The sequence below is a fragment of the Rhizobium cauense genome (genome assembly GCF_019511525.1).
Lineage (GTDB): Bacteria > Pseudomonadota > Alphaproteobacteria > Rhizobiales > Rhizobiaceae > Rhizobium > Rhizobium cauense.
Genome location: NZ_JAEUAT010000009.1, coordinates 113,576 through 228,453, shown reverse-complemented (window position 1 = coordinate 228,453; position 114,878 = coordinate 113,576). Strand labels below are relative to the sequence as shown.

The 114,878-nt window shown below is 57.2% G+C and carries 105 protein-coding genes and 5 pseudogenes (1 of these 110 cut by a window edge); 48 read left to right on the top strand and 62 right to left on the bottom strand.

Translation table 11 applies throughout. The features are described from left to right. The 5 genes from JNB88_RS18795 to JNB88_RS18775 form a co-directional block, all read right to left on the bottom strand. Positions 1–2,200, bottom strand: the 5' portion of a protein-coding gene (locus JNB88_RS18795; protein ID WP_220356759.1) for an error-prone DNA polymerase. 1,061 nt of this gene lie to the left of the window's left edge; the window shows 2,200 of its 3,261 coding nt (coding positions 1–2,200); it begins with the start codon at positions 2,198–2,200; the stop codon falls past the left edge of the window. Continuing rightward, positions 2,197–3,708: a Y-family DNA polymerase gene (locus tag JNB88_RS18790; RefSeq protein ID WP_220356758.1), complete on the bottom strand. Its 1,512-nt coding sequence runs from the start codon at positions 3,706–3,708 to the stop codon at positions 2,197–2,199. The genes JNB88_RS18795 and JNB88_RS18790 overlap by 4 nt, the downstream gene beginning before the upstream one ends. Beyond that, complete coding sequence (locus tag JNB88_RS18785) at positions 3,629–4,384, bottom strand: ImuA family protein (protein WP_220356757.1); 756 nt, start codon at positions 4,382–4,384, stop codon at positions 3,629–3,631. Before JNB88_RS18785 ends, JNB88_RS18790 begins: the two co-directional genes overlap by 80 nt. 545 nt (positions 4,385–4,929) lie before the next feature. Next, the gene (locus tag JNB88_RS18780; RefSeq protein WP_220356756.1) at positions 4,930–5,310 is read right to left on the bottom strand and encodes a helix-turn-helix domain-containing protein; all 381 of its coding nucleotides are present in this window, start codon (positions 5,308–5,310) and stop codon (positions 4,930–4,932) included. A 17-nt stretch (positions 5,311–5,327) separates the two neighbouring features. Continuing rightward, entirely contained in the window at positions 5,328–5,639 is a 312-nt protein-coding gene (locus JNB88_RS18775; RefSeq protein WP_220356755.1) for a type II toxin-antitoxin system HigB family toxin, read from the bottom strand. Between the two features lie 815 nt (positions 5,640–6,454). Between JNB88_RS18775 and JNB88_RS18770 the strand changes: the two genes are divergently transcribed. Further along, positions 6,455–7,228, top strand: coding sequence for an SOS response-associated peptidase (locus tag JNB88_RS18770; RefSeq protein WP_220356754.1), 774 nt, complete (start codon positions 6,455–6,457; stop codon positions 7,226–7,228). A 154-nt stretch (positions 7,229–7,382) separates the two neighbouring features. On the opposite strand, the pseudogene JNB88_RS18765 reads toward JNB88_RS18770, so the two are convergent. Then, a pseudogene (locus JNB88_RS18765) lies at positions 7,383–7,748 on the bottom strand (aminotransferase class I/II-fold pyridoxal phosphate-dependent enzyme); the annotation flags it as partial. A 240-nt stretch (positions 7,749–7,988) separates the two neighbouring features. Between JNB88_RS18765 and JNB88_RS18760 the strand changes: the two are divergent. Then, positions 7,989–9,836, top strand: a complete 1,848-nt coding sequence (locus JNB88_RS18760) for an ABC transporter ATP-binding protein (protein WP_220356753.1) — start codon at positions 7,989–7,991, stop codon at positions 9,834–9,836. 156 nt (positions 9,837–9,992) lie between these two features. Here the strand turns inward: JNB88_RS18760 and JNB88_RS18755 are convergent, their stop codons facing one another. The 6 genes from JNB88_RS18755 to JNB88_RS18730 form a co-directional block, all read right to left on the bottom strand. Further along, entirely contained in the window at positions 9,993–10,892 is a 900-nt protein-coding gene (locus JNB88_RS18755) for a sugar phosphate isomerase/epimerase family protein (protein WP_220356752.1), read from the bottom strand. A 79-nt stretch (positions 10,893–10,971) separates the two neighbouring features. Then, entirely contained in the window at positions 10,972–11,910 is a 939-nt protein-coding gene (locus JNB88_RS18750) for an ABC transporter substrate-binding protein (protein WP_220356751.1), read from the bottom strand. Positions 11,911–11,975: 65 nt separating this feature from the next. Continuing rightward, on the bottom strand, positions 11,976–12,959 hold the full coding sequence (locus JNB88_RS18745; RefSeq protein ID WP_220356750.1) for an ABC transporter permease subunit: 984 nt from the start codon (positions 12,957–12,959) through the stop codon (positions 11,976–11,978). Positions 12,960–12,990: 31 nt separating this feature from the next. Next, the gene (locus tag JNB88_RS18740) at positions 12,991–14,535 is read right to left on the bottom strand and encodes a sugar ABC transporter ATP-binding protein (protein WP_220356749.1); all 1,545 of its coding nucleotides are present in this window, start codon (positions 14,533–14,535) and stop codon (positions 12,991–12,993) included. After that, positions 14,532–15,938: an FGGY-family carbohydrate kinase gene (locus JNB88_RS18735; protein WP_220356748.1), complete on the bottom strand. Its 1,407-nt coding sequence runs from the start codon at positions 15,936–15,938 to the stop codon at positions 14,532–14,534. The genes JNB88_RS18740 and JNB88_RS18735 overlap by 4 nt, the downstream gene beginning before the upstream one ends. Continuing rightward, a complete protein-coding gene (locus JNB88_RS18730) occupies positions 15,938–16,714 on the bottom strand; it encodes a DeoR/GlpR family DNA-binding transcription regulator (RefSeq protein ID WP_220356747.1) in 777 nt (258 codons plus the stop codon). The genes JNB88_RS18735 and JNB88_RS18730 overlap by 1 nt, the downstream gene beginning before the upstream one ends. Before the next feature lie 189 nt (positions 16,715–16,903). Here JNB88_RS18730 and JNB88_RS18725 point away from each other — a divergent pair, with 189 nt between their 5' ends. From JNB88_RS18725 to JNB88_RS18690, 8 genes are all read left to right on the top strand, one after another. Next, positions 16,904–17,986, top strand: a complete 1,083-nt coding sequence (locus JNB88_RS18725; RefSeq protein ID WP_220356746.1) for a class II aldolase/adducin family protein — start codon at positions 16,904–16,906, stop codon at positions 17,984–17,986. Continuing rightward, the gene (locus JNB88_RS18720; protein WP_220356745.1) at positions 17,983–19,263 is read left to right on the top strand and encodes an FGGY-family carbohydrate kinase; all 1,281 of its coding nucleotides are present in this window, start codon (positions 17,983–17,985) and stop codon (positions 19,261–19,263) included. Before JNB88_RS18725 ends, JNB88_RS18720 begins: the two co-directional genes overlap by 4 nt. Further along, positions 19,256–20,095: a TIGR01459 family HAD-type hydrolase gene (locus JNB88_RS18715; protein ID WP_220356744.1), complete on the top strand. Its 840-nt coding sequence runs from the start codon at positions 19,256–19,258 to the stop codon at positions 20,093–20,095. The genes JNB88_RS18720 and JNB88_RS18715 overlap by 8 nt, the downstream gene beginning before the upstream one ends. Before the next feature lie 354 nt (positions 20,096–20,449). After that, complete coding sequence (locus tag JNB88_RS18710; RefSeq protein WP_420832197.1) at positions 20,450–21,751, top strand: extracellular solute-binding protein; 1,302 nt, start codon at positions 20,450–20,452, stop codon at positions 21,749–21,751. Positions 21,752–21,839: 88 nt separating this feature from the next. After that, the gene (locus JNB88_RS18705; protein WP_223217248.1) at positions 21,840–22,772 is read left to right on the top strand and encodes a carbohydrate ABC transporter permease; all 933 of its coding nucleotides are present in this window, start codon (positions 21,840–21,842) and stop codon (positions 22,770–22,772) included. Beyond that, complete coding sequence (locus tag JNB88_RS18700) at positions 22,769–23,611, top strand: carbohydrate ABC transporter permease (RefSeq protein ID WP_037134977.1); 843 nt, start codon at positions 22,769–22,771, stop codon at positions 23,609–23,611. Before JNB88_RS18705 ends, JNB88_RS18700 begins: the two co-directional genes overlap by 4 nt. A 27-nt stretch (positions 23,612–23,638) precedes the next feature. Continuing rightward, on the top strand, positions 23,639–26,662 hold the full coding sequence (locus JNB88_RS18695) for an alpha-mannosidase (RefSeq protein WP_220356743.1): 3,024 nt from the start codon (positions 23,639–23,641) through the stop codon (positions 26,660–26,662). Between the two features lie 154 nt (positions 26,663–26,816). Next, positions 26,817–27,989: an ROK family transcriptional regulator gene (locus JNB88_RS18690; protein ID WP_223217255.1), complete on the top strand. Its 1,173-nt coding sequence runs from the start codon at positions 26,817–26,819 to the stop codon at positions 27,987–27,989. Between the two features lie 22 nt (positions 27,990–28,011). On the opposite strand, the gene JNB88_RS18685 is transcribed toward JNB88_RS18690, so the two are convergent. Continuing rightward, entirely contained in the window at positions 28,012–29,085 is a 1,074-nt protein-coding gene (locus JNB88_RS18685) for an ROK family transcriptional regulator (protein ID WP_220356741.1), read from the bottom strand. 229 nt (positions 29,086–29,314) lie between these two features. After that, positions 29,315–30,397, bottom strand: coding sequence for an aldo/keto reductase (locus tag JNB88_RS18680; RefSeq protein ID WP_220356740.1), 1,083 nt, complete (start codon positions 30,395–30,397; stop codon positions 29,315–29,317). 152 nt (positions 30,398–30,549) lie between these two features. Here JNB88_RS18680 and JNB88_RS18675 point away from each other — a divergent pair, with 152 nt between their 5' ends. After that, on the top strand, positions 30,550–31,395 hold the full coding sequence (locus JNB88_RS18675; RefSeq protein WP_220356739.1) for an AraC family transcriptional regulator: 846 nt from the start codon (positions 30,550–30,552) through the stop codon (positions 31,393–31,395). 232 nt (positions 31,396–31,627) lie between these two features. Here the strand turns inward: JNB88_RS18675 and JNB88_RS18670 are convergent, their stop codons facing one another. From JNB88_RS18670 to JNB88_RS18650, 5 genes are all read right to left on the bottom strand, one after another. Continuing rightward, a complete protein-coding gene (locus JNB88_RS18670) occupies positions 31,628–32,365 on the bottom strand; it encodes a ThuA domain-containing protein (RefSeq protein WP_220356738.1) in 738 nt (245 codons plus the stop codon). Positions 32,366–32,378: 13 nt separating this feature from the next. Beyond that, positions 32,379–33,464 (bottom strand): ABC transporter ATP-binding protein, encoded by a 1,086-nt coding sequence (locus JNB88_RS18665; RefSeq protein WP_220356737.1) that lies wholly within the window; start codon positions 33,462–33,464, stop codon positions 32,379–32,381. 19 nt (positions 33,465–33,483) lie between these two features. Then, positions 33,484–34,395, bottom strand: a complete 912-nt coding sequence (locus tag JNB88_RS18660) for a carbohydrate ABC transporter permease (protein ID WP_220356736.1) — start codon at positions 34,393–34,395, stop codon at positions 33,484–33,486. Position 34,396: 1 nt separating this feature from the next. Next, the gene (locus JNB88_RS18655) at positions 34,397–35,284 is read right to left on the bottom strand and encodes a carbohydrate ABC transporter permease (protein ID WP_037134991.1); all 888 of its coding nucleotides are present in this window, start codon (positions 35,282–35,284) and stop codon (positions 34,397–34,399) included. Between the two features lie 84 nt (positions 35,285–35,368). Next, a complete protein-coding gene (locus JNB88_RS18650) occupies positions 35,369–36,661 on the bottom strand; it encodes an ABC transporter substrate-binding protein (RefSeq protein WP_220356735.1) in 1,293 nt (430 codons plus the stop codon). Positions 36,662–36,860: 199 nt separating this feature from the next. Between JNB88_RS18650 and JNB88_RS18645 the strand changes: the two genes are divergently transcribed. The 5 genes and pseudogenes from JNB88_RS18645 to JNB88_RS33710 form a co-directional block, all read left to right on the top strand. After that, a complete protein-coding gene (locus tag JNB88_RS18645; RefSeq protein ID WP_220356734.1) occupies positions 36,861–37,868 on the top strand; it encodes a Gfo/Idh/MocA family protein in 1,008 nt (335 codons plus the stop codon). Between the two features lie 16 nt (positions 37,869–37,884). Beyond that, complete coding sequence (locus JNB88_RS18640; RefSeq protein ID WP_037134996.1) at positions 37,885–38,874, top strand: LacI family DNA-binding transcriptional regulator; 990 nt, start codon at positions 37,885–37,887, stop codon at positions 38,872–38,874. A gap of 295 nt (positions 38,875–39,169) precedes the next feature. Next, the gene (locus JNB88_RS18635; RefSeq protein WP_220356733.1) at positions 39,170–39,427 is read left to right on the top strand and encodes an antitoxin; all 258 of its coding nucleotides are present in this window, start codon (positions 39,170–39,172) and stop codon (positions 39,425–39,427) included. Between the two features lie 277 nt (positions 39,428–39,704). Further along, a complete protein-coding gene (locus JNB88_RS18630; protein WP_220356732.1) occupies positions 39,705–39,899 on the top strand; it encodes a type II toxin-antitoxin system VapB family antitoxin in 195 nt (64 codons plus the stop codon). Positions 39,900–39,956: 57 nt separating this feature from the next. Further along, positions 39,957–40,165, top strand: a pseudogene (locus tag JNB88_RS33710) (type II toxin-antitoxin system VapC family toxin); the annotation flags it as partial. A gap of 75 nt (positions 40,166–40,240) precedes the next feature. On the opposite strand, the gene JNB88_RS18620 reads toward JNB88_RS33710, so the two are convergent. From JNB88_RS18620 to JNB88_RS18610, 3 genes are read right to left on the bottom strand one after another with little or no spacing between them, the layout of a single operon-like run. Then, a complete protein-coding gene (locus tag JNB88_RS18620; RefSeq protein WP_220356730.1) occupies positions 40,241–41,287 on the bottom strand; it encodes a glutathione synthase in 1,047 nt (348 codons plus the stop codon). Beyond that, a complete protein-coding gene (locus tag JNB88_RS18615) occupies positions 41,288–43,183 on the bottom strand; it encodes a flavohemoglobin expression-modulating QEGLA motif protein (protein ID WP_220356729.1) in 1,896 nt (631 codons plus the stop codon). Continuing rightward, the gene (locus tag JNB88_RS18610; RefSeq protein ID WP_220356728.1) at positions 43,180–43,998 is read right to left on the bottom strand and encodes an N-formylglutamate amidohydrolase; all 819 of its coding nucleotides are present in this window, start codon (positions 43,996–43,998) and stop codon (positions 43,180–43,182) included. The genes JNB88_RS18615 and JNB88_RS18610 overlap by 4 nt, the downstream gene beginning before the upstream one ends. A 378-nt stretch (positions 43,999–44,376) precedes the next feature. Between JNB88_RS18610 and JNB88_RS18605 the strand changes: the two genes are divergently transcribed. After that, positions 44,377–44,568 (top strand): hypothetical protein, encoded by a 192-nt coding sequence (locus JNB88_RS18605; protein WP_220356727.1) that lies wholly within the window; start codon positions 44,377–44,379, stop codon positions 44,566–44,568. A gap of 72 nt (positions 44,569–44,640) precedes the next feature. On the opposite strand, the gene JNB88_RS18600 is transcribed toward JNB88_RS18605, so the two are convergent. Further along, positions 44,641–44,802 carry a DUF1328 domain-containing protein gene (locus JNB88_RS18600; RefSeq protein WP_037135005.1) on the bottom strand — a complete coding sequence of 54 codons (162 nt, stop codon included), beginning with the start codon at positions 44,800–44,802 and terminating at the stop codon, positions 44,641–44,643. Positions 44,803–45,592: 790 nt separating this feature from the next. Between JNB88_RS18600 and JNB88_RS18595 the strand changes: the two genes are divergently transcribed. Together JNB88_RS18595 and JNB88_RS18590 are read left to right on the top strand one after the other, a co-directional pair. Then, positions 45,593–46,042: a hypothetical protein gene (locus JNB88_RS18595; RefSeq protein WP_220356726.1), complete on the top strand. Its 450-nt coding sequence runs from the start codon at positions 45,593–45,595 to the stop codon at positions 46,040–46,042. 381 nt (positions 46,043–46,423) lie between these two features. After that, positions 46,424–47,806, top strand: coding sequence for a phospholipase D-like domain-containing protein (locus JNB88_RS18590; RefSeq protein WP_223217247.1), 1,383 nt, complete (start codon positions 46,424–46,426; stop codon positions 47,804–47,806). On the opposite strand, the gene JNB88_RS18585 is transcribed toward JNB88_RS18590, so the two are convergent. After that, positions 47,756–48,727 (bottom strand): lysylphosphatidylglycerol synthase domain-containing protein, encoded by a 972-nt coding sequence (locus tag JNB88_RS18585; protein WP_220356724.1) that lies wholly within the window; start codon positions 48,725–48,727, stop codon positions 47,756–47,758. The two genes, JNB88_RS18590 and JNB88_RS18585, sit on opposite strands and share 51 nt — an antisense overlap. Positions 48,728–48,793: 66 nt before the next feature. On the opposite strand from JNB88_RS18585, the gene JNB88_RS18580 reads away from it, so the two are divergent. The 3 genes from JNB88_RS18580 to JNB88_RS18570 all read left to right on the top strand — a co-directional run bounded on the left by JNB88_RS18580 (position 48,794) and on the right by JNB88_RS18570 (position 51,088). Then, entirely contained in the window at positions 48,794–49,552 is a 759-nt protein-coding gene (locus tag JNB88_RS18580) for an endonuclease/exonuclease/phosphatase family protein (protein ID WP_220356723.1), read from the top strand. 108 nt (positions 49,553–49,660) lie between these two features. After that, complete coding sequence (locus tag JNB88_RS18575) at positions 49,661–50,470, top strand: mechanosensitive ion channel family protein (RefSeq protein WP_220356722.1); 810 nt, start codon at positions 49,661–49,663, stop codon at positions 50,468–50,470. 237 nt (positions 50,471–50,707) lie between these two features. After that, complete coding sequence (locus tag JNB88_RS18570) at positions 50,708–51,088, top strand: response regulator (RefSeq protein WP_220356721.1); 381 nt, start codon at positions 50,708–50,710, stop codon at positions 51,086–51,088. An 84-nt stretch (positions 51,089–51,172) separates the two neighbouring features. On the opposite strand, the gene JNB88_RS18565 is transcribed toward JNB88_RS18570, so the two are convergent. The 3 genes from JNB88_RS18565 to JNB88_RS18560 all read right to left on the bottom strand — a co-directional run bounded on the left by JNB88_RS18565 (position 51,173) and on the right by JNB88_RS18560 (position 53,703). Then, the gene (locus tag JNB88_RS18565; protein WP_220356720.1) at positions 51,173–51,358 is read right to left on the bottom strand and encodes a DUF3008 family protein; all 186 of its coding nucleotides are present in this window, start codon (positions 51,356–51,358) and stop codon (positions 51,173–51,175) included. Positions 51,359–51,403: 45 nt separating this feature from the next. Then, the gene (locus JNB88_RS33705; RefSeq protein ID WP_223217246.1) at positions 51,404–51,586 is read right to left on the bottom strand and encodes a hypothetical protein; all 183 of its coding nucleotides are present in this window, start codon (positions 51,584–51,586) and stop codon (positions 51,404–51,406) included. A 185-nt stretch (positions 51,587–51,771) separates the two neighbouring features. Beyond that, the gene (locus JNB88_RS18560) at positions 51,772–53,703 is read right to left on the bottom strand and encodes a hybrid sensor histidine kinase/response regulator (RefSeq protein ID WP_220356719.1); all 1,932 of its coding nucleotides are present in this window, start codon (positions 53,701–53,703) and stop codon (positions 51,772–51,774) included. A 704-nt stretch (positions 53,704–54,407) separates the two neighbouring features. On the opposite strand from JNB88_RS18560, the gene JNB88_RS18555 reads away from it, so the two are divergent. After that, complete coding sequence (locus JNB88_RS18555; RefSeq protein ID WP_220356808.1) at positions 54,408–56,294, top strand: potassium transporter Kup; 1,887 nt, start codon at positions 54,408–54,410, stop codon at positions 56,292–56,294. A gap of 297 nt (positions 56,295–56,591) precedes the next feature. Here JNB88_RS18555 and JNB88_RS18550 read toward each other — a convergent pair whose 3' ends face one another. The 3 genes from JNB88_RS18550 to JNB88_RS18540 form a co-directional block, all read right to left on the bottom strand. Next, entirely contained in the window at positions 56,592–56,816 is a 225-nt protein-coding gene (locus JNB88_RS18550; protein WP_220356718.1) for a hypothetical protein, read from the bottom strand. 182 nt (positions 56,817–56,998) lie between these two features. After that, positions 56,999–57,358, bottom strand: a complete 360-nt coding sequence (locus JNB88_RS18545) for a response regulator (RefSeq protein WP_220356717.1) — start codon at positions 57,356–57,358, stop codon at positions 56,999–57,001. Further along, on the bottom strand, positions 57,355–59,040 hold the full coding sequence (locus tag JNB88_RS18540) for a sensor histidine kinase (protein ID WP_220356716.1): 1,686 nt from the start codon (positions 59,038–59,040) through the stop codon (positions 57,355–57,357). Before JNB88_RS18540 ends, JNB88_RS18545 begins: the two co-directional genes overlap by 4 nt. A gap of 139 nt (positions 59,041–59,179) precedes the next feature. On the opposite strand from JNB88_RS18540, the gene JNB88_RS33700 reads away from it, so the two are divergent. Beyond that, positions 59,180–59,395 (top strand): hypothetical protein, encoded by a 216-nt coding sequence (locus JNB88_RS33700; RefSeq protein ID WP_420832196.1) that lies wholly within the window; start codon positions 59,180–59,182, stop codon positions 59,393–59,395. Between the two features lie 56 nt (positions 59,396–59,451). Further along, positions 59,452–59,910, top strand: a complete 459-nt coding sequence (locus JNB88_RS18535) for a DUF3597 domain-containing protein (RefSeq protein WP_220356715.1) — start codon at positions 59,452–59,454, stop codon at positions 59,908–59,910. A gap of 658 nt (positions 59,911–60,568) precedes the next feature. Here the strand turns inward: JNB88_RS18535 and JNB88_RS18530 are convergent. The 5 genes from JNB88_RS18530 to JNB88_RS18515 all read right to left on the bottom strand — a co-directional run bounded on the left by JNB88_RS18530 (position 60,569) and on the right by JNB88_RS18515 (position 62,830). Next, positions 60,569–60,715 (bottom strand): DUF1127 domain-containing protein, encoded by a 147-nt coding sequence (locus JNB88_RS18530; RefSeq protein ID WP_081930995.1) that lies wholly within the window; start codon positions 60,713–60,715, stop codon positions 60,569–60,571. Between the two features lie 308 nt (positions 60,716–61,023). Next, complete coding sequence (locus JNB88_RS33695; protein WP_223217244.1) at positions 61,024–61,194, bottom strand: hypothetical protein; 171 nt, start codon at positions 61,192–61,194, stop codon at positions 61,024–61,026. Beyond that, positions 61,184–61,387: a DUF5615 family PIN-like protein gene (locus JNB88_RS33690; RefSeq protein ID WP_338111011.1), complete on the bottom strand. Its 204-nt coding sequence runs from the start codon at positions 61,385–61,387 to the stop codon at positions 61,184–61,186. The genes JNB88_RS33695 and JNB88_RS33690 overlap by 11 nt, the downstream gene beginning before the upstream one ends. 3 nt (positions 61,388–61,390) lie before the next feature. Then, positions 61,391–62,014, bottom strand: coding sequence for a DUF433 domain-containing protein (locus JNB88_RS18520; protein WP_220356714.1), 624 nt, complete (start codon positions 62,012–62,014; stop codon positions 61,391–61,393). A gap of 267 nt (positions 62,015–62,281) precedes the next feature. After that, positions 62,282–62,830 (bottom strand): cupin domain-containing protein, encoded by a 549-nt coding sequence (locus JNB88_RS18515; protein WP_220356713.1) that lies wholly within the window; start codon positions 62,828–62,830, stop codon positions 62,282–62,284. A gap of 142 nt (positions 62,831–62,972) precedes the next feature. Here JNB88_RS18515 and aptA point away from each other — a divergent pair, with 142 nt between their 5' ends. Both aptA and JNB88_RS18505 read left to right on the top strand, forming a co-directional pair. After that, on the top strand, positions 62,973–64,307 hold the full coding sequence (gene aptA, locus JNB88_RS18510; RefSeq protein ID WP_220356712.1) for an omega-aminotransferase AptA: 1,335 nt from the start codon (positions 62,973–62,975) through the stop codon (positions 64,305–64,307). Positions 64,308–65,101: 794 nt separating this feature from the next. Beyond that, positions 65,102–66,055: a sulfonate ABC transporter substrate-binding protein gene (locus tag JNB88_RS18505; RefSeq protein WP_220356711.1), complete on the top strand. Its 954-nt coding sequence runs from the start codon at positions 65,102–65,104 to the stop codon at positions 66,053–66,055. Between the two features lie 90 nt (positions 66,056–66,145). Here JNB88_RS18505 and JNB88_RS18500 read toward each other — a convergent pair whose 3' ends face one another. Next, positions 66,146–67,069 carry an ArdC family protein gene (locus tag JNB88_RS18500; RefSeq protein ID WP_220356710.1) on the bottom strand — a complete coding sequence of 308 codons (924 nt, stop codon included), beginning with the start codon at positions 67,067–67,069 and terminating at the stop codon, positions 66,146–66,148. A 534-nt stretch (positions 67,070–67,603) separates the two neighbouring features. On the opposite strand from JNB88_RS18500, the gene JNB88_RS18495 reads away from it, so the two are divergent. From JNB88_RS18495 to JNB88_RS18485, 3 genes are all read left to right on the top strand, one after another. Next, positions 67,604–68,512: a DMT family transporter gene (locus tag JNB88_RS18495; RefSeq protein ID WP_220356807.1), complete on the top strand. Its 909-nt coding sequence runs from the start codon at positions 67,604–67,606 to the stop codon at positions 68,510–68,512. A gap of 269 nt (positions 68,513–68,781) precedes the next feature. After that, entirely contained in the window at positions 68,782–68,958 is a 177-nt protein-coding gene (locus tag JNB88_RS18490; protein WP_220356709.1) for a nucleotidyl transferase AbiEii/AbiGii toxin family protein, read from the top strand. A 72-nt stretch (positions 68,959–69,030) separates the two neighbouring features. Continuing rightward, a complete protein-coding gene (locus JNB88_RS18485) occupies positions 69,031–69,519 on the top strand; it encodes a nucleotidyl transferase AbiEii/AbiGii toxin family protein (RefSeq protein WP_220356708.1) in 489 nt (162 codons plus the stop codon). Positions 69,520–69,698: 179 nt separating this feature from the next. Here JNB88_RS18485 and JNB88_RS18480 read toward each other — a convergent pair whose 3' ends face one another. From JNB88_RS18480 to ligD, 3 genes are all read right to left on the bottom strand, one after another. Then, a complete protein-coding gene (locus JNB88_RS18480; RefSeq protein WP_220356707.1) occupies positions 69,699–69,938 on the bottom strand; it encodes a hypothetical protein in 240 nt (79 codons plus the stop codon). Next, positions 69,935–70,081: a hypothetical protein gene (locus JNB88_RS18475; RefSeq protein WP_220356706.1), complete on the bottom strand. Its 147-nt coding sequence runs from the start codon at positions 70,079–70,081 to the stop codon at positions 69,935–69,937. Before JNB88_RS18475 ends, JNB88_RS18480 begins: the two co-directional genes overlap by 4 nt. Before the next feature lie 339 nt (positions 70,082–70,420). Continuing rightward, on the bottom strand, positions 70,421–73,072 hold the full coding sequence (ligD, locus tag JNB88_RS18470; RefSeq protein WP_220356705.1) for a DNA ligase D: 2,652 nt from the start codon (positions 73,070–73,072) through the stop codon (positions 70,421–70,423). 317 nt (positions 73,073–73,389) lie between these two features. On the opposite strand from ligD, the gene JNB88_RS18465 reads away from it, so the two are divergent. The 4 genes from JNB88_RS18465 (at position 73,390) to JNB88_RS18450 (ending at position 75,790) form a co-directional block, all read left to right on the top strand. Next, positions 73,390–73,887, top strand: coding sequence for a cupin (locus JNB88_RS18465; protein WP_220356704.1), 498 nt, complete (start codon positions 73,390–73,392; stop codon positions 73,885–73,887). 271 nt (positions 73,888–74,158) lie between these two features. Next, positions 74,159–74,665 carry a GNAT family N-acetyltransferase gene (locus tag JNB88_RS34645; protein WP_220356703.1) on the top strand — a complete coding sequence of 169 codons (507 nt, stop codon included), beginning with the start codon at positions 74,159–74,161 and terminating at the stop codon, positions 74,663–74,665. Positions 74,666–75,097: 432 nt separating this feature from the next. Next, positions 75,098–75,418: a plasmid stabilization protein gene (locus tag JNB88_RS18455; RefSeq protein WP_220356702.1), complete on the top strand. Its 321-nt coding sequence runs from the start codon at positions 75,098–75,100 to the stop codon at positions 75,416–75,418. 63 nt (positions 75,419–75,481) lie between these two features. Next, a complete protein-coding gene (locus JNB88_RS18450; RefSeq protein ID WP_220356701.1) occupies positions 75,482–75,790 on the top strand; it encodes a DUF3175 domain-containing protein in 309 nt (102 codons plus the stop codon). Between the two features lie 47 nt (positions 75,791–75,837). Here the strand turns inward: JNB88_RS18450 and JNB88_RS18445 are convergent, their stop codons facing one another. The 4 genes from JNB88_RS18445 to JNB88_RS18435 all read right to left on the bottom strand — a co-directional run bounded on the left by JNB88_RS18445 (position 75,838) and on the right by JNB88_RS18435 (position 77,819). Then, positions 75,838–76,497 (bottom strand): UdgX family uracil-DNA binding protein, encoded by a 660-nt coding sequence (locus JNB88_RS18445; RefSeq protein ID WP_420832195.1) that lies wholly within the window; start codon positions 76,495–76,497, stop codon positions 75,838–75,840. An 8-nt stretch (positions 76,498–76,505) separates the two neighbouring features. After that, a complete protein-coding gene (locus JNB88_RS18440) occupies positions 76,506–77,123 on the bottom strand; it encodes a flavodoxin family protein (protein WP_220356699.1) in 618 nt (205 codons plus the stop codon). Positions 77,124–77,224: 101 nt separating this feature from the next. Next, positions 77,225–77,359 carry a hypothetical protein gene (locus JNB88_RS34165; RefSeq protein WP_262928078.1) on the bottom strand — a complete coding sequence of 45 codons (135 nt, stop codon included), beginning with the start codon at positions 77,357–77,359 and terminating at the stop codon, positions 77,225–77,227. 115 nt (positions 77,360–77,474) lie between these two features. Beyond that, positions 77,475–77,819: a hypothetical protein gene (locus tag JNB88_RS18435; RefSeq protein WP_220356698.1), complete on the bottom strand. Its 345-nt coding sequence runs from the start codon at positions 77,817–77,819 to the stop codon at positions 77,475–77,477. A 324-nt stretch (positions 77,820–78,143) separates the two neighbouring features. Here JNB88_RS18435 and JNB88_RS18430 point away from each other — a divergent pair, with 324 nt between their 5' ends. After that, complete coding sequence (locus JNB88_RS18430; RefSeq protein ID WP_220356697.1) at positions 78,144–78,503, top strand: response regulator; 360 nt, start codon at positions 78,144–78,146, stop codon at positions 78,501–78,503. 768 nt (positions 78,504–79,271) lie between these two features. Here the strand turns inward: JNB88_RS18430 and JNB88_RS18425 are convergent. After that, positions 79,272–79,733, bottom strand: a complete 462-nt coding sequence (locus JNB88_RS18425; RefSeq protein WP_220356696.1) for a GNAT family N-acetyltransferase — start codon at positions 79,731–79,733, stop codon at positions 79,272–79,274. Positions 79,734–80,205: 472 nt separating this feature from the next. On the opposite strand from JNB88_RS18425, the gene JNB88_RS18420 reads away from it, so the two are divergent. The 3 genes from JNB88_RS18420 to JNB88_RS18410 all read left to right on the top strand — a co-directional run bounded on the left by JNB88_RS18420 (position 80,206) and on the right by JNB88_RS18410 (position 82,048). Further along, positions 80,206–80,517 carry a PepSY domain-containing protein gene (locus JNB88_RS18420; protein ID WP_220356695.1) on the top strand — a complete coding sequence of 104 codons (312 nt, stop codon included), beginning with the start codon at positions 80,206–80,208 and terminating at the stop codon, positions 80,515–80,517. An 18-nt stretch (positions 80,518–80,535) separates the two neighbouring features. Then, a complete protein-coding gene (locus JNB88_RS18415; protein WP_220356694.1) occupies positions 80,536–81,144 on the top strand; it encodes a general stress protein in 609 nt (202 codons plus the stop codon). 460 nt (positions 81,145–81,604) lie between these two features. Beyond that, a complete protein-coding gene (locus JNB88_RS18410) occupies positions 81,605–82,048 on the top strand; it encodes a PPC domain-containing DNA-binding protein (protein WP_220356693.1) in 444 nt (147 codons plus the stop codon). 320 nt (positions 82,049–82,368) lie between these two features. Here the strand turns inward: JNB88_RS18410 and JNB88_RS18405 are convergent. After that, positions 82,369–82,681 (bottom strand): annotated as a pseudogene (locus JNB88_RS18405) (low affinity iron permease family protein); the annotation flags it as partial. A 76-nt stretch (positions 82,682–82,757) separates the two neighbouring features. Between JNB88_RS18405 and JNB88_RS18400 the strand changes: the two are divergent. The 3 genes and pseudogenes from JNB88_RS18400 to JNB88_RS18390 all read left to right on the top strand — a co-directional run bounded on the left by JNB88_RS18400 (position 82,758) and on the right by JNB88_RS18390 (position 86,021). Next, positions 82,758–83,855, top strand: a pseudogene (locus JNB88_RS18400) (flavodoxin family protein). A 15-nt stretch (positions 83,856–83,870) separates the two neighbouring features. Next, a complete protein-coding gene (locus tag JNB88_RS18395) occupies positions 83,871–85,130 on the top strand; it encodes a cation:proton antiporter (protein ID WP_338111010.1) in 1,260 nt (419 codons plus the stop codon). Between the two features lie 15 nt (positions 85,131–85,145). Then, positions 85,146–86,021 (top strand): alpha/beta fold hydrolase, encoded by an 876-nt coding sequence (locus JNB88_RS18390; RefSeq protein ID WP_220356691.1) that lies wholly within the window; start codon positions 85,146–85,148, stop codon positions 86,019–86,021. A gap of 457 nt (positions 86,022–86,478) precedes the next feature. On the opposite strand, the gene JNB88_RS18385 is transcribed toward JNB88_RS18390, so the two are convergent. Further along, a complete protein-coding gene (locus tag JNB88_RS18385) occupies positions 86,479–87,348 on the bottom strand; it encodes a hypothetical protein (protein WP_220356690.1) in 870 nt (289 codons plus the stop codon). A 260-nt stretch (positions 87,349–87,608) separates the two neighbouring features. Further along, complete coding sequence (locus JNB88_RS18380; protein WP_220356689.1) at positions 87,609–87,863, bottom strand: DUF2934 domain-containing protein; 255 nt, start codon at positions 87,861–87,863, stop codon at positions 87,609–87,611. A gap of 391 nt (positions 87,864–88,254) precedes the next feature. On the opposite strand from JNB88_RS18380, the gene JNB88_RS18375 reads away from it, so the two are divergent. Further along, positions 88,255–88,824 (top strand): type 1 glutamine amidotransferase domain-containing protein, encoded by a 570-nt coding sequence (locus JNB88_RS18375; RefSeq protein WP_220356688.1) that lies wholly within the window; start codon positions 88,255–88,257, stop codon positions 88,822–88,824. Positions 88,825–88,888: 64 nt separating this feature from the next. Continuing rightward, complete coding sequence (locus tag JNB88_RS18370) at positions 88,889–89,242, top strand: DUF3140 domain-containing protein (RefSeq protein WP_220356687.1); 354 nt, start codon at positions 88,889–88,891, stop codon at positions 89,240–89,242. Positions 89,243–89,447: 205 nt separating this feature from the next. Here the strand turns inward: JNB88_RS18370 and JNB88_RS18365 are convergent, their stop codons facing one another. The 8 genes from JNB88_RS18365 to JNB88_RS18330 form a co-directional block, all read right to left on the bottom strand. After that, complete coding sequence (locus JNB88_RS18365; RefSeq protein WP_220356686.1) at positions 89,448–89,684, bottom strand: hypothetical protein; 237 nt, start codon at positions 89,682–89,684, stop codon at positions 89,448–89,450. Positions 89,685–89,742: 58 nt separating this feature from the next. Next, entirely contained in the window at positions 89,743–90,612 is an 870-nt protein-coding gene (locus tag JNB88_RS18360) for a D-psicose 3-epimerase (RefSeq protein ID WP_220356685.1), read from the bottom strand. Between the two features lie 127 nt (positions 90,613–90,739). Further along, positions 90,740–91,384 (bottom strand): nucleoside triphosphate hydrolase, encoded by a 645-nt coding sequence (locus JNB88_RS18355; RefSeq protein WP_220356684.1) that lies wholly within the window; start codon positions 91,382–91,384, stop codon positions 90,740–90,742. Positions 91,385–91,413: 29 nt separating this feature from the next. Continuing rightward, positions 91,414–92,274 (bottom strand): sugar phosphate isomerase/epimerase family protein, encoded by an 861-nt coding sequence (locus tag JNB88_RS18350; protein ID WP_220356683.1) that lies wholly within the window; start codon positions 92,272–92,274, stop codon positions 91,414–91,416. Between the two features lie 3 nt (positions 92,275–92,277). Next, positions 92,278–93,273 carry an ABC transporter permease gene (locus JNB88_RS18345; protein WP_220356682.1) on the bottom strand — a complete coding sequence of 332 codons (996 nt, stop codon included), beginning with the start codon at positions 93,271–93,273 and terminating at the stop codon, positions 92,278–92,280. Continuing rightward, positions 93,270–94,286, bottom strand: a complete 1,017-nt coding sequence (locus JNB88_RS18340; protein ID WP_220356681.1) for an ABC transporter permease — start codon at positions 94,284–94,286, stop codon at positions 93,270–93,272. Before JNB88_RS18340 ends, JNB88_RS18345 begins: the two co-directional genes overlap by 4 nt. After that, positions 94,279–95,769, bottom strand: a complete 1,491-nt coding sequence (locus JNB88_RS18335; protein WP_220356680.1) for a sugar ABC transporter ATP-binding protein — start codon at positions 95,767–95,769, stop codon at positions 94,279–94,281. Before JNB88_RS18335 ends, JNB88_RS18340 begins: the two co-directional genes overlap by 8 nt. A 114-nt stretch (positions 95,770–95,883) precedes the next feature. Further along, positions 95,884–96,858, bottom strand: a complete 975-nt coding sequence (locus JNB88_RS18330) for an autoinducer 2 ABC transporter substrate-binding protein (protein WP_220356679.1) — start codon at positions 96,856–96,858, stop codon at positions 95,884–95,886. Positions 96,859–97,102: 244 nt separating this feature from the next. Here JNB88_RS18330 and JNB88_RS18325 point away from each other — a divergent pair, with 244 nt between their 5' ends. Continuing rightward, on the top strand, positions 97,103–98,209 hold the full coding sequence (locus tag JNB88_RS18325) for a LacI family DNA-binding transcriptional regulator (protein WP_220356678.1): 1,107 nt from the start codon (positions 97,103–97,105) through the stop codon (positions 98,207–98,209). Between the two features lie 87 nt (positions 98,210–98,296). On the opposite strand, the gene tyrS is transcribed toward JNB88_RS18325, so the two are convergent. Continuing rightward, the gene (gene tyrS, locus JNB88_RS18320; protein ID WP_220356806.1) at positions 98,297–99,508 is read right to left on the bottom strand and encodes a tyrosine--tRNA ligase; all 1,212 of its coding nucleotides are present in this window, start codon (positions 99,506–99,508) and stop codon (positions 98,297–98,299) included. A 716-nt stretch (positions 99,509–100,224) separates the two neighbouring features. Between tyrS and ku (JNB88_RS18315) the strand changes: the two genes are divergently transcribed. Both ku (JNB88_RS18315) and ku (JNB88_RS18310) read left to right on the top strand, forming a co-directional pair. After that, positions 100,225–101,127 (top strand): non-homologous end joining protein Ku, encoded by a 903-nt coding sequence (ku, locus tag JNB88_RS18315; protein WP_220356677.1) that lies wholly within the window; start codon positions 100,225–100,227, stop codon positions 101,125–101,127. A gap of 13 nt (positions 101,128–101,140) precedes the next feature. Then, entirely contained in the window at positions 101,141–101,950 is an 810-nt protein-coding gene (ku, locus tag JNB88_RS18310; RefSeq protein ID WP_220356676.1) for a non-homologous end joining protein Ku, read from the top strand. Between the two features lie 68 nt (positions 101,951–102,018). Here the strand turns inward: ku (JNB88_RS18310) and JNB88_RS18305 are convergent, their stop codons facing one another. From JNB88_RS18305 to JNB88_RS18290, 4 genes are all read right to left on the bottom strand, one after another. Beyond that, positions 102,019–104,262 (bottom strand): glycosyltransferase family 4 protein, encoded by a 2,244-nt coding sequence (locus JNB88_RS18305; protein ID WP_220356675.1) that lies wholly within the window; start codon positions 104,260–104,262, stop codon positions 102,019–102,021. Further along, positions 104,259–107,435, bottom strand: coding sequence for a glycosyltransferase (locus JNB88_RS18300; protein ID WP_220356805.1), 3,177 nt, complete (start codon positions 107,433–107,435; stop codon positions 104,259–104,261). Before JNB88_RS18300 ends, JNB88_RS18305 begins: the two co-directional genes overlap by 4 nt. Before the next feature lie 46 nt (positions 107,436–107,481). After that, complete coding sequence (glf, locus tag JNB88_RS18295; RefSeq protein WP_220356674.1) at positions 107,482–109,836, bottom strand: UDP-galactopyranose mutase; 2,355 nt, start codon at positions 109,834–109,836, stop codon at positions 107,482–107,484. Between the two features lie 65 nt (positions 109,837–109,901). After that, complete coding sequence (locus JNB88_RS18290) at positions 109,902–111,047, bottom strand: glycosyltransferase (protein WP_220356673.1); 1,146 nt, start codon at positions 111,045–111,047, stop codon at positions 109,902–109,904. Between the two features lie 676 nt (positions 111,048–111,723). On the opposite strand from JNB88_RS18290, the gene JNB88_RS18285 reads away from it, so the two are divergent. Beyond that, the gene (locus tag JNB88_RS18285) at positions 111,724–112,347 is read left to right on the top strand and encodes a phytanoyl-CoA dioxygenase family protein (protein WP_220356672.1); all 624 of its coding nucleotides are present in this window, start codon (positions 111,724–111,726) and stop codon (positions 112,345–112,347) included. Positions 112,348–112,652: 305 nt separating this feature from the next. Here JNB88_RS18285 and JNB88_RS18280 read toward each other — a convergent pair whose 3' ends face one another. After that, the gene (locus tag JNB88_RS18280; protein WP_220356671.1) at positions 112,653–113,510 is read right to left on the bottom strand and encodes a Hint domain-containing protein; all 858 of its coding nucleotides are present in this window, start codon (positions 113,508–113,510) and stop codon (positions 112,653–112,655) included. Positions 113,511–113,781: 271 nt separating this feature from the next. Here JNB88_RS18280 and JNB88_RS18275 point away from each other — a divergent pair. Continuing rightward, positions 113,782–113,910, top strand: a pseudogene (locus JNB88_RS18275) (GntR family transcriptional regulator); the annotation flags it as partial. 301 nt (positions 113,911–114,211) lie between these two features. On the opposite strand, the gene JNB88_RS18270 reads toward JNB88_RS18275, so the two are convergent. Beyond that, complete coding sequence (locus JNB88_RS18270) at positions 114,212–114,505, bottom strand: hypothetical protein (protein WP_220356670.1); 294 nt, start codon at positions 114,503–114,505, stop codon at positions 114,212–114,214. Positions 114,506–114,878: the final 373 nt, after the last annotated feature.

Sequence of the window (114,878 nt, the reverse complement as noted above, 5' to 3'; positions counted from 1 at the left end):
CGAAATTGCTGGCGTAGGCGATCAGGGCGAAAGAGGCGGCGTGGGATTCCGGGAAGCCATACGAACCAAAGCCCTCAAGCTGGCTGAAGGTCTTCTCAGCAAACTCGGCCGAGTACCCGTTCTTGATCATCCCGGAGACCAGCTTGTCCTTGAAGCGGCTGACCCCGCCTGTGAATTTAAAGGTCGCCATCGACTTTCGAAGCTGGTCGGCCTCGCCGCCGGTAAAGCCGGCGCAGACCATCGCAACCTTCATCGCGCTCTCCTGAAAGAGCGGAACACCCAAAGTTTTTCCAAGGACAGCCTCGAGCTCGGGCGTCGGGTACACGACAGCCTCCTTCCCTTCGCGCCGTCTGAGGTAGGGATGGACCATGTCGCCCTGGATTGGACCGGGTCGAACAATCGCAACCTGGATTACCAGGTCATAGAAGGTCCTCGGCTTCATGCGCGGCAGCATCGCCATCTGTGCGCGGGACTCAATCTGGAAGGTGCCAAGCGTGTCCGCCTTGCGGATCATCGCATAGGTGGCGGGGTCTTCCTGCGGAATGCCCGCAAGGTCCAGGTGCTCGTCCTTATGCTCGCGGATGAGATCGAAGGCTTTCGACATGCAGGTCAGCATGCCGAGTGCCAGAACGTCGACCTTCATGAATTTGAGCGCCTCTATGTCGTCCTTGTCCCACTCGATGACCTGGCGGTCGGCCATCGACGCGGGTTCGATAGGAACGAGGTCGTCGAGCCTGTCGTGGGTGAGAACGAAACCTCCTGGATGTTGGCCGAGATGGCGTGGCGCCCCCATCAATTGCTGCGCAAGCTTGAGCGTTAGCGCAAGCCGTCGGTCTTCCGGGTTGAGGCCTTGCTCGCGAACCTTGCGATCGCTGACCAGTTCCTCGGACCACGACCACATGCCCGATGACAGGGCCTTGATGATATCTTCGGGAAGCCCGAGCGCCTTGCCGACGTCACGGATCGCGCCTTTTGCCCGATACCGCGTGACGGTCGCGCAGAGGGCTGCCTTGTCGTGACCATAGGTCTTGTAGATCCACTGAATGACCTCCTCCCGGCGCTCGTGCTCGAAATCGACGTCGATATCAGGCGGCTCATCGCGCTCCTGGGAAATGAAGCGTTCGAAGAGCAGGTCATTGGTGTCAGGGTCGATCGAGGTGATGCCAAGGATGTAGCAGACCGCCGAATTGGCCGCCGATCCCCTGCCCTGGCAGAGAATGCCTTGCGACCGCGCGAAGCGGACGATGCTGAACACAGTCAGGAAATATGGAGCGTATTTCATCGACCGGATGAGGTCGAGTTCGTGCTTGACGACCTTAAGCACCTTTCGCGGCAGACCTTCGGGATAGCGGATCGGGATGCATTCGCGGACATAGTGTTCGAGCGACTGCTGGGCATCCATGCCTGTGACAATCGCTTCCTCCGGATACTGATAGGTCAGCTCCTCAAGGCTGAAACGACAACGGGCAACGATCTCCATCGTGCGGGCGAGGGCTTCGGGGTAGCGCGGAAAGAGGCGCTCCATCTCTTCGGGTGGTTTCAGATAGCGGTCGGCATGCCGCTCGCGCTCGAAGCCAACGTCATCGATTGTCGTGTTGTTGCGGATACAGGTGACGATGTCCTGGAGCTGTCGCCGCCCGGGCTCGTGAAAAAGGACGTCGTTGGTGACGACCGTGCGAACCTTGTAGCGTGCAGCAATCTGCGAAATCGCGTGAAGCCGCAACTGGTCATTCGGACGCCGCCTCAGGCAGAGTGAGACGTAGGCCCTATCCTGGAAGAGATCGGCCATCTTCCTCATCTGGATCGCGCAGGTCTCGTCTGGAAGGTCCGGCACGAAAATACCGATCAGCCCATCCGCATAGAGTGCAACGTCTTCGATCGTCAGGATACACTTTGCCTTGCCACCCCTACTCTTCCCAAGTGTCAGCAGGCGTGTCAGTCGCGAGTATGCCGCGCGATCTGTGGGATAGACGAGAATTGACATGCCGTCTTGCAGATCCAGCCGGCAACCGACAACAAGGCGGATGCCGGTAGAACGAGAGGCTTCGAGCGCCCGAACGATACCTGCAAGGCTGTTGCGGTCGACGACGCCGATCGCTCCTATGCCGAGTTCCTTGGCTGCTACAAACAGCTCATCTGCCGAAGACGCCCCTCTAAGAAAGCTGAAATGTGTGGTGACCTGAAGCTCGGCGTATTTCATGCAAATATCCCGTGCATGTACCAGCGATGTGATCCCGTCTCCGGATCGACCCCATCGCCGGAGCGAAAAACCCAAAGCCGCTGACCGCTCTCATCTTCGACGACGAAGTAGTCGCGGACCGCCTCAAGCTCGCTGTCTCGCTTCCACCATTCGCCGAATACCCGCTCCGGCCCGTCCGCCCGCACGATCTTGCGGCGTCTGCCCCGCCATGTGATGCTGACTGGCGGTCTGTCGGGAAGAAGTGCGATGGCTTCGATCGGGTCGGGCCGATGCAGAAGTCTGACGGGACGCGGCCAATGGTAGACCCAGGTCTCGTTGGTTTCCTCGGCCGCTGCGCCGACCCTTTGCACACTTCGTTCGGGAACGTCGGACGCGATCGGCGCGAGCCGGTAGACGCGCTGCCCACGGTTGCCAAAAATGTCGATCAAGGGTGTGATGTCGGTCGTATCCTCCTCCACCAGAGATGACGACCGCTGTTCCTCTTTAAGAGGCTCCGTCATGATCGCGACCAGCGAAAGTTTCTCGATCCCAAAACCAGGCTCGATCTTTTCGGTCCGGTCGCGGAAGAGCTTTGTCAGCCATGCAGCGTCGCGGGCGGGCTTGGCTGTGCCGGCGCGGATAGCCTGCCTTGTCCCATCAACCTTCTCGACGATCAGATCGACCCGTCGGACACCGAGCCCTTTGCGCTGTAGTTCGGTGATGAGGCTTACGATAAGCCGACCAACATATTTGTTGATCGTCTCCGCAGCACCGATCGGCTCGGCAAACGAGCGCGAGACCTCGATCAATTCAGGCCCCCTGACGGGATCAATCGGTTCGGCGAGACGGCCATACATCTGATCGAGACGGCGGCCGATTTCAGGGCCAAATCGCAGAGTAAGCGGGGCACGTGGCGTTGCGGAGAGTTCACCGATGGTCCTAAACCCCAGTGTTCGAAGATCAACGACGACCGTGTCTGGAAGCCGCAGCAAATGGATCGGAAGCGCTTCCACGGAACGGGCAGTTTCCTTGAACGGAACAATAAGCGTCTCGCGTCGGCTGGCCCGTACGCAGGCGTGAGATGCACCCCACGTGTCGGCGATTGCCACCCGGACAGAGAGGCCCTTTGTTCGAAACCGGTTGGCGATGCCGGTTAGCATCATATGCTCGCCACCTTGCAGATGGTCGGCACCCTCTGTGTCCATCACGATCCCGTCCTGACCGTCGACAGCAACGATTGGCGAGTATTGCGTGAGCGCCCAGAGCGTAATGCGTTCAAGGGCAGCGGCGTCTTCAACAGCATCGGCATCGACAAGAACAAGTCCTCGAAACAGCGCCTGCGCCTTTGCTGCCGGCATGCCAACATGGACGCCGGCCTTCCGTGCGGCGGTGTCGACGGCGGATACCCAACGCTTCGAACCGCTGCGGGCAATGACGGCGATTGCCTGTTCAGCGGGAATGGACGGATCGGCGCGCCTGATCCGGTCGGTCGGCAAATTCGGTAGAAAGATTGATACGACCCGCGGCATCACACGCTCCAACTGTAAACTCTGCGCACTCGCCCGCTTTCACTCTCATCAACTCGAGAAACCACCGCGCACGGCCAACCCCTGGAACCGGAAGCTCTTGCGAGGGCATCACACTCACCCTCCAACGGGTCGTCGACGCCGTCGGCTGGCCGAAATCGCTCGCCTCGGTCTGCCGCCGCCATCGTCGAACGACGAGGCCAATCGTTCCTGATTTTTCGGCGGCCAATTGCAGCCGTCGCGAAGCGGTCATCGGGAGGCGGACAAGTTCGGCGACGACGGCCCCGAGCCCGCCGAACGAAAGCGCCTCTTCCATGGAAGCAAGGACGTCCTCTTCCCTGTCAGCCTCGACGAAGATGACCCGGTTTGGATGGAGGCCCGCCTGTGCCAACGCAGGAAAAAACAGGTCTGGCCGTGTCAGGCACCATATGACCTTCCCCTTTGTTCGCGCAGCAATCCCAGCTGCAAACAATGCTGCGGCCGCACCATCGACGGTCCCTGCCCCGCCACCGGCAAACTCGTGGATGGCTCCGAAGGACAATCCTCCGCCAGGCAGGTGGTTATCGATCTCGCGGACGCCAAATGGTAGTGTCTGGGCTCGCCGCGCTTTGTTGCCTTCAAGATGCGAGATGCGTTCTCGAAGCTCGGTGATCACAAGGTTTGCGCCCGCGTGCGCCATCTGTAGCCTTCGCCAAAATGAGGGTTCCATCTCGTCTAAAAGCGAGTATGTTCTACGTTTGTTCCTTTCTGTAATTCGAGTCAACGGACGCATTTCGGGTGGATTTTGATCCCACAGCCCATCCACAGCGACACCAGCGAGCGATCCTTGAGGGAATTCAAGGCGGTAACCACAGTCGATCCACAGGGCATATGATATCTTGCCGATAAGAAAAAATTCCTGCCATGATCAGACGCTTCGTCAGTTTCGGGGCGCGGTCATCAGCTTTGAATGCCGCGCCTGCGATCGACGGATAGAACTGGATCGTAAAACAGTGATCAGGCAGTACGGGGCCAGCCTACCCTTCCAGCAACTCAGACGGCGCCTGACTGTGGGCTGCTCAATGATGAACAATGCAGACGGCATCGACCGCTGTAAGGCTTACTTTCCTTGTCTCGCTTCGAGCCCGGATGATTGACCAGCCCAATGAGCCTGCGAGGCCTATCTCAATGTGACCAAAAGTCTGCAGCATTAATGGATGGCGATCGGCGCAACAGAGTCCGCTGTTAAGCGGCGACGTCGCCAATCAACGAGCCAGCCGGAATGTTCCATTCCTTGCTGAGCTTTCGAATCTGCTCGAGATTGATTTCCCGCTTGCCATTCAGAAGATCGGCGGCGCGCGATTTGGAGCCAATAACGGCTACCAGATCCGCGCGAGTGTAATTGTTAGCAGCCATCACCGACTTAACAACCTGGACCGGGCTTGCAGCCGGGATTGGGTAGGCTTTGCCTTCATACTGTTCGATCAGAAGGACAAGCGCATCAAAATGAGCCGCTTCTTCAGAGCCTTCCTCGGGTTCATTCTCGAAGTACGGCCGGACTTCCTTCAACGCGGCGTTATACTCATCTTCACTCTGAAGGGTTCGGAAAGCTTTCAAATCCAACATATCGACTTCCTCTCACATCAGAGTTTTGCCAAGTCAACCGCATCGTACTGGGCATGTGTCCCGACAAACAGAACGAAAATCCGTTTCGTCCGAAACGCGACCAACCCCACAATGCGGTATTTATTGCCACCCACGTCGAAAATCACCTTGTTGCCGGCGACAATGTCGGCCGAATTGAAAGTTTTCTTCAGCTCACTGAAATTGCTCCAGCTTGCCTTTGATGCTGTGGCATACCATTCCGTCATCGCCGCTTCAGCGGTTTCTCTTGGCACTCCTTTCGGCAGACCATTCCAGAAATTGACCAAAGCGGACTTCGCGATAACGTTCACGCTCGCTCCTATATATAGCGCGTTCCCAATCTGGAAACAAGTTCAAATTCCCAATCTGGAAACTAACTTTGGATCGTCCCCAGCGATCAAGATAGCAACCAATGAAACAGGTCCGTCAGTGATTCCAAGAGTCTGTGCGGAAGGCTGGACAGCACTTTTGTGTTAGATCAAAGATTAAAGATAGTTGACGGCGCGCCGTAAGGCAGCCGCTCGAGCCGCCAGGCCTCAGAAAAAGCCGTAAGCGCTCTTCATCGAGATGAACGATCAACCGCACTACCGCCGAGAAATGCATCACCTTGGAGCGTCCAACGGACGTAGAAACGGCGCTACTGGCGCCAACGCTCTAGCAGACCATTTCATTGGTTTAGACCGCGCTCGTGGCTACCACGCCGTCCGCGCAGTTCCTAAAGCGAACGAATTCATGGAAGAGACATGGGCGACGTGAGGCTTTACCGATACCACGCAGTTTCCCGGAAAATTGAGCTTATGCTCCGCCAGGTGTTTTAGCAGTTCCTCGACGTTGCGCTTGTCATTAAGCGGAAATGTGAAAACCATACAGCGCCTCCAGACAGTGGATTTCCTGGGCGATTAACACTCCTAATTTTTCTGCGCCGCAACATGCAATTTTGAATAAAGAAATTAAAATCGATTAGCTTTTTCAGCTCTTTTTTTAAGATCGATTTAAGTGGGCGGCGCCGCTTACAAATTAGCCCAGCAGCCGAACCGGCCGCTGAAAACTCTCTCCATTGGGTGGCTTGAATGTTCCGCCGGGATATTGGACGTTCTGTACCGGAACCAGGGGAGGCCACGACCGCATGTGTAATCTCTACCGGATGGAGGATCGCGACTGGGTCAACAAATGGGCACAGGATGTCGAAAGCTTGATCAACCTCATGCCCGCCTATCAAATCAATCCGGATCAATGGGCACCGGTCATCAGAAACACCTCCGACGGCAAGAGGCAGCTCGCGAACTGCCGATGGGGCCTCCCCTCGCCAATCTACGTGCAGAAGAAAGCGGCCGAATCCCGCGCCGAAAAACGGCGGATGAAGGGCCTTCCCGTCGACATGGACGAACTCCTGCGCATGGAACCGGACGGCGGGGTCACGAACATCCGCAATCTCAGCTTGCCACACTGGAGGCGATGGTTCGGGATCGAACACCGCTGCCTGGTGCCTGTGACAACCTTTGCAGAGCCGGACCCTTCGAGCAAGGAGGAAGGCGGGAAGACACCGAATGCCTGGTTCTCGGCAACCCTCGAAAAACCGTTGATGTTCTTCGCCGGCCTATGGGTGCCCCAGTGGAAAAGTGTCCGCAAAGTCAAGGACGGTTCGACCGTGGACGATCTCTATGCAATTCTGACAACCGAGCCAAATGACATCGTTCGACCGGTGCACGAGAAGGCGATGCCAGTCCTTTTGCAGACGAGTGAAGAGGCCGAAGTATGGATGCGCGCGCCTTGGGAGGAAGCCCGAAAGCTGGCGCGGCCATTACCAAACGACAGCCTCTTGATCACGTCGCGCGAGCCCTACGGTTCGACCATTGTCAGCAAGACCGGCGAGCCGCTTCCCTACCCGATGGTACTCTAGTCGACATCTGACCATAATGGTGGATGTCGAAGGTTCATTGGTCATCACTAACGGCTGGCCCTCCTGAAGTATGCGCCAGCGCTTCCCTCCCTGAGAATTTCCGTCTCAACTGAGATGTTATCTCGACTTGGGCGCTCTCTATCCGCGCGTTCCGTCAGTTCACCGCCGCCAACGCAATGCCGTCGGCGACTTCCTCGCAGCGATCAGTCAGATTGGCGGTCGCGACGCGAAGATGACTGCTCGGTAAGACCGAGAATTTTGCGCCTGGATGAACGGCGATGCCCCTTGCCGCCATTGTAACCAGCGCAAATGGCTCCGACGATACCGGGATCCAGGCGCACAGCCCGCCGCCGTGGGCCGCCTCAATTCCGCGCTCGGCGAGCGCGTCGATAAGCGCCGCACGGCGCTTGACGTAGAGATCGCGCGCTTGGACGAGCGTCTCGTCCGTCGATGGATCGCGCAATAGCCAGGCAGCGGCCGATTGCAAGATGCGGCTCGTCCATCCGGCGCTGAAGGCGCGGATCTCGAATGTCGGCAAGAGCGAGGAATATGACGCCGCCGAAATGTCCTTCAGTCACGCAAGAATGTCCGCTGCTGGTGGCGCTGTGACAACATCATCACTTTTTTGATTTTGTTACCTTGATGGGTTGCAGAAGCGAATAACGCTGCTAACTTTTGCGCTCACTCCAAGGGAGATCCACAATGAAGACCATCATGTCCAGAAAAGCCGCACTTCGTCTGCAACAGGACATGATCGTTCATGCATTCAAAATCCTCCAACGAAGCCAAAAGCGCACCGAATAGCTCTAGTCGCTTCCTTCCCAACTTCGTCTTCCGCACTGCAGCCCATCCAGCTGCAGAGGACAAAGCGCGCGCCAGGTTCCGGCGTTTTGTCTCCTATTACAGGCCGCATCTGCCGTTATTCGCTTCGGTAATGAGCGCTGCCGTGCTAATCGCAGCGGCCGCAATTGCCCTCCCGGTGACGACAAATGTCATCATATCGCGCATGCCCGACTTGATGCGCGCGCCAGATATGTTCGCGCAATTATTTAGCTTGGGTATCGTTATGCTTGCAGCCTTCGTGGTGCAGGCAATCGCCATCTATTTCGTGGACTATAAAGGCCATGTGATGGGAGCGCGCATTGAGGCGCAGGTGCGACGCGAACTGTTCGAGCATTGCCAAAAGCTCTCTTTCAGCTTTTACGACAGGCAACGCACGGGCCAGCTGATGAGCCGTATCAGCAACGACTCGCTCTGGCTCGGCGAGCTTTTCCATCACGGACCGGAGGACGCCACAATTGGCATCCTGAAGTTTGCCGGCGCCATGACATTGCTGGCCTGGATCGACCCGCTGATCGAAGCGGCAATCGCTGCAATGGTCCCGTTTGCCATTGCGTATGCGCTCTACTTCAACAATCGCATGAAGCTGGCGCTACACACCAGCAAGGAGCGAATTGCCGGCGTGAATGAGCGCGTTGAGGATGCGCTCGGCGGTATCCGCGTGGTCCAATCATTTGGCAATGACCGGGACGAACTGCGCCGCTTCGACGCTGAAAACCAACGCTTCCTGCAAAGCAGAAGGGACGGCTATCGCAGCGAGGCCATGCTGTGGTCGGGCATGGAAGGCTTTTACCAACTCGTCACAATAGCTGTGATCATTATTGGCGCGCTGCGGATTATTGCGGGTGATCTCACGGCGGGCAATCTGCTGACGGTGCTCATGACGATCGGTGTTCTGATGGACCCACTGCGGCGGCTCGATAACTTCATCCGGCTCTGGCAGGAGGGCTATACCGGCTTCACCCGCGCCATGGAATTGCTGGAGGAGGTGCCTGAAATTGCCAACCGGCCCGGTGCTTTACCTCTTGGGCCGGTGAAAGGCGAAATCGGCTTCGAGACAGTGAGCTTCCGATACGAAGCTGCAGGACCCATCGTGTTCAGCAACCTCTCCCTGACAATTCGTCCGGGCGAGTTCGTCGCCCTGGTCGGGCCGTCGGGCGTCGGCAAGAGCACTCTGTGCAGTCTCGTACCGCGCTTTTACGATGTGGAAGCGGGACGTGTCGCACTCGATGGAAGAGACGTTCGCAGCATTGAACTGGCCTCGTTGCGGCGCGCAGTGGGAATTGTGCAACAGGACGTCTATCTGTTCAGCGGCACGGTCTGGGAAAACCTGCTTTACGGTCGGCTCGATGCATCGAGGAATGAGATAGTTGCGGCTGCCAGGGCTGCCAATGCGCATGATTTTATCATGGCACTGCCCCAGGGTTACGACACCGATATCGGACAACGAGGTGTTAAGCTCTCCGGCGGGCAGAAACAACGACTGACCATTGCCCGGGCATTCTTGAAAAATCCGCCCGTTCTGATCTTCGATGAAGCCACCAGTGCGCTCGACAATGAGAGCGAACGCGCGGTCCAACAGGCGTTGTTGGACTTGGCGAAGGGACGGACAATGCTGGTCATTGCCCATCGCCTGTCCACCGTTCGGCACGCCGACCGCATATTGGTGCTGACGGAGCATGGCATTGTCGAGGATGGCACGCATGACGAGCTGATGGAGGCGGGTGGTGTTTATGCCGGCCTACATCAGGTTCAGGGCAGCGTTTAGATACAGAAGGGCCCGGTATGTTGCCGGGCCCTTGTTCATCCGCCGACTTTCTTAGGCGGACTTGCCAAGATGGACTGCATTGCGCCAGCGCGGATGGCCTCGCGTCGAGGGCCACCGTTGAGGTGCAAGATGGCGGCGCCAACCCTTGCCGCGCTATCAGCCGGTTGGAAGATGAGCGGCTTGTACCAATTCGGCTTTAAGGCGCGCCGTTTCCAGTCCGAGCTCTATGAACGTGCGCGCATGCTTTGCCAGCGCGATATTATCGTCCCAGAGATTTCTCCAGATCGCCGTCTTCAAAGACAGATCCTTGTCCACGATCGTCGTCGAGAAAGATTCAAAAGTTACAAAGTCATTCCACCCGATTGCAACGAGGGCATCGAAGATTGCTGCGAAATCGATATTGCCTGTACCGAGATAGCCGCGATGGCTTTCACCGATATGAACGTAGCCGATCTTGTCGGCGGCGTTGCGAATGGCGAGGCCGACATCCGCCTCCTCGATATTCATGTGGAAAGTATCCAGATGCAGGAAGACGTTCGAAGCCCCGGTATCCTTGATGTAGGCAAGCCCTTGTGCTGCCGTATTGAGCATATTGCTCTCAAAGCGGTTCACAATCTCGAGGTTGAGAGTAACGCCAGCGGCCTTGGCACGGTCGGCGACCTTCGAAAGCGTACTGACGCTTCTGTCCCACCCCTTGCGGGACAATGCATGCTCCTGCTTTCCATGAGCCGAACTCAATATGCCCGCAAGCTTTGTCCCACCAAGATCGCGGACCAGGGCCACTGCCCGGTCCAGAATGGCCTCTCCGTGCGAAACGACCGCCGGATCCTCGCTCGAAATATCACCGTCTGAAGGCAAGCCCATGCTCACGGCGACGTCCAGCCCCAACTCCCGGATACGAGATGCAAGCCATTTCACGTCGACCTGGTTTGGATCCAGGTAAGAAAACTCGACAAGCTTGAAGCCGAGTTCATGGGATCGCACGAGGGTTCTCTCCAGCTCGTCCCTGGACGAGCCGGCACTCCAGACGAACGAGTGGACGCCGATTTTGGACATGACAACGAATTCCTGATGTACTGCGGAAAATGCGGCCCGCCGCGCACGAAGGCAACGGCGGGCCCCTCGGGAGGAGACTTTAGCGAGCTGCCGTCCAGCCCTTATAGTCCTTGACGTTGTCTGCGGTGATCAGCTTTGGATCGAGCAGAACGGTGTCTTGAGCAGGCTTCTTTCCGTTGAGGACATCAACAGCCATCTTGAGTGAGTCACCTGCCATGACATATGGGTCCTGAGAGGCCGACGCCTTGATCATGGAGTTACCGCTGGCGAGCGACTTTTCGATATCGGGAGCGCCGTCAACAGCAGTGATGAAGAACTCGTTGCGGTTCAGCTGCTTGGCTGCCAGCTCCGCACCAATGCCCGTCGGGTCGTTAATCGCAAAGACCGCATCGATTTTGTCGAAACGGGTCAGAAGACCCTGCATGACTGCGAGACCACCGTCACGGGAACCCTGGCCATTCTGGTCGTCCGAAAGGATCTTGATATCAGGGCTCTTGCCGAGGACGTTCTTGCAACCCTGAACGCGGTCGAGGATGGACGAGGATGCTGGCCCGTTGATGATGATAACGTTGCCCTTGCCGCTGATCTTATCAACGATGTACTGGCACGCCTCCTCGCCTGCCTTGACGTTGTTGGTCATGACAGTGACATCCGCACCGGGGGCCGACACGTCGAATGCGGCGACGATCACGCCAGCGGCCTGAGCCTTCTTGACGGCAGGGGCTATCGCTTTCGCATCGACCGCGTTCAGCATGATGATGTCAACGCCTGCAGCAATGAAGCTGTCGATCTGCGAGACCTGCTTGTTGAGGTCGTAGTCGGCCGAGACCGAGGTCACTTGAACGTTCGGATTGATTTCCTTGGCTCGGTCTTCGATACCCTTGATTGTGGCGACAAAGAACGGGTTACCGAGCAGACCAACGGAAATACCGATCTTTTCCAGGTCCTTCGCGGCAGCTGGCATTGCAATCGATGCCGCGAGTGCGCTGGCTGCGAGCAGTTTCGAGATCATACGCATGCTTTCCTCCATTCAGCGCATCCTGCGCCCTGTTATCCGGTAACCCCGGTTCCTCCAGCTGCACTTTATGTGCGGCTAAGCCCTTTCAGCCGGTAGCGGTCGAGCGCAACGGCGACGATGATGACAAGTCCCTTGATGATGTACTGCCAGATGTCCGAGACACCGACGAGGATGAGGCCGTTGGACAGCACCGCGATAATGAGTGCGCCAATGAGCGTTCCCCAAATGGATCCGACGCCACCAACGAAGCTGGTGCCTCCGAGAATGACGGCCGCGATCGCATCAAGCTCGTAAGACTGGCCGAGCTGCAGACCATTGGCAGCATAGAGCCGCGCAGCCGACATCACACCGCCCAAACCGGCAAGGAGCCCGGACATCGAGTAAACGAAAAGCAGGACCAACGGCACCTTGATCCCCGTCAACCGCGCGGCCTCGACATTGCCGCCAACGGCGTAGATCCAGGTGCCCAATACGGTGCGCTTCAGGATGAACCATGAGACGAGGATCGTGGCGAGCGCGATGATCGCCAACCACGGCACACCGAAGAAACTACCGTTTCCGATGAAGTCGAACGGCAGGTCCGGATTGAAGACGGTGGTGTCGTTGCCAAGAAGGCGTGCAATCCCGCGCATTGCCGTGAGCGAGCCAAGTGTGACAATGAACGGCGGCAGCTTGAGCGCCGATATGATCGTACCGTTGACAACCCCACAGGCGAGGCCGACAGCGATCGCTGCGGGAATGCCGAGCATACCGACATCGGGCCAGAGAGAGACGATAACGCCGACCATCGCTGCCGCCGCAAGGATCGAACCGACCGAGAGGTCGATACCACCGGTGAGAATGACGAAAGTCATTCCCGCGGCCAGGACCGTATTGATCGATGCCTGTTGCATGACGATCGACAGGTTGTTGACGCTGAGAAAGCGGCCGCTCAAAAGATGGAAGCCAATGGCCAGGATGACGAGCACTGGCAGCATTCCGAGCGCAGTTAGCGTCGATCTGAACTTTGCCTTGTTGACGTTCGTCTGGTCCGTGGATGTCGCAGTCATGTTCTTGTCCCGTCTTCAGTGCTTTCCCGTTTCAGGCAACCTTTGATGCCGATCCGGTGGAGTAGGCCATGATGGCTTCCTGGCTTATTGGCTGATCCGGCGTCGCCAGGACCTCGCCAGCTATTTTGCCTTCGCGCATGACGAGGACACGGTCTGCAATGCCGAGGATCTCCGGCAGATCGCTGGAGATAACAACAATGGCGATCCCCATATGTGCGAGTTCGTCGATGATCCGGTAGATTTCAGACTTGGCACCGACGTCCACGCCGCGCGTCGGCTCGTCGAAAATGATGACCTTGGGCTTCGTCTCAAGCAGGCGCGCAATGAGTGCCTTCTGCTGGTTGCCGCCAGACAGTGCGCCGACATTGATGCTTGCGCTCAGCGTACGAATGGACAGCGACTTGATTGCGCGGGTCGCTCGCTCCTTTGCCGCTGCAAAATTCAGGACGCCGCCCCGACCTGCATCCTTGCCGATTACCCCGATGTTGATGTTTTCGTTGATCGTCATATCGAGGAAGAGACCGAGACCTTTCCGGTCTTCCGTCAGGTAGGCAATGCCAGCGTCCATCGCGTCTCGTGGCCCACCGATGGCCAGTTCATGTCCTTCGAGCGACACCGAACCTGACGTCTTGCGATCCGCGCCGAAGATAAGCCGCGCAAGCTCGGTTCGCCCGGATCCGACAAGGCCAGCAATGCCAAGCACCTCGCCAGCTTTGACATCGAACGAGCATTCATGAACACGGCGGCCATCACCCAAACCGCGAACCGAAAGGATTGTTTTTGCCGCCTGCTGCGGTGCCCGGTGTTCTTTTTTGTAGAAGGTAGAAAGATCTCGGCCGACCATCATCGATACAAGTTTCTCGGCGGAGAGATTCTCGCGTTCCAACGTACCGACGTAGGCGCTATCGCGAAGAACGCTGACGCGGTCGGCGAGCGCATAGATCTCCTCCATGCGGTGGCTGATGTAGATGATCGCAATCCCGCGTGCCTTCAGGCCGGCGATCACGTCGAACAGACGTTCGGTCTCCCGTGATGTCAACGAGGTGGTCGGCTCGTCCATGACGATGATCTTCGCGTTCGTCGTCAAAGCGCGCGCAATCTCCACCATCTGGCGTTCGCCAAGGGAAAGCGTCGCAACAAGCTGCGAGGGGCCAAACGAGATGCCCAATTGCTTCAGAATCGGTTCGACCCGAGCGCGGGCTTCAGCCTTGTCGACCACGCCGTAGCGAGACGGCTCGGCTCCAAGGAACATGTTCTGAGCGACTGTAAGATTGGGCGCGAGCGAGAGTTCCTGGTAGATAACGGAGATACCGTTTGCCTTGGCTTTTACAGGGTCTCCGGCAACGATTGGCTTTCCGTCAACCAGAACCGTTCCGCCAGGGTCTGCCGTATAGGCTCCAGAAAGAACCTTCATCAGGGTCGACTTGCCTGCGCCGTTCTCGCCCATCAAGGCGTGAACCTCACCTGGATAGACCGTGAGCGAGACGTTGGTGAGAGCCTTTGTGCTCGCAAACGTCTTGCTGATGTTGCGCATTTCGAGGACGGGTAAGCGGTTTTGTGGGGTTGCCGCACTCATGCGTGAAACTCCTTCCTCGGCTGTGCCAGCTCTGGCTGTTCTATTTCCGCCAATGCACACCACGCGTCGCAGTACGCCTCGAGCCCGAAAAGCTGCAGCGGTGCTGCCTCTTTCGTTTCATTTGCGAATGGCTTCTGACCCAATGTGTCAAATACGAGTGCCGCAGCTCCGAATGCGCTCCCCTCGGCCGTGGTGCTTGTAAAGATCGGCTGCAAGGGGCGAAGTTGAGCGAGTAGCCCCGCGAACAATCCCGTCTTGACGAGACCACCGTCGATGACGATCGGATTGGCGGATTGAATGAGGTCGAGGGAGAGATTGGTCATCATGACGACGTAGAGGAGTGCAGCGGCCGCGCGTTCCTCATCATCCACCAGAGGTCCTACGAAGCGACCCTCACGGCCTTGCATCGGGCCTCCAGGCGCAAATGAGGGCAACGCAAAGACGCCCTTGGCGATCACGCGTGAGACCGCGTCGAGACTTATGCCTTTGCTCCAGCCGCCGCTTGCAACGTCGTATTCCCTTCCCCCCATGAAACGGATCGTCGGTGCGGGCCTACCGTCAACGGTAACGTTGGCCAGCATGTCCCGATGCTCGTCGAGGGCTTCCAGTGGGCAAGCCGAATTGAAGATGATTACCCACGTTCCGGTGGACACGAGCGTGAAATCATCGAAGCCGAGCGAGCGGTAGAAATAGAGCGCCGAATTGCTATCGTGGACACCATTGTGGACCACGACAGACGCACTGCTACCCTCGCCAGGGGAAGCCTCCCAGCTACCGATTGCGGCCCCTGCCGGCTCGAATGCCGGCATCTTTTCGCGCCACTCCTGATGGTCGACCAGGCTGCTGAAGTCGCCACGCAAGGGAGCCCATAGATGCGAGTGGCAGCCTATGTAGGAAACCTCGGACGCCTTTTGCCCGGAAAACTTCCAGGACCAAAATTGTGGATATGGAAGGATGGCATCGGCGCGGTTAAAAACCTCCGGCTTGATCGCCTCCAGCCAAAGCATATGCCGCCCATAGTTGAAGCCGAGCGGAAGCCTGGGGGAGTAGGTCTCGTCGAAAGCCGGTACCAGCATGTCGATACGATCGGCGAGCAGCTGGGGAGGCTCCTGTTCGTAATCCAGGAGCGGGTGAACCAATTGATCGCGCTCGACCAGCGCAAACGTACACCCATGGCCGGAGAACATGACGTGCCCCACGGAGTGCTCAGCGACCGCCGTTGACAACGCCGCCGTCATCCACCCGAACAACGCCTCATCATCGAGCACACGCATGCTTTCGTGCTCGATCCAGCGAGGTTTTGTCCTGGTTTCCGACAGGATCGACCCATCAGCACCAAAGACGAACAGCTTTGAGTTGGTCTTGCCAAGGTCAAATACCGCGACCGCTTTTGAAGACGTCATCATTGCCCCCCGACCGTCGCGATCATGATGGTGATCCCGGCGTCCTCGAGCATCTTCGCTCCCGCATCGGTGAGGCCATCATCGATGACGATCGTACCGATCCGCGAAAGCGGAAGGACAACATTGCGTGGTTGGATCGACAGCTTCCTGCTATCGGCAAGCAGAACGATCTCATCAGCACAGGTGCTGAGCTCGCCGATCGCCTTGGTCAATAGCGGGTGCGACTCCAGAAGCCCTTCGCTGCTAATGCCCTGCGTTCCGAGAAAAAATCGCGACGCAAAGAAGTCGGGCGCCCCGGCAGAGGCGTCATGAATAATGCCGGGCTCCCGGTAGAGCACGCCGCCCGCCAGCGTCAGATTGCAGGTACCGTGTTCGCCAAGATAGGCCGCGAGCGGCATCGAATTGGTGTAAAGCCGGACGTTGCGACGCGCCAACTGCAAGCCGAGCTGGTAGCACGTCGATCCGGCATGCACGATGATTGAATCCCCGTCGCGAACCAGGCTTGCCGCCTTCTCAGCGATTGCCCGCTTTGCATCAACGGCGATGTGACTGTTTTCGTCATATGGCCGCGCAGATAAACGGCCGGGGGCAGACGATTCATTGGCGGAAATCCCGCCATAGACCTTACGGGCCACGCCGATCTCATCGAGCTTGTCAATGTCGCGCCGGATTGTCGCCGGCGAAACACCAAGTCGATTCTGCAAATCACGGACGGACGCGAATGGTCTTTCGCGAAGAATCTCCGTGATCAGACGATGGCGATCGGAATCGTTCAACTCAGTCCTCCATGACGCTTCTCCCTCAGCGTCTGTGACGAACTATAATCACAGCGTAGCGCTATGCGCAATGTGAAAGATCAATATTCTTCACAGTTGACGACGTTCGATCACATTAATAGGATCACGAAAGAGTTTACTCAGCCATTGACGCAGTCGGGTTGGGCCATGCCGCAGGAGGAGACCAAGGTGAAAAAGACTGACCCGAGAGGGACCGAGTTGTTCCGGGGCTTCCTGCATCTGTCGAGTGCGATCGGAAGCGACATCCTCAAGACACAAGGCGCTGGGGGCAATACGTCGATCAAGGACGGCGGGGTAATGTGGGTAAAGGCCTCGGGAACCTGGCTTTCGAAGGCCGAGGATCAGGACATCATGGTCCCCGTCGTCGTCGAACCGCTGGTAGCTGCGCTTCGTGAGGGCGACCCTCGGGCGGAGAAATCGACGGACTTTGTCGTCGCAGAGTTTAACTCCAGCGGACTCAGACCCTCTATCGAGACCAGTTTCCATGCCGCTCTGAAGAGCCCCGTGGTCGCGCACTATCACTGCGTGAACGCGATCGCCCTGGCCGTACTCAAGGACCGGGATGCGGAACTGACTGCGCGGATGAGTGGTGTTCAAGACCTCAAATGGGTGACCATTCCATACAGGCGTCCTGGTACACCCCTTGCCGCAGAGATAGAGAAAGTCGCCACATCCCGTCCGGACGTTCTTGTCCTTTTCAATCACGGCATAATCGTTTGCGGCGAGACCGTGGAGGAAGTGGAAAGCAAAATCTCGCGCGTGACGAAAGCCTTGTCTGTTACGCCGCGCGAGACGGCGACGCCTGATATCGCAGAACTCACGGCGATAGCCCAGGGATCGAGTTTTCACCCCGCCCAAGACTGTAGCAGCCATGCTGTCGCGCTTTCCCAGGCCAATCAGGCGATCGCTCTTGGCGGTTCCCTATATCCAGACCACGTCATATTCCTCGGAACGGAGATCGGCGTGCTTGGGGATGGGCAAACCGCGAAAGATTACGAAGCGGCTCTCTCCAGGGACGGTCGTGACGCGCCAAAGATGCTGCTCGTTCCAAACAAGGGCGTACTGCTGTCGAGTACGCTTACTGCGGGCGGAGAAGTCATGGCCCGTTGCCTGGCCGAGGTCGTCGGCCGCATTCCCGAAGGAAGGGCAGTTGCCTATCTATCAAAGGACGACGAGCACGAACTTACACATTGGGAGGCCGAGCAGTATCGCCAGGCTCTCGACCGCGGATCAGAGAGGCAGTCCGCGTGAACATCCAGGCCAGCAAAGCTGTCGCCATCGGCGTCGATATCGGCACGTCGGGCGCTCGAGCGTGCGCTGTTGACTGCGAAGGCAATCCGACCGCGTTTGCTGCAGCGCCATTCCTGTCGCCGGACGAACTAAGACAACCGCAGGCATGGTGGGCAAGGGTAAGCCAGGCGATCGAAACCGTCGCAGCGCAAACTGATCTCTCCGCAGTCGAAGGCATCGCTGTAGACGGCACGTCGGGGACCGTTCTTGCACTTGATGCGTCGAATGAGCCGACTGGATCAGTACTGATGTACAACGATCCCTGCCCCGATCCTCTGGTTGTTGCGCGCATTGCGGACAATGCGCCTGCAGGCGCTACGGCCATCGGCGCGAATTCTGGCCTTGCTCGTGCGATCCATCTTTCGAGTGACAGCGACGTCGATGCAGTCGTGCATCAGGCGGACTGGATCTTGATGAAGTTGGGCTGCCCGGGTCGCGTCAGCGATGAGAACAATGCGCTCAAGACGGGTTTCGACCTGAATACCGAAGAATGGCCGGATTGGCTCGAAGCGGCGGGGATGGACTTGTCCAAATTGCCGACAGTCCACCGCGCGGGCAAAAAGATAGCGCCAGCCATGGGCTACCTGCGTCAAATAGGCATTCCCCAGACGGCATGGTTTCACGCAGGCACGACGGATGGATGCGCCTCGTTCCTCGCGACTGGTGCATCGAGTAAAGGCGATGCCGTAACCGCGCTCGGTTCAACGATCGTTTTGAAACTGGCCTCGGACACCCCGATCAGCGCACCCGAATACGGCGTCTACTCGCACCGCGTCGGTGGGTTCTGGCTTGTCGGGGGCGCGTCGAACAGCGGGGGCAATGTCGTCAGGGCATTGATCGGGGATGACCGACTGGATGAACTTACGCTGAAGGTTGATCCAGATCGCAAGCTCGGCCTGGACCTCTATCCGCTGCTACGCCCAGGCGAGCGGTTTCCAATCAATGACCCAGACTACCTGCCTCGCCTCACTCCCCGGCCGACCGACGACAGTCTGTTCTTCCAGGCAATACTGGAAGGCATGACGGAAATTGAGCGCCTCGGCTATCAACGGCTGCGCGAACTCGGCTCGCCTTCATTGACAAGCCTTCGAACCGTCGGCGGCGGTTCCCGTAACCCCGCCTGGACAAAGATGAGGTCAAGGGCGATGAACCTTGAGATGCTGCCGGCGAAGTCTTTGGAGGCAGCTGTCGGAACTGCGGCACTTGTCGTAGCCCAACTGGACGACGACAATGCCTGATCCGCGACCGAGCACCCTTGCCCAACTGGCCCTGAAGTATGACGTTTTCTTTGTCGATCAGTTCGGCGTGCTCCGGGATGATACTGGGCCTTACGAGAATGCGATCGCCTCTTTGTCGCGGTTGAAATCGGCGGGGAAAACAATCGTCATCCTTTCAAATTCAGGACGAAGCGGTGAGTATAACTCCGAGCGGCTGGTCAAGCTTGGCTTTGCGGCCGACAGTTTCGACTTCTTCGTCACCTCGGGCGATGTGGCATACGAGATCCTTTCCGGTCCCTCCTCTCCCATCGCGCGAAATGCGCGGTGCCTGACGATCTCGAGCGGCGGCGACAGCAATCTTGCAGACCGCCTTGATCTGATTTCGACGGAAAACGCGTCAGATGCCGAGGTTGTCATTATCTCGGGCAGCGAAGCTGAACGGATTCCGATGGATGACTATCGCGAAATGATGCGGCCTGCTGCCGAGAGAGGGGTCCCTTGTTTCTGTACCAACCCCGATACTCACAAACTTCACGAGGGGGCGATAGCGCCGGGAGCGGGAAGCATTGCCCGGATCTATGAGGAAATGGGTGGTCCGGTGACATGGCTCGGGAAACCGCATCCCGAAATCTACGAGCATGCGCTGCGCCTTGCAGGCGTTACAGACCACCGCCACGTTGTCTGTATAGGCGACAGCATCGAGCACGACATCCTCGGGGCAAAGACAGCTGGACTGGATTCCGTCCTTGTCAGAACCGGAATACTGGCCGATGCCAGTGAAGAGAAACTCAAACGGTTGTTCGCCGACGTTCGTGCGACTGCGAGCTATTTGATCCCGGAATTTTCGTTCTAGGGTCGCCTGCCCTCCATCACGTTAGTACGCCCCTGAAAATGTGCTCGACGACCCCGCGCAGACTGAAGGGCGGGACCGCACGCCAGCGAGCTATCGAACGCTTCATCATCGGGATGAACTCAGTCCTTTGTGCGGTTGAACTTAGGAGCGAGCTTGCTTGCAAGCGCGGCAGGCTGCTCGGGCATCGGTCGATTTTGGCAGGGGCGTCTGAGCAGAAAGCGGCTCGCGCGCATCGTTGTTCCTTTCGCCCGCTTGACACCAAAAGAAAGTGACTTAATCTAATCGACGGATCACGATGCTCCTTGTGTGGAGGCAAGGAGCTCGCAACTGGATCCTGATCAGGGAGGAACTAGAGTGAGGAAAAAGGCAATTACGCTTGCGCTGGCTGCCGGCACGATTTTCACACTGCCACAGTTCAGCATCGCTCAAGACACCATCACAGGTGACATTGTCGGGAAACCCGATGCACCAAACAAGATGGTTTTCCGCATGACAACAGATGGCCCGCGCAACAACGAACCGGCGTACGCGCAGGGCTACAGTAAACTCTTCAATGACTTCATTGCTAAACGCCCCGATTGGCAAATCGAACTGCAAATGATGTCGGGCGACATCGGGCAGGAGCAGGCGCGCATGCTCGAGCAGGCAAAGTCAGGCTCGGCACCCGATTGCGCGGCCGTCGATTCCTTCGTGCTGCCGTTGTTCAAAAAAGCCGGTGTCCTGCAATCATTTAGTCCATACTTCAGCAAGGATGAGATCGGCCAACTTTTCCCCTTCATCCGCGACGGCATAACCGGGACCGACGGCAACATCTATGCATGGTGGTGGTCGACGGATTTGCGGGTCCTCTACCGCAACAAGGAAATCGTTCCGAATGCTCCTGAGACATGGGATGACCTGAAGAAAGCTGCTTTGTCTTCTGTCGAACAAGCCATGGAAGGTGTCCTGTTCAACGGTAGCCGTTATGAGGGAACGACCTTCGACTGGCTGGCAAATTTCTGGGCACAGGGCGGCAAGCTGGTTGACGACGAAGGCAAGCCCATCTTCGGCGAGGGCGAGAACCGCGAGAAGTTCATCAAGGCTGTCAATTACTACCGCGATCTGGTCGAATCCGGTGCAGCGCCAAAACGCGTGGCAACGATCGGCAACTACGACGACTTTAATGCGGCCGCTGCTGCCGGTACGACCGCGCTTTTTGTCGGCGGCAACTGGCAATATGCGCAATTGAAGACGGCGCTGGAACCGGATGAGTTCGCCAAGTGGACTTTCTCGCCCCTTCCCGGACCGAAGGCCGATCAGCGCTCGACGGGCACGGGTGGCTGGACCGTCGCAGCGTTCAGCAGGGATCCGGCCAAGGTCAAGGTCTGCGCCGATCTTGCACGCGAGGTCTACATGGGGCCGGCGAACGCTCTGCAGGAGCAGCTTCCGACACGTGCTGACCTCTATGACAAGTACGAGGTGTTTTCGAGCGAAGCGAACAAGACATTCGCCGCAGCCCTCAAGGTCGGCCAGGCACGCCCCGGAGCTCCGGTCTATCCTGAAGTCTCGAACCAGATCCAGATCATGATGGGCAAGGTGTTGACCGGCACACAACCGACGGAAGCTGCAGTCGACGAAGCCTTCAGTGCTTCTCTCAGCGCCTTCAAGCGGAGCTGAGGGATCGATCAGCGGCGCAGCGTCCCTCCTCTGCGCCGCTGTCCATGACTGGACGTCATCCTCCGAGAGCAATGGACCGGACTGATCGATGATGAATGCTAGCATTGCGGCCGAGCGCCCCCAAAGGCTTGGCGTTGGAATTTCACGCCGGCGCGGTCCATCACCCCTGCCCTGGCTCGTCCCACTCATATTCGTGCTGGGCGTCTTCTATCTTTACCCTCTGCTTGACGTGTTTCGCTTTGCCTTTACGAACATCTCGCTCGTTGGCACGGATGAGCGTTACACGCTGCAGACATTCATCCATACGCTGTCGAAGCCCGAACTCCTCCAGATACTCTGGGTCACCTTCGTGTTCACGGCATCCAGCGTCATCGCGCAACAGACACTCGGCTTCTTTATCGCCCAGGTCGTTGTGCGCAGTGAAAACCGCGGTCTGTTTGGTTCCACGATTGTACGCACCACGGCGCTGGTGGCGTGGGTCGTTCCGGGCATCGCAGGTGGCATCATCTGGAAGATGCTTTTCAACGAAGCGCCGTTCGGTGGCCTGAACAGCCTGCTGCGGATGGTTGGTGCGGCGCCTGTCCAGTGGCTTTCCGATCCCGACATGGTCATGTGGTCGGTGGTCATATCCAACGTCTGGCGCGGGACAGCCTTCTCGATGGTGGTGATGTACGCGGCCATCAAGGCGATCGACCCGGAACTCTACGAGGCAGCCGAGATGGACGGCGCCAATGCGCGACAGCGCATGTTCTACATCACTCTGCCGCAGCTTCGCACCGCGATCCTGGTCAACATGATCCTGATTACGATCCAGACGCTGAATACGTTCGACGCCATCATATCGCTGACAGGTGGGGGGCCTGGACGGGCGACCGAGGTCCTCTCGCTCTACACGTTCAATGTCGTGTTTCGGAACTACGACCTTGCAGCCGGCGCGGTGCTATCGATTCTCATGCTCGTCATCAGCCTGAGCCTTGCGCTCGTCTATGCGCGCTTCCTTCCAAGAGGAGAGCCGGTATGAGAAGTTCGCGAGAAGACCGGATTGGCGATCTCTTCAGCTACATCTTTCTGGCCGTGACGTTCCTGTTCTTTGCCTGGCCACTGCTCTGGCTTCTTTCATTGGCGCTGAGGACGCGCAAGGAGGTGTTTCTCGGCGTCAGCCGGTTCATTCCGAAGGCCCCAACCCTCGATAATTTTACCGCAATCCTGTCTTCTGACAAGTTTGCCGGATACCTCTGGAATGCCCTGATCCTCTCAACATCAAGCGCGATCGGCTGCCTGATTGTGGCGCTGCCGGCGGCCTACGCTTTCTCGCGCTTTCCATTTCGCGGGAAGGGTCCATGGATGATGGTCCTGCTTGCCTTCCAGATGATTTCGCCACTCGTCATCATGGTGCCACTCTATCGCTACATGGCGGCGATCGGATTGACGGATAGCCACTTCGGTGCGGCAATGGTCTACATCGCGCTTGCCGTACCGATGGTGACCTGGATTTTGAAGGGCTTCGTCGACGGTATCCCGCGCAGCCTTGACGAGGCTGCCCTCATAGACGGATGCAGTCACTTCGCAGTCTTCTGGCGTATCATATTGCCGTTATCAACACCGGGTATTGCCTCTGCCTTCATCATTACCGTGATTGCCGGCTGGTCGCAGTTCCTTGTTCCGTTTCTCCTCATCAGCAAGGAATCTCTCATGCCGATCGGTGTTGGGATTTTCCAGTATGCCGGGACACAGAACGATTCTTCCATCCAACTCCTCGCCGCGGCCTGCCTCGTATCGGTCGTTCCGGCAATTGTCGCCTTTCTTTCCCTTCAACGTCTCATCCTCGGCGCGATGACGGCTGGTGCCGTCAAGGGCTGATCATTTTTCAAATCGCAGGATATCATTATGACGCTCACCTTGATCCAACGCCTTGAACGCATCCGTGTCCGTTCCGCCGAACTCGAATATTGGCGATCGCGTGAAACGGTCCAGATCGACGGCTGGACATTTGACGGAGAAGCAATCGCCATGGGTGCGGCTTGGCCGCGCAGCAATGGGACCGTCCATTTCGCAGCGACGGCCAAACTTCCAGGTCATTGGCCGCTGGAGGAGGCTCGTCTTTCGCTCGATCTCGGCGGAGAAAGCCTGATCACGATTACCGATGAGGCGGGGAATGAAAAGAGGCTTGGTCTAGACCCCTATCATCGCGAATTCCGCCTGCCCTCCCGAACGGTCAGCATTGCGTCCGAGACGGTGGCGCGCCTGCCGTTCGGGGAGCCGGTGCGCGGCCCGAAACTGGAGCGCGCGGCGCTGATCTGGCTCGACGCGGCAGTCGACGATCTCTGGCTGCTTATGCGCCAGATCTGCGAGGCGGTCGACATTTTAGAGCAGCATGACGTTGTTCCTCATCTCCTTGATATCGCTGAGGATACGTTGCGCGGATTGGAATGGCCCTCGGCGACTGCCGCCTATGTGGCGCGTACCGCCCCAGCTCCGATGCAGCAGAAGATCTGGCAACTGCCGCCACTGGCGACCTCCCCTGAAGGACTAAACCAGGCCGAACGTGCAAGCGTGATCTCTGCCTACGAAAGCGCACTGACGCGGCTGAAGAAACTGCGCGAACGTTTTCCGCCGCAAGGTGAGATTGCGTTGACGGGACATGCGCATATCGATTTGGCCTGGCTCTGGCCATACGGTGAAACGAGGCGGAAGATGCGACGCACCTTCCACACCGCGCTTTCCCTCATGGAGCAGTCGTCGGATTTTCGCTTCAACCAGTCGACCGCCCACTATTACGCGCAAATTGCCGAGGACGATCCGGAACTTTTGGAGCGGATCATCGAGCGTGCCCGGGATGGTCAGTGGGAGACCGTGGGCGGCATGTGGGTAGAACCCGACACGAACATGCCGACCGGTGAAAGCCTCAGCCGACAAATTCTTTACGGGCAGCGCTACTTCGAAAAGACATTCGGTGTTCGCCATAGCGTTTGCTGGCTGCCCGATTGCTTCGGCTTCTCCGCTGCCCTTCCCCAGCTTTTGCGGCAGGGCGGAATGAACAGCTTCTTCACGATCAAGGTCAATTGGTCGGAGACAAACAAATTTCCGTCCGACCTCTTCTGGTGGGAGGGACTGGATGGAAGCCGGGTTCTTACACATACATTCGACAACCCGATGCAGGGCTACAACGGCTTTGTACGACCGGACTGCTTTGTGCCAACCTGGCGAAACTTCAAGGACAAGGACAAGCACACAACGACTTTGCTCGCGGTTGGCTACGGCGATGGTGGTGGTGGTGTCACACCAGAGATGATTGCACGCGAGGAACAATTGCGGGCATTCCCGGCGCTGCCCGAAGCCCGATGGACAAAGGTTCACGACTTCTTCAATGGCGCGCATGAGGCCGCCGAGGAGACGAGACTGGCCACGTGGCGTGGCGAGATCTATCTCGAGCTTCACCGTGCAACCTTGACCAGCCAGAGCGTTGTCAAGCGGCTGCATCGCAAGGCTGAGCGCAGCCTCATCACGGCCGAGACCCTGTTTGGACTGGCGCATCTGATGGGTGCAGAGAAACCAAGGTCGATGGAGCACCAGTGGCGCTTCGTCTTGAAGAACGAATTCCACGACATTTTGCCCGGCTCGTCGATCGCAGAAGTCTACGTCGATGCCGCCCAGGAACTCGAGGCTGTTATCTCGGCCGGCAAAACCGCGCAGACGAAGGCAATGGAAGCGATCGCGGCGCAGCTGCCGTCGGGCGCTGGCGACAATGTGCTGGTCGTCAATCCATCACTGTCGGCTCGACCGCTACAACTGACGCTCCCCGATGGACGGATGATCTCGTCAGATGCGGTGATCGCGCCGCTCGGAATCGCGGTCGTCGATCCAACCACGCTCGAGCCTGCATCAGGCCTTTCCGTCGGTCGCGAGCACCTTGAAAATGCCGTTCTCAAGGTAACCTTGGCGAAGAACGGTTCGATCGCAAGCATTGTGCACAAGCCAAGTGGCCGCGAAGCCCTTGAGGGTGGCGGCAACCGGCTTTTCGTTTATCCCGTAGACAAGCCGCGCAACTGGGATGCCTGGGATGTCGAGGAAGATTACGCCGCCCGCGGAGAGGAAATCACCGCACTCGACAGCCTCGAGGTTGTTGAAAATGGACCACACCGGGTTGCAATCCGGATCGTCAGAACCTGGCGGCATTCGCGCATTACGCAAATCCTGTCGCTTGGCGCCAATGCACGCCGTCTTGATATCGAAACCGTTCTCGACTGGCATGATCGCCGCGCCTTTCTGCGCACAGAAACGAGCGTGGCCGTTCGCAATGCACGCGCAACATGCGAATGTGCGTATGGGGTGGTCGAACGACCGACGCATTCGAATACCTCCTGGGATGCCGCGATGTTCGAGGCGCCTGCCCATCGGTTTGCGGACCTCTCCGAGCCAGGCTTCGGGGTTGCCATCCTGAACGACGCGAAGTATGGGCACAGCATGCGAGGCAATGTCCTTGGTCTTTCTCTGCTGCGTTCGCCTGTTTACCCCGACCCGCTTGCCGACGAAGGCGAGCAGACTTTCACCTATGCGCTGATGCCACACGAGGGCACCTGGTATGAGGGTGGAGTTCGGCAGGAGGCCGAAGATCTGAACCAACCCCTTCTGGCGTTGCCTGTTGCAGGGCTCGCTACGGGCAATTGGCAACCCCTTGGGACAAGTGGAATCGACGCAGCACTCTCGGCAGTAAAACCAGCCGAGGAAGGCGACGGGCTCATCGTGCGCGTCTATGAACCAGCAGGCCGCCGCGGTGCATTCGAATTGAAGCTTCCGGCCAATTGGCGCAACGAGGGAACGGTCAGCATCCTGGAAGAGCCGATGGCCGATACGCCACGGACCGGGCTGAAGCCCTTCGAGGTCAAAAGCTGGCGGATCTCAGTGGCTTGAACCGCGTGACGAAAAGGGGCCGCCATTGGCCCCTTTTCCTGCCGGATCCAATCACCTAGTGTCGCTTGGAGCTGGTTTGGGCGGGATGGGAGGAATGTAGAACGTGTTGGTATCGGGCTCGAACACGGAGCAGGCTGCCGCTGCGAACCGGGCCATGATCCTCTCCGCGATCCATCGTGGGGGGCCAATCTCGCGCACGGAGCTCGCCGAGCAATCGAGACTCACCAAACAGGCTGTGACGCGGATTGTTGAGCGGCTACTTGATGAAGGCCTGGTTATGGAGGCACGGCGCCGACATGGCTTGAGGGGACAGCCCGCCATAGAGCTGGAGATCGATCCGGACGGCGTGTTTGCGATCGGTGCGAACATCGATCGAGACCACCTGACAATTGTCGCCGTCGATGCTGTCGGCACGGTGCGAGGCCGCATTCACCATGAGCGTCGCTTTCTTTTGCCCGACGACTTCGTTCTTCTTATGGGCGACGCACTCTCGTCCTTTCGTCGTCGCAAAGTCATTCAGGAAAGTCGGCTAGCGGGCATAGGTCTTGCCATTCCAGACTGGCTCGGCGAAGTGCCGGTGATCGGGTTTCCCGAGGAATATCGGCGTTGGAACGGCTTCGATGTCCGAGGCGCGCTGGAGGCCCTCACCGACCATCCAATCTTCATCGACAACGATGCCAATGCCGCAGCACTCGGCGAGATAGAATATGGTCTTGGGACTGAGATCGACAGCTTCTTCTACATTCTCGCCAATGCGTGCCTCGGCGGCAGCCTGGTAATCGATGGCGTGCGGCATAAGGGGGCGAGTGGCATCGGGGGAGAAATCGGCTGGCTGCCTGTCGTCTTCGATGAGGGACCTCACGCCGGCACCACGCAGCCGCTAGGCGAAATGTTTTCGCTCTTCATCCTCCTCGACTATCTCCAGAGAAACGGGGTAAAGGCGACGACGCCTTTCGACCTTCTTGAGCTCGATGAAACTGGACGAAATCTGGTCAGTGGATGGTTGCGCAAGGTGAGCAAGAAGATAGCGCAAGCGGTCGTCAATATAGGGATGATCGTCGATCCCGAAGGCGTACTGATAGGTGGCCGTTTTCCGGCGCGCCTGATTGATGAACTTCTCCTCAATGTACACGAAGAAATCGTCCGCCTCGGCGCGCAGGCGCCGTCGCTACACAGGGCAGCAGGTTCGGAAGATGCGGCAGCCTTGGGCGCTGCGGCAATTCCTCTCGCCCATCGACTTGGCCTCCCGTCAGCGGAACCGGCGCAACGGATTCGCAACCCGCTCGGCGGACATCCGGCACACACGGGGGCCTTGGCGCCGGCTTAGCTTGTGACGGATGGCGAGTGCCTTACGCACGCGCATCCGGCAATGCCATGGTGTCCAGGGGGCGCAACGCAGCGCCAAGTACGGCGCCGGCCCAGGGATATGTGGCGGCTCTGATCTGCTGAATCCATGGAGCAATGACAAGGTCGCGGATCTTGTCATCGCGTTCGCGTGACATGCGGCTGACCACGGCATGCAAGACGTCGTCCGGTAAAGAGCCGCCGATGAGGATGGCGCCCGGTGCTATAAAGCCGGAAACGGCAAGTACGGCTTCGTGCAAGTGGCGAGCCGCTTTTTCGACCCAGCGATCCTTGTCTGCCAAGCTCGATTTCAGCGATTGCAAAGTTGCCACCTCGTTCAGGCTGGCACCATCGATGCCCGAGCGCATTTCGCCAATTTGCCCTGCCCGACCATGGTTGCCTCTAAACACCCTGCCTCCGATAAGAAGACCTGCACGAACCGAATAATCCGTGAGGATCATGACCATGCCGCCTTCGGTGTCTCCTATGCCAAGGGCACGTTCAGCTTCTATTGCGGCCTCGGTATCATCGAGAAAGAATAGCGCCTGGCCGTCCTTGCCAAGAACGGGCTCTATCTGCTCGCGATCCATGAAGGCGTCGGGGGATGTCGCGACACCACAGCCGACGATCTTCGCGAGGCCAACGGCTCGCTGAAGGTCTGCGACCACAGCAATGAGAGCGTCACGCGTTGCAAACGTCTTCTGTTGGACGATTGCGCCAGCGAGATCCATCAAGACCACTTCACCGTCGAGATTGCCAATCCTGACGCCTAGAGAATATCGTGCTTCACCACGCAATCCAAATGCAGCAGCCGTGTAGTGCGCGGTTGTTGAACGCTTTCGTTCGGTAACGAGTCCTGCTGTCTGAAGGCGTCGCACAATTCCCGTGATGGCCGGTTCAGTGAGGGCAAGCTCTCTGGAAAGTTCCTGACGGGTCATCGCGCCCCGGCGCCGGAGCAGCCTCAGGGTAATGCGGGAATTATGCTCGGCGATATCAATTGGGCTGATGCCCGGACGATCATCATGCGGCGGGCGCTGCCTGGCTGCGCCGGAGATTGAATGGCGTCGAGTTGTCTTCAAACAAGCGATATCCCATAGCCCTACTGCGCGCCTGATCGATCGCGCGCAGCAAATCCACCTATCGCCTAATTTTGACCTTGCATCAAGGACCAGGAACCGGCGTGCCGGCGACGAGATTGGCGGGCAGCTGATCTCGAAGCCAACGCGATGAAGAATGCCGGGACGTTTATGGAAAGTTTGGCCCGGTTTATGCGTCCGACCCGTGGTGCCGGAGAGACTGGCGTCCCGATCAGTAGCGGACCTTGCTACTCTCCAGCATTGGCCAAACGCGGGTTTGCACGCCGTTGATCTTCGTGCCGCCATATCCCAGCATTGGGGTGCCTGTCTCCAGAACATGGGCAGGGAAGTTCAAAGTCGGGGTTGATACTGCGTCCAGCCGGGCAACCTGGTCGTTACCGAGCTGGACATCCAAGGCAGCAAGGTTCTCGATGAACTGTTCCTTGCGGCGAGCTCCGACGAGAATGGAGCTGACAATCGGCTTTGCACGCAGCCACGCCAAGGCAACGGCTGCCGGACTAGCTTCGACTTCGGCGGCAATTTGGTGAAGGACGTCGATTACCTCGTAATCGGCTTCGGAGGGCACCCCGGTCAAGATAGCTCGGGCGGCATCCAAGGGCGCGCCTTGCGCTTTCTTGTATTTCCCGGAAAGGAAGCCGTTCTTCAGGGGGCTCCAAGGCATGATTGCCATATCCATAGACTGAGCCAGGGGGACGTGTTCCCCTTCGATCGTGCGCTCCAGAAGCGAGTATTCAAGCTGCAGTGCAATGACCGGCGTCCACCCACGGAAGTGTGACAGCACAGAAGCTTCGGCTGTCTTCCAAGCCGGAAGATCAGAGACGCCGATATAGCGAACCTTACCCGATCGAACGAGATCGTCCAGGGAGCGGAGCGTCTCCTCGATCGGAGCGTATTTGTCCCAGTTGTGCAGCCAATAGATGTCCAGGTAGTCTGTCTGTAGGCGACGGAGCGAGTCTTCAAGCTGATGGATCATGGCCTTGCGACCGGCCCCGCCGCCATTCGGATCACCCGGATGGAGGCTGGAGAAGAACTTGGTACCGAGGACCACACGATCGCGTTTCGATGGGCTACCGGCGAAGTAGTCGCCGATAATCTTCTCAGAATGTCCGTTCGTGTAGATGTTGGCGGTGTCGATGGAATTGCCACCTCGGTCCAGATAGTGAGCCAGGATCTCTGTGGAGTGCGCGGGATCGGTGCCCCAGCCCCAGTCCTCTCCGAAGGTCATCGTTCCGAGCGTCAGCGGGCTGACCCTCAAGGCCGAGCGGCCAAGGGTAACGAAAGAATCTAGTGACATATAGGCGCTCCGTATCTTCGATTTCGGTTCGCCTTGATTTAATGTCGCGCTGTCTTTTACGCGTAGACCATTGCTGCCATCTTATTGCACAAAACTGCCAATCGCCTTCATACCGGTATCTGACCATGCAGAAGCTTTCGCACATTGCCGAGTTGATCAAGAAGCACTCAGGACCGGATTACGTGACTGATGTGTTGCCGGGAGTTAGGCTACTAAAAAAGAGCTCCTTAACAGAGCCTCTCGGCGGCTTGGCCGTACCAACCTTTGCGGTGGTCGCACAGGGCAGCAAGTGCACAGTGATTGGCGACAGCGTTCACCACTATAATGCGGGCGAATACCTCGTCGTCTCTCTCGAGGTCCCCGTGAGCGCACACATCACGAAGGCTAGCGAAGAAGAACCATTCCTCGGCCTCGAAATGGCGCTGGATCCGACGGCGCTCGCTTCGCTTGCGTTGGAAACAAACCTCGCGCCAATCAAACACGATGCTCCCTCGAGCGCCGGCGTGGGCAGTGTATCGGACCTGTTGCTTGATCCGCTAGTCAGACTTCTATCCCTTTTGGACACGCCAACTGATGCCACGGCGCTCAGACCCGCTATCGAACGCGAACTGATGTGGCGACTCTTGAATGGCGCACATGCATCCATCGTCCGTCAAATCGGACTTGTTGGCACACCCCTGTCCCGGGTTGTGGATGCCATCGAGTGGCTCAAGCACAACTTCGCCGAACCCATACATGTCGAGGAACTGGCCGACCGGGCCGGCATGAGCGTAACGTCGTTCCACAGGCATTTCCGGCGCGCTACCTCGATGACCCCCATCCGCTATCAGAAACGCCTGAGGCTTATTCAAGCGCGCACGAAACTGATGTCAGAGCAGCGGAGTGTTGCATCCATTGGTTTTGAGATGGGCTACGAAAGCGCGTCTCAGTTCAACCGCGAATATCGGCGGGAGTTCGGGTCGTCTCCCGGGATCGATGCCGCTCGGTTCAGAACTTGAGTAGCCGATCGCCGTTGGATCGGCCTGGAATGAACAACACCCCTTGTGAGAGCGCGGTAGCTGACGCCCGATAAATAAACTCGCGTTCAGGCTCAGGATACCTCCTCTAACTCCGTCTGGCGGCTAGCTGAATGCACGAGGGAGTTGACACATATTTGGCCAACTTCCTTGCGCAAGGAAACCCGACTGTTTTCCCCGGCGCTCTTGGCAACGCCCGGCAAAAGGCTGGCACCTACGCCGGACGAGTGTGAATGGGTTCCGCGCGGTGCCAATTCTCCAGGATACGGCCATCGGCATGGGTCTGCTTCGCCCAGCGGACACCGTTGGAGATGACCTTGTGCACGGTTTTGTCGTGATAGATCGGATAAGTTTCGTGGCCCGGGCTGAAGAAGAAGATGCGGCCGCGACCGCGCTGCCACGTGCAGCCGCTGCGGAAAACCTCTCCGCCCGAATACCAGGATATGAAGACGAGTTCGTCCGGCTGCGGAATATCGAAAGGTTCCCCATACATTTCCGAGGCGTTGACTTCGAAGTACGGTGGCAGCCCCTCGGCAATCGGATGCGCCGGGTTGACCACCCACACCCGCTCCAGATCGCCTTGCGGTGTCTCGCGCCATGACAGATTGGCATTCGTCCCCATCAGTCGTCGAAACAGCTTGGAATGATGTCCGGAATGCAAAACGATGAGGCCCATTCCTTTGAGCACACGTTGCTGTATCCGATCGATCAATCCGTCGCTCACCTCTTCATGGGCCATGTGTCCCCACCACAACAGCACATCGGTGTCGTTGAGCAGGGAATCCGGTAGCCCCTCTTGCGGGTCGTCGAGTGTAGCACGGCGTATTTCGAAGTCGGGGTTGGCGATACCTGCTGCGATCGCACCGTCGATCCGATCGGGGTAGATCTCCTGGACTTCCTTGTGCAGCTGTTCGTGGCGACCTTCGTTCCAGATGGTGACCTTGATTGTCATGATATCCTCGATGTTATGAAGCTTGGGCCGACCGGATGAGCCGGCCGGTGGAATCAAACAGATGGCAGGCGGATGCATCTGCTGTCAGCGACACGCGATCACCGGGCTTAAGCGCGACATCGCCCTCGGCACGGACAATGATCGGCTGTTCCTGCGAACCGACAGTCATGTAGGTTTCGACACCGAGGCGCTCGACGACGATTACGTCTGCAGAAAGATCGCCCCGCCCGTCCGCAGCAATCTTCAGGTGCTCTGGACGGATGCCGAGTGTCGCCTTGCCCTCGGGGACGTTCCCCGCTTGATCGGGCAAGTCGAGAGAGAGGCCGAGCGAGCTTTCGGCGTGAACCTTTCCGGCAATCGGCCTTGTGATTGACACCGGTATCGTATTCATCTTCGGAGAGCCGATGAAGGTCGCGACGAACTCATTGTCCGGCTTGTGGTAAAGGGTCATCGGTGCTCCTTGTTGGGCCACCACCCCCTTGTTGAGGACGACAATGCGGTCGGCCATGGTCATGGCCTCGACCTGATCATGCGTCACATAGACGACAGTCGCCTTTAGTTCGCGATGCAGGCGCTGCAGTTCGGCGCGCATCTGCACCCGCAGCGCAGAATCCAGATTTGACAACGGCTCGTCGAACAAGATCAGCGACGGTTTTTTGATGATGGCCCGGCCGATAGCCACGCGCTGTCTCTGACCGCCAGACAGGGCAGCCGGGCGACGTTCGAGATAGTCGGTCAATTGGAGGATCTCCGCGACTGCTCCAACCTGACGGCGGATCTCCGCCTCTGGAACCTTCTTCAGACTAAGCGAGAAACCGATATTCTCGGCGACCGTCATATGTGGATAAAGCGCGTAGGACTGGAACACCATCGCGATACCGCGCTTGTCAGGTGGAACGTCGTTGATGCGCGTGCCATTGAGAATGAGGTCGCCATCATCAATGCCCTCAAGGCCTGCGATCATTCTAAGCAAGGTCGATTTGCCACAGCCCGATGGTCCGACAAAAACGGCAAACTCGCCATCTTCCACGGTAATGTCGACGCCCTTGATGACCTCCAATGCACCGTAGAATTTGCGGACATTCCTGAGATTGATCATTGTAAAGCTCTTTCTGGTGTCAGCCTTTGACGCCGCCAGCAAACGTCTGCACAAGGAAGCGGCGCGCAAAGCCGAAAGCCACGACTGCAGGCAGGAGGTAGATGAAGGCGAGTGCGGCAAGCAGTCCGTAGTCAATCTCGTTGATGCGCAGGAATGCGCGAAAGAGACCAAGCGGTAGCGTCTGCAGCTCCGGCGAGGAAAGGAAGATCAACGGGAGCAGGAAGTCCCCCCAGGCTGACATGAAGGCAAATAGCCCGGCCGCTGCCAATCCCGGCAGTGCCAGCGGTATAAGTACACGGCGGATGCGTTGCACAAGCGTTGCGCCATCCATTAGCGCCGCCTCTTCGTAGTCGCGTGGCAGACCATCGAAAAAGGTCTTCATGATCCATAGGGCCAATGGCAGCTGCATTGTCGCAAGCACAAGGATCAGGCCCAGGTAGCCATCAATGAACCCCGTCCAGCGCATTATCGGCCGGGCGTATTCGCCAAAGATCGGCCTCAAGACAGCACCTTCGATGTTGTTGAGGGTCAGCAGGAACTTGTAGAGAGGTACGACGAGCGCCGTTGGTGGCAGGACGCGGATTAGGAGGATTGCGTAGAGAAAAGGCAGCTTCCACCAGGCCCGGGTGCGTGACAGCGCATAACCACCAAGGCCGGCCAGTATCATCACCAGCACGGTTGCGCCACCGACAACGAATAGCGAGTTGAACAGCCACTTCGCCCCGTCCTCCTTGGTGAAAACACGCAGGTAGTTTGCAAGGCTCCATTGCTCGGGCCAGCGAAGGAAGAGCTGCGCGTTGCCATCAAACGATGCAAGAAGCACCCAGAAGAATGGGACGGCACAGAAGATCGAGATCAATGACAGGGTTGCGTAAGCAAGCAGGTCAGAACGGGTCTTGTTTGCGTTTTCGCTTGGGGAGATCGCAGCCATGTCAGACCTCCACCTTCATCGCCCTGACATAGCCAATCCCGAGGATAAGTGAGATCAGGAGCGCGACCACGGCCACCGCAGCTCCATAGCCAAGTTGGAACGCAGTAAAGGACTGGTTGTAGATGTAGATACTAATCAACTCCGTTGCTCCGCCCGGACCGCCCCGGGTCAGCGCGTAGACGAGGCCGAAAACGGCAATGGTCGAGACAGCCGAGATGAGCATGTAAAGCAGAATTGTGGGCATCATCAGTGGCAGGGTGATACGGCGGAACATCTGTGACGGTGTGGCACCATCCATGCGGGCAGCCTCGTAGATCTCATTGGGAATGGTGCTTAGACCGGCGGTTAACAGGATCATTGCGGTGGCGATCCCACGCCAGGTGTTGACGATGATGATCATCGAGAGAGGAAAGACCTGCAGCCAGTCGGCAGGCGTCATGCCAAAGAAGCTGACGATGCGGCTAAGTGTTGCCTGCTCGCCTCCCGCCAGCATGGAGATCCACATGAAGCCGGCGACAACCTCCGGCGCTGCGTTTGGCAGAAGAATGATGGAGGAAAAGAGCCGCCGGAAATGAATGCGTCGGCGAAGCGCCATCGCAGAAACCAGGCCGAGCACGAACTGGCCGATGACTGCCGAGCCGACCACGAACAAAAAGGTTACGAGCAAAGCATTCCAGAACTTCGCATCGTTCAGAAGCCGCGCATAGTTACGAATACCGACAAAGCGGGGCCGCAGCGCCGCAGCGCCTGTCAGCGCTTCGTTGGTAAAGCTCAGATAGACTGAGTAAAGCGCGGGGTAGATTACGAATGCCAGAAGCAGCGCAAGCGAGGGCAACAGGATCAGAAGAAGCTGCCGTTCGGCGCGCTTTTCGTGGACGTTTCGGGCCATGGAAAGCTCTGTCACTCGTTCGAAAGGAAGATCTGGAGACGCGGGCCCGAGCCCACGTCTCTTCGGGAGCAAGCTGTTGATTGCTTACTTCACAACGTCGTCGCCGAGCGTTTCCTTGACATAGTCAACAAGAATTTTCTGCGCACCGGCAGCATCGGTTTCCTTGCGCAGCAACGCTTCGGTCGCGCGTGCAACCCCTTCTGCAACCGTACCGAAGCCGGACGCCTGCTTGAGGAAGGTGCCGTTTTCCGCGGCAGCATGGATCGGAACAAGTTCCGAGAGCTTTTGGAAGTCGGCATTCTTAGCCGCATCCTTGCTCGCGGGGATGTTGCCGATACGAGCCGCATAGGAAACCTGCGTTTCGACCGAGCCAATCTCCATCAAGGCCTTCTTGGCAAGTTCGACATTGGCCGACTTGGCGTTGACGGCCCAAGGGGCTGCGAGGTTGGCAAGGACGTACTGACCGCCGCTTTGACCAGGAACCGTCCAGGTACCAACGACCTCCGTTACGTCAGGAATAGGGTTCTTGCTCTCCCGACCCCAGTCAAAGATGTAGCACCAGGATCCGCACGTGGTCGCAGCAAGCTTGCCCTCGGGGAACATCTGATACTTCGGCACGACCCACGGCTCGGGTCCGAGCAACGGCTGTGTCGGCATCAGCTCATTGTCGATCAACTGCTTGTAGACATCGAAGGTATCCTTGACGCCCTCGCCACTCAGATCGAGCTTACCGTCCGCATCGACGAGTTGCGGCGTCTTGGACCCGACGATGAGATGCTGGAAGCCTTCATCGAACGCGCCACTTCCCCAGGATACGCCTGCCGGGAAGAGAAGGCCGTAAGCGCCAGTCTTCTTCTTGATTTCAGCTGCGCGGTCCAGCAGTTCCTTCCAGTCCTTCGGCTGCTCGGTTGAGATACCGGCTTTGTCGAGAACATCCTTGCGGTAGTAGATTTCCTGGATGCCAAGCATGAATGGCATAACATAGGTTTCGCCGTCCGGGCTAACTGCCAGCTGTTTGGCAACATCATAGAAGTTGGCGTAGCCGTCCCATGCCGCGATCTCCTTGGTGACGGGCGCGAGGTAACCGGCTTCGACCATATCGGCAACGGCAGCTGTTGTCGGAATGGAGAATAGATCCGGCGCATTGCCGGCACCAAGCTCGGTCAACAGCTTTGTCAAATAGTCCTTATCGGGTGCGGGGTATTCGACGACCTCGACGGTCACACCGTATTTCTTCTCGATCTTCTCGACCGTCGCCTTCATGGCGTCGATGCCAGCCTGACCGTGATTGGCAATTCGGATTGTCTCGGCATGCGCCAGCGTCGAAACGGCGCTGAGCAAAACGGCGCACAGGCCACCAATGACCGTCTTCTTCAACGGAAGTCCTCCCTATTGTTTTGCGGCGCCCTCCAGCACCGCGGTTAAAAAATGTACACGCATTCTCCTTGCTGGCAAGACGGTTTTTGAACGACCGCGTCATCTTTTATAACCCATTGAATATACGTATTTTAATAAGCCTTGCGCCCAATGTGTCATTTGTGTAACCGTATACACACTGCATTCGGGAGGAGTGATCATGTCTGAAAAACTGCGGCTCGGCGTCATTGGCGCGGGCCTGAAGGCGGCTGAATACGCGGCAAGCTGGGCACGCATGTCGGAGATTGAATTTGTCGCCCTTGCAGATACGATCCCCTCGTCTCGCCAGCGCTTGATCGACGTGTGCGTTGCAGCTGGCGCACCTGCACCACGAAGCTTCGACGATTACCGGGAGATGCTCACCTCCTGCCGAGACGAGCTTGATTTCGTTTATGTCTCCACGCCGCATGCGTTTCACGGCGAGCAGGCCACCGCGGTAGCAGAAGCTGGCCTCGATCTCTTCCTTGAAAAGCCGATGGTAACGACGGTTGTAGAAGCCGAGTGCCTGATCGCGGCGCAGAAGAAGAGCGGCGTGACTGTTGTAACGGCCTTCCAGGGCGGACTTTCCCCCTTGGTCATCGACACGCGCAAGCGGGCACTTGCCGGTGAGTTCGGCGACTTGGTCGCGATATCGGGGATGATTTGGGAAAGCTGGTCCGACAACTATGACGGCCACTGGAAGCAGCAGCCGGAGATCTCGGGGGGCGGCTTCATGTTCGACACAGGCGCGCACATGATGAACACGGTCTGCCTGCTTGCCAATTCGGAGTTCGACAGCGTCTCAGCGTACATGGACAACCACGGCAAGAAGGTCGACATCGCGACCGCCGTTGCCGCCCGCCTCAAGAACGGCGCGTTAGCGACACTAACAGCTGCTGGTGAGGGCCCACCCGGATGCGCGTCCTACATCACGTTCTTCTATTCGAAGGCAATTGTTCGCATCGATGCGTGGGGTGGATGGCGCGAGATCAGCATTGGCCGCGAAGCAGAACCGCGCGAAGAGGCGGAAATACTCGGCAATCCGCTGAAGAACTTTCTGGCTATCCGGGCGGGGACAATGGAAAACACTGGCTCCGTTGAAATGGGCCTGCGATTCGCTAGGCTCTGGGATGCAATCAAGGAATCGGCTGCGGCAGACGGGGTGCCCGTTAAAATCGTCGCACCCTAGTGCGTGGTAGACTTGAATGAACAAGCGACGGATCACCTCCAAGGAACTGGCAAAGCTCGCAGGGGTGTCGTCGGCGACTATCTCACGCGCGTTTTCACCGGACTCAAGGATTGGAAGCGCCACCCGTGACCGCATCCTAGCGGTCGCCCGCGAGTACGGTTACCAGCCGAACGCAATCGCTCGCTCGCTCAACAATCAGCGGTCTAGGCTGGTGGCGCTTGTCGTTAACGCGATCGGCAATCCCTGCGAGGCGGAGGAGCAACAGCTTCTCGTTCATCGGCTGCAGGCACGGCAGCTACTGCCGATCATTCTGTGCTGCGCTGATCATGACGATCGGCTGCAGCTCATGCGGCTTGCCTCCACCTACCAGGTCGACCATGTTGTTGTCTTTTCGGATATGGTTTCGATGCAGGACGCCGTCGACATCTTCCATACAACGAAGCCGATCATCGTTTCCTTCGAACCCCTCGACAATGAGAAGGTATCAAGCATTCGGATAGACGGATCGGCAGCTGCTGACGAGATAATCGACAAGATCGTCGGAGACGGAAAGAAGCGCTTCGCCTACCTTTCGGGAACGAAGTCAAGCTGGATCGATAAGCTGCGGCGTAAGTGGTTCGTTGACGCGCTCACCAAAAGGGGCCTTGCCCTTCAAGCAGAAGCCTTCGGTGATTACAGTTACGATTCCGGCTTCAAGGAGGCCGTGTTGCTTCTGCACCGGGCAAAGGTGGATGCCATAATCTGCGGTAATGACGTCATGGCGATCGGGGCGCGGGATGCCGCAAGACGCGTACTCGGCAAGAATACACCAGAAGATATTGCGATTGTCGGTCAGGATGGCATTGCGATCGCAGCGTGGGACTGCAACGACTTGACGACCCTGAGCCTTGACCACGTGGCATTCATCGACGCAGTGATGGAGCTCATCGAACGCCACGATGCCGGACAGGAAGGACCTCATAGCATTACGCTGACCTGCACCGCTCGATGGGGATCGACCGCCTGACGTGCCTCCCTAGCCACTCGCATCAGCGGAACCGACATTAGCGACGGGCCACATTGGAGCGCCTCACTCAATGCGAAATTTCGATAGACGTAGACACCTAGGATCGAATTGCCTAGATCAGCCGCATCATAGCGCATAGGAATTGAGAATACCGCAAGGTAGGGATATCCGGGTTCGCCGGCCGTTGTGCCCCGCGCCCAAATCTCCCATAGGCGTTAACGGGCGACTACCTGTTACCTACGATTGCTCAGCGAGCGGCGTATATACACATTTGTGTATAAGAGGACTAAATATCATGGCTCATGTAGCTCGCGTTTTTCAGTCGGGTAACTCTCAGGCAGTCAGACTTCCAAAGGAATTGCGCTTGTCTGTTGATCGCGTCGAAATAACCCGGGAGGGGGACGCTCTCATTATTCGCCCCTATCTGGAGAACCGTGAAAAATGGGCTTCGTTAAAGTTGGCATTGGCGCGTGGCACTATCGATGACTTCTTGATTGAAGGGCGCGATCAAGAGAGACAACATCGGCCAGAACTTGACGACGTTTTCCCTTGATTTCTTACCTCTTGGACACGAACGCAATCATCTCGCTTGTCGGCCGTAAGTCCACGGCCGCGGTCAAGGATATTGAAAGCACACTGTCAATGGGCACAAGGAGCCGTCAGGGGAGCATGTGGGGCCACTTCAACCAATCGATCGCTACGTGCGGCGAGGCGCGCGCCTGGCCAACGGCTTCAATGATCGCGTCTCGCGAGAATGGACACTAGAATTTAGTATAGATTTTGCACCAAGTGGTGCCCATTCTTTGCGCCAACGTCTAAGGAGACAGACCGTGAGATCGACCATGATCCTCGACGATGCACTTTTGGAAAAGGCACGGTCACTGACCGGCACCAAGGAAACCGCAGCACTCGTCCGTCTCGCTTTGGAAACGCTTGTTCGCGTGGAGTCAGCAAAGCGCCTTATCGCACTCGGCGGGACCATGCCGGAAGCCGAGGCGGCACCGCGGCGCAGGAGCGGCGGTTAAGTGATACTCGCAGACACCTCAATCTGGATCGACCACTTTCGCCAAGTCGACCCTTAGTTGCGCCGCATTATCGAGGACGACCCTATCTTTGCCATCAGGCTGTCATCGGCGAGTTGGCGCTGAACAGCCTGCGGGGTCGGGGCTACGTGTAGGCACAGCTCGACGCGGCCGTCGCCGCGCACGACAAAGTCATGACCGTGATCGATCGACAGGGCCCTTTCAGCATGGGTATCGGCTATACAGATGCTCACCTGCTGGCGTCGGTGGAGCCTCCGAACTCTTCGCCCTTTCGCACAACACCCTGCGCTGTAGTGTTCAGCGCATCGCTTCAGCAGAAGCCACTAAAGCGTAGCAAGAATTCGATTGGATAGCTTGCCAGCGTAATTACTTTTCATTTTTATTTTCTCTTCCAGCGCAGCAATCACATCCGGAGCGAGATCTACGCCGTGCAGCTCGGCGATATCCGGCAGTCCACCTGGCGTAAAGACATTGATTTCCAGGATTTTGCTGCCGACAATGTCTAGCCCCACGAGGAACATGCCGTCTTCTATGAGCTTTGGCCGAACCAACTCGGCGACAGCCAACATTTCGGGCGTGACTTCCACGGCCGCAGCGGTCCCTGCTGCACTCATATTCGAGCGAACGTCGCCTTTTGCCGGCACACGTCTAAAGGCGGCATATGCCCCGTCTCGCTGGAGAGGCCTTCCATTCATCAGAAACATCCGCACGTCACCGGCGGTCGCATCGGGAAGGTAGCCCTGAGCGATAAGGTAACCCTCGCCACTGACTGCTTCAAATATCTGGTTGAGATTAGCCTCCTTGCTCGAAGCAATCTTGAAGACGTTTTTCCCACCCGAGCCTTGTAATGGCTTCAGGATCGCGCCCTGTTTCTGTTGGTCGATGAACGCACGGATCTCTTCGATGCTTTTTGAAATCAACGTGGTCGGACGGACCGCTTCCGGAAAGTCCTGGAAGTAGAGCTTGTTCTGGGCGCGTGCGAGGCCATCCGGGTCGTTGACGGTCAACACACCACGCTCGGCCGCCAGCCTCCCGAAGATTGTGCCAGCCTGAGCCGCCCACGGGCGCTCATCGGCATCCTCGGATGGATCGTTTCGAAGGAACAGGACATCGATCTCCGCGACGTCGATCGTCTCGACCTTAGTCTGGCCGCTTTGCAATGCGGCGACGAAGGCGTCCGCCTTCTTTGCCTTGCTACCCTTGAGCACAGTCGCCCTGATCATCAGGCGGTCATCGGGCCGCAGCACGAAGTCGCCGGGCGTGACATAACAGACGTCGTGGCCGCGTGCGATTGCGGCGATGGCCAAAGTTGTCGTCGTGTAGTAGGCGGTTTCACCTTCTATGGAATTTACGAAAAATGCGATCCGCATTCACGGCTCCTCCTGCTGGATCATATCGAGGGGACGCATGCCCCGCACTGCCTTTTGGAGGCGCACATTTCCCTCCTTGCTCGCAAGAAAGATCGGGCTTACGGCCGGAAGGCGAAGGAGACCTCGGTCTGCGAGCTCCTGCATCACTCCAAAATGAGAGGCGGCGATCTTTCCCATCCAGAATGGCCCGAGAGCACCACCGCGCTTCAAATGGGCGAGGAGTTCAAGAAGACCCCGCAGATAGATCGCATCCTTGGCAAGGCCACCGCCGCGGTAAAGTCTCAGAACCAGGTTGAACGCCTCGGCTTCTGAGAAGTTGTGCTCCTCGACCAGCAATCGATAGGTTTCAGCAAAACGCGCCCCATCAAGCATCGCTGCGCATCCAACGACCCGACCGGCAAGAAGTTTCAGGCGCTCGTGTGTCATCCCACCTGCGAGATATTCTGCAAAGACAGCCAGCCCCTCCTGCATGCCTTCGTAGCCTGACAGACCAGAACCGAACAGCCGCAGACCCTGCGCCGAACCATTGAAGTAAGTGAGCAAATGGACACCTACCTCATGGGAGAGCAACGGCTCGACGCGGCGCCGATCCATCAATGTGCTGCGGGAGATCAACAGGCGATGACCCGATACCAACAGACCGGACGGCAAGTCGTCGCGAAGCTCGATAGCAACGTCGAACTCCTTAAGCTGGCGACGGTATGCAGCAACCATCGCTTTCGCGCGCGCTTCCACGTAAAAGCAGTCAGCAACATCATGGTGCCCGCCTCCGGCGTCGGCATCGTCTCGCCCACGACTTCCAAGGGCCAAGAGTATTTCTTTCGCCTCGTGCAGCAAACCGTGTTCGACCGGGCCATAGAGCGCACGGCCGAACTCCACGAACCTGTGCGTCTGCCGTGCCCCGAGTAGCGATAACTGGAGATCGAGCTCCTGCTGCTTCTCCCGGTATAGCTGATAAAGTACCGGATCCTCGAGATGGTCAAAGGAGATTGAGAAGAGCTTGCGCTTGACGGCGTCAGCCTGGAAAGCGAGGGGCCGGTAGAGAAATTTCGGCTGTCGATCAAATCCACTTGCCCTAAATTCCTGAAAGGCAGCATCGGCATTGATCGGTGTCACAACGAGCAGAAAATCGAAGGTGGAAGCGACCTCGTCGATACTGCGATCAACACGCGACACCGCGTCAACGAAGCCCTTACGTCCCAGAGCACGGTGGTTGGGCAGTTTAAAGATATCATGTGTTCCAATGAACGAGGCATAGGCCTGGAGCCCGGCGTCGAAGAGCATGGCAACCAGTTGCTCGCGCAGCTCCGGGTAGACGTCGTCAGAGTTCGGCTGACGGTACACAGGTGCGAAGCGTACTGAGATCGCAGAGGTTGAAAGGCGGGGGAGGTTCTGGCCGCCATCCTCCGGTCCTGGTTTTTCGGCCTTCTCGACGCGCGGTGTTCGGAATCGCACCTGACTGTGCCGCACGGCATCAGAAAAAACATCGGCCGCTTTTCTGGCATCTGGACTTGACCATATCGATACCTCGAAGGGTGGCAGGAATGGTGCGTCGTCAGTCAGGAACCTGTCTTGCGACAGCTCCCCGATGTCAAAAACGATGCAGGCCCCGAACTTTTCCTTCAGACCGGCTGTAACTGCCTCGACGAGGGTAAGTGCTTCGTTCCAGCGCGGAGCAATCAGATAGGAGGCGTTGGCCTGAGCGATATCACGGGCTACAGGCTCCACACCATCATTTGCGATGTGGATACAGAGGAACGGTAGGGGGCGATCAATATGAAGACGCCCGCCCGAAGGCAGGTCGCGTCTGATCGCCTTGCCATCTCGGATACAGCCAACGATCTCGGCGAGCCATTCTTCCGGGTCGTGTCGATGGTCCAGCTTTGTCTTGTTCAAGGTCCCTCCATCAACCGGTGCTCAAGCACCGGTACAACTGAGGCAATGATGGCCCGCAGGCGCGTCAAGACATCCAGGTCCGGCTCGCCTGTCCATTCATCCATAAAAATCTTCTTGAACTCGACAGCGATCGCGCAGCCGGTCAAAGGGAAATTTTCGTGGATGAAACGGGTCTGCTCTCCCTTTCCCTGAAAGGCGACGTTCTCACGCACGTCCAACGGCCGGCCATCGATTTCGAAAGATCGAAAATGGACCATTAAGGGATCGACAATGTGGGCCCACCGTGTGCGATCCATGGACGAGGTGCCGATGTTGACGTCCGGCGCTTTGGATTGCTCGGTGGGTACAGAACCCGCTCCATTCCGCCGGTGATTGTAGCTGTGTATATCGAGCACGACAAAGCGCCCATATCGCCGTTCGACCCCGCTCAGATAGTTCAGCAACATGTCATAATAGTCATCGTGAACCTGAAGGGACGCTTGGGCATGCTCAGCGGCAAGCTTGGTGCGCCAAACTCTCAACCCCCATGCCTGTTCGGGGGTGTGGTAGATCGCACCCTCTCTGCTTCGATTGAGATCAACCTCAAAGCGCGACCTATGAAAGACGATGCGGTTGGGAACGTCGCGGGTTGTAAATTCGGTGAAAGGATCTTCTTCACGCAACCGCTCGTCGTGAGCGAGGGCATAAAGATCGACCAATTCCTGGCGGACATGATGCCCTTCATGGATTGCGGTAGCGACAATGGGAGAAGCACCGCGCTCAACCGTCCAGAGAGCGTTGTTGGGAATGGAAGGCCTGATGAACGAGGGAGACATTCAGTCCAAGATCCATGTCAGAAGTGTGCAGTAAATAACTAGCGCCACAGCCGCAAAGACAATGGCACTAGCCGGCGTTGTCGCCAATCGATTGCTGCGTGACCGGTGGGCAAAGAAAACTGGCAATGATGTGGATTGCTACTTCGAGATCCGTTGCTGAATTGCAGCAGCCGCCAGCGGTACGCTAGCTGTGATCAGTGGCCCGAGTGGGAGCCTTCTGAGTAGCCGAGTTGCGAAGAACGCACCTGCCATTGTGCCAGCCAGCTTTAGCCAGGGATAGTCACCCAATTGAGCGTGAGCGCTTGCGTCAGCCCATTGAGCGCGGAACCTGACCGCATTTTCAGCTTGCGTTGCAATGGCTGCAAGGCGATCTCGAATTTGAGCCAGTTCGTCCCGGACAAAGGCGATGTCGTTCTGAACATCCTTGATAGTCCTTCGATCTGGATCCTTCTCCTGAGGCAAGTCAAGGTGGTCGAGGGAGGCACTCTCCTCAAGGGACGCAAGGTGGGATTGCAGATCTTCTTCTGTATCGAAGCCATCTGGTCTCGAAGGGATGTGATTGGCCATTGAAGTTTCCGCTGCTCTAGGCGGGCGAAGAGCCCTCTGGCTAACGCCCGCCACAAACTCTGTTTCAAGGTGCGATCACCGTCTCACGACGCGCATGACAAGCGAAACGACAAAGAGAACCAGGAAGACGAAGAACAGCAGTTGCGCGATTGATGCCGAGGCTCCAGCGATACCGCCAAACCCAAGAACACCCGCAATCAACGCGACGACGAGAAAGACGAGAGCATAATAAAGCATGAAGACCTCCGTTGTTCTGACCACAAGAAAACGGAGGGGACGATGTTTGGTTCCCTGATAACCTGCGTATGAGTGCAGTCAGCCAACGGCCATAATCCGAGTACGGCCAACTACACCGTTTCCATCTCTTGGCACAGGCGGCTCGGCAGCACTTAGATACACACTGGCAGGAACTGTCAGAACGAACCAAAGACCGGCGCCGAGCACGAATAGCTGTGCGTCAGGATCAACGCCCTGGACAAGCATAGGCAGACAACCAGAAATAAGAAGCACAAGAAGCCTCACAGCCCATTCCGTTTCCCGTCTTTTGATTGCCAGGGTCGCCATCGAGCGAAATGCACGTGCGTCATAGGTCCCCCGCTGCGGCCGCTTTAGCAGGGTCCAGACGTGGGGGAACGAGAGCATTAGCAACGCGGCCGCAGCAAGCACGCCGGCCTGTCCAGGGAAAAGCCAACAGGTCAATAGGAAGAGACATGAGATGACCAGGAGGTTCCACAAGGGCGCAAGTTCCTCGGGGGAACGATCGCTTCGCTCATGCCAGAGCTGGAGGGCCCGAGATGCCGCATGTAGCATCGGCTGATCAATAAAACGGTTGATGAATTCCATGTCGCGCCCTTTGGTCCCAAGGAAGGCACCAACAGCAAAGAAATTCGGCACGAACGTGGCGCACCGCACTTTTTTGCGCGGTTCGGGGTTCGAAGCCTTTAACCGGAACAAAGTCCCGCGCCAAAAGTTGCCATCTGGCCACACAACAACCTCTGAATTGCCAGTTCAAATGGAGAAAGCGGCCATGTCAAACGTTGTCAAAACCGGGGAAGATGGTTTCAACAATGCGACCAGTCGTACAACTTTCGGCCGTTCGGTCGAAAGCCAAGCGCAACTTCATGACGCCCACGCCCTGGAGGCCGATGCACCGGGCGAGATCCTCAATATCTATCGTCTTGAGCCTATCGCAGCACCGGGAGATCTCAGATGGGATAACGCCACCAACCAGGGCGTTGTCGTCGTCGCTGCAAGGACGCCAGGGGACGCGCGTATCGTCGCAACAAGTCGGGAACTCGACTTCATGGAGATTGACGCGGCCCCAGCGGAAGGCGTCACCACGTCCCACGCGAGTGCATTTCGGGATGACAAGCTTTATACGGTCATCGAGATTGAGCGCGGACGGCATGACCTGAAACGAGGTGTTCTTGAAGGAGAGATCTCGGTTGATACGGTACTTCCCGTCCAGACAGAGTGACGCTCGCAACGGCGTGTGGGCTTTGGCGCGTTTTCCGGGCCGCCGGTGCACCATCCAAAGGTTGCATCGCTGCAATTCTGCGGCTGTCTTGAAATGCCGACCTTGCAAGCCCGATGCACTACTAGACCGGTGATGGTCTGCCAGATACGACTCGCGGCTGAAAATTCAGCCGGACCGTGGAACTGAGTGTGCCGCAAAGCGTTTCGCGTGACGTTCAATGTCATGATAAGCCGAGGGCACATGGTAGACTATCAATCGGCGGGTGACACCGCGACTGTTCGCAAAGCTTCACGCGGTATCGCACCTGCCCTTACGCAACCACCTCGACTGGCTATTCCGCAACGAATCATCCGACAGAGACGCAATGCTTGGCGCACGGCAATGGCCGACGAGGTAAAATTTCTTGTCGACGGCTCAGCCTACTTTTCTGCGCTCGACCGTGCATTGAGAGAAGCGCGTAACGAAATCTGGATTATTGGCTGGGACTTTAATCCGAACATCCGACTAAGGCCGGGGATCAGCACCGAGACGCTCGGCGAATTACTCTTGTCACTCGTGGACAACAATCCGGACCTTAAAGTCAGGATCCTGATATGGGGGATGGGCCCAATCTATTCCGGCAAATCACTCCGATTGTTTGGCCGCAACACGGTTTCCACGCATCCGCAGATTTCCTTGCGGTTCGATTTTGGCCATCCCCTGCGTGCTTGCCATCACCAGAAGCTCGTGTCCATTGATGGTTGCCTCGCCTTTCTTGGGGGGATCGATCTGACCGCTCGACGGTGGGACGAGCCTGATCACAGGGCTGACAACCCTCTCCGACGCTCTCCTGACGGCGTTCCCTATGAGCCCGTCCATGATATTCAATGCCTTGTGTCCGGAGATGCTGCGCTGATGATCCGCGAAGTAGCCCGGCGTCGTTGGAAGAGGGCAACCGGCGAGCAGGCAGTAGAGACGCCCGCGCCGGCGGCAATACGCTTTCCGTTGACACCCGACATGCTCAAGACGCCTTCGGCGGTTGCCTTGACCGAACCGGGGTTGATAGGCAAGCGCGGTCGCTACGAAGCCCGTCGATTGACGCGCGACGCCATAGCGACAGCCAAGCGACTGATCTACATTGAAACGCAGTATCTCGCGTCGACTGGTGTGGGGCGAGCTATCGCCAAACGATTGAAGGAGCCTCACGGACCCGAGATCGTTGTCGTAGTGACGAAAAGTTCGCACGGCTTCATCGAGAAGCTTACTATGGGCAATAATCGCGACAGGCTCATCCGGCGCCTCAAGCGTGCAGATCGGTACAATAGGCTGAAGGTGATGTTTGCCGTTGTGCCCGACATTGACGGGAACGAACAAGAGATAGTCATCCACTCTAAGCTCATCATCGTCGACGACGTCTTTGTGCGCATAGGTTCGTCCAACCTCAACAATCGCTCTGAGGGGCTGGACACGGAATGTGATCTTGCGCTCGAGGCAAACTGTACCGGGCACCAGGACACTATCAGGCAACTACGTCACCAATTGATGGCAGAGCATCTTGGAGCAGAATTGTCGCGGCTAGGAGAGTTGGAGCAAACACACACGATGTTGGAGACGATTGAGGTGCTCAACATTGGCGTACGTGGGCTCAGGGAATTTAAGGTGGACGTTGACCATGGCGAAACGACGCCGCTGGTGGGAACCACCCTTGTCGATCCTAGGCGACCCGTCTGGCCGCTACAAAAGCTGCGCTTGCGGCTCCGACGTATCCTCGGCGCCTTCGGTTAGTCGCTGCCTGCCCCGCCTGCCGATCACAAGTTCGCTGATTGCAAGGATCGTCAGGCCGCCCAGGAGCGGCATCAGGAAGTAGATTACGCGAAAGGCGATCAGGCTGCCGACTGATGCGGCTTCCGGCAACAATGTGCTGACAGTAGCCTCGAGAACGCCGAGGCCACCGGGCACATGGGCAATCAGAACAGCGATATTGGCTAATACGAACGCTGTAGCGGATTGTATGAAGGTTGCCTCAGCTACGCCTGCCAGGACCTGGTGGAGGCAGGCGGCGACACATGTAAAGTTCAGCGTACCCACGACCACCTGTCCAATGGCAAGCCGGACATCTGGCATCACAAAGCTCCACTTCCAGATGCGTAAGCGCGTCGTGATCAAGCCCGCCATAAGCAGGTAGATCGCGGGCACGAGGAAGCAGATGCAGGCGAGCACATAGGGGTCAAGGAAACTCACTCGTAGCATCTTGCCCACATCATCCGGATTGATCAGGGCCAGGCATCCGGCAAGCGTTGACAGGCCAAGGCCAACCGTTGCGCCGCAAAACAGAATAACCTTCGCGACCTGTTCGGGGCTCAGCCCCCAGCGAACGTAGTATCGATAGCGAATAGCCCCGCTGCTGAGGGCGGCAAAGCCAAGATTATGGCCGATCGAGAGTGCCGTAAATGAAGCAAGCGCGGCCTTCGGGTAGCTTAGAGGCTTACCGACATACCGTAAGGCCATCCAATCAAAGCCGGTCAGGCAAACGTAGGAAAGGGCACAAAACGAAAGCGCAGCGACCAAGCGCAAATATGAAATACTGCCTACAGACTGGATGATTTCGTCGAGCGAATACCGGCTGAAAACAGTGTATAGGAGGTAGCCTGCAAGGAGGACTCCTAGGGCCATGACAGAGTTGAGAATAACGCGTTTAACTGACATAGATCATTCGTCCGCCTCAGGTTTTGTCTTTTGGGAACGAATTAGACGGAAGCGGGTTCCCGCTTCATGAGCCTCCCCTGCCCTTTCTCCGGTCGCACGGACCGTCAAGACTTCAGAATATTGACCTACAATGTCCACAGCTGCGTTGGCACAGATCGACGGGTCGACCCGCATCGGATTGCAGAGGTGATCGCCCACTCGAACGCAGATATCATAGCGCTCCAGGAACTTGACGTCGGACGACAGCGCACCGGCGGAGTTGACCAAGCGGAAGTAATCGCCTCCCTTCTGAAAATGGAGTCTCACTTTCATCCGGCGCTGCATTTCGCAGAGGAACGGTATGGCGATGCGATTTTGACTGCGATGCCGATGCGTCTGGTCAGAGCCGGGCCCCTTCCATCGATAGGAGAGACACGGGGAGCAATCTGGGTTCAGGTCAAGGTCGGCGCCCGGATTGTTAACGTCGTGAACACACACCTCGGCCTGCGAAGTGTGGACCGTAGCAGGCAGGTCGCAGCACTCCTTGGAGAGGATTGGATCGGCAATGCGGAATTTCGCGGTTCACCTGCAGTTGTCTGCGGAGACCTCAACGCTTTCCCATCGTCGCCCGCGTACAAAAGGCTGGCGCAGCGGTTTCGCGATGCACAGCTGGTGATGGCACAAAAGCCAAAACCAACGTTCCCTTCGCGCCTTCCACTTTTCCGCATCGACCACGTGTTCGTGTCCGAGGACCTTTGTGTCACGTCGACGACGATCCCGTTTGACCAGACGACACGTCGGGCTTCCGATCATTTGCCATTATGCGTCGACCTTAGCCTCGAGTAAGGAGGACCACGTTGTGACCGCACGGCATTCGGCGGGGCCGGCCAGGGAACCATCTACAGTTGGCAGTCGTTCCCATTCCGGAATGCCAATCTGGATATGGATAATCTCATGGAAAATCAAGCAGCTAACGTTGTACTTGCCACGCGAACCGCCCTCGATCAAGCGGCCGCTCTGGCGGTAACCTATGGATTTTCAATTGTTGGAGCGATTGTGCTCCTGATCGGCGGCTGGATACTCTCAGGTATTATCAGCCGTTCGGCTTACCGCGTGATCTCCCGCATTCACGGCATCGACGAGACACTTGCACGTTTTTTCCAGAACCTCCTGCACTACGGTTTGCTCATTCTCGTCTTCGTCACGGTCCTCGGCCAGTTCGGCGTCCAGACGGCCTCTATCATCGCAGCCCTCGGTGCTGCAGGTCTCGCCATTGGTCTGGCTTTGCAGGGTACGCTACAAAATATTGCTGCAGGCATCATGCTGCTTGTGTTGCGACCGTTTCGGGTCGGGGAGTACATCGAGACGGCCAGTGTGAAGGGGGTTATCCGGGAAATTGGCCTCTTCGCCACGGAAATGAAAACGACGGATGGGCTCTATCTCATGGCTCCCAACTCGACGTTGTGGAATACCCCGATCGTCAACCACAGCCGCGAGGCAAGCCGCCGACAGGAGTTGTCAATTGCGATTGGAAACGACATCGATGTTAAGGTTGCGAAGAAGGCCGTGCTCAATATCGTCTCTTCTGATGAACGCATCAAGTCAAAGCCCGCGCCGCGCGTCTTTTCGGACGACCTGACGGCAGACAAGACCGTGTTGAAGATTGAGTATTGGGCCAACACGCGCGAGTGGAGTGAAACGCGTCATGATGTCATCGACCGTCTAAAGTCCAACCTCATCGAAGAGGGTATATCCATCAAGTAGGTTTCGACTGCCGCTTCAAGAAACCGTTGCCTTAAATCGCGAGAGATGCGCTAGTCACCAAGCGCCGTCAGCAACCCGGCCGCGTCGGGGGTAGATTACCGGCCGGCGGTACTCCGGCTTTTTTTTCTGCAATGTTTCGGGCTACGGGAATATCGAGTGCGATTCATCTTACGTTCATGGCGGTCCTACTATTGATAGGCGGTTGAGCATACACTGGCGCTTTCATGGGAGGGCGGCATGAGAACGGACCTGTCGCCTATAACATTACTGCTTCTCGAAGATGAGCCATTCATCGCCTTGGACGTCGAGGCGGTTCTCAACAGCGCAGGCGTTAGAAACATTCATACCGTTTCAACGTGCAGGGAAGCTGAAGTATGGCTTCGCGGAGCGACACCGCATGTGGCGGTTATCGATCCACGACTGAACGACGGCATCTGCTCTACGGCAGTAGAGCATCTCGTTGCAAACGAAGTGCCGTTCGTCGTCTACTCGGGTGATACCGATACACTTTTAGAAGAGGAGCCTGCATTTGGCCGCGGGATCTGGCTGACCAAGCCCTGCGCTCCTGATGAACTGATATCTGCGGTTGGCCGCGCCGTCGGAACGGGCCGCGATTAGCGATAAGATCTTTCGTTGTCGTAAGTGACTGCCACCCCAGAAAGCACCCGCTTCCTGAGACAAGGTGACCTGGTTTTCGAGCAGTCAACGAGATACGTGCTCTGGTTTGCCTTTGCGCTTTGTAGACGCAAAGTCTTCCAATTGTTTCTCTGTCATCGATTCCGCCATTTCCTTCGAAGCGCCTCTCAGCTTGCTTTTCGGAATTTCTCCGCGTTTGGCGGAGAGTGCTGCGCCAGCTGCCTTTTGCTGGGCTTTCGATTTGGCGGGCATGATGTTCCCCCTTTCGCTAGAACGTAACTCCGATCGTGCCCAGCGTCACAACGCTGCGCCGGTTACGGGATCCACGATTGGCCGCTCGCTCTCGTCCTTGGCTCCTGGAGGCTGGACCGTTGGTGGCGCCAACGACTCCCTATCGGCGTTTTTACGCTTCGCCGGTACGGGTTTGACGTCCTTTGGGCGCCTTTGCTCGGGCGTGGCATTTGTGTCGTTCGTTCCCATGACACTGCTCCTTTCCGACAAAACACCAAGCGAGACCGACTGTTCCATCAACTCCCGCAGTAGCGAAAATTGAGCGATGGGGTGCCGCGGACGAACCGAGCTACTGAAAGTGGAGAAAATGAAAACAGCCGTCATTGCTGAAGACGCCTTGCACGCACCCAACACCGCTGCCTGGAGGGAGCCCGTCATGAAGCAGCTGACAAGACCGCGGCTTCCAACTGAGCTTGCGTGAAAGGTTTTGCCAGCCGGGGCAGTTCTTGGGAAATGCCGCCCGGCACCTCGGCGTACCCCGTCGCAAGAATAACGGGCAAACCGGGAAGACGTTCATCAAGAACTTTCGCCAATTCACCCCCCGTCATGCGTGGCATCGCGTGGTCGGTCACGACAAGGTCCGGTAGGGGACCATCTTGCAAAATCGTAAGCGCTTCCTCCGCCGATGACGCCTGCACCGTTGCATGTCCGAGATCCTCAAGCATAAGGACCGTGTTCATAAGGACCAACGGGTCGTCATCCACGACCAACACGTTGAGTGCCCTGCCTATACCCGTAGCGGGCACTTCGGGGCCCTCCTGCTCTTCTTTTTCTTCCCCCTGCGCGGCAAGAGGCAGCCACAGCTCCGCGGTCGTCCCCTGTCCCGGCGAGGATTTAAGCACGAGCGCGCCTCCCGCCTGTGCCATCAACCCCTGCACCATTGGAAGACCCAGACCGGTCCCCTTCCCAACTCCCTTGGTGGTGAAGAAGGGTGCTATCGCCTTCTGCAGCGTGTCGGCGCTCATGCCCTCTCCTTCATCTGCAACGCTCAGACAGACGTATACACCACCTGGGAGATGCTCGACGTCACCTGTGCGAAGCAACTGCTTTCTGGCCGACAATTGGATAACGCCTCCGTTTGGCATGGCATCACGCGCGTTCACGACGAGATTGAGAAGAGCGCTTTCCAACTGATTGGCATCAGCATGCACCGCCGGGAGAGAGGCTGGAACGCTCGTTCTCAGTTCAATCGCTGGACCGATTGACCGCTGCACCAGGCTGGTCATCCCTATAACGAGATTGGCCAAGTCAACGGCGTCGAGCTTGAGTTCCTGCTTCCGAGAGAAGGCGAGGAGGCGCTGTGTTAGCGCGGCTCCGCGCTTTGCTCCCTCTATTGCATTGTTGATGAGATCCCGGTTGTCTCTGCCCGCGATAGCTCGCTTCTGTGCGATCTCAAGGCTACCGAGCACAGCCATCAGGAGATTATTGAAGTCATGCGCGATGCCGCCGGTGAGTTGACCCACAGCCTCCATCTTCTGCGCTTGGAAAAGGTCACGCTGGGCTTGCTCGAGCGCTTCTTGGGCCTGGCGCTTCTCGGTGATATCACGCGTAATCTTGGCGAAGCCGATGAGTGAACCGTCTTCAGCCCTGATTGCGTCGATGATCACGTTCGCCCAAAACCGAGTGCCCCCTTTCCTGACCCGCCAGCCCTCCCGTTCAAAGCGGCCTTCAGCGGCAGCGATTTTCAAGGCGGTCTCCGGTAGACCGGCCGCCTTGTCCTCGTCAGTATAGAATTGCGAAAAGTGCTTGCCGATGATTTCGTCCGGCTCATATCCCTTGATGCGGCGCGCGCCGGCGTTCCAGCTCGAAACGCTGCCCTTCGGATCAAGCATGTAGATAGCATAGTCCGTAACACTCTGAACAAGCAGGCGAAATTGCTCTTCGCTCTTGCTCAGGTTCTCTTGGGCAATTCTGCGCTCGGAGAGATCCCGCGTGATCTTGGCAAAGCCTATGAGCTCACCCTGTGCGTTCCTGATCGCATCGATAACAACGTGCGCCCAGAAATGTTCGCCGTTCTTCCTGACGCGCCAGCCTTCCGCCTCGAAGCGCCCGATGCTGGCCGCAGTGGCGAGTGCCTTCTGGGGAAGACCCGAAGCTCGGTCAGCCTCGGTGTAGAACCGGGAAAAATGCTCCCCAACTATTTCTTCCTCGGTGTAGCCCTTGAAACGCCAGGCGCCGGCGTTCCAACTGCTCACGTATCCAGCAGGGTCGAGCATATAGATCGCGTAATCGGTAATGTTGTCGACGAGGAGACGGTATCGGTCTTCGGCGGCGATTTCGGTGCGGTCAATTGTGGCTGCGTTCATGTGGATCCCGATCGGCGTGCATAGCAGGTATCTAGCTTTGAATGGACCAAGCTCAAGCCCTGAGATAGGCGAATATGGAGGAACAATGAGGGTGCGATTAGTCCTCATTGGCGATTTCAACAGAAAGAGTTCGAATACGGGGGCGTACAACAGCGAAGGATGGAACCAGAATCAGAGGCGCGCTTTTCTGCTTCGGGAACAAAGCGGCGGCCTTTGATGACACCACGAGATCTGATGGCATTTTGCAAATCTTTGGGATTGGATACAGGACTTAACGACCAACCAGCTTTGGATTGTCGCTTCTTTTTACAGGAGCGCGAAGACGCTGACAGCAGGCTAATACTCATTCTTGAGCTTGAGCGTTCAGCCTATCAGGTCCACGCCTGTTGACCGCCGACCCGATAAACTGATGAAAACTGTACGGTGAGACATGGAGATTTTCAATAACCTTTCAATGTGATGGAACCTTGAACCAAAGTCCCAGTCTGATGACAACTAGTTGTTTTCCGTTCTTCGCAACGGCACCCCAGAGAACCCATACGAGCGAGTTGTTTGCGTCAGTTCTCGTCTTGGGCCAGTATCTTTCTCGTTGCGATTATTGCGCGCTGACCACTCGGCCATGATTGCAACCAGATGCCCGTAATGGCATCGTCAGAGGGCAACGTTCTCTTCTCGAGCAGGCTTCGCACGTGACCTACCGACAAATGCGACCCGAGGATCCCGAACTGGAGCATGAAACCAGGACGGGGTTGCCGTCGCTGGTATTGGCCGCCCTTGGGGTGGTTTACGGCGACATCGGAACGAGCCCGCTCTATGCATTTCGCGAGGCGCTCCACGCGACGGGTGAAGCTGGTAGTAATCGCGAGGATGTTCTCGGAGTTCTGTCACTCATTGTCTGGGCGCTAACCATTGTCGTCACGTTGAAATACGTGTGCTTTGTCTTGCGGGCCGACAATCGTGGCGAGGGTGGCACGTTATCTCTCATGAGCCTGGCGCGTGAAAGCCTCGCAGGCCGCCCTGCATGGGTGCTGATCCTCGGCGTCGTCGGTGCCTCCCTTTTCTTGGGCGACGCTATCATAACCCCCGCGATCTCGGTTCTTTCAGCGGTTGAGGGTATTGAGATTGTGACGCCTGCCATGTCCGACTGGGTTGTCCCGATCACGCTGACGATCATCGCTGCCCTGTTCTTTGTTCAGCGATTTGGAACAGGTGGTGTGGCATCGGTCTTCGGTCCGATAACCGCTCTCTGGTTTCTGGTGCTTGGTGCCAGTGGCGCCCTTCACATTTTCGATGACCCTTCAGTTTTTTCGGCCATCAGTCCGCTTCACGCGCTCAGCTATGTTGTCAACAACGCCGGCTCGGCGATTGTGGTTCTCGGCGCAGTCTTTCTGGCGGTCACTGGCGCAGAAGCGCTCTATGTCGATCTTGGGCATTTTGGGCGGCGCCCCATCGTCGTTGCGTGGTTCGCGCTCGTTTTCCCAAGCCTCCTTCTAAACTATTTTGGGCAGGGAGCCTTCGTGCTGGCCCACCCCGAAATGGCGGCACATCCCTTCTTCAACATGCATCCGGAATGGGCCAGATTGCCAATTGTTTGCCTTGCGACCGCAGCCACGGTCATCGCCAGTCAAGCCGTAATTTCAGGTGCCTACTCGCTCGTGCGACAAGCGATGCATCTAAACCTGCTGCCTCGTCTGGAGATCCTGCACACCTCCGAGACCCATTCCGGGCAGATCTTCATGCCACAGGTAAATTTCCTTTTGTTTGTTTGCGTGGCGGCTCTCGTCATCTTCTTCCAGAGTTCCAGCGGACTGTCCGCCGCCTACGGAATCGCAGTAACGGGTGAGATGCTCATCACTTCAATTCTACTCTTCGTCGTCATGCGTCGAGTGTGGAATTGGGGCCTTATTGGGACGGCTGCGATCATTGTCCCTTTGACGTTGATTGACGCCGGCTTTCTCGCGGCCAATTTCGCAAAGTTTGCCCAAGGCGGTTGGGTGCCAGTGGCGGTTGCCTCAGGCATGGTACTGATCATGCAGACCTGGACGTCAGGACGACGCTTGCTTGCCAGCCGCACCAAGGCCGACGAGATCCCGCTATCGTCGATCATAGGAAGCCTTGAGCGCAAAACGCCGCCGACAGTACCCGGAACCGCGATCTTTTTGACGAGCGACGTTGAAGGGGCACCAACGGCACTCCTGCACAGCCTTAAACACTACAAAGTCCTTCACGAGCACAACGTCATCCTAAGCGTCGTCACTGCGACCAAACCTTTTGTGGCCGATGAGGAAAGGATATTTTTCGAGAGCTTCAATCCCCTCTTCAGCCGGGTAGTCATTACCTTTGGCTATATGGAAACGCCCAACATTCCTCGTGCGCTCGTCCTTGTACGAAAACTCGGTTTCAAGTTCGATATCATGTCGACCTCATTCTTTCTCTCCCGGCGAACAATCCTTCCTTCGAAGGTTGGCGGGATGCCCTTCTGGCAGGATCGGCTTTTTATCGCTCTTTCCCGAAATGCCAGCACTGCCACCGACTATTTCGGCTTGCCAACCGGACGCGTTGTTGAGCTTGGCTTGCAAACGGTCATTTGAAAGGCTGGCTCCGTTTCGGAAATCCTGTCCTGGCGGTGAGACCTGCTTGACACAGTATTTCGCATTCGTAGGGCGCGCAGCGGAGTTTGAGAGCGACTTGGTAGATTTGCCAGTCTCATGAAAACGCCCGGGCATTGCGGGGGTCCATCCGCAATGTCCGGGCTTCGTCCGTGGCCTGTGGGAAACCAGGGTAATGGGAATATTACATGGAGATCTTTCTCTTTTCATCGGCCCAAGGTCGCACGATGAAGCGGGACTTTGGTCGAATAGCCGGCAAATGCCGGAGCTTGTCTTCCATCAGGACGCAATGATACCGCGCGCAGCATCTACCAGCTGCTTTAGGTGTTGCTCGTCGTGAATACCCTGCTGATAGAGCTCGATGATAATCGCAGCCGCACGCTCACCTTCTTCTGATGCAGCTTCTACGTCGTTCTCACGACAGAACTCCTCAAGGGCTAATTGGCATTTCGATAGATCCTCCGACGTCAACGGCGCGTCATGCCGGTGAAATCCACGAGCCATTTTTCGTTTTCCTCCTTAGTGGTTGGGATGAAAACGAGATGGTTTCGGTTAGCCTGAGATTCAATAGCGCCGACGACGAGCTCTTGCCAAAAGGCGAGAATGCCTGCAGGGGCGCGAGGATTTGATATTCGTCGGCTGCTTTCTTAACTTTGTTCTGGCAGGGCCACCTTCAAACGAGGACCCTACTCGGACATGCGCATCAACATGTCGGCCATAGTCCTGGGGTTGTAAGGCTTTGCAACGAACACCCCTCCGGTGGGAAGCTCGTTTGCGGCCGGGTGCTGCTTGCCAGAGACGACAACAATCTTGATCAGCGGCCACCGTTTCCTTACGATCGCCGCGAGTTGCAAACCGTTCATGCTCCCCGCCATGTCGATGTCGGTCATAACGATCCGAATGCCATCAACGCTCTCAAGGATTGCAATCGCGGCGTCTGCGTTTTCGGCCCCAAGGGCTTCGAAGCCGGCGTCCTCGACGACTGACACTGTCATCATCATGACGACCGGCTCGTCCTCAACGACCAACACCTTGATCTTGTTCACGTCCTCAACCCCGGCTGCACATCACCAGAAACTGGCAAATCGGGCTCAAGTTCCATTGTGTCGAAGACGATTTCGAAGGTGAGCCCGTCGAGATTGTAGGCGGTCCGACGCTCCGCCTGCGCCTTTGCCGGAAACGCCCGTTCAATCAGCACTGAACCAAAGCCCCTACGCGAGGGCTGAGCGACGGGTGGGCCGCCGGACTCTGTCCAAAGAAACCGAAGCCTCTTGTTCTCGATGGTCCAATCGATCTCCACGCTACCAGTCTCGTTGGAGAGGCTCCCGTACTTGCTCGCGTTTGTCGCCAGTTCATGAACGACCAACGACAAAGGTAGCGCAAGATCGGCTGGCAAAATGACGTTCGGCCCGGATTGACGGACGCGATCATCTTCGCTGCCGAGATGAGCCTCGAGCGCAGCAGCGACAATCTCAGCAACGGATGATGTCGTGGCTTCCTTCGTCAGGAGCAGGTCATAGGTGCGAGCAAGGGCGGTCAGCCGCTCGGAGAATGAGCGATATCGGTTGGGCTCGGATTTTGAGAAGGTTTGCCGTGCAATTGCCTGAACCAGCGCGAAACCATTCTTGACGCGGTGCGCGAGCTCCCTCACCAGCAAAGCGCGCTCCTCACCGGCTCGCTCGTTTTCAAGACCACGCCGGTCGAGCTCGTCGAGCAGATCGTCAAGCGTGGTTCCAACAGCGGATAGCTCGTCAGCTCCTCTCATGCGCGTCCGGGCTTTCGTATCGCCCCGGCGCCAGCGATCCATTGTCTGGGCTATACGCTCGATCGGCGCCAGCAGAAACCTGTCCCCAATGAAGAACGCAGCGACAAAAGCAAGAAGTGCGCCACCGAAGATCCCGAAAGCGCTCGCCAGCGTTGACCTGTTAATTTGAGCGAATGCTTCGTCCTTGGAGAAACCCGCGCTGACATAGAGTGGGCTGCCCGGTAGGGCGATAGGACGGTACCCGAGAATCCGCTCAGTGCCATCCTGGCTCCTGACATCGATGACGCCGGGCTCGTCGGCATGTACGAGTGTCTGGAAATCGTCCGGGATAACGGTACCGACGAACCGTTCGGGTTGCGGAACCCGCGCAAGAATTGTCCCCGTTCGGTCTGCAATGGTTACCGCGTTTCCGGCTGAGACACCACGCTCGGTAATGCGGTTTTGCAGCCAGTCAAGTCTGACACCGGTGACGAGCACCGCCTTGATGGCATCACCCTCCATGACCGGCATCGCGATCGGCAGGACCATCGTGTCCGAGACCCTGCTTTTCGTGTAGGTACCGACCACCATCTGTCGGGATTCCATCACATCCTTGAAATAGTCACGGTCTGCAAACGTCGCATCCGCTGCTATCGGCTGGCTACCACAAACTGGCGCCCCCTTGATGTCCAGGACAAAGACAGTGCGAACGTTTGGAACGTTCTCAGCCACCGATCTCAGCCCCTCATTGCAAGTCTTGGCGTCGAGGTGTCTGACGGCCGGCATCGCAGACACCGACACGAGCATGGCGTGTACGCCTTCGATGATGCGCTCGACCTCGGAGGACGCCTGGCGGGCGGCCTGCGCAGCGTTGGCTCTAACCTCTTCGTTTCTCTCGGCACGCAGCGCGACTTCGTTATAGGCGAGCATCGCTAAAACGGGCGCAAGGGCCGCTACTGCGACCGCTACGAGCTTCAGCTTCATGTGGTCCCCTCTTTTACGATCAAGTCGTAGCATGTCCCCCTTAGGTTGGCTATTCGGCCAATTCTGCGCCTCAACCGACGGATATAGTGGAACAAATTCCCTCAACAATCATTTCGTCGCGAGAAAAGAAGGAGGTTCAGTGATGCAATTGGATCGTCATTTCGAACGCCGCCGGGCGGTCCGAGGCCGTGCCTACACGATGGAAGAGTTTCAGGCGCGGTATGGACTACATGAGCAAGAAGCAGAGGATCTTTTCTTTCGCTTTGGCCCGTCATCGATTGAGCTTGATCTCCTTATGGCGGCGAAGAGAAAGGTCCCGTCGATCCAGACTGTAACTCAGGAAATCGGCCTATAGGCCGTGCGTAGCCAGCCCTCGGCGGGACATCCTGGCTGCCAGATGAGAGAAATGCCATGGGCATATTTGACCGCATAAGGAATGCCATTCTTGGAGACGCACAGGCGACTCCCTTGCCGCACGCTGCGTCATCCAACACAGCAAGCGGTGCTGTTCCACCACCGGGACCAGGAGCGCCTCAATCGGATCAGATCGCCGAGCGCCCTCCCATTATTACGGATCCAGCCACCGGCGCTCCGCCGCCAACACCTGCGCCTCAGGTCGATGTTGAGGATGCGCTTGACGCCGCGGCAAAGAATTCAGGGCAAAAACTCGACTGGCGACATTCGATAGTCGACCTGATGAAGGCGCTTGGCATGGATGCAAGCCTTCAGGAGCGCAAGGAGCTGGCGAAGGAATTCGGCTTTACCGGCGACGCCAACGATAGTGCTAAGATGAACACTTTCCTGCACAAGACGCTCATGAAGAGACTGTCTGAAAACGGCGGAAGGGTGCCGCCCGATCTTATCAACTAAGGCATTTCGAGCTCTCAATCGAATTGATGTGGCACAGTGGAGTTGAACTCCGGCTCATCGAGGTCCGCCGACTCCCTTACAGCGTTGGTACTGGCGAAGGCGGTTCGCCCACGACGTGGTTCGTGTTGACCACTCCTGTCGCCGATGGTGTCGCTATGGATTCACGAACGCCTCGCCTGCTCATGGCCACACACGCGCGAACAAGCTCCCAGCAACGGCCGACATCGCTCTACCTGCTCGCGACAACTCGTGAATGCAGCGGAGTCTGGTGGAGCCGCCTGCGCAAGGCGGCAACCGAAGCTGGAGGAAGCCACGTTGCCCAACCGGATCTCAAAACGAAAAAGAGCCTGCCGCGGGAGGAGGTGCGGCAGGCTCTTTAAACTATCGAACAACAGCTGGGAGGAGGATAGCCGTTGTTCATTGCAAGCAGCCCAAGGGAGGAGGGTGTCGCTACTTGCTTTGCCCGAAGCTCTGCGGGAGGAGGTGCATTGCTTCGTTGAAAATATCTGTACACGATCTGCGCTCAAAGAGTAGGCAAATCCTTGCAGGGGAGCTATGCGCTATGCGCCTATCGCGAGGCTAGCTCATCCTGGCACGCAATAAAAAAGCGCCCGCCGCAAGGCGAGCGCTACAAATGCCGACTGGCAACGGCCGCTGGTTAGCGGGCGCTTGCTGCCCGGGCGATGCTGCGAATGTCACCACGCGCAATACCGAGGTCGTGCAGTTCGCGGTTGCTCATGCGGCCAAGCTCGGAGACCGTCTGACGGTACTTGCGCCAATTGTTAAAAGAGCGTGCTACGTTCATGATAATCCCCTTTCCTGGGCTTTCGAAGCTCAGCTGCCAGTCCTTGGCGCTTTGTTCGCTTCGATGAGAGCTATGTAATACAAAGCGGCTTGATGTTGCAGCGCGAAGTCGAGATCCCAGTCATGCACGCAACGCATAACGCGGATTGGAACTCAGGCTTCGATGCGACCTTGCAGCAGATTGAGTACAAGTGATCTCGACCATCCGACCACACATGAAAGCCCCCTCGTCGGATCGCCAAAAGAACACACCAAGGGCCAGGACCTGCTCAGGTGTACCGACACAGGAAGGGAACAGTTTGGCGAAGGCTACGATATCGGTAGCGTGTAGCGCGTCAGGAGCACCTCATCAGCTTCAATCGTGATCTCAATCACCTCGTTGAGAAGCTCCTCGCCGCGACCAGCTCCTGCAAGATACGAGCAAATAGCTACCTCTGCATTGCCGGAACGACTTGAGGAACGATGATGATCAGGCCGCATGCAACTCTTCCTTTGCATAGAGCTTTCTGAAATCGCGGGCGTTAGTGTAGTCCTCGGCAACAATCCGCGGCATCAGATCCCAATCTGCTTCGCCGCTCAAGCCGAGCCAGTTGACATGGAAGGCGTCATGGCCGCTGTCCCGTGCAACGGCCACGAGAGACGTGTGTAGGCACTCATCAATGAGAAGCTTCACGGGTCAGTTGCCGGAAGTTTTATCGACGATTTTAGGAAGCGAGAGGCGCTTTGTGGATTTCACGGTCGCGCCGAGTTCGGAGAGCCTTCGGGGTCGGCCTCGTGCTGGATGAGCCGCTGTCCAGATCTCGGCAAGTTCGACCATGCGCTCGGTGAGCGACGGATAGCCTTCGACAATCTCCCGGGTTGTTGCGCCCTGCGCCTTCATCGAGGCGATGGTTCTGACGGGAACACGGGTTTTTTTGAAGACTGGCTCGCCGCCAACAACACCTTTAACGCTCTCGATGACCCGCTCCGCTTCATTAAGCGCTTCGGCGCGCGCAGCAAGTTGCTCACGTGCACGGGCGACATCCACGATGAGATAGTCATCTGCACGCACGGTATCTGCGTCGGGATTCTGGTCGATCATGTCAAACAGCTGCTGGCGCCGTTCTGCAGACAGAATCGAGCCGACTCCGTACCAGAGTTTAAGGCGCAGCAGGTCCTCGTCGGAAAGCGCTCGCTTTTCATGTTCTGCAAGGCGTCGCGCGATGATGCGTTTATCGATTGCGTTGTGCACCGACTTCACAGCGACCTCGCTGACAGCCGCTGCTTCCGCAGGCGTGTAAGCGCGTGATGTCACAGCCATAATTGTTCTCCTTGGAGAGAACATATAATATAATTGGTTACCCTTGTGAAGACCGACGGCAACTTGGCTTGTTCAAGCACTTTCCTTTTCTGCGATGCAGTGCTCTGGAATAGAGGCGCATCTTCGGCTTACCAGACCGGACACCTACAGGACACATTCAACAATTTCCTACGAGAAAATTACGCAACCGCCGTTCCGCTTAGGCCCCGTCAGGCCGCCCAATAATGGACACTTACGGCGATCGTTCCCGACATGGAATTTGGTCCGCTAGAAGGTCGGCGGCGTGCAGGCACTGATGACTTCGCACGGCACTGGTCCCACACATCGAAAGCGATGCGGACGGCGGCTCTCGAAACAATAGGCGTCTCCAGGTCCGAGGATGCGCCTTTCGTGGTCGACCGTGACCTCCAGCCTCCCGGAAAGCACGATTCCGCCCTCCTCCCCTTCGTGAACGAGGGGGACTTTGCCGGTGTCAGTGCCCGGCTGATAGCATTCCTTGAGTATCTGCAAACTGCGCCCGAACAGGTTCTCGCCCACCTGCCGATATGAGATGCCCCCCTTCCCGATCTCAACAAGTTCCTCTGCAGCATAGAAGGCCTTCTTCGGCGCTTCTGGCGTCAGCGCAAAGAACTCCGCCAAACCGATCGGGATGCCGTCGAGTATGCGCTTCAATGCACCCACGGAAGGGTTGGTGCTATTCGACTCGATGAGCGAGATCGTCGAGTTTGGGACGCCCGTCTTCTTTGCGAGTTCACGCTGGGACATGTTGTGTGCGGTTCGCACATAGCGAAGGCGGTTACCGATATCGATGGACATTGTGGACTGTTCTGGTTGTTCAGGATATCTAAAACACTAACTCTCAAACGACATGCATTCAACAGGTTACGCGACACAAGAAAAGGGCTTGTTCGTCCTTTCCAAATACCTGATGTGTTCATCTAAGCCAAAGGAGGGCACGATGGACCAGATGAACATGAAGAATGAACCCGTACTCGATAACTTCTGGATGCCCTTTACGGCGAACCGGCAGTTCAAAGCTGCTCCGCGCCTCCTCGCATCGGCAGAGGGCATGTACTACACCGACGTCGACGGCAACCGTGTCCTCGATGGCACGGCCGGTTTGTGGTGCTGCAATGCGGGTCACGGCCGCAAGAAGATTTCCCAAGCAGTAGAGCGCCAGCTTTCGACCCTGGACTTCGCACCGACCTTCCAGATGGGCCATCCTGTCGTCTTCGACTTTGCGGCAAAACTTGCAAAGATTGCACCAGGGGGCGCGCAGGCCGGCCTCGACCGTGTATTCTTCACAGGATCCGGCTCGGAATCTGTTGATACGGCGCTCAAGATTGCCATCGCCTACCAGCGTGCCATCGGCCAGGGCACCCGCACGCGCATCATAGGACGCGAGAAGGGTTATCATGGCGTTGGCTTCGGCGGCATTTCCGTCGGCGGGCTTGTCAACAATCGCCGGATGTTCCCACAAATCCCCGCGGATCATTTGCGACACACGCTGGATCTCGAGAAAAACGCGTTCTCCAAGGGTTTGCCAGCCAATGGCGTCGAGCTTGCGGATGATCTCGACCGTCTTGTCCAATTGCATGGTGCTGAAACCATCGCGGCTGTTATCGTCGAGCCAATGTCAGGCTCCGCGGGCGTCATCCTGCCTCCGAAGGGCTATCTCGAGAAACTGCGCGCGATTGCCGACAAGCATGGCATCTTGTTGATCTTTGACGAAGTCATCACAGGGTTTGGGCGCCTTGGCACACCATTCGCCACAAACTATTTCGGAGTCATCCCGGATCTTGTCACGACAGCGAAGGGATTGACGAACGGTGCCATCCCCATGGGCGCGGTATTCGCAAGCCGTAAGGTCCATGATGGCCTGATGGTCGGCGCTGAAAACGCCATCGAGCTGTTCCATGGCTACACCTATTCCGGACACCCGGTCGCCTGCGCGGCCGGCCTCGCCACACTCGAGATCTACGAAGAGGAAGGTCTTCTAACGCGCGCAGCCGAACTCGCCGATTACTGGCAGGATGCGCTCCATTCGCTAAAGGGGAACCCGCACGTCGTCGACATTCGCAACCTCGGACTTGTCGGCGCCGTTGAACTCGCCCCCCGTGAAAGCGCACCAGGCGCTCGCGCCTATGACGTCTTTGTCGACTGCTTCAAGAAGGGGCTCCTCATCCGCGTCACCGGCGACATCATAGCCCTTTCGCCGCCGCTCATTGTCGAGAAAAGCGAGATTGAAACAATCGTCGCCACGATTGCCGATGCCCTGAAGCGCGTGGCATGACAGTTCAGCGCGGGCGGGTCAGCCTGCCCGCGCTGCTTGGATTAGCAGTGACCGGCAATCAAAGACCTCTGGGCTTGTTAAGCGACGCGTTAGCGTAACTGCTGCTCAGCTCGCTCCGAGTTCAGGAGGCCCCTTGGCCTTCGTCGGATATGGAAAGTATGGCAGGGCGGCGGGAGGCATCTGCGATGGGAAATGGCCTTCGACGGACACGAGGGTCAGTTATACAACCCAAATCTGAAGAAAAAAATGGGCCAGCGAAAATCGCGGCCCATGAGATGTGAAGGTCAAAACCTCCAGAGGGGAACAGCTGCTGCGGCGCAACTGGGAGGAGGCCGCCATGTGCATCAGCTATAGGCGTTATGCCGGATTTTTGATCAGATGGAAAACATTTTTTGTGCAATGCAGCTATGCGCGTGCGGTGGTGCTCTTTTCTGGCCGCAGAAGTTTTGGCCGTGGACCCTCAAACCCTTGCCTTCACGTTGACCAGGCTCCCTGACCATGACCCTACGCATCCCAATGATCGGCATCGTCTAGACGGTCTCTTGTATCCTCTTTGTGGACGGGTTGCCGAAACTCTCAGAAATACGCCAACTGGCGGCCTGTACAGTGCCTTCGCGTCAAACCACCACGACCGACCTCTGCGCAAGCCCCGATCGGCGGGACTGAAACGAAGTCGTTGGAAGCGGCGGGCCTATCGAAAAGCCGTTTCTTTCAGGCGGGTGGCTGGAGAATGCAAATTCTAGCTATTTAGTAGACATTGGTTAATGTTCGCCGAGTGCAGTTCGGAGGGAACCATGGACATCACCAGACGCAATTTTGCAATGCTCGTCGCCGGCGCTGTCGCGGTACCGTTGACTGGGTTTGAGAAGGCCAAGGCCGCTGACCCGGTCATCCGCATCGGCTATCAGAAATACGGCACGCTGGTGCTTCTCAAGGGAAAAGGGACGCTTGAGAAGAAATTCGAGGAAATCGGCTATACGGTCGAATGGACGGAATTTCCTGGTGGCCCCCAGCTACTCGAAGCGTTGAACGCCGGATCGGTTGATTTTGGTTCAACTGGAGAGACGCCTCCGATCTTTGCGCAAGCCGCGAACGCACCGCTTGTTTATATTGCCCACGAGCCACCCGCACCGCGGGGCGAAGCTATACTCGTACCAAAAGACAGTCCAATCAAATCGGTGAAGGACCTGAAGGGCAAAAAAGTCGCCTTCAACAAGGGCTCAAACGTGCACTATCTTCTTGTTAAGGCACTGGAAGAAGCCGGGTTAACCTATGCCGATGTCGAACCCTCGTTCCTTGCACCTGCTGACGGGCGGGCAGCCTTTGAGAGAGGCGCCGTGGACGCTTGGGTTATCTGGGACCCGTTCCAGGCGGCTGCGGAGGTCGCCATTGAAGCCCGCGAGCTTAGAAACGGGGAAGGAATTGTCCCGAACCATCAATTCTATCTCGGAACGAACTCACTTGCCGACACCCATGGGCAGGCGGTTGAGGTTTTGATCCAGGCCATCGCGGAAATAGACGAGTGGGCAAAGTCCGACACGGCCGCAGCAGCAGCCGAACTCTCGCCTTCCGTTGGAATACCGGAGCCGGTCCTTATCAAGGCGCTCGAGCGCCAGTCCTACGGCATCAAAAGCCTGGACGACGCTGTCGTTGCGCAGCAGCAGGCGATCGCTGACACGTTCTTCGAGCTTAAGCTCATTCCAAAACCGGTGCGGATTGCGGACGTGGTGCGAAAGGTGAAGGCTTAAGTTGGTTCCGTGCCGCGCCTTACGGCACACCGGCCTTCAATCAGAACACCGCGATCTTCTGTGGCAGTTAGCGTTGTGAGAGGAGACGGCTCACGCCGCCTCCCCTTCGATGATGCTGTCGGGCTGCAGGTAATGCAGGTAGCTGACAGCGCGTTGTGCGTGGCTGGCGGCAGCAAAGATCGCCCGCTTGTCGCCGGAGAGAACCTCGAGCCAGGATGCGAGGTAGCTCGCATGGTCGGGCCGTGGTTCGAGTTCTGGAACAATGCCAAGATCGGCGCAGAGGAAACAACTGCCAAGTTCGGCAATCAGTTCCTCGCGGGCGCGTTCGTGCTTGTCCTTGGCGTAACGGCTAAGGTCGCGATCCAGTCGATGCGCAGCCGCCGTCCAGTGGGTCAGCTCGTGACTGAGGATGGCAACGTAGCTTTGCGCGTCGCGGAAGGTTTCAAAAGCTGGCATCTGGATGTAATCGCGGGCCGGGGCATAATATGCCGCCGATCCGCCATGCCGGATCAGGGCACCGGTGTTGGCAAAGAAGTGGTCGGCATGTCCGATGCGCGTCATCGGATCCTGCGCCGGTGGAAGTGGGTGGAAGCGTTGATCCAGCCCATCGATCTGATCGGCATTGAAGACGGTGTAGGCTTTCATGAATGGGATATCGTGCTCGACCTCTTGGCCAATCTCGTCCGTCTCGGTGCGGATGAAGGAACTGGCGAACACCACGGTCGTGCCGGTCTCGCCCTTGCGCACCGCGCCGCCAAGTTCCAGGGCCTGACGGAAGGTCATCCAGGTCGCGGACTTGAAGCCGCGAGAGATTGCCTCGGACCAGAGGAGCACGACGTTGATGCCGGAATAGGGTTGGCCATTGTGGCGCAGGGGCCGGGTGATGCGGTCGTGCGGCTGTGTCGTATTCCAGGGCTGCATCCAGGGTCGCACGCCCTTGTCGAGTTCGGCGATGATCTTGTCGGTGATGCGGCTGTAGAGATCGGGCCGTTGCTTTGTTGATTGCCTGTTCATGTTCGAACCTCCGTTTCACGGTCGCGACCATCGCGACCTGCTACGGCGGTCCGAACGCCGGGCTGCAAGCGCTGGCCCGCACCCGAAAGGGCCGCAACGCCAGTGAAGGACGGCACCGCCGTTGCGGGACGGCGCGGGCCCGGCAGGACCTCAAGCCGGGGCAGGACGCGAGACGCGACCACCGAACGGGCTCGTTCAATGGCAGGCAGACAAGCCGAGCATCGGCGGACGATATGGCTGCCAAGAGGATTGGGAAAATTGGTGATGATAGCTTCGGCCGATGGCCGATCGGTTGAAAGCCCCGACGCCCTATGTCGCTTCCAAAGAGATGCAGTTCCCCCTCTTCACTGGCGCCTGTTACGACAACGAGCCATCGAGCGGTGTGGTTTACTCGTGGTCAAATGGTCACAACTGGTCGAATAAGAAAAAGGGGGCCAGATCTGCAGCTTTGTGGCCTTGAGCGTTCGACGCGGCTCGCCTAGACGCCTTGCCAGATGAGCGGCTCTCGAAAGAGCCAAGCCGGAGGGCGGATAGATATTCAAGGACAAAAACAAGGCGAGAGGATACGCATTCACTCTCCTGGCCGTGGTTATTTTCGCTGTCCAGGACAGCTTCTCGAAGTACCTCGGTGAGCGATACCCCCCAATCTATATCACGATGATACGCTATTGGGTTTTCGCAGCCTTCGTCATTCTGCTTTCATCGCGACGTCCAGGTGGCCTTCGTGCGGTGGCGACCACAAAACATCCCGTGCTCCAAGTCTTGCGCGGTGTGCTGCTTGTCGCCGAGATTGCGGTTTTCGTTTACGGGCTTGCCCATACCGGCCTTGCAACTACCCAAGCGATCTTTCAAGCATCCCCTCTCATCGTGACTGTGTTGTCGATCCCATTCCTGGGCGAACATGTCGGCTGGAGACGATGGTTGGCAGTTGTGGCGGGGTTGTTCGGGGTACTCCTGATCATCAACCCCACGGGCAGCGAGTTTAACGCCTACCTTCTGCTGCCCCTGACCTGCGCCTTTATGTTTGCGACTTACAGCGTAGCGACCAGAGCAGTCAGTCGCCAGGATCGGGCGTTCACGAGCCTGTTCTACACGGCTGTCGGCGGAGCGGCCTCAATCTCCATACTTGGTCCTTTCTACTGGGCGCCGATCGCCCAGGCAGACTGGCCTTTCGTGGCAGCGCTCGCGATCTGTGGCGCATTCAGCCACTATTGCCTGATCCGAGCCTACGACACGTTGCAGGCATCGGAGGTTCAGCCCTTGACCTACCTCCAGCTCGTCGTAGGCGCTGTAATCGCGGTGTTGTTTTTTGGCGAGACGCTCAGTTGGAACATGCTGCTTGGCACTGCAATCGTTGTGGCTGCGGGGCTGTTCACAATGTGGCGAGAGCCACGTGCGCATTCAAAGAACAACCCGGCGAGCGCGTCAGGGATTATGCCTTGACGCCAGTGAAGTCGAAAGCGTCGTTTATGAGAGAGTGGATTTGCGTAGATCCGACATGGAAAGCAGAGAGGGAGTATGTAGAATGCTGAGGGAAAAGCCGGGTTGGGTCACCAACCGCTAAGATTAAGGGCGCTATATGTCCAAGCGAACCTAATTGAACCTCAGCCAAGCGATTGTCTGGCCAGGAACTGGCTTTCAAGGCTCGATATCACACACCTGCGGAACCGATGATTCTCGCACGATCCTGCTTGGAATCAGTGGATGAAATCATGGCATTCAAACGTCCCGAACATAACATCATCGCCGAACTTCTTGCGTCGATGAAACAGGACGTTCTGATCGACAGCAAGTGCTATTTCGGGGGCGGAACTGCGATCGTCCTCAGCCTCGATGAATACCGCCAGTCACTCGACGTCGACTTTCTCTGTGCCGACTTCGCTGACTAGAACTCAGAAACGGCTTCTTCGAAGCCCGCGGTATCGGTTCGCTTTTCCCGGGAACGGCAAGGGCGCTCCGAGATGTCCACGCTGATGCTACGAGCGTACGACTGCTTCTCGAATTCCGAGGCCAGAGGATCAAGTTTGAGCGTGCGCGAGGCCAGAATTGAACTCGCGGGAGAACCGCATCCGTGCCTAGTCGTACCCACTCTAAGCGTTCGTGATATGTTTGCGGAAAAGCTGCTGGCCAACGCGGATCGGTGCTTCGACCGGTCAGTCGCGTACCGCGACGCAATCGATCTCGGCCACCTTGTCGCCGCCCACGGCGGATTGGACGCAGAGGCCATTGCGAAGGCCGAGCATGCGTACGGGGATGACATCCCTCGCAAGATGAAAGGGGTACTAAACCTGCTCCTCAACAAAACGGAAATTCGGCACGCGACGGACGTTCTTGACATGGAGTACAGCAGAACTGTTGAGATAATCGAGGGTCTCAGGCAGGCCGCGAGGGGAACGTGGCCGGAATTAGGAATTGAGGAAGACCCAGAGCCCGAGAAGAGAGGCTCCTAATTATGATGACGAAACTTGGCCTCTCCCGCGGTGGCCCGAATGTTCCGTTGCCATCGCGGTCTGAGGACGAGTTAGGTCATCAATCAGACACGACTGACGACGCACATCCAAGCGCTGCAACCAGGGCTGCGCAAGGAAGAATTGGTTTTCTTCATCGAGATTGCGCGTAACCATTGGTTCTAGTGGATGGCGGAGGACGTCGGCGCGTTAATCCGGGTGAACCAAATACCCACATAGGCGCCGATGAGAAGAGATGCTATGTCATCCGTGGATCGGTAGCCTTCGTTGAAGAGGTCAACGGCTGCATTGCAAAGTGTTTCAGATGCCGCTTCATCGTACTCGGTTTCATAGTATTCGAACCACCGGCTGACGGCCTCCGACAGGGCCCGATATGACGAATTTCGAGGATCAACCTTCATTTAAGAAACTCCTGATTGCCCGACCGGTCTGTCAAGGCCATTTCGCGCGCGCTCCCGGGCGATTTGACTGTCGGCAGGACATAGGCAGCGGCGACTGCCAGCAAGGCGACTGTGATGGAAGTGGATATCAGGACCGCTTTCATGTGGCCTCCAGTTCCTGTGGGTCCGAGAAAACGTTAAACTGTCAAACTGGTTCCGTGGCACTCGCGCCATCGAAAAAAACGTGCCGGTCAATCGCACGGAGTGGATATATCTTGCCCTCGTACCCGCCGTCCAACGACAAAATTGGCGACGAAGGATCTGTCATTTTCCGTGAAGCGATGAGGCACGAGGCGTTGGCCGTCTCGCAGGTGGTCCTGGTTGTCGCAATCCAATCGGGCAAGTGAGCCTAGAGGGTCGATCTGCTTAGGAGCTGGCACCCCGCGAGGGAAGATATTGGCAACCTCCCGAGAGTTTTGTCGAATTCCACGGAATATATCAATTCAGGCGCGCTTGGATTCCCGGCTTAACCTCTTGATCGCCTGTTCGAGGGAGCGCTGGCCCTCGCAATAGTCTAGCCATGCCGTACTACTCTTCAGCAAACCCGGCACTGTCCGGACGGTGAAGCGCTTCGGATCAAGACCGGCTTTGACCTGTGTCCAGTTCAGCGGCATGGAGACGATCGCACCTGGACGGGCACGCGGCGACAACGGCGCTACCGCCGTCGAGGTGCGGTCGTTGCGTAGGTAGTCAAGGAAGATACGACCCTCTCTCTGAGCCTTCGACATCTTGATCAGATAGAGGTCTGGATTGTCTCGGGCCATTTGCTGGCAGACATCGTGCGCGAAAGCTTTACCTTCATCCCATGTCAGCTTTTTTCCCTTTGGCACCAACAGCGGCGTCACGACGTGAAGACCCTTGCCGCCGGTTGTCTTGCAGAAGCTGACTAGTCCCAGCTCTTCAAGCCTATCTCGGATTTCCCGTGCACCCTCTATTACAGTGGTGAAGTCGACATCTGGCCCGGGATCAAGATCGAACACCAAGCGTCCTGGAACTTCCGGCTGGTTCGGCTCGCAGTTCCATGGATGCAATTCCGTGCCACCGATTTGGGCAATAGCCGCCAATCCTTCGACGCGGTCGATTTGCAGATAGGGCTGCTTGTCTCCTGAGACCTTCACCTGCTCGATGAGGTTCGATGTTCCTTGCATCGCGTGGCGTTGGAAGAACTGCTCGCCCCCGAGGCCATCGGGCGTCCTGATTATCGAGCACGGTCGCCCACGAATGTGATTGATGAGCCACGGACCGACGACTTCGTAATACCTGGCCAAATCCACTTTCGTGACCGGTTCGTCGTCAAGGGCATCGGGCCACAGCGGCTTGTCGGGGCTGGAAATCAGCACACCCATGACCTCGACCTTAGCGCCCTTGCGGAAGTTCGAGGGCTTTGGCTTCTCGGCCTTGCCAGTTTGGGGGTCCGGAACTTCCGATGCCGCTGGGTTGGCAGGTTTTTCCGCCTCAACCTCGGCAGCGGGCTTGTCCTCACGCAACCCCTTGAATGCGGCCTGTCTCACTTGCCCGTCCGCGGTCCAACCAGCAAACTCGATTTCAGCGACCAGTTCTGGCTTTAGCCAGACGATATCCGGACTTTTTTTTGGAGCGCCGATGCCCGTGAATGGAGACTTGGGAGATTTCATCTCTTCCAGGCGTGGAAGCAGTTTGTCCAACACACTCGCTCGATACCCGGTCCCGACGCGGCCAACATAGACAAAGTGACTACCTCGATTAACGCCCACCAATAGCGACCGGAACTTGCCGCTCGTGGTGGCATAGGCCCCGATGACAACCTCATGCCCTGCCCGACATTTTGATTTTCCCCAGCTCTTGGTTCTTCCAGACTCGTATGGGGCATCTGCTTTTTTCGAGACGATACCCTCCAGGGAAAGCCTACATGCCGATTTCAAGACCGCGTCCCCGCCGGTTTCGAAGTGCTCGACAAACCTGAGACGGGGATCCTGACCGGCGTCAGCGAGCAAGGTCGCGAGCCGATCCTTTCGCTTCGTCAACGAAAGCTCACGCAGATCTTCACTTCCCTGGAACAAGAGATCAAAAGCAAAATACACCAGATCGTCGGTCCTCCCTTCTGAAAGAGCGGCCTGCAAGGCGGCAAAATCCGGAGCGCCATTTTCATCGAGAGCACAAATCTCACCGTCGATGATGCCATCTGGAAGTTTTTGGGCGGATTCGGCAATCGCGGGATATTTTTTCGTCCAATCGAGCCCCTTTCGGGTCTTCAAGGTTACCTCCCCGTCCCGAATGCGCATCTGGATGCGATAGCCGTCGAACTTGATTTCGTGGAGCCAGCCTTTAGCAGAAGGCGGCCGTTCGAGAGTTTCGCACAGCTGCGGAGGAATAAAGTCTGGCATGTTGGATGTCTTCGCCCGTCTGACAGGCTGCGTCTTGATTTTGGACGCTTTTTTCCGTTCATCTGAGGCTAGCCCTTCGTTGCTGTCCCAAACAGCGTCAGCCGTGATGGCGCCGTCCCTAGTCATGAAGGGTTTGGGTTTGCGCCCCTTCCCTGAAGCGATGGCTTCCATCGTTCGGCCGGACGCAACAGACGTATCGTTCTCGTCCAGAACCGCCGCGCCATCCTCGTCGACGGAATAATCGTCGTGATGCTTGATGAGTAGCCAGTTATTGCGCTTTTCGCCTTCGCGCCCGCGCATCCTGACCAAGACGAAGCTCCCGTGAAGACGGTCGCCATCCAGTGTAAATTTGAAGTCGCCTTTTGCGAGTGCCTGCTTAGGGGTTTTATTTCCTTCGGGCTCCCAATAGCCGCGATCCCAAAGCATGACTGTGCCGCCACCGTATTGCCCCTTTGGGATAGTGCCTTCGAAATCGCCATAGTCGAGTGGATGATCTTCGACTTCGACGGCGAGCCGCTTGTCTCGCGGATCCAGCGAAGGTCCCTTGGTCACTGCCCAGGACTTGAAGACGCCATCCAATTCGAGCCGCAAGTCGTAGTGGAGGCGACTAGCGTCATGCTTTTGAATGACAAAGCGAGGTCGATTTGACGGTCTCACAGAGGCTTCACCGGGAGGCTCGGCGGTCTTCTTGAAATCTCGTTTCGCACGGTATGTGGTAAGATTGTCGGCCATGACTGATCTCGATCTCGGATGAGAGACGAAATGCCGATCAGCATCCAAAGTTCCAGAATCGGGAAGTTTGAGGGCACCTGCATAGGCGAGCAAAACCGGCGCGATGAAGGTGCGCGTGAAGGATCTGCTTGACGGGTGATGCCCGATTTTGTCGGCCCGTCTCCGTATCAATAGTCACATTTTACAAAACACGGCGAAACAGGAAACGGCCTTGGTTCCGAGCTGCCATCGCTCTCTGGACGATGACCTCTCGCAATCGAACAAAACATCATCTGACTGGTTTGTTGTTGAGCTGGCTCTTACCACGTGGAGGAACAATGCAAGTTTACGCGATTACCTTCAAAAAGAGTGATTGGGTGCCGAACAACCCTGCTTTTCCCGTTCTGCTCTATCGTTCAGTTTTTCTCACAGAAGATGGCTCCGAGGACTTTGCACGCTTGTTTACGTCACATGGATGGCAAGGTGTCTGGCGAAACGGCGTTTTTGACTACCAACACTATCATACCGGCGCCCATGAGGTTCTTGGTGTTGGAAAGGGCCAGGCGCGACTTTTAATCGGAGGCCCGACAGGTGAGACGTTTTCTGTCAAAGCGGGGGACTGTCTTCTTCTTCCCGCCGGGACCGGACATATGAACCTTGGGGCAAGTGACAACTTCGAGGTCGTCGGCGCTTACCCCGTAGGTCAACATGCCGACATTCAAACGAGCGCACCGTCCAAGGGCGCTATGGAGACAATTGCTTCACTTCCCGCGCCCGAAACCGATCCGGTCAACGGCCCGACAGGACGACCGATGATGAAGGCTTGGTGCAGCTAGAAGTTTCGTAGCGGCTGACAAGCCGCACCCTACCACGGCGCGAGGGGTCGAGGTCCTTTAGGAGCAGAGCCAAAAGTACGCTCCGGGCCCCAACCTCTTGATCACAAAAGCTAGACCCGCCATCGCTACCTTCCGGCCTTATAACGGAGCCTACCCTTGAAAGATTGAGGATGGGGATGCTGAAGGAAGCCGGACAATCCCGGGCAAATTAATTGTACGCTGTCCGAGAAGCCGCTATCATGAAATTATGTGACGCAGTGAAAGTCTTGAGATGACTGAGGTCATAGAGGCAGAATTACCGTCTCAACTCGACGCCGTGCGGTCTTTGCTGACCTCGTTCGTGGCGTGGCATCGAGAGAGACATGTCGAAGACATCGCACTGATCGACCGGTATTTTGACGCTGTTGCATTTGAGCGAGAGCTAGCGACGCTTCCCGGATATTATTCACGTCCCACAGGGAGCTTATTGATAGCCTACTTGGACGGCAAGCCCGCCGGATGCGTAGCACTACGCGATTTGGGAGATGGCATCTGCGAAATGAAACGGATGTTCGTACCGCCCGAATTTCGCGGACGGGGCGTTGGCTACGCACTAGCGAACCGGATCGTCGATGAGGCCCGTGCACGCCGATACGATCGGATGAGACTGGACACGAGTCACCGACAGAACGAAGCGATGCGTCTTTACAGACGGATAGGCTTCAAGCAGATTGAACCTTATTACGAGTTAACGGACGACCTCCGGACCTGGTTGGTTTTTTTTGAGATGAGGCTGTGACGGAAATTGTGCGCACAATCGTCAACAGCCCCCTGATATTACGGCGCTATCCCACATCGCAGAGATAAATGTCGACCAGGCTCCGCCAACGGCTCGATCGCAAATGATGCGGGGGGCCTGGACGTCAACGCGCTGGTCTTCAACTTGGGTGGTGAAGCCGACATTCTACTGAGATTTGCTCCTTTTGATCACGAAGGAAGGGGCTCGAATGAGTGCCGTCTGAATTGAGCTGTCGGTTGCATATCGCGCAAAGGGATGAAGCTTGAATGGTTATTTCCGGCCGCGTTATCGTCCATGTCCACACCCGAAGCATCGGTTGCTGAGTTTCGTTGCAAATGCCTGTCGCGACCCTTCGATCTGACAGAACAGTGGGGTGGGAACCAACACCACGGGCGAACGTTCGAACTCATTATTAACCAAGGAGGAAATCCCATGCCCCGTGGTGACAAATCGAAGTATACCGACAAGCAGGAACGCAAGGCAGACCACATCGCCGAAAGCTACGAGGATCGCGGCGTTTCTAAGGACGAAGCCGAGCGTCGCGCGTGGGCAACCGTCAATAAGGACGACGGCGGTGGCAAGAGGGCTGGCGGTTCTGGAGACGGCAAGCACACCGGCCATCCGGCGGCGCATAAAGGTGGAAAAAAGGGCGGGAAAGCTGCTGCCTCGCGATCGGCAGCTGATCGATCGGCGTCTGCGAAGAAAGCCGCGGCCACTCGCAAGCGGAACGCGGAGCATCGAGCCCACCACTAGAGAAGCAGAGTTGCCGCGCGCACGACCACTGTGTCGAGCAGTTCGGTGACAAGGAAGCCGAAGATGGCCAAGAAGACCCCGGGCAAGAGTTCGAAGAAAAAGTGGTCGCAGGACGTGACGGATCACAGCGACGCTATGGACTTGGAGGGCGGTGTGTTCAAGCAGCGCGGCGCCAAAAAGATTGCGGACTCCCTGAAGAGATCTGCCGAGCGAAGCGAAAGGCGCAAAGCAAGTCCGTTTCAGTCGGCGATGTCGATGCTAAATTTCTACATCAATCGTGCCGGCAAACAGCTTTCCGAATCCCGCCTTGCCACGTTGACCCGTGCAAAGAATGAGCTGCGCAAGGATTTCGGCAAATCGCCCAAGCGCTAGGAGCGCGGTTCGGTTCTTTCCATGGCCGAAAGCATACCGTCGTGACTTCAGGGCTTACTGAGCTTCACAACTACACTCGCGGCTTGTTGCAAATCTTCTACGAACCGCGACCGTTCCTTTTCACGATCACTCGAATCTCGAATTCGAAGCAAGTAGGAAGGATGGATTGTCACCAGCACGGGCAGGCCAACCACGCTGTCGAGCACCTTCCCCCGCTCCTTGGTTAAACCGACCCCTCGACCCATCAAGGCATAAAGGGCAGTAGCGCCAAGCGCTACAATAAGCTTGGGCTTCAGCGATTCAATTTCACCACCCAGCCACCAAGCGCATCGCTGCACTTCACCGGCATTCGGTTTTGAGTGAATGCGCCGCTTGCCGCGCGGCACGAACTTGAAATGCTTGACGGCATTCGTCACATAACAGAGCGACCGATCGAGCCCGGCATCGTGCAGGCATTCATCAAGGACGCGTCCGGCTGGCCCTACGAACGGTCTGCCGGCGACATCCTCCCGATCGCCTGGCTGCTCTCCTACAAGAATGATTTCGGCATCGACCGGCCCTTCGCCAAAGACGGTCTGCGTGGCGTTCCTGTAGAGATCGCAGCGCTCGCACACCTTCGCATTGGCCCGAAGGGTGGAGAGCCCACGCTCTTCCGCATGCGGTTCGTTGAAGGCGGGTGGCATATGCGGCGCCGATCGAGCTGCCATAGCTGACTTTACTCGCTTTCGCCGGGGTACTGCGCCCTCTTGAGGACACTCGCCAAATGTGCGGTATTGCGCGCCAGTGTGGTGATCATGGTTTTCACCTCTTTCGGGGTCTTCTTCAGGTCGACGAAATTGGTCGAGCCCATGGCTTCACCGACCCAGTAAGCGACTGCGTTCGCGGGAATGGTGAAGCCGACGTCGTTGAGTGCCTGAAACAATTCGGCCGATACATGATGAGCACCATCCTCGTTACCAACGACGGCGACAGCGGCGACCTTGCCATAGGAAACCATGCGGCCCTGATCGTCGGTCTCCTCGAGAAATGCATCCATCCGTTCCAGCGCCCTCTTGCAGACACTCGAGGGCTGGCCAAGCCAGATTGGCGTGCCAATCAGGAGGATGTCAGCTTTCAGGACTTTCTCACGGAGTTCCGGCCACGCGTCGCCCTCGCCTTCGTCCGATGTCACACCCGGCTTGATATTGTGATCCGCCAAGCGGATTGTTTCGGTTTCGACGCCATGCTTTTTGAACTCTTCTGCGATCAGCTCAATGAGGCTGCCGGTGGATGATTTCTCCGGCGCCGAAGATGATTTCAGCGAGCTGTTGAAAACGAGTGCTTTTAGGGTCATTTTGGGCCTCTCAGGATGCAGTCGCCATGCCTGGCGTAAAGCGATTGAACAACAGGAACGTTCGACGAAACCACCTGTTCTGATAACGCGTCGAAGCCAGTTCAGTTCTCAACGAGGTCCCGCTGGTAGGAAATCCCGTTTTCGAAATTCAAGCTGGACAGAAATACGATCTGCAATGCCGTGCAGACAAAGATCGATGCAGCCGAGTTCTCCGCCAGAGCATAAGCATCCAGCACGATGATCGTTCCCACAGCTTCCTGCCGCCGATACGAAACAGCTTCACCTGCCTACTTTGCTTCCTGATTGTCACTGACATCTCATTGGGACAGGTTGTGTCGTTAGAGTTTGGGCTCACGCCTTCCCTGTCTCAGTGTGCGCGATGGCTATCTCAAGTTCATTGATGGCTTGGTGCTGGGCGAGGATGGCGAGTATCATATCTGGGGATTCTCTATTGCCATCCGTGCGGCCATTGCGTAGCCAGTCGAGAGCCGCAGCCTCGTGACCATCAAAAAATATGGCCTCCTCGAAGGGGACGATCTTCGGCTCACCCCTGTCGTCGGGTGGACCGACAAATCGGTTGTCTTCCCACCCCAATACATAAGTCATTGGTGGGATCGTGACCGCCCTGATCGCAGCAATCCGGCCTTTTATTTTCGCAATCAGTTCGGCTTTCTGCTCTGACTCTGACTTGGCCATGGGCGAGCTCCTTTCTCCGTCGTGGGGACGAGACGGTAAACCCTAACCAGTCACGAATGAACCATGTTCCCGCGCATGCATGCGCCACCGCAGCTTTATCCTGCACTTGAGGGAGGACCTAAATGACCCGTGACGCGGCTTCCCTCATAAGTCCAAACACCGGCGGCATCTATCGCCTGAACCGATCAACTTTATGCTCCTACCGGCAGCGATTCCATCCCCCATGCGATCGAAATGTTCGGTGAATCAAGGAACGAAGACGCCAGGTTTTAGGTTACAATCAAAGGACAAGCAGAGGCCGCTCCCATTTCGAGCGGGGCAAGGATGGACGACCGATTGCCAGGCAAAACCATTCTCGTTGTCGAGGCCGGCCACTTTCTCGCAACCGACCTTCTCTCCGCGTTTGTCGACTGCGGAACTACAATCGTGGGTCCTATAGCAAAGGTCCATTTGGCGCTGGAGATTATTGCGACGGAATACATCGACGCGGCAATCTTAGACCTCCGGGTCAGCGCGGAAGACGCGTTTTCTATCGCCGAGGCCCTATCGGCTCGAGAAGTACCGTTCGTCTTTGCCTCAAGTGAACCACGCCTTCCAACTCCCGCTAGGTTTGATGGCTACCGCCTAGTCAGCAAGCCTCTTGAGTTTTATAACGTTGTCGAAGCGCTCTTCGGGCCCATGTGAGCGCTGATAACGTGCGCGCGCCATAACGTAGGCATAGCTCCTCAGCTTGTCCTCGACCACGAGACCACGGGTGAAAATGAAAACGACCCGGCTTAAGAACTCTCGTTCGAGAACTTCGTCTTGGACGAACCATGGCGCAGCGGTTATTTCCGTGCAAATGCGTTCCAGCATTTCGAGCTGATCTTCAGCTACCGCACACGGAACATGAGGGGTAGGGAAAGGCATCTCGTTTCCCTCCGTTATACCTGGGAGGCGAGCAGTCAGCTCACAGTTACCAACGCCCTTTCCATATGAGGGCAATGGACCAGTATAAGCCCGGGACCATGTTCCAGCTAAACGATTTGTTTTTGCATCCTTGTTGAACCAATAGCCGCCCCAAGTGCTCGCGACGCGGAGTATCTTGTGTCATGGACCGTGCGAGGGAGTGTCTCTCCCACCTTCCAGCGGCCCACGACCCCTGCATCTGGTTTTTTCGGATGTGGGAACTTTGGCCGGCAGTAGAGGTTCGATCACTGTCACATTCCGCTTATCGGTGTGACAGCTCCTACACACTCTCCCCCGCAGCTGCCGGTTGCGGGGGACTTTTTTAATCATGAGGTCAGGAACGAACTTCGCGTATCGGTGTTAGACGAGCGCGGGATAGGCGGACTCTCCTGAACTCCACACCTGTCTCGTAGACAAGAGCCCCGCTCGCCCCCGGGCGGGGTTTCTTATGAGTTGTCGTACTTTGACCAACTTGAGCATCGTTGCCCTGGTCGGACCGATCCATCATACAAGTTTCAGTCGCATCTCCCGGGCCAGCTCGAACCCAAGTTTTCGATAGAGGTTCTCTCCCGCCTCAGAAGAGTGCAACACGACGCTGGTGCACCCGACTTCTCTAAGATGTTCGATGGCCATCTCGACAAGCTTGGCGGAAACACCTGTCCTTCGATATGCCGGATCGACATAGACGCTCCAAATGTACCCGTTAAGGGCATACTTGGGCTTTAGCACTGCGGGATAGGGCGTCAGGTGATAATGGCAGGAGACGGAGCCCGCTGCGACTTCGCCATCGAATGCGATGAACGACGCCAATTGGCGATCGCGGCGGCCGCGTTCGATAAAACCGCGAGTAATTTCCATAGCGTCTTCCTGCAGATGCTCGGGGGGCGTTCCGTACGACGACCAGATCGCAAGGTAGTGGACGACGATGGTGGCGTCATGTTCTGGCAAAGCCTGGACGTAATTCATATTAGCTCCACCGGGAAGCGGCCGTCGAACTCGCGCTGGCCGGTCCTTTTCGTTACCACCGTCGCCCGACGCGGTTTGATGTCGGTGTCAAGAACATGTTCAATTCTTATCCGCACCTGGCAGACAACGCACGAGGATACGAAAAGATGCATCGTAAGCTGGCCCGCCGTCCTTTGCAGTTCAGCATCTATTCTGCGCCTGCGCGAAGCCCCCACGGGTTTTGGCCGGCGACATCTGCCGGGAGTGTCGTGTCAGCTCCGATAGCCTGCCGATGGTCGGATCACGCTGGAAAATTTTGGATTGAACCACCACAACCACGTCTCTTCTCAACCATTGGCATAGCCTCGTAGTGCGTTAAAAGCATAGCCGTTGCCAAGGGTGTCATGAATAAAAACACGGCATCCAACACATAACCGTCGGAACAAACTCGATTTTTCGAGGTTCTTTCTCGGCAATAAAGGAGACATCCACAATGAAGACAATCACTGCACTTTCCGTCGGCCTTCTTCTTTCGGCGACAACGGTCTTTGCGCAAAGCGAGACGCCGTCGACGTCCCAGACGACCCCGGCAATCAACACCGAACACAATCCGGGCGCTCCTGTCGCAGGCAAGAACAGTTTTACCGAAGCGCAAGCGAAAGAGCGCATTGAGGGGGCCGGCTACACGGATGTCACCGGCTTGAAGCTCGACGATCAGGGCGTCTGGCGGGCGATGGCCAAGAAGGACGGCAAGAACGGGGGCGTGTCCCTGGACTTTCAGGGCAACGTGACCATGGCCAAGTAAGCGGAGGCCAGAAAATATATGCGTACCATCACAGGACTGTATGACAACTACGACGACGCCCGCGAAGCAGTGAAGGCTCTTGAGACGGCCGGCGTCCCCTCCGACGACATCAGCATTGTCACGAACAAGGCGAGCGGCGTCGATATCGAAGGCCAGGGCAGTTATACCGAGGAAGGTGCTGGCACAGGTGCCGGGATCGGTGCGGTTGCCGGTGGTGCTGGCGGCCTGCTGACAGGGCTCGGGTTGATGGCCATTCCGGGCGTTGGTCCAGTCGTTGCAGCTGGCTGGCTTGCTGCCACGGCTGCGGGAGCAGTAGCCGGCGCGGTTGCAGGTGGAGCGGTTGGTGGCATCGTCGGGGCGATGATGAAAGAGGGCGTCCCGGAGAACGAGGCGAACTTCTACGCAGAAGGCATCCGCCGCGGCGGCTCGGTCGTCACCGCGAAGGTGGAAGAGAGCAAGGTCTCAAGCACACAGGCTATTCTTAACAGCTCTCGGCCGGTCGACGTCGCCGCCCGCCGCGCGAGCTACCTCGAACAGGGCTGGACGCGGTTCGACGAGGCGGCCGAACCTTACACGCCAGAGCAGATGGAGGCGGAACGCCAACGTTATCGCGCGAACCGTCTCTAGATCCACATGTAACATGCGCCGGCGGACAGAAGGCCGCCGGCGCTGGCTTTTTAAGTTGGAAGCTGTGCAGCAGCAAGACCTCGTGAGTGTCATGAGCCAATCGCTACAGCGTATTGACCTCCAACCTCTCGGGGCAACAAATCATCTTCTTTTTGCGGGGCACCTCGCGAAAGACAATCACCGATAGGGGACAGCGATCACAATTGCGAGCCTCGCAACGCTGGGTTTCCTATTCCCGACCTTCACCTTGCCATCGGAACATACGAGCACATCGTTCGTTGAACGCTTACCCCTTTTTTTTAAAAGCCGGCGCCCACGATGACTGATTGTTTCGCCCACTCGACCAATGCTGGTCAGGATACATCGCATGACAATATGCGGCGAGCAGAGCAACTCGCTTTTAAAATCCACAAGGCGTCTGAAGCATTGGCGTGACATAACACTCGTCAGGGAGATAGCTATGAAAAGCAAGGAACTTGGGGAAACAGACCCTTGGCGCGAGCGAAACTTCGTGCTCGTGCTGGAGGACGGCGAGGAAGCATTTGGGGCCATTACTCGCTTCGCTGAGGAGAAGAAGCTCGGCGGGGCGTCGCTAACGGCAATCGGCGCCTTCAGCAGTGCCACGTTGGGCTTTTTCGACTTCGGAACTAAGCGCTACAAGGAAATTCCGATAGGGTGCCAGACAGAGGTACTGAGTGCCATCGGCGATGTCGCGGTCGGCGACGACGGTAAGGCCAGCCTTCACATGCATGTCGTCCTTGGAATGGAGGATGGCTCGACCAAGGGCGGCCATTTCATTGAGGGCCTTGTCCATCCGACGCTTGAGATTATGATCCGCGAGAGCGGAGTCAGCTTCCGGCGCAAGAAGCGCGAGGAGCTTGGCATTGCCCTGATCGATCTCTGACCAGCAATCAGCGACACGATTAGGAAAACGGAACGCCGTTGTAGCGGGACATCCGCAAATTTTCCGAAACTCCGGTGGCGGGAGCCTGAAGCGGTCGGGACCTTCGCCACCATTTGATGCTCTGGGCATTCTTCGGTGTGAGGACGATATCTCCGACTGGGTCTGATCCCGAAGATCATCGGCACAGCTCCATCAACATTGGCAGAATTTTGACGTGCACGCGCGCAAGGATAGTGACGCGCTCGTCCGCGCGAGCGACGGCGCGCGGGAAGCTTGTGACCGACGATGTCTTCTAGGCCTTGCTGTCGGCCGCGTGCTGGGCGCATAGGGCCTTCTGCGCATTCGAGCTTTTCAATGTCGACAAACTTGTTCTGAGCCTGCGAAGTCAGGATCAACTCGTCAAGCTTGCCTGCAAAGCTTTTCCATATCTGTTCTGCGAGTTCTGCAGGACGAACACAATCAGAAAGGCGATGATCGTGGTGCTCGTGTTGATGACCCGCTGCCGGGTTTCGCAGTGCCCGAAAAACGGTCCCGGGACCGCTCATATCACGACGAGCGCGATAGCCAGCACGAAGTTACCGGCTTTCCTGTAAGATTGGCCAGACCGAACGGCGACCGATCCCCTTGGGCCAAGCCGATGATGAGGCCGCTCCACTCGGAACGAGATAAACGAGGCGACGTTTCTCTTAATCATTCAGCGGAGCATCCGATGACAAGCGATACGCAGCATCAAGACCTGGAACCTCGCAAGGGCAGTCCTAGCCCACGCCTTTCGGAAACCATCTTCAAGCAGCGATTTCTCGACCAGTTCAAGGATCCGGCCTACGAGCCATTAAAGGTTGAGTTGGAGAAGGTGACTGCAGCGGCTTGGGACGCTTACGAAAACTCCCGAAAGAGCCCCAAGACCCGCAAGGCCGGCCCCGAGTTTGCCGACCCCTCTTACGATCTCGCCAGGGACTGGCTCTCCGCCCGTGACGCGATTGGGGTTGCGCAGCAGCGTCATGAAGACGCGAACGGGCCTCGCCGCTTTCTGCTGATCAACGGCTCGGCCCGCAGCGAGCACACCTGTCCCGGCGAGGTCTCGAAGAGCTACCGGATGGTCGCAATTGCCAAGGCAATCCTGGAGCAGAGCCCACGGACAAGCGTCGAAGTTCTTGATCTCAGCCGCATTACTGCGGAATTCGGGCGTCAGATTCATCCTTGCAAGGCATGCTTCTCGACATCGGCTGCGCTCTGTCATTGGCCTTGCTCCTGCTACCCGAACTATTCGCTCGGACAGATCCACGACTGGATGAACGATATCTATCCGATGTGGGTCGAGGCGCACGGCATCATGATCGTCACGCCGGTCAACTGGTACCAGACCTCCTCTCCGCTCAAGCTGATGATCGACCGGCTTGTCTGCGCAGACGGCGGCAATCCCGACCCGACAACCACGCATGGCAAGCATGCCAAGGAGGCCAAGGAGATTGAGATGCGGGGATGGGACTATCCCAAGCATCTCGAGGGCCGACTTTTCTCGGTTATCGTTCACGGCGATACCGAAGGCGTCGAGAATGTCAGGCGCGGCGTTTCCGACTGGTTGAAATCAATGGAACTGGAGCCGGCCGGGACGCTGGCGGAAGTCGATAGGTACATTGGATATTGGGAGCCCTACGCCACGAACCATCCGGCGTACGAAAAGGACTAAGCGATCCAGGAGGAAGTTCGCAACGCTGCACGCACGTTGCACGACGCCGTGGTCGCCAAGCAAGAGGGCAGACAGGTTGCAGCCGGAGTGCGGCTGAAGCAGGCAAGAGAGAAATAGAATTTGGACACTTACGTGGTCACGCTATTCATCTTTGGCACGGTTGTCCTGTTGACGGCCTGGTTGCCGATGGCCTTGCGCCGCCTTCCATTGTCGCTGCCGATCTGCTGCTTGGCCATTGGTGCGGTTCTCACCTGGTTGCAGTTCACGCCCCTCGCTGCGATGAATCCGCTGGAGAACACCAAATGGACGGAGCATCTCACGGAGTTCGTCGTCATCGTTGCCCTCATGGGCGCTGGTCTTAAGATTGACCGGCCGCTGGATTTGCGCCGGTGGGCTGCCACGTGGCGGCTTCTCGGTATCGCGATGCCCCTCTCCATCGTAGCGATCACGCTACTCGGATGGAGCCTGCTCGGTCTTGGAATTGCGTCTGCCCTTCTTCTGGGCGCAGCGCTCGCCCCGACTGATCCGGTTCTCGCCGCAGACGTGCAGGTAGGCCCGCCCCAGACTGGCGAGGAGGATTTTATCCGCTTTTCACTGACATCGGAGGCCGGGCTGAACGACGGCCTGAGCTTTCCCTTCGTGATGGCCGCCATCGCCATTGCAAGCCATGAGGGCGGGGGATTTGGCTGGTTTGCGCATTGGTTCGCATTCGACGTGGTTTGGAAGCTCTCGACTGGCCTCACGATGGGGTGGTTGGTTGGGAAATTGCTCGGCTATCTGACCTTTCGGATGCCAGAAGCCGGGCGTATCGCGAAAACGGGAGACGGACTTGCCGCTCTCGGTTTCACCTGCGTGGCCTATGGCGCGACCGAACTCGTACACGGCTACGGGTTTGTCGCCGTCTTTGTCGCCGCTCTCACGCTTCGCAGCGTCGAGCGCAAGAGCGAATACCACGGCGAACTGCACGACTTCGGAGAGCAGATTGAACGACTGCTCATGATGGTACTGCTTGTCTGCTTCGGCTCGATCCTGGCGGAAGGCTCGATCCTGATGCGTGCCGACTGGCGCATCGTTTCGGTATCTGTCCTCGTGCTCGCCGTCGTCAGGCCGCTTGCTGCATGGATCAGCTTGATCGGATGTCGACACACACGGGCCGAGAAAGTGATAATATCAATCTTCGGTATCCGCGGACTGGGATCGATCTACTATCTCGCCTACGCTTCTGGGAACACGAAGTTTGAAGACGTTGAGACGGTTTGGTCCACCGTCTTTCTTATCATCCTGATGTCGGTCGTTCTGCACGGTGTAAGCGTCACGCCAGTCATGCGTTGGATCGATCACCGTCGCGGCGTCGATCCGATGAAGCCCACCGCGCTGACCACATCAACCTAAAGGAGAGAGTTACGCATGCCGCACGTCCTGACGGAAGACCTCCAGATCTCTTTTATGGAAACGGGAGCGCAGCGCGGGAAGGCAGTTCTCCTTCTGCACGGATGGCCGGACGACGCCACGACCTGGAACGCGATCGTCGAGCGATTGAGGGACCGCCGTCTTCGCTTCGTCATTCCATATCTGCGCGGGTTCGGGCCGACGACCTTTCGTAACGATAGCAGACTAAGAACGGCGAACGGCGGCATTCTGGCAATGGACGCGATCGCGCTAATGGACGGGCTTGGCATCGAGCAGTTCTCAGTCGTGGGCCACGACTGGGGATCGCATGTAGCCGAGTGCCTGGCGATTGGATGGCCTGACCGCATCGAGCGCATCGGACAGCTCTCATCGCCGCCCCGGATGGGCGGGTTGCGGACACCGTCGTTCCGGCAGTCACAACTTTTCTGGTACCAGTGGTTCATGGCGACGAAGCGCGGCGCCGAGGCCATCGCCAAAGATCGAAGGGGGTTTGCCCGCATCCAATGGGAGAACTGGGCGCCAGATGGCTGGTTCGACGAGGCGACCTTCGACGCAGTTGCCACGTCCTTCGAGAATCCGGACTGGCTGGCTGTTACACTTCACAGCTACCGGGTTCGCTGGGAGGAAGCCGATGCGGATCCACGCAGTGTCTGGCTCGAGGACAAGGTGAAGGAGACGAAGTCACTGTCGCTCCCGGCCGTTTTCATTCAGGGCGAACAGGACGGCGTCACCCCGCCCGCCATGTCGGAAGACGTCCACAGGAAGTTTGCTGGTCCATTCGAACGAATCCTGCTGCAAAATGTCGGGCATTTTCCGCAGCGGGAGGATCCAGAGACCGTATCTCGGGAACTCGCGGTTTTCCTTGAGGCCTAGCACGTTCATTCGGATTCACTAAACCGTCCCGCCGTATGTTCGTCTCGCCTGTCGTCCACACTGAAAGTGCTGGAATGATGCCCTCCCGATGAAAGCAGAAGCATTTTGTAGGCCCAGCGCTCGGCTAAACGGGATGGCTGCCATATTGGTGCGCCCTCACCTATTCCCGTTGGCTTTGATCAATAGGAACACCAAGGAGCGCTGCAGAATTTCCCCCTCACAAAAGCAAGGAGGTCTGGCGCGAACAAAGACACCGAAGCGCAGCCGGCGATCGAACAGACTGGGAAGAACGCTATGGAAAGTCGGGAACATCCTCCGGTGGGTACGCATGCAAAGGATCCTGCAGGATGGGGATAAGGGGCCGGGCGCAGGTTTGCTCCCTAAGCGGGACGAGGAAAGTGTGTCGCCGGTAGCGGTTGACGGCGATACGAGCAAGTAAGCCCTCCAAGCTCGGGGCTTAGGAGGGCTTTTTGTTTGCGCCTAGCTTTGCTTCCAACCGTCGGGCTGAGCGACGGGCGGGACGTAGTTCCTCGATCGTCGGAAGCCACCATTCAGAACCCGCCGGTGGCGAGGTCTTGGAAGGCCGGGTGGCAATGAGTTCCTCTGAAGTCGGCTTTCGCCAAACCCCCCAGACGTGGTTGTCGGTAGCGTCAGGATAGAAATCGGAGACAGAATTGGGATCGACGAGTTCACCAGTAATCTCGGTGAAGATTACGATGCCATAGAAAATCGCGACCACGCGGCCGACAGGCGGTAGGTCATCGCTCGCCAAGGGGAAGCGTCGTCGCTTTCTTTCCGCGGAACGTGCCTTCGCTCTCGCCTCCTGCTCGGTCCCCTTGCGTTCCTCGGCGCGGCGCTTTCGCGCTTCCGGCTCATTGCGAGCGGCGGCGGTTTCGATGACTGTCCATCGCCGGCGGAGCTCCTCGTAGGAGCGGAAAGCAACGTGCCAAAGCTTAAGGTCGCTGTCCCATCGGGCGAACGGGATTTCCCGAAGGTTGTCTACGACCGTTTTCGAATAGGGAGTTTTGATCCGAAATCCAGCCTTACCAACTTCAAGGTACGCGCTCCGGATTGGATCGAACTCGAATGCATCCCTTCCCTTGGCGTCCGCGAACGCGTCCGCTTCGGCCTCACGTTCAGCCATCCAACTGGCGAACCTGCGTGAAGCCGTTCGCCCAGGAACGAACCATGCCTGACGGGCATCGCTCCAGCGTGCGCGGGGAAACCGCTGACGGAAGTCCTCCACCGACATTCGGTCAAAGGGAAAGCTCACTTCGGCGCCCGGCGCAACGTCCTTGTCGCGTTCTGACTTATCGTAATTGGCCATGTAGGCAAACGCGCGTCCGTAGTGACTGGTTTCCTAAAACCAGTGGTAGCCAAGGCAAAGGCGGTGCGCTTCGTCACACGACCGAGCGCAGCGCGCGAAGCTAATCTGCTGTCATCGTACATCGATTTGTAGAATAATGGGTGGAAATTGGCGCGCCTGCCTAACCGCTCCAGTGAACGGCTTCCGGGATCGGTGTATTACCTTTGTCGCCGACACGCCGACACGCGCCGATCCGCAGAGCCTTCTGCCGGTGAACCCCGTTACTTGTTCTCGGAAGCGAGCTCCCCAGGTTTGAAGGCACCCGGCTCGTCAGAAGGTATCGCTTCCGATGTCGTTCGACCTCCATCTCCGGGAGGGACGACGCCGCCTGCATGGTCGGAAGACCATGTCTGAGGTAGATCGCCTTCGTCAGATTCCTGTACGGCCTCAAACCAGTGGCGATCGGCCTCGCCTTCCGGGCGGCCCTCCTTTTCCCACTTGCGGTAAGCGGCTTCTCTAATCTTTTTGTCGTCCATGGCACTTCCTCCGACATGAAGGTTGAACACTTTGAATGAGCGAGAGTTCCATTTCGTCACGCCAAGTTCGCGCGCGCCCGGAGGAACAATTGCACGTCTCGACGGTTTGGTTCTGCAACCGCTAATCGGAGCCACATCCCCCATGAACAAGACCTCGCCGTTGCAGGCCTCGCTCTTTTTTGTGCCTCATCCCCATTCGCCCAGTCTGCCGCCGACAAGTCAGGGGTCAATTCGCCGCTAGGCATGGCCCCTCGGCGGCAGTGGAGACAACGCACACCTGAAGGCATGGGCCGCCAGCACCCGCGTTGCACTTCAACCGCCTTGAGATGGCGGCGGAGTGAACAAGTCACGGCTTGTTTGAATTCGTCAAAACGAAAACGAGAGAAAGAACATGACCTTGCAAGGTAAGACGATAGCAATCCTCATCGCGCCGCGCGGCACGGAAGAGCCCGAATTCGTGCAACCGAAGAAGGCAGTGGAGGATGCCGGCGCGACCGTGGTAGTCGTTGGCCTAGCGACCGGTGAGGCTCAGGCTGTAAATCACGATCTCGATCCGGGATCCACATTTACCGTCGACAAGAGCGTCGAAGATGTATCGGCGTCGGACTTCGACGGTCTGATCATCCCCGGTGGCAGCGTCGGAGCCGATAAGCTGCGCGGCGACGGAAAGATCGTCTCATTCGTCGGCGATTTCTTCGTTCAGGAAAAGCCAGTCGGCGTTATCTGCCACGGCCCATGGCTTCTTGTAGAGGCTGACGTCGTCAAGGGCCGCACATTGACATCATATCCCACTGTTTCGACAGACATTCGAAATGCGGGGGGCACATGGGTGGACCAGGAGGTCGTTACCGACAACGGCCTGGTCACAAGTCGCAATCCAACGGATCTCCCCGCCTTCTGCGCTAAGATCGTCGAGGAGTTTGCCGAAGGGACGCATTCGCGACAGGCCAGCAGCGCCTGACGCAATGCGGCCGGGCACGCACGGCGCACCGCGCGGCTTCCGGCACCTGAAGTTGGAGAAATCGATGCCAGTAAAGAGAAAGCGTGAACTCGACCACGAACAAGTCTGGAAGGATTTTCGCGATGCGGTAAACATGGCCCCCGCGACCCTCGAAAAGTGGCTTCAAACGAAGGAAAGTCGCGACAACGGCTGGCCGGAAGGAGACTCTCGTGAGACGATCGGACATCATTCGGGTCGCAGGATCGTTGAGATCAGGCAAAAAAAGAGGGCCGACCTCACGAACAACGACTACGAGCATATGCGGAAGGTCGTCGGCTATGTTCATCGTCACCTGGCGCAGGGCGGGCCGGAGGGAGACAAGAAGCACTCCGCATGGCGTTACTCGCTCATGAACTGGGGGCACGATCCGCTGAAGTAATCGAACCAGAGGGTTCTAACGATGTTCATGTGCGTGACAGCCAGGAAGCGGTCTCTATCTCTTGGACGTGCCAGGCGACACTGTCGTAACCAGTCGCAAACGAGAAGGGTACATTCCGATCGAATAGGGCCGTCGCGATCTCGTCGACCGGATGTCCGAAGATATTGGCGTCCCCGAGAGCGGCATTGAAATAAAACGGTCTTCATCAAACTGCATGCATCCTCAATCGACACCACGGGCCAGGGACTTCGGCGCCGGCGTCTTCGAGCGCGGCCACCATGCCGATGCCGATCAACGGCTCGTCCTCGATGACGACAATGCTATGGCCGCGCGGATCGCGCAGTTCCACCTTGCTGACGGTGCCTGCCGAAACCTGCTTGGGTGTCGAGTGCGTACTTCCTGCGGATCCTGGCGCATAAGGCAGGACGATCTCCCACTGCACCCTCCGGACGCCGTGAACATGACGGCGCGCTGCCCGCCCTGCCCTTTGGCGGTCGCGATCAACCTCCGAGCACAAACCTGGAAAACGCAAGCGAATTCCGGGCATCTTCGTCCATCTTGGCCTCGTCTGCTCCGTTGGTTAGATCACGCCATACGCGAATGTCGGACCCGATCGTGCCACCAGTCTTCACAAACGGCTCCATTACAACAGCACCGGTGTAATTGATCTCACGAAGTGCGAGGCCGATTTCGTGCCACGGTATTCTACCCTTCCCAGGCACGCGGCGGTTGCTTTCTCCAGTGTGGAAATGACCCAGCAAAGGGCCAGCGGTGCGGATGGCATCGCCGAAGCTATCTTCCTCTATGTTCATATGGAAGGTGTCGAGCATCACCTTGACGTTGGACTTGCCAACGTCCTTCACGAAAGCAACCCCTTCGGCGGCCGTGTTCAACACGTGGTTCTCGAAACGATTGAGAACCTCGATACAAAGGTTGATCCCCAGATCATTGGCGAAATCCGCGATCCCGTGAATGCCTTCGACTCCACGGGCCCGGTCGCCGACCTTGTCGACCGGTTGCGTATAGTCGACCGGCCAGTACGAATGGAGTGCACCGCCAATGGATTTGATATCGAGCCTGGAAACGTTTGTGAGCGTTTGTTCGAAGAAGGCCTTGCCGGCCTTTCGAATTTCCATGTCGGGCGATGACAGGTTCTTCGTCTTGGAAGGACCGATCCCGGCAGTCAAAATGATGCCGTTGTCTCTCGCACTCTGCTTGATTGCGGCGAGGTCGGCGTCACTGTACTCGTTGATATGATGCGCGGCGACTTCGATAACGTCGAACCCGAGCTTCGCCACCTTTTCCACGTAGGGGCCAAATTTCGCGCTCCATTCATGCTCCCAGTAGGAGTAGTAGATACCGTGTTTCATATGAGCCTCCTTGAGGTTTCAGCTATCGTTTGTTGATGACTGGCAGGCCAAAGGCACCGTCGAAGACGGTGTCAGCACCTGGAGCCGAGAGCGGCGAACCGAAGGTCCTTCGGTCCGCGATAGCGAATTAGTTGTTATCGATGCGTCGATCGGGCTCGGCACTGCCCAATCTGATAGCAAGGCCATTTGGCAGATCGTTCTCTTCGACCTTGCGATTGATTTCCTTTGGATCGAGGCCGTAGGTCCGCCAGCGATCTTGAAGCCGCTTCCGCAGATTATCCTCGCTGACATCCACGAAGACGGTGAAGTCGAATATTGGCTTGAGCCTGTCCCACGGCGGTTGGAGCGAGAGCAGGTAATTGCCTTCGCAGACGACAACGTCTGTTGACTGCGGGATCAAACTGCCGCCGGCACGGGCGATCTCGATCGAACGGTCGAAGACCGGAACGGCAACGACATCGTCTTGGTTGGCCTTGAGCCTCTCCAGCATGCGACGGAATCCGTGTGCGTCGAACGTATCGATCGCCCCTTTGAACGGCCGCCGGCCCATCTGCTCCAAGACGATGTCATCGTAGTGATAACCGTCCATTGGGAGCAGCGCGGCATTGATGCGATCGCCTGAAAGGCCATGCACGACTTTTTCGGCCAGCGTTGATTTTCCGGATCCTGGAGCACCGGCGATCGCAATCAGGACCCGCTTGCCGCCATTTTGTGAGAGGCGCTCAGCAGCGACCCTCGCGATCTCGCTCGCGTTTTCGTCGATCCTACTCAAGGAATTCCTCCCTTCCATCAGCCTGATGCCTACGCGCCCATTTCCCGCATTCCGTATTGCGCGGCCTTACCACGCAGGAACGAAAGACCGCTTCCCATGACTTCCTCTTCGTCGCGGGCCACCGGACGCCATGTCGAGATGTCGCCGGCCATCTCTTTCGGCATGCTCACAAAGCTTTCGAGGACGAGTGCGCCTTTGAAGGCGATTGCCGAAAGGGCAACGAAGATGGAATCCCACGGCACGTTACCCGCACCCGGCGCCCCACGATCGCTTTCGGACATGTGCATGTAACGGAGGTGCTCACGAGCGGCGAGGATGCCATTGGCAGCTCCCTTTTCCTCCATGTTCATATGAAATGTGTCGAGATGCACGAACACGTTGTCCATTCCGATCCGCTCGACCAGCGCCACGGCCTGCTCCGCGGTATTGATGAGATGGTTTTCGTATCGGTTCACCGCTTCGATCCCGAGCTGAATGCCCTTGGATTTTGCATGTCGCGCCGCCGTCTGAAGTGCACGGGTCAAGTTATCGTACTCGCCCTGCGTAGGCAGTGAGCCAGATCGTTCATTCGTACCGCCGAACGTAACACCGGTCAGAGCCTCAGCGCCCATTTCGGCCGCCTTGTCAATTGCAGTCTCGAGGTGGCGGACCGCTGCGTCGGGTCGTCGTGACGCCCACGCCTCTTCGGGAAGCACAAGTGAGCAGGCAGCCCGGATATTGTTCTTCTCAAGAAGCGAGCGGGTGTGCCCGGCGTCAACCGAGGGCGCGTCGAGCAACGGGATTTCGATGAAGCCCAGCTGGTACTTCCTTGCACCGGCAATTGCCCGCTCGGCACCTCCGCGGTCCCAGCTCATTGTCCACATGCTTGCGTGAATCCCAAAACCCTGCACGGTTCATCCCTTCTTTTTATGTGAGGCCATGTAGACCGAAACAATGGTTCGTGCGGCCATGACGACGATCATCAGAACGCCCCATAGCGCCGTTGCGAGATGTTGATTTGCTCCCATCAGGTTCAGTCCCGACGACAGGAGCTGGAGCACGATCAAGGCAACAAAGATCGGAAGCACTCGTCCGAACCCGCCGAAGGGATTGATCCCGCCAAGGAATGCGGCCAATACCGTAATCAGAAGGTAGGACTCGCCGTGGCCGACACGGACCGAGTTGAACCGAGCGAGCATGATCACGCCAGCGACTGCGCACATCACTCCAGACAGCGTGTAGACGAGGACCAGGATGCGGCGCGTGTTGAGGCCGGAGTACTGGGCTGCCTCTATGTTTGAACCGATCATCAGGAGCCCAAAGCCCAGCTTGAATCTTGTCAGCAACAGCTGCCATAGGCCAACGCAAACGATGAAGATCAGAAGCGGGATCGGCAGACCGAATATCTGCCCATGCCCGATCGGAGCGATGAAGCTCGGGAAGCCCGAAACGTCACCACCGCGTGTCAAAAACTCGCCCAGGCCACGCAGGAAGATCATCATCGACAGCGTCACGAGGATCGGGTGGGCGCGGGTGTAGGCGATCGCGGCTCCAGTCATCAAGCCCGCTGCGCCACCGGTGGCAAGCGCTGCGGCAACACCGAGCAGGAAGGCGGACGGTGGCGCATCGACCCCGCCATACGACTGCATCACCCAAGCCGCCGCAAGCCCCGACAGATTCGCGGTGAAAGTGACCGAGAGGTTGATGCCTCCAGTCAAAAGGGGAAGCAGCATTGCAAGCGTAAGGAGGCCTAGTTCGGGAAGCTGGAATGCGACGGAACCAAACGTTGCAGCGGAGATAAAGTTGTTCGCAGCGAGACCAAAGATGACCATGACGGCCAGGAAGGCGATTGCCGGGCCCGTCATATCTGCGCCGAAGGTGGCATTGAACCTTTGAGCTATGGCCTTCATGAGTGCGTGCTCCCCCTTCTCGGGCCGCCCTTGGCAAGGAACGGCAGAAGCTTGTCGATACGTGCAGATGAGAGCGTGATGGCGATGAGGATGATAGCACCGACGATCATCTTGAATGCGAATGGTGAGACACCCATCAGGTTCAGGCCGTTCTGGGTGATGGAAACCATCAGGACACCCAAGACGCAGCCGATAACCGAGCCCTTGCCACCCCCGAGCCGAGCCCCGCCGAGAACCGTCGCGGCAAGTACGTCGAGTTCACGACCGTATAGGGCGTTCGGAACGACTTCTTCGGCGTAGTGAGCCTGCATCAGTCCGGCGATACCCGCCATAAGGCCAAGCCAGCCAAACGAGATGTAGTGCATGGCACCGATGTTGATGCCGAAGCGGCGCGCGCCCTCAGGATTGTCGCCAAACGCGTAGAGTTGGCGGCCGATCGTCGTGCGTGAAATCATGAACCAGGTTGCCACGCAGCAGAGGATCATGACGACGACCGGCAGAGTAAGTTCCACCCATGACCCGTCGGCCATCTCGCGCTCGTAGAAAACAACTCGCGTCGTCAGCCACTCAGGCAGGTCGTATATCGACACCCCCTTGGTGAAGAACATCAGCAGCCCAAAGAAAATGTTGAAGGTCGAGATAGTCGCAACAATCGAGATGATGTGCAGCCGATAGACCAATGCCGCGTTGATCAAACCAAGGCCGATCCCGACAGCGCCTGCGAGGATGAAACCTTCAGCCCAGTTCCCGCCGCCCAACGCGCCGAGTGCAAGCGCAGTCACGTATTGGACGACGGACGCGGCGACGGCGAAGGAAATGTCGATCCCGCCTGAAATCAGGACCACGAGCAGTCCTACGGCGAAGATGATGTTGACAGCAGAGACGTTCAGGACATCAAACGCGTTTGACACGGTGAGAAACCGATCCGTTTGAAAAGACAGAACGATGCAAAGAACGGTCATGACTGCCAGAAGCGTGAACTCTGTCGTATGTCCCAGTATCAATCTACGCATAGACGGCGGCCTCCAGTTCGGCGAGCGAGACGTTTCGAGGGTCGTAGGTCGCGTGGATTTTGCCTTCCACCATGTGGATGATGCGGTCGGCATTGAAGTAGACTTCGGGCGGCTCGTCGGAGATCAGAATAATCGCCAGCCCCTGTGCCGCCAGCTTTCGCACGATCTCGAAGATGCCGGCACGAGCGCCGACATCGACTCCGACGGTCGGGGCGTCGAGGATCAGAATCTTGGGACCAATGGCCAGCCACTTCGCGATCGCGACACGCTGCTGGTTGCCGCCCGACAGTGTCCGGATGGGGTCATCCGGCGTGCCAATCTTGACACCGAGCGCCTTGATCCAATGATCAACGACGCTCGCCTTCCTGGCCGGCGAAATCATCCCTCGAGACAGGAGCTTATCGAGCGATGCCATGACAAGGTTGTCGGCAATTGATTGCGGCTGGTTCAGGCCAAGCGACAAGCGATCTTCGGAAAGATAGGCAACGCCGGCACGAATGGCGTCACGGTTAGAGCCGAAGCTGACGCGTTTGCCCTCGATCGAGATTTCACCCGCTTGGGGGCGATGCATTCCGAAAATCGTCAGTGCAAGCTCGGTGCGGCCAGCGCCGAGCAGACCAGTAATTCCGAGGGTCTCACCGCGTCGGAGGTCGAAAGTAATGTTATCGAACTCTCGCGCACGCGTTAGTCCGCGAACCGAGAGAACGACGCTTGCATCATCATGGTCTGTCGCGATCACGGAGCTATCGAAGTTCCGCCCCGTCATGAGTTCCGTGACCCGGGACTGGGTCATTCCCTCTACCGGATAAACGCCGACGAGTGCGCCATCGCGAAGAACGGTCATACGATCGGAAATCTCGAGTACTTCCGCGAGACGGTGCGAAACGAAGACGACGGCAACACCAGATGCGGAGAGATTTCGAACGATGTCGATGAGATAGTCGGTCTCGGACTGTGTCAGCGATGCAGTTGGCTCATCCATGAAGACCAGGCGAGCTTCGCCGACCAGTGCGCGAGCGATAGCGACAATCTGACGTTGCGCGATCGGCAGTTCCTTGAGCGGTTTATTGATATCGATGCTGACACCAAGTCGCGCAAGCGCCTTTTCAGCCGCGTCTTCGATCTTGCGCTTGTCGATGAGGCCGTACTTTCCGTTGACCGCGTATTGGAACCCGATGTTTTCGGCGACAGTCATCTCGGAAAAAAGCGCCAGGTCTTGCCAGATGACCTGAATACCAAGCGACTGCGCTAACGTCGGTGTCATTGCACTGATCGGCTGGCCGTCGAAGAGGAACTCGGCACCCTCCTGCGGTTTGTAGACGCCGGTAATGACCTTGATCAGCGTGCTCTTGCCACAGCCATTTTCGCCCGCAAGGCAATGTACCTCGCCGGGGTTGACCTCGAACGACACGCCCTTGAGGGCCCGCACGCCGCCAAACGTAACCTTGATATTGTTGAGTGAAAGGAGCGGTCGAGCGCTCATAGCATATCTCCCTGATCAGCCGCCCGGTTGGCGGGGTGCGCAGGTGCCGGCAGATTGAGATTGGAGGTCGCGAGGAGCTGGCTCCCCGCGACCCACGCCTGGGCTTGGGGAGGATCAGAGGCCCATGGCAACCAGCTTGTCGATGCTTTCCTTGTTGATGGTCAACAGTTGGTCGACGATGATCGTGTTGCCTTCGGGATTGATCTTCCCAAGGCCTTCAATGTCGTCACCAGCCTTGGGGACTTGACCCTTTGAGATGCGATCCGCGAGCGTCACAAAAACCTCACCCGCTTGCTTAGGATTCCACATGAAGCCGCCGGTGAGTGCACCCGACTTGATGAGCTTGGCGCCCTGCCCCGGTGAGAACGGTCCGATCACGAAGACCTTGCCGTCCTTGCGGCGCTCTTCAACGGCGCGGCCAGCGCCGATTGGCCCTTGCGAACCGAACGCCAGGAAACCCGTGAGGTCGGCGTTTGCAGCCATGAGGTCGAGTGCGGTGGAGCGGCTCTTGTCGACATCTTCTGCCACGCCGTAGCGGTCGCCAACAAGCTTCATGTCAGGATAATTGGCCTTGATATAGGCGATCGCCGCGTCCGCCCAAGCATTGTGGAGCGGTACGGTCAGGGAGCCGACGAATACCGCGTAGGAGCCTTTGCCGCCCATTTTCTCCGCAAGAAGCTTGCCATGCGCTTCGCCGAAGCCCTTGGCGGAAGCAAGTTCAAAGTCCCAATCAGCGCCGACCTGCTTGGGCGATTCATGGGTAATGACCTTGATGCCGGCTTCCTGGGCCTTCTTGAGAACGGGCTCCAGAACCTTGGCGTCGTTCGGTACGACACCGATGTAGTCGACTTTCTGAGCGATCAGGTCTTCGATCGCGCGAACCTGAAGAGCCGGATCGGCGCTGGTTGGGCCGACCATGAAGCCTTCCACACCGAGCTTGCTGCTCTGCTCCTTGATGCCAGCCTCCATGGCATTGAACCACGGGATACCGCCGATCTTCACCACAACACCGATCTTCGGCCCTGCGAAGGCGGTCGATGCAAGAAGCGCGAGCGAAAGGCCGAGCGTGACTGCGAGCATTCTCTTCATGGAATTCTCTCCTCCAAATCGGACAAAGGAGAGGCGCCACACGAGCCCCATGCCTGTGTGCTAAGCGCTTTTGGCTCCATGACAGAACCTCCTCCCTTGCCGCTTTCCTCAAAGCGCCCATCACGTTGCACAATCGTTATTGCTTTCTTGCACAATCGATGGTGCAATAAACATATCATCAAAGGAGCTTTCGTCAAGAGGGTGAGTTGTTCTAAGTATTAGAGCGCGGCAGGGAGATTCGTGCATGTCGGAAAAAGAGCAAAAGAAAGCAACGATCTACGATCTGTCGGTGGTATCGGGAATTTCGGCGTCGACCGTCAGCGCTGTCCTCAATGGCACCTGGCGCAAACGGCGAATATCCGAAGAAACGGCTGACAAAATCATGTCGCTGGCAAAAATTCACGGCTACACAGCCAACCTCCAGGCACGAGCGTTGAGAAGCTCACGCTCCGGGCTCACCGGACTGCTTATACCGGTCTACGATACCCGCTTCTTCTCATCGATGGCTCAGACCTTCGAAGCGAAAGCCCGTCAGCGTGGGTTGGTCCCGATGGTGGTTTCTGGGCGACGCGACCCCGAAGAGGAACGGCGGACGGTGGAATCGCTGATCGCCTACTCCATCGATTCGCTCTTCGTTGCCGGCGCGACCGATCCGGATGGCGTTCACCAAGCATGCGTCCGAGCGGGCGTGCCGCACGTCAACATTGACCTGCCGGGAAAGTACGCGCCGTCGATTATATCGGACAATCGTCAGGGTGCGGAGGCACTGACCACAGCTATTATTCGACACGCCGAGGGAACTGGCTCGCTCACCCCTGAAGACGTATTCTTTTTCGGGGGACGCGCTGACCACGCAAGCCGCGACCGTGTTATCGGCTTCCATTCGGTCAAGCAGGGTATTTTCGGCCGCGACGTTCCCCAGGACGATATCGAGGTCACCGGGTACTCTCCGGGAATGACCGCCCAAGCCTTCGAACACTTCTATGAACGACATGGAAGATTGCCCCGATGCTTCTTCGTGAACTCATCGATCAATTTCGAGGGACTACTGCGGTTCATGGGGCGTCACGATGGCGAGGCTTTCGGCGACATTGTGGTGGGATGCTTTGACTACGATCCTTTCGGGTCGTTCCTTCCCTTCCCCGTCTACATGATCAAGCCAAATGTCTCCGAGATGCTCGATCGAGGTTTCGACTTACTGGAGGAAGACGAAGCGGAGCCACAGATCATCATGATTGAGCCGCAACTTGTTCCTCCACGAACGGCACTCGAAGGGCCCCTCGACGCTATCAAAGATCCTTCCCCTACGAACGAGGCGGTGTATTCCTCGCACATTGAACAAGCGCGGTAGGCCGTTCCGAAAGCCTCCGCGCACTCTTGAATGCAAGAATGCACCACAAGCGACAAAGCGCCGGGCCCAGTGCCCGGCGCGTCTCTATCACTTAACAACCGTGTGGCGTTTTCGCCCAAGGGAAAGCCGGACAGGGGATGGATGTATGAACACAACAAGATCGAGGTCTTCGGCAATCTCCCCATCGACCCGCACCCCACGACCTTTGATTGCCTTTCTTGCCTCACTTTTAGACGATGACAGGCCCGCACGGACAAGGAGATCAACGAGAGCGACCCCAGCTAATCGTTCTTTGGCATCAAGCTGAAGTGTAGGCAGTCCCTGCGCGGCCTCACCATGCTCGAACGCCTGCCTCGCAGTCGCCGAAGCGTCCTTCGCTGCATTGAGCCCGTGCACGAGGCGAGTGGCTTCATGGGCAAGACGTTCCTTCACCGCATTGAGTTCTGCCCTTTCCGCCCGGCCCAGGCGTTCAATCGCGTCCATCGGTAAGTCCGTGAACAGCTTCAGAAAGCGCACGACATCGGCGTCTTCCGTGTTGCGCCAGAACTGCCAGTAGTCGTAAGGCGAAAGGCGATCCCCATTCAGCCATACGGCTCCGGCGGCCGTCTTGCCCATCTTGACGCCTGACGACGTGGTGAGAAGCGGCGCGGTCATCCCGAAGACCTCTTGCCCCTCCATTCGCCGCACCAGTTCGATACCGTTGATGATGTTGCCCCATTGGTCGGCTCCGCCCATTTGCAGACGGCAGCCTGTACGGCGAGACAATTCGAGAAAATCGAAGGCCTGGAGGATCATGTAGTTGAACTCAAGGAAGCTCAGGTTCTCCTGCTTCTCTAGCCTCGACTTGACGCTGTCGAAGGAAAGCATCCGGTTAACCGAGAAATGCCTGCCAACATCCCTCAGCATGTCAATCCAGCGGATGCTGTCCAACCAGGTCGCATTGTTTACCATAACCGCATCCGTCGGGCCGTCACCGAAGACGAGAAGACGGTCAAAGACCTTTCTGATCCCCGCGATATTTTTGGCGATCTGCTCGTCCGTCAGCATAGGCCGCACCTCGGAACGAAAGCTCGGATCGCCAACACGCGTGGTACCGCCACCAATGAGGACGATGGGCTTGTGGCCAGCCTGTTGAAGTCGGCGCAGGGTCATCATCGGGAGGAGGTGTCCGACATGCAGGCTATCAGCGGTTGCATCAAACCCAACATAGGCGGGAACGATGCCCTCCGCGAAGGCAGCATCGATAGCGGCAAGGTTTGTTGCCTGGCTCAGGTATCCACGTTCCACCAGCGTCTTCATTACCAAAGAACGCGGCTGGAAATGGTCGGTGGGACTCTCTGAGTCTATCACGAGAAGTCTCCTGGTGTTGCCGCCAGGGGTTCTCCAGAATGAACAAAGCCGCCTGACGGCGGCTTGTTTCAAGGCATGATCGAAACGCGCCGCTCCTTATGGAGAGGTCGCATAGTAGATTGCAACGATGAGCGCGGTCTTGATCATGAGGCGGATTGTAGAAGAGTTTTCGTGCGGGTACAAGTTCTCATTTCCGCAAATGCACGCCCACCACCAATGACTAACATATTGCTTTTGCGGAACTAATGCCGAGAAAACAGTGGCTGGCGCCTCGCGCCAAGTGAGCAGCAAATCGGCAAGACCGCCTGCACTTCAATATCAGAATGCACGTTTGACACCCCCGGACGTCGCGAACGTCCCGTTGAACGAGCGCCTGAATATAATCAGATTGAAAGTCACGACGTGACCAATTGAAATCTGCATAGCGCCTGATCGAAAGGATATGCGCTCGATACTCCGAACAGAAACATGCTTGGCCTCGCCATCGCAAAGCTTGTCAGCAATTATCCGATGGTGGCCTTAGGCCGACTAGCCGTCGCCTGGTCGCTCGATAATTTCCGCTGTGAACGAGATTCCGTAAGTCATTGAAAATTGATTCGTTTCGAGTCGGAACGATTTACCTTGACACGTCTTTGTCTCGCGACGAAGTGATTCGGAGAAGCGTCATGGCAACAGGGCATCGCGCGCAGTGGAAGGGATTCATCAAGTTCGGTGAGGTCACTTGCGGAGTAGCGCTTTATACGGCGGCAAGCACGTCAGAGCGCATCACCTTCAATACGATCAACAAGGCGTCCGGCAACCGGGTAAACCGCATCTTTATCGATAGCGAAACCGAAGAACCGGTGCCAAAGGAGCAACAAACCAAGGGCTTCGAGATCGAGAACGGCCAGTACATCATAATCGATCCCGAGGAAGTCGCCGCGACGATCCCGGAAAGCAACAAGACTCTCGAAATCGAGGCCTTCATCCCCTGCTCGGACGTTGACGACGTCTACTTCGACAAGCCCTATTACCTGACCCCGGACAAGATGGGTGGCGATGCCTTCGCGGCTCTGCGCGACGGCATGAAGAAGTCGAATGTTGTCGCGATAGCGCGTACCGTGCTGTTCCGGCGGATGCGAACGGTACTCATACGACCTCATAGCAGGGGCCTTATCGCTACGACCATGAACTACGACTACGAGGTCCGCTCGTCGAAAAAGGCCTTCGAGGAAATACCCAAGCTGAAGATCGAGGGAGAGATGCTCGATCTCGCCAAGCACATCATCGCCACCAAGAGAGGTAACTTCGACCCCGCGACATTCGATGATCGCTACGAAGCCGCCCTCGCCGACCTGGTCAAGGCGAAGATGGAGGGCAAGGCCTTGCCGAAGCCCAAGAAGGTCGAAGTATCGAAGCCGAACGATCTTCTGGCCGCTCTCCGCGAAAGCGCAGGGATGATGAAGGCCGCCGCGCCGAAGCGGACGGCCGCCAATGCCAATCAAGGCACCGGCCGACAACGCGCCGCACGCGGAGCACCATCAAAAGCAGCCTCTTCCGCAAATGCTCCGCGTCGCAAGGCAAGCTGAGGGAAATTAAGCCATGGCACCGCGCTACTATTGGAAAGGCTACCTGAAACTCTCGTTGGTCACCTGCCCGGTCGCGATGACCCCGGCGACCAGCGAGAGCGAGAAGGTACGCTTCCACACTCTCAACCGCGATACCGGAAACCGGGTCGTCTCGCAGTACGTTGACTCCGTTACGGGAAAGCCTGTGAAGGATGAAAACGAGGCCAAGGGATACGCCCGCGGCGAGAACGACTACGTCATCCTGACCGAAGACGATCTGGATCGGGTGGCGCTCGACACGGTGAAGACCATCGACATCGAAAAGTTCGTGCCTGCCGACAGCATCGAGTGGGTGTACCTGGAAAAGCCTCACTATCTGATGCCGGACGACGCGGTCGGCAACGAGGCTTTTGCTGTCATCAGGGACGCCATGAAGTCAGACGAGGTCGTCGGCGTCTCGAAACTCGTGATGGGCCGCCGCGAGCGCGCCGTAATCCTCGAGCCGCGCAACGAAGGCATTGTTCTTTGGTCGCTGCGTTTCGGCGACGAGGTGCGTCCGGAAAAGAGTTACTTCGAAGACATCGATGAAGAAGCCGATCCCGATCTCGTTCCCCTTGTCCAGAAACTGATTAAGCAGAAATCGGCTCGTTGGTCGACGAACATGGTGAGCGACCCGATCCAGACTAGCCTGCTAAAGCTTATCGAGGAGAAGAAGAAACTACTGAAAACGAAGAGGGTAGCAAAGGGCAAGGCTTCGCAAGCACCCGTGTCGAACGTCGTCAACATCATGGATGCGTTGAAGAAGAGCATCGAAGCCGACCTCAAGGGCCGGAAGGCGGGGTGAGTTGCATCTGACAAGCACTCCTCGGCAGCGGCCAGGCACGGGTTTTCGTGCCGGAAAGCAATGAAACGTTAGACCGCCCTCGCCAACCTTGAGCGAATTGTTGATTCCAGAGGCTGGTACACCGACCGTTGCCCGGAATCGACGGACGATGACAGAAGGCCGTTTTCGCATGCGCGGCCGTCGTCCCAACCCGGATGATTTACGATTGGATACAGACAAACGCCCTCCAGAGGCACGCCCATTTCCATTGCCAGGTCTACCTGGTCAAACACGTACGCGCACCATTCCGGCCGCCGATCACCCTCGATACCTGTCTCCGCAATCAGAACCGGCCTGCCGTACCGGGAATAAACGTCCACTAAGATCCTGCTGAGCGGTTTGTATAGAGCATGGCCTATGTCTATAGCGGGCCCTCCATGGACCCATTGATTGTTGAAGTAGTAATTGATGCCGATGATATCGAGGTAACGTTCTTCTCCACCGATCTGTGGCCACAGTCCGCCCTTTATCAAATCCCAAGCTTGAAATTGTGATTGGTTATGGCCCCAGGCTGCGATTTGGTCTCCAGGTCGTGCGGGATCGTGAACAACGTTGATGGCAGGCTCGCAATGGACGAATCGGGCGCGTGGCTCGACGGCCAATATCGCCTGCATCCCAGCAATCACCGCGCGTGCGAGTTGGACCTTGAGTTCAAATCCACGGCCACGGCTAAATGGATTCAAGTATGCCGCATCGCCTCCGGCCCACGAGAGAAAAGACACTTCATTGACAGGACAGTAGAATGGAACGTCGTCGGAGTGCTCCTGAACGACCAGGGCGCACGCACGGGCATACCGGGCGAACCGGTCGATGAACATTGGTGACCAGATATCGAGATCGTCCGGCCACCCATAGTGAAGTAAATCCCAAATGACTTGTGTTCCGGAAATTTCAGCCGCTTTCAACATTGGACGGATACTGGACCAGTCATAGTTGCCCCCCTTGTCAATCAGATGCCACCGAAAGCCGTCACGAACCGTACGAATCCCGAGGCGACCGAGTTGGCGGTAATCCTGCAGGGCATATCGATCGTGCGCGGTCGCACCGATCATGTCCAACCGTCTTCCCGAGGACTCACCTTCACCGGGCCGCAACTTATGCGTCGAGCACTCAAACCCACCTTGCACGAACGATCGGAAGAGACCTGCGGGCCTCGCAGGCGCTCGAGCTGTAAGTACATCGGTAAACAACCTTTCCCATTTCGGCACACAGATGCCTACCGAACATGTCCCTTCAACCATCGCCCGCAACGAGCTGCCAAGCTTGCATCTCATGTTCGGAGCAGCGATTAAAAGCCGGATTTGCTCGGCAACCACTTTTGGATCGTCATAAGGTACGAGAATACCCGAGGTGCCGTGCTCGATTTGCTGTAGTACGCCATTGTCGGGGGTTGCGATAACAGGTAGCGATGCCGCCCCTGCCTCGGCGATGACGTGAGGCATGCCCTCTCCCCGAGACAGCCACACGAAGATGTCGAATGCGACCATGAGATCGGCGATATCCTTTCTATCGCCCAGAAAATGAACTTGCCTGCGCATACCAAGGCGATCGACAAGAGCTTCAAGCCGCTCCGCGTACTCAGGAAAGAATGCATCGGGTCCGCCAACAATAAAAAAATGTGCTGAATTTTCTTCAGAACCTAAGCAGGCGGCTGCTTCAATGAACACTTCGACATTCTTTTTCGGATCGAGCCTCCCAACCCAGCCAATCAAGGGGGATTGATCAAATATTCCAAGGGACGCCCGAACCGCGGACCGTCGACTGGCATCAAAGGCCGACGTGTCAACCATCGAGGGAATTTCGATCGCGTGTTGCTCTCTTCCGGGCATTCGGGATGCCGCAGCGTCGCGGATCGAGCGGCAGACTCCCACATACCGGCTCGTCAGATGCTTTGGTCCCGCCAGAGCTTCCGACACCAGTCCACCATGTTCGATAAGTAATGGGCGAAGATGTAGTCGCTCGAGCGCAGGGTAAATATCAGCGACATTTTGGCAGGAAACAATCACATCGTAGCCGCTTATCTTTGTGGCAAGATAGGTGACGGTGTCTTCGAACGACATGTCGTATGGGGCGGTATTGACGTCGACCCCGAGCGCAGCGAGCTGCTCGTGCGTCTGTTCCGGCATTCCGGGCTTACGAAAACACGCCACGACATCAAGAATAAAGCGCTTTTTGTCGAGGTGCTGGGCAAGAAGTCGTACCTCCGTTTCCTCACCTCCCACGACGAGCCAGGCAAACACGAACAGGACCCTGATCGGCTGAGGTCCCTTCATGCCGTTACCTGAAAGACGATCTGTAGGAACTCTGGACGGTTCACAACAAGGTCGGCCAGAAACGCTGGACCGTCCTCGAAGGGAACCACATGGGTAATCATATGCTCTCGAATGGCCGGTCCGTCCTTGGCGAACAGTTGAATGGTTTCGAGAGAGAGCCTTTTTCTGCTCCACAACGACCCCATTCCGAGTGGCACGCGATTGATCTGAGCGCATCGGATGGAAAGACCGTTATGGTGAAATTCTTCACCAAGCCTCAAGGCATCAGCTCCGCCTTGGTAAAAAGCCAGATCGATAGCTGTGCCCTGAGCACGTAGGGCTTTTAGCGCGGTGTGAAGGCTACCTGGGTAAGGGCGGGTCTGAAATACAAAATCCGCCCCTCGTGTAGAGCCGTCGTGCCACCGCGACTTGGCGTGCTGCCACGCTTCGTCTTCGGTCATGGCAGTCAGTCCGAGCATCTCGGCCTTTCTCCGCCGGAATTCGGAGGGATCGCTGATAATGACGTCGGAAGCACCCGAGGATCGAGCAAAGAGCGCGACCATTAACCCCACTGTGCCCGCCCCAGCCACCATGACGGGCCGCCCTTTGACGCCTGCTCCGAAGGCAGGCGGCGTCCTGCCGAAAACTTCCGCATCAGCATGCAATATGCCGTTTGCGGCAATCGGGCCCATTTGCGCAACGAATATTCCGAGCATGGGATCGATATCGGCCGGGAGGGGGACGAGTAACTCGTGGAAGGGGTCCGCGGTATGTCCCGTTTTGTGTCCATACGTCGCAGCAACAACGCCTGCATTGCAGTAGCCGGCGACCCGCGAGTCGGCAATCTGCGCAACCTCCATATAGCCGAGAAAGGGGACCGGATAATCTAGCTCTGCTTCGTTAGGAAGAAAGACGCCGCGCGCGCCATCAAATCTTGAGCGGAAGTAAGGATTTGTATTTTTCAGGAACGTTAGTTCGGTTCCTGCGGACAGGCCGGTGTACAGTGTGTCCAAGCGGATTTGTCCCTCACTCGGCGGCCCCTCCTCATATTCAAAAAAATAAGGTCTGCCCTCCGCTTCAATCCCAAGCGAACGGACGGCACGGTGGCCCTCAGGCATGGCTCGACTATTGTCGGGCCGTGGCCAGGCGTCGAGCGGTGGAGGCGCTTCCTGCTTCGATTTGGATGGCTGCAGGCGAAGTGGCTCACCGTTCTCTGCAGACGAGACGACTGCCAGCGCCAGGCGGTGCGTGGCGACGGCCTCGCTGTAGGTGCAGCGAATATGGTTGTGCACACCACGGACGGCATCGATAAACGCCCTGTTTTCTCGCCATACCGGATCACCATCAGCGGCTCTTACGGGCCGCCCGTGCCCAACATCGACCATGATTTCTCGATCGGTCAATTCGATGGCCAGCCGGTCAGCAAAGATGTGAAGCCCCACCCGATGATTCCAGCCAAGCAGACACGTCGAGGCAATGTTTCCCACCACCCCACTTTCGAACGTGAGCGTTGCGGTACTGACAGTTGGAACGTCAAGATCCGGAAACTCGGGCCGATCGGCATGACCTGCCCGCCCGTATACCTCAACGACTTCACCAAGCAGAAACCTCGCCAGGTCCAAGAGATGGGTCGCTTGCTCAACCATCTGCCCGCCGGATTTACTCTTTTTCCACCACCACTGAGGAGGCGGAGTGGAGTCCAGCCAATAGCCCGAAATGAGCTGTGGCGGGTTATCCGCCAACAGAGCCCGGGCTTCATCCACAGTATCAAGGTAACGCCAATGGTAGCCCACTGCGGTAACGAGATTTTTGGCAGCCACGGCCGCAGCGATTTCTTCAGCTGTAGCAAGGTCGAGCGCCACCGGCTTTTCGACAAAAAACGGAATATTCCGCTCTATGAGATCTCTTTCCGGTTCGCCGTGTGCAAACGGAGGGATACAAACGTAAACGGCGGTTGGTTGCACAACGTCGAGCATTTCGCGATGGCTGGCGAACGACTTTGCGCCGAAACGCATGGCCGCCTGGTAGGCCCGATCGACATAGGGATCGGAGAAGCCAGCAAGTTCGATATCGTCAAATTTCTCGAGTATTCCCAAGTGGCGTTGAGCGATGCCTCCAGCGCCAATGAATGCGAGCCTTGTCTTCTCCATCGACGTCTTCCTTTCAACGGTTTCAGTTGGCCGCGCGAAACGCTCGTAGACCGCACCTGTCTCATGAGCCATTCGATTGGCCAAAAATTCTGCCTCGAATCGTTGGCGACCCGCTCTCCGGACAGTCTCGCGCAGGCCGGGGTCGGCCAGGGCTCGTGAGACAAGCTTGGCCAACGACCTCGAATTCGCGGGTTTTGCATATAAGAGATGGTCTTCCCCCAGTGCTTCCACTGTCCCGCCGATCTTTGTGGCAACCACCGGAACGCCGAACGACATGGCCTCGAGGAGCACGAGCGGCAGACCTTCGAAAAGTGATGGGAGCACGAAAAGGTCCGCAATGCTCATCAGCGCGGGAATGTCATCACGATGACCGAGGAAGAGCACGTGTGAGGATACATCAAGATCCTCCGCAAGTTGCCTCATATCCTCAAACTGGTCGCCGGTGCCAACGAGCAGCAGGCACGCGTTCGAATGGGCGTCGAGTATCAATGGCAAGGCACGCAACAGCGCGGCATGATCTTTCTGGGCAGTGAACCGGGCAACCGTCAGGAGAACCATCTGTTCATCGAGTTGCATATCGCGCCTCAAATGGGAGCCGACCGGAGGCAGGACTGGATATATTCCATTCCTGACGACCGTAATCCGTCGTTCATCGAGATGCTCGGCGAAAGTGTCTTTGGAAGCCTGCGAAACCGTGATGATGTGATCGAGGTTTCGTGTCCCCCGGACGTATGCCTCTCTCTGGGCCGGGTCGGTGAGAAGGTATGGCAAATGTTCGGTTCTGATGACCGGGATGCCCTGCGCGACAGCGGCGGCGGCAATTTCGTGCCCCTCCCACCCAATCCCGGCGTGGATATGGACAAGCTCGAAATCCGTACAAGCAAACCATTGTTGCAGCTCCTCCGGATCCCGCGAAAGCTTGACAGCCAAGCCAAAACCCGCGGCCCGTTTGAGCAAACCACCGTCAGTTTTCGAGACTAGTGCAAGGGTGACATCCCAACGATCGGCCAGGGCGCGGCCCAGTGTAAGCATGTGCTCGCCCATTCCAGACGGATCTGGACTGTCGGTCGCGAGTACAATCCGCCTCTTTTCAACCACGCTGCAATTCGGCCACGACGCCGTCCTCATGCCGTCGCTTGAGCCGGCGATAGGTTGCCAAAGCCTGTCCCACAACTTGATCCATGTTGTAGTATTTGTACGTTCCCAGGCGACCGACAAAAGTGACGTCATCCAGTTTTCGAGCCAATGCTTCATATCGCTTGAAGAGGGCCTGGTTTTCCGGACGCGGGATTGGATAGTAGGGATCACCATCAGCACGCGAAAACTCGTAGCAAATGCTGGTATGAGGATGAACTTGGCCCGTGAGATGCTTGAATTCCGTCACGCGAGTGTACGGAACACTTTCGGAAGGATGGTTGACCACCGCGACGGGCTGCACACGTCTCTTATCAATAGTCTCGTGGCGGAACTCCAGGCTGCGATATGGCAGTCGGCCGAATTGGTGGCCGAAATACTCATCGATAGGGCCGGTGTAGATAACGTGGTCGGCAAGCTTTTCACCCTTCAGGTCCGCGAAGTCGGTCGCCAGCATGACTGTAATGTTTTCATGATCAAGCATGCGTTCAAACAAGCGCGTGTAACCGTCGAGTGGCATTGCTTGAAAAGTATCAAGGAAGTAACGATCGTCGGCATTCGTCCGGGTCGGAATTCGTGCTGTGACCGAACGGTCCAAATCGGATGGATCTAGCCCCCATTGCTTGCGCGTATAACCCTCAAAGAAGGTCCGGTAGAGATCCCAACCAATTTGTGACACCACCACATCGCGCGCCGTGAGAATTTCATCGCAAGGCGCCGCACGTTCATGCAGGAAGTTGGCTGTCTCCGCTTCGGTAGATAGATCGATGCCATAGAGTCCGTTTAGTGTTGTGCGGTTGATGGGGATAGGAAGCTTGAGATCTCCCACCTGAGCGAGAACACGGTGCTCGTACTCTCGCCAAGCGGTAAATCGCGACAGATAGCGGAAAACATCTTCGCTGTTTGTATGAAAAATGTGGGGTCCGTATCGATGGACGAGGATACCGGCCTCGTCATAATAGTCGTACGTATTGCCCGCGATGTGCGAGCGCCGATCACATATGAGGACCTTTTTGCGAGCGTCCGTTGCAAGCCGTTCCGCCAAGACAGATCCTGCGAAGCCCGCTCCTACAATGACGTAGTCATATGATCTTGCCGATGCGCGGCCGTTTGTTGCCGGAGTCGTAATTTGAGGGCGATATCGGACTGCGGCTTTTCGGTGAATAGTATCGCTTAAGATGCCCGACATGCGTCGAAATGTTGAATCCCACGAAGATGTGGCGAGGATATTGTCGATTTCGCTGAGCCAGCCATCATCCGAGGCAGCCACATCGATTGCGTTGTTGCAGGCATCTGCGAAACCTTCCACATCATCTGCCATGAAAACGCCCCTCACCCCTCCGTAAGTCCGCACAACATCCGGAACGCGAGTGGTCACGACGGGACAGCCCGCCGCTAGATATTCCGGGGTTTTGGTGGGACTTATGAATCTGGTTGCATCATTCAGCGCAAAGGGCATCAGTGCCGCGTCCCAGCCCGCAAGGTACGCAGGAAGCTCGGCGTAATCCTTCTGACCCAGATAGTGAATGTTCGTCGCTCTGGGCAGGGATTCAGGGGCGATTTTGGCAACAGGCCCTATGAAGACAAAGGATAGCCCAGGCCTTGACCTTGCAACCGACGCGATGAGATCGAGGTCCAGCCGCTCGTCGATAACACCGTAGTACCCGACGCGAGGGCGCGAAATGTTCGCCTGGTCGATCGGTTGTTCGAGACGGCCCCGCGCCGTTCGAAAATGCGTTGCATCAACGCTCGAAGGCACAGGGTGAATGTTGTCGTGTCTGTCCTTCCTCGCCTCATAAAGACTGACGCCGCCAGTGAATACCACATCAGCCCGCGCCATCAAGGCATCCTCGGCGAGCTTCAATTCCGGGTTTGCGAACTTGAAGTTGGCAAGTTCGTCCATGCAGTCATAAACGACCGCCACGGCGTCGACGTGATTGGCGAACCGGAACATAAGCGGGGTATAGAACCATAGGATGGGATGCTCGTCCCCAAGGAGACCGAGGAGTTCACCCAGCAACATCCGAAGCGCATTTTCCCGTTGCGGCTCACTCCACCAGTGAGGGATACGGGGCCGGACTGATTTTACCGTCGTTCCTTCGAACGGATGTATTTCGAAGTACGCCAGGTGGTGGTCGGTGGGTATAAACTCCTCGAAAAAGAACACTCGTCGTTCCGCTGCAAATCTCTGCATCAGGTGTTGAGGGCGCTGCAGCACGAAATCCCACCGAAGGTGGCAGAAGCAAATGAGCGGAGCGGTCGAAGGAATTGCCTCGAGAGATGGCGAGGGAAATGCACTCAATAGATTCATGGGAGACCTCACCGTTGCTTGGTCTCGAACTTAGAAAGGAAGGGTGGGTTCCGACGTAAAGTTAATTATTTCTCTAATATGGATCGAAGTTTGCCGATAGAGTGTCGCCAGGTCCAACGTGACAGTGCGACATCGCGAGGACTGAACGTGTCCAGAGAGTCGAGCATCCCAGAAATTGCAAACGCAAATTCATCAGCCGACGCCGTCCGGCCGGTCGTCGGGAGGATGTACTGAAGCCCGCACTTCAGTTCACTGTTTGCAAGCACCGGAATGCCCGCCAGCATGTATTCGGTCAGGACTGCCGGAGCACCGTCGTCAATTCCGCACACCACTCCCATGCGCGCCTGGTTCATCATCCGATTCACCTCGGAGTATGAAACCCCTGGAGGGCCAACAAAATCGATGTTGAGCTGATGTTCCCCGGCCATCCGACGAAGGTCGTCAATCAACTCACCATATCCGCAAACGCAAAGTGTCCGGATGGTTCGCGGCAGCGTGCGCAACGCTTCGAAAAGAATATCGTGCCTTTTGTAGGCCTGAGCGGCTGCAACATAAATAATGTCGTAAATCTTGCTGACGTCCATCGGATGAAAGGTGATTTCGGACGCAAACTCAGGGCCTATTGGCATCACAGCCGTTTGCATTTGAGGGTGTCGCAATAACACGGCGTCTGACTGCCATTCAGCACCGGTAAGTATGAGATCAAAATGCCGACTGACCGCGGGGGGTACGCGCAAAGGGGGCGCGTCGATCGAATTGTAAATTTTGAAACTCTTATGGCATGCGCAAAGGATCTCTTCAGCGACGCCGAGACCCCAGACACAAAGGATCGTCGGAGCCCCGAAGGCGTTTATATGTCCAAGCATGTCATTGGAGGAAAAAGGGATAGCCTTTCCGTTTAAGCGAAAGGATCGTCGAACGATATGGGGGCTGACGTAAGGAGGGATCAGCGGAGGCCTATCGCCACGCCAGTGTGTCCATATTTCGATACAGTCGACTAGACCAGTGCTCAGCGCCGCAAGAGGCAAACGTTCAAGATAGCCGCCCTCCACTTCGACAGACGAAGCGTTCGCCGCCACCGGTGCGCCACCTCGGGTCTCAGCGAGCCATTCATGCGTGAACCATTCTACCGCAGGAGCCTCGGTATCTGCCCAATCGCCGTCTTGAAAATCACTTATGACAACGAGCCTTCGAACGTGGAGCTCCGTCATCTGTCCCGTCTCCTTGCTGCTCGGTGCGACCTGCGTCTTGACGTAGCTGTCGGTTGCCTTGCCATTTGGTATGTTCAAAGGCTCTTCTAAGGCCAGCCGCGATTAACCTGCGAGCGCTTGACTTGTTCCTACGTAAGTTTCTTGGGGAGGCCGTGAAGAGCCTTGCCTTCCTCAAGCGAGCGGGCAAGTGAGGTCTTCCCGTTTAGATTGTCTGTGTTTTGCATTTCAGAGGGCACCTCACAAGGAGAAGCCCGGTATCCAACACGCTTTGTCGACCATGAGTCCCAGTGAAGCGAATATGCCTTGTTCGTACGCCATAAAGTGGAGAATTAACTACGACTTTTGAAACCAACATGGTCCCTTGTGCAAATTTCCCGGGCTTGAAAGACGCTATAGCCTTCCTTCGGCTGGGCCAACGGCTTCATCGGAGGAGGCATCGTATGGGAGTAGCAGCTGGAATCGCGAAACTAAGGAAGCAAAATATTTCCTACCTGCTAGGCAGGTTTCGTCTGGTGCGCGCAGTGTATAGCTCGGGACGCGGAGCAATCAGTTTTCTCCACCGTGCGGGAAAAAGCCGGGGAAGTGGCATCTACCTACAGTTTTCCCGAATGCCAGTGTCGCTGATGTTGTACAAAGCATCCGCGACGACGCTGTATATGTCGGCTTTAACCTTCCATTGCATATCGTCGACGAGATCAAAGAATTCGCGCTTGCGGAACCTTTGCACGCCATCTACGACCCGATGGGTCCGACATTTCGTTATTCGGATGTCACCGACGGCGTTGCCACAGATGGCCGTCAAATGCCGATAGGAGGTGTCACCGACCCCGCAAGGTGCCCGGCGGTGCGAAAAGTGATCTACGACCCGGTGCTGCGTGAAATCGTCCGGAAGTACCTCGGCCATGAGCCTAAAAAGATAATCACCATTCTAGACTGGAGCTTCGCGTCGTCTATGTCAGATGAACGGCGGCGGGAATTGAAACATGGGGTTATCGATTACCATTACGATGTTGCCGGATATAACTTCGTCTATGCCAGCTTTTATATTACAGACACTGACCGCCATTCAGGCGCGCACGTGATGATGAAACGTTCTCATAAGTGGAAGCCACTGCGGATGCTATTCGGTTCTGCCCGTGCGACCCAAGAAGCTGTCTACAGGCAGTTCGGCAAAGAAAATGAGATCACCATCGAAGGTCCGGCCGGCACCGGCTTCGTCCAGGATACGTCATGCTATCATCGGGCGTCTCCACCAACGCGTGGCGATCGACTAATGCTGGCGATACGTTTCGTCAACTAACCCCTATCCTCCCTGGGCGCCTCATTAAGGATGACCAAGGCCTCCCCGTACCAATGACCTCCCCGTGCAGCACTCGTGACATAATCATACGCAACGGTCCATACTTTGCATCGGCCTGAGGTCGGGTCAAAGTATGGACTTTAGTCCGATCGCCCTGGAAAGAGCTGAAAACATCCCAGTGCCGACAGTTCAGCCCCAAAGTTTCCGCCGCAACGCTTGCGCGTGATTTAGATAGCGGGATGTCTCGCCAGGTGAACATTGAACACACAACGCAGGTCGATCGCCACATCCTGTTGACTTTAGTTTTAGACTTCCATCGATTTCGCCTGCAAGCTGATTTGCATGCGAGCTTCTTCGAACGGGTCGGGAGACGCCACCAGCGGCAGGAGGACAAGAGCTTTCAGGTGTTCCCAACCACCTTCCTCGCCAAGCACCGGCGCAAAGGACGTCATGGAGGTCTCGAAGTTGTCAGAGGCATAATGGCGCATATACTCCGAAGAATTCGAGAAATTTTGGAGGCCGCCTTCCGAGGGATGGAATGTCTCAGCCGCGGCGCCTTCAGCAAAGATCGCTTCATGCGTTGCGAGCAGGACAGCAAAATACTCGATAGTCATGTCGTCATGGGGCACGATTGGCGCAATTGTCGTGCCGTTCACCAGATCCTTCACTCGGATAAGGACGCCATTCAGGAACAGCGCATGGCCCGGCGACAGGTAAAGGTCGGAATGAGGGGACAGATTGGTAAGGGCACGGCGTGCCACGCGAATTGGCACGACGCTGTCATGCCAGCACCCTCCATTTCTTTTGAAAGACTGTCGGCCAACCCATCTGACCGCGCTGGTGGTTCCGCCCGCAAGAACAAGGCGGTCACCAATCTGAAGATGCTCTACAGGCTTTTCACCGAGATCGGTAAGGATCGATGTTCCACGGAGAAAACACTGCGGACTACCGCCATCTCCGTCGCCGGATCTGCCATTCCCGTCGGAGTTTCCATTCCCCTTCCCCCACCCCAAATGCAGACCAACGGCTCTTGCTGGAGATGATGTAGCCGCCATGGCGATGGCCGTTGCGCTTGCCAATCTGGCTCCGGCCGCAGCCGCAACCCCGAGAAAACGTCGCCGTGCCGTATTGCGTGGCAGCTTTGGATCTTCGATGTTAGACATTTTTTGGCACTCCTCTCGCAATGGAACAAGGGATCACAAAACACGTTGCACTTCGCCAACGGGCGTTCCATTACTCGAGCCGATTATAGCCTTCCCTACGATCTCCTTCTTCGGACCTAGGTCTCATTTTGGTTTATCAAAATGGCGTAGGAAATGCGGCATTGGGTACCTCGTCACGCTGTTGAAAACACTCTTGAGAACGCACTGGCGCTTCAGCCGGTGGAGCTGATCGACGACACGCGCTTCTGCGTCTTCGACTTGCGCCGGTCCCGATTTGAAGGTGATTGCCAAACGCGACAGGGCGTTCGCCGCCGCCGTCAAGACCGGGAACCACCTGGCCATGTCGGAAGCCAACAAGGAATTCCACATGGCGATCGCCTATGCGGGCAAGAACCAGTATTGCGGAGTAGCCTAGTTTGCACACGTAAGTGGTGTATCAGTCTTGAGAGAAATGAACCGGCGACGCCTTATCCAGACAGTCCACCTGGTTAACTCATCGGGACCTGCCCTCTTTCGTAGCCGCCAACTCGTTGGCGCCTTTGCGCCGATTGCCGTATACGACATGATGCCGCCGGCTAGAAATAACCAGCGGCTGTTCTCGCAAGCTCCCTGCGATTGGTGGACTGCGTCGACATTGGAGCCGGGCGACATGGTCGGGACACCGGAACACGAGGGTGATCAGGCCGGTGCCCCAAGCTCACTTACTTCTGGCCCCAGCCGTTGTTACCAGAGGCTGCGCCACCGACGCCTAGCGAATGCACCGCTTGGGCGCGAGACCCTGGGGTAGTCGTCTGGTCACGGCCAACGCCGTCGTAGGCCGTGCCGTTACCGCCAACGACGCCGCCATTTCCTGTGCCGCTGGAGGAATAGGTGCCGACCAGATTTCCGTTGCCATTGGTGTCGTTGGCGCTGTCACCCTTGAGGCTATAAGTCGCTCCCGCGAATGCGGAAGTAGCTGCAAGAGCGATGGCGCATGTGAGAATTGCAGACTTCATGATTGTCCTTTCAGTTTGGACGAGCTGTGGGGCATGCGTAATCAGCGGCAGGACGCCCCGTCCCCGGCCGCCGATGCGTATTCGTTGTCTCCTGTGCCCTGACCGCTTCGGAGAACTCGGTGGAAAGATCACCCATGCGGGGGTGGAATACCGCAGACCAGGGTGATGATTGCCGTCTGGAACTAATCGGGGTCGCCATGCGACGTCGGAACTTGTACGAACTTGGTGGTCCTTGTCGGTGGGCTTTCCTTGGCTGGTCTGTGGCCTCATCAGTTCCCACCTCACGGGCAACCGCTTCAGCCGCTTCGGATCGCGACAGTCTTGCTAGTTGTTTTGTGTTTGCCGCGCGGAGCGTTCCTTGCTGCACCTACAT

Excerpts from the sequence above, each read along its gene's own strand:
- JNB88_RS34645 (WP_220356703.1), top strand. The coding sequence starts at position 74,159 with ATGACTGAGGTCATAGAGGCAGAATTACCGTCTCAACTCGACGCCGTG.
- JNB88_RS18780 (WP_220356756.1), bottom strand. The coding sequence starts at position 5,310 with ATGTTGGATTTGAAAGCTTTCCGAACCCTTCAGAGTGAAGATGAGTAT.
- JNB88_RS18515 (WP_220356713.1), bottom strand. The coding sequence starts at position 62,830 with ATGTCCATCGATATCGGTAACCGCCTTCGCTATGTGCGAACCGCACAC.
- JNB88_RS18600 (WP_037135005.1), bottom strand. The coding sequence starts at position 44,802 with ATGCTTTATTATGCTCTCGTCTTTCTCGTCGTCGCGTTGATTGCGGGT.
- JNB88_RS18530 (WP_081930995.1), bottom strand. The coding sequence starts at position 60,715 with ATGAACGTAGCACGCTCTTTTAACAATTGGCGCAAGTACCGTCAGACG.
- JNB88_RS18790 (WP_220356758.1), bottom strand. The coding sequence starts at position 3,708 with ATGCCGCGGGTCGTATCAATCTTTCTACCGAATTTGCCGACCGACCGG.
- JNB88_RS18375 (WP_220356688.1), top strand. The coding sequence starts at position 88,255 with ATGACCTTGCAAGGTAAGACGATAGCAATCCTCATCGCGCCGCGCGGC.
- JNB88_RS18660 (WP_220356736.1), bottom strand. The coding sequence starts at position 34,395 with ATGGCTGCGATCTCCCCAAGCGAAAACGCAAACAAGACCCGTTCTGAC.
- JNB88_RS18305 (WP_220356675.1), bottom strand. The coding sequence starts at position 104,262 with ATGAAGGGACCTCAGCCGATCAGGGTCCTGTTCGTGTTTGCCTGGCTC.
- JNB88_RS18330 (WP_220356679.1), bottom strand. The coding sequence starts at position 96,858 with ATGAAGAGAATGCTCGCAGTCACGCTCGGCCTTTCGCTCGCGCTTCTT.
- JNB88_RS18635 (WP_220356733.1), top strand. The coding sequence starts at position 39,170 with ATGGCTCATGTAGCTCGCGTTTTTCAGTCGGGTAACTCTCAGGCAGTC.
- JNB88_RS18280 (WP_220356671.1), bottom strand. The coding sequence starts at position 113,510 with ATGTCTAACATCGAAGATCCAAAGCTGCCACGCAATACGGCACGGCGA.
- JNB88_RS18300 (WP_220356805.1), bottom strand. The coding sequence starts at position 107,435 with ATGGGCGAGCACATGCTTACACTGGGCCGCGCCCTGGCCGATCGTTGG.
- JNB88_RS18500 (WP_220356710.1), bottom strand. The coding sequence starts at position 67,069 with ATGAACAGGCAATCAACAAAGCAACGGCCCGATCTCTACAGCCGCATC.
- JNB88_RS18450 (WP_220356701.1), top strand. The coding sequence starts at position 75,482 with ATGGCCAAGAAGACCCCGGGCAAGAGTTCGAAGAAAAAGTGGTCGCAG.
- JNB88_RS18785 (WP_220356757.1), bottom strand. The coding sequence starts at position 4,384 with ATGGCGCACGCGGGCGCAAACCTTGTGATCACCGAGCTTCGAGAACGC.
- JNB88_RS18430 (WP_220356697.1), top strand. The coding sequence starts at position 78,144 with ATGGACGACCGATTGCCAGGCAAAACCATTCTCGTTGTCGAGGCCGGC.
- JNB88_RS18340 (WP_220356681.1), bottom strand. The coding sequence starts at position 94,286 with ATGCGTAGATTGATACTGGGACATACGACAGAGTTCACGCTTCTGGCA.
- aptA (WP_220356712.1), top strand. The coding sequence starts at position 62,973 with ATGGACCAGATGAACATGAAGAATGAACCCGTACTCGATAACTTCTGG.
- JNB88_RS18700 (WP_037134977.1), top strand. The coding sequence starts at position 22,769 with ATGAGAAGTTCGCGAGAAGACCGGATTGGCGATCTCTTCAGCTACATC.
- JNB88_RS18740 (WP_220356749.1), bottom strand. The coding sequence starts at position 14,535 with ATGAGTGCGGCAACCCCACAAAACCGCTTACCCGTCCTCGAAATGCGC.
- JNB88_RS18690 (WP_223217255.1), top strand. The coding sequence starts at position 26,817 with ATGATCCTCTCCGCGATCCATCGTGGGGGGCCAATCTCGCGCACGGAG.
- JNB88_RS18410 (WP_220356693.1), top strand. The coding sequence starts at position 81,605 with ATGAAAAGCAAGGAACTTGGGGAAACAGACCCTTGGCGCGAGCGAAAC.
- JNB88_RS18535 (WP_220356715.1), top strand. The coding sequence starts at position 59,452 with ATGGGCATATTTGACCGCATAAGGAATGCCATTCTTGGAGACGCACAG.
- JNB88_RS18750 (WP_220356751.1), bottom strand. The coding sequence starts at position 11,910 with ATGCGTATGATCTCGAAACTGCTCGCAGCCAGCGCACTCGCGGCATCG.
- JNB88_RS18385 (WP_220356690.1), bottom strand. The coding sequence starts at position 87,348 with ATGGCCAATTACGATAAGTCAGAACGCGACAAGGACGTTGCGCCGGGC.
- JNB88_RS18735 (WP_220356748.1), bottom strand. The coding sequence starts at position 15,938 with ATGACGTCTTCAAAAGCGGTCGCGGTATTTGACCTTGGCAAGACCAAC.
- ku (WP_220356677.1), top strand. The coding sequence starts at position 100,225 with ATGGCAACAGGGCATCGCGCGCAGTGGAAGGGATTCATCAAGTTCGGT.
- JNB88_RS33705 (WP_223217246.1), bottom strand. The coding sequence starts at position 51,586 with ATGGGAACGAACGACACAAATGCCACGCCCGAGCAAAGGCGCCCAAAG.
- JNB88_RS18380 (WP_220356689.1), bottom strand. The coding sequence starts at position 87,863 with ATGGACGACAAAAAGATTAGAGAAGCCGCTTACCGCAAGTGGGAAAAG.
- JNB88_RS18465 (WP_220356704.1), top strand. The coding sequence starts at position 73,390 with ATGCAAGTTTACGCGATTACCTTCAAAAAGAGTGATTGGGTGCCGAAC.
- tyrS (WP_220356806.1), bottom strand. The coding sequence starts at position 99,508 with ATGAAGACGCTGGTGGAACGTGGATACCTGAGCCAGGCAACAAACCTT.
- ligD (WP_220356705.1), bottom strand. The coding sequence starts at position 73,072 with ATGGCCGACAATCTTACCACATACCGTGCGAAACGAGATTTCAAGAAG.
- JNB88_RS18575 (WP_220356722.1), top strand. The coding sequence starts at position 49,661 with ATGGAAAATCAAGCAGCTAACGTTGTACTTGCCACGCGAACCGCCCTC.
- glf (WP_220356674.1), bottom strand. The coding sequence starts at position 109,836 with ATGAATCTATTGAGTGCATTTCCCTCGCCATCTCTCGAGGCAATTCCT.
- JNB88_RS18540 (WP_220356716.1), bottom strand. The coding sequence starts at position 59,040 with ATGAAGCTGAAGCTCGTAGCGGTCGCAGTAGCGGCCCTTGCGCCCGTT.
- JNB88_RS18485 (WP_220356708.1), top strand. The coding sequence starts at position 69,031 with ATGTCCACGCTGATGCTACGAGCGTACGACTGCTTCTCGAATTCCGAG.
- JNB88_RS18325 (WP_220356678.1), top strand. The coding sequence starts at position 97,103 with ATGTCGGAAAAAGAGCAAAAGAAAGCAACGATCTACGATCTGTCGGTG.
- JNB88_RS18490 (WP_220356709.1), top strand. The coding sequence starts at position 68,782 with ATGGCATTCAAACGTCCCGAACATAACATCATCGCCGAACTTCTTGCG.
- JNB88_RS18645 (WP_220356734.1), top strand. The coding sequence starts at position 36,861 with ATGTCTGAAAAACTGCGGCTCGGCGTCATTGGCGCGGGCCTGAAGGCG.
- JNB88_RS18480 (WP_220356707.1), bottom strand. The coding sequence starts at position 69,938 with ATGAAGGTTGATCCTCGAAATTCGTCATATCGGGCCCTGTCGGAGGCC.
- JNB88_RS18745 (WP_220356750.1), bottom strand. The coding sequence starts at position 12,959 with ATGACTGCGACATCCACGGACCAGACGAACGTCAACAAGGCAAAGTTC.
- JNB88_RS18620 (WP_220356730.1), bottom strand. The coding sequence starts at position 41,287 with ATGCGGATCGCATTTTTCGTAAATTCCATAGAAGGTGAAACCGCCTAC.
- JNB88_RS18715 (WP_220356744.1), top strand. The coding sequence starts at position 19,256 with ATGCCTGATCCGCGACCGAGCACCCTTGCCCAACTGGCCCTGAAGTAT.
- JNB88_RS18665 (WP_220356737.1), bottom strand. The coding sequence starts at position 33,464 with ATGATCAATCTCAGGAATGTCCGCAAATTCTACGGTGCATTGGAGGTC.
- JNB88_RS18640 (WP_037134996.1), top strand. The coding sequence starts at position 37,885 with ATGAACAAGCGACGGATCACCTCCAAGGAACTGGCAAAGCTCGCAGGG.
- JNB88_RS18585 (WP_220356724.1), bottom strand. The coding sequence starts at position 48,727 with ATGTCAGTTAAACGCGTTATTCTCAACTCTGTCATGGCCCTAGGAGTC.
- JNB88_RS33695 (WP_223217244.1), bottom strand. The coding sequence starts at position 61,194 with ATGCGGCCTGATCATCATCGTTCCTCAAGTCGTTCCGGCAATGCAGAG.
- JNB88_RS18590 (WP_223217247.1), top strand. The coding sequence starts at position 46,424 with ATGGCCGACGAGGTAAAATTTCTTGTCGACGGCTCAGCCTACTTTTCT.
- JNB88_RS18760 (WP_220356753.1), top strand. The coding sequence starts at position 7,989 with ATGCATTCAAAATCCTCCAACGAAGCCAAAAGCGCACCGAATAGCTCT.
- JNB88_RS18335 (WP_220356680.1), bottom strand. The coding sequence starts at position 95,769 with ATGAGCGCTCGACCGCTCCTTTCACTCAACAATATCAAGGTTACGTTT.
- JNB88_RS18505 (WP_220356711.1), top strand. The coding sequence starts at position 65,102 with ATGGACATCACCAGACGCAATTTTGCAATGCTCGTCGCCGGCGCTGTC.
- ku (WP_220356676.1), top strand. The coding sequence starts at position 101,141 with ATGGCACCGCGCTACTATTGGAAAGGCTACCTGAAACTCTCGTTGGTC.
- JNB88_RS18390 (WP_220356691.1), top strand. The coding sequence starts at position 85,146 with ATGCCGCACGTCCTGACGGAAGACCTCCAGATCTCTTTTATGGAAACG.
- JNB88_RS18475 (WP_220356706.1), bottom strand. The coding sequence starts at position 70,081 with ATGAAAGCGGTCCTGATATCCACTTCCATCACAGTCGCCTTGCTGGCA.
- JNB88_RS18555 (WP_220356808.1), top strand. The coding sequence starts at position 54,408 with ATGCGACCCGAGGATCCCGAACTGGAGCATGAAACCAGGACGGGGTTG.
- JNB88_RS18370 (WP_220356687.1), top strand. The coding sequence starts at position 88,889 with ATGCCAGTAAAGAGAAAGCGTGAACTCGACCACGAACAAGTCTGGAAG.
- JNB88_RS18440 (WP_220356699.1), bottom strand. The coding sequence starts at position 77,123 with ATGACCCTAAAAGCACTCGTTTTCAACAGCTCGCTGAAATCATCTTCG.
- JNB88_RS18580 (WP_220356723.1), top strand. The coding sequence starts at position 48,794 with ATGAGCCTCCCCTGCCCTTTCTCCGGTCGCACGGACCGTCAAGACTTC.
- JNB88_RS18595 (WP_220356726.1), top strand. The coding sequence starts at position 45,593 with ATGTCAAACGTTGTCAAAACCGGGGAAGATGGTTTCAACAATGCGACC.
- JNB88_RS18435 (WP_220356698.1), bottom strand. The coding sequence starts at position 77,819 with ATGGCCAAGTCAGAGTCAGAGCAGAAAGCCGAACTGATTGCGAAAATA.
- JNB88_RS18420 (WP_220356695.1), top strand. The coding sequence starts at position 80,206 with ATGAAGACAATCACTGCACTTTCCGTCGGCCTTCTTCTTTCGGCGACA.
- JNB88_RS18655 (WP_037134991.1), bottom strand. The coding sequence starts at position 35,284 with ATGGCCCGAAACGTCCACGAAAAGCGCGCCGAACGGCAGCTTCTTCTG.
- JNB88_RS18520 (WP_220356714.1), bottom strand. The coding sequence starts at position 62,014 with ATGGCTGTGACATCACGCGCTTACACGCCTGCGGAAGCAGCGGCTGTC.
- JNB88_RS18770 (WP_220356754.1), top strand. The coding sequence starts at position 6,455 with ATGTGTAATCTCTACCGGATGGAGGATCGCGACTGGGTCAACAAATGG.
- JNB88_RS18345 (WP_220356682.1), bottom strand. The coding sequence starts at position 93,273 with ATGAAGGCCATAGCTCAAAGGTTCAATGCCACCTTCGGCGCAGATATG.
- JNB88_RS18425 (WP_220356696.1), bottom strand. The coding sequence starts at position 79,733 with ATGAATTACGTCCAGGCTTTGCCAGAACATGACGCCACCATCGTCGTC.
- JNB88_RS18695 (WP_220356743.1), top strand. The coding sequence starts at position 23,639 with ATGACGCTCACCTTGATCCAACGCCTTGAACGCATCCGTGTCCGTTCC.
- JNB88_RS18670 (WP_220356738.1), bottom strand. The coding sequence starts at position 32,365 with ATGACAATCAAGGTCACCATCTGGAACGAAGGTCGCCACGAACAGCTG.
- JNB88_RS18270 (WP_220356670.1), bottom strand. The coding sequence starts at position 114,505 with ATGAAGTCTGCAATTCTCACATGCGCCATCGCTCTTGCAGCTACTTCC.
- JNB88_RS18565 (WP_220356720.1), bottom strand. The coding sequence starts at position 51,358 with ATGCCCGCCAAATCGAAAGCCCAGCAAAAGGCAGCTGGCGCAGCACTC.
- JNB88_RS18455 (WP_220356702.1), top strand. The coding sequence starts at position 75,098 with ATGCCCCGTGGTGACAAATCGAAGTATACCGACAAGCAGGAACGCAAG.
- JNB88_RS18560 (WP_220356719.1), bottom strand. The coding sequence starts at position 53,703 with ATGAACGCAGCCACAATTGACCGCACCGAAATCGCCGCCGAAGACCGA.
- JNB88_RS18550 (WP_220356718.1), bottom strand. The coding sequence starts at position 56,816 with ATGGCTCGTGGATTTCACCGGCATGACGCGCCGTTGACGTCGGAGGAT.
- JNB88_RS18415 (WP_220356694.1), top strand. The coding sequence starts at position 80,536 with ATGCGTACCATCACAGGACTGTATGACAACTACGACGACGCCCGCGAA.
- JNB88_RS18360 (WP_220356685.1), bottom strand. The coding sequence starts at position 90,612 with ATGAAACACGGTATCTACTACTCCTACTGGGAGCATGAATGGAGCGCG.
- JNB88_RS18290 (WP_220356673.1), bottom strand. The coding sequence starts at position 111,047 with ATGACGGAGCTCCACGTTCGAAGGCTCGTTGTCATAAGTGATTTTCAA.
- JNB88_RS18705 (WP_223217248.1), top strand. The coding sequence starts at position 21,840 with ATGATGAATGCTAGCATTGCGGCCGAGCGCCCCCAAAGGCTTGGCGTT.
- JNB88_RS18680 (WP_220356740.1), bottom strand. The coding sequence starts at position 30,397 with ATGTCACTAGATTCTTTCGTTACCCTTGGCCGCTCGGCCTTGAGGGTC.
- JNB88_RS18755 (WP_220356752.1), bottom strand. The coding sequence starts at position 10,892 with ATGTCCAAAATCGGCGTCCACTCGTTCGTCTGGAGTGCCGGCTCGTCC.
- JNB88_RS18445 (WP_420832195.1), bottom strand. The coding sequence starts at position 76,497 with ATGGCAGCTCGATCGGCGCCGCATATGCCACCCGCCTTCAACGAACCG.
- JNB88_RS18570 (WP_220356721.1), top strand. The coding sequence starts at position 50,708 with ATGAGAACGGACCTGTCGCCTATAACATTACTGCTTCTCGAAGATGAG.
- JNB88_RS18610 (WP_220356728.1), bottom strand. The coding sequence starts at position 43,998 with ATGTCTCCCTCGTTCATCAGGCCTTCCATTCCCAACAACGCTCTCTGG.